Below are 114402 nucleotides of genomic sequence, written 5' to 3'. Positions count from 1 at the left end.
AGGTGGCCGCGTACCGTGTCGGCGCGGTTTTTCAGTCGGGCAGGGTGAAACCGAGTTCCGCCGCCGCCTGCCGCGGCGTCGGCTGGCTCCAGAGATCCGCCATCGCCTGGTTCGAGGACAGTGAGCGCGGCTCCGCGCGGTCGACATAGAGCATGCCGTCCAGGTGGTCCGTCTCGTGCTGGACGATGCGCGCGGGCCAGCCGGTGAACACCTCGTCGAGCGGGCGGCCGTGCTCGTCCAGCGCCGTCAGCCGCACCTCGGCGTGCCGGGCCACCACGGCCTGCCAGCCCGGGACGCTCAGGCAGCCCTCGAAGAACGCGGCCCTGCCGGCGCCGACTCCCTCGTACGACGGATTGACCAGCACCCGGAACGGCTGCGGCACCCGCCCGCGCGCCAGACGCACCTCCTCGGACACCGGCGCCGGGTCCTCGACGACGGCGATGCGCAGCGGTACGCCGACCTGCGGTGCCGCCAGGCCGACACCAGGCGCCGCGTGCATCGTCGCGCGCAGAGCGGCGACGAAGCGGGCCAGCAGGCCCGGGTCCAGCTGGCCGTCGAAGGGCTCCGCCATCCGGCGCAGCACCGGGTCACCGGCCGCGATGATCGGCAACGGGCCTTCATGGAGGAGGAGTTCCTCGACGCGGTCGCTCAGAGGGCGGGCGGTGCTGGAGTCACGTTCGGATGCCATCGCGCCAGGATGCCAAGAGGGATCGCGCGGAGCGAGACGGAGCCGGGCGAGTCCCGCATCTTTCCGCGCGCGCCGCACCGTCATGCGCGGCGTGTCTGTTTATGGCGCACCGGCACGCGCGTCGTGTCTGTATGGCGCACAGTCACGCGCGTCGCGCATGTCTGCGTGTGGCGCACCGTCACGCGCGCCGCGCACGTCAGCATGTGGCGCACCGTCACACGCGTCGGTGTCCGGCTCGGGAGCACAGCCAGGCACGTCACGTCCGGGCGTGCCCGCGTGTGCCGTACCGCCACGCGTGCCCGCTTCTGCCTACGTGTGAGGCACCGCTTGGCGCATCGGCATCCGCCTGCGTGTGACGCACCGTCACGCGTACCCACTACTGCTTGCGCGTGACGCGCCGTCACGCGCCTCCCGCGTGTGGCGCAGGCCACGCACGCCCCCGGGAACTCGATGCCCCCACGCCCCGACTACTGGACCGCCACCGGCGAAGGGAGCCCAACTCCCCGGCCCACGGCCCGTTCCCGTCCCCTGCCTCCCCGGAGAACCCCGCCGATGTCCACCGCTCCCTCGACCACGACGGACGAGTCCCCGCAGTCCGTCGCGCCGCCACCGACACGCGGACTCTGGTCCCCGCTGCGCCCCCTGATCCTGCGCCTGCACTTCTACGCCGGAGTGCTCGTCGCCCCGTTTCTGCTGGTCGCCGCCACGACGGGCCTTCTCTACGCCGCCTCGTTCCAGGCCGAGAAGATCGTGTACGCGCACGAGCTGACCGTCCCGGTCGGCAATCACAAGCTGCCGCTGTCCCAGCAGGTGAGCGCCGCCCGCAAGGCTCACCCCGAGGGCACCGTCTCGGCCGTACGCCCCTCCCCGGAGGAAGACGCGACGACCCGCGTGCTGCTCTCCGGCGTCCCGGGTGTGGGCGCCGACCACACCCTCGCGGTCTTCGTCGACCCGTACACCGGGAAGGTGCGTGGAGCCCTGGAGCAGTACGGCTCCACCGGCGCGCTCCCGCTGCGCACCTGGATCGACGAGTTCCACCGGGACCTGCACCTCGATGAGAACGGCCGCCTGTACAGCGAGTTCGCCGCGAGCTGGCTGTGGGTGATCGCGGGCGGCGGCATCGTGCTGTGGTTCGGCCGCCGCCGGGCCCAGCGCAAGGTGCGCGGCACCAGCGGACGTCGCCGCACCCTCGGACTGCACGGCACGGTCGGCGTCTGGGCCGCCGCGGGGTTCATCTTCCTCTCGGCGACGGGTCTGACCTGGTCGACGTACGCCGGAGCGAACATCGACACCCTGAGGACCTCGCTCGGCCAGGCGACTCCCTCGGTGTCGGCGGCGACGAGCGGCGAGCACGCGGGCCACACGGGTGCGGGCAGCGCTGCGGCCACGACGGGGGACCTCGACACGATTCTCGCGGCCGCTCGCGCCAAGGGACTCGGCGACCCGGTCGAGATCGTCGCGCCCGCGGACGCCGACTCCGCCTACGTCGTCAAACAGATCCAGCGCAGCTGGCCCGAGAAGCAGGACTCGGTGGCCGTCGACCCGGCGACCGGCAAGGTCATCGACGAACTCCGGTTCGCGGACTACCCGTTGCTCGCCAAGCTCACCCGCTGGGGCATCGACGCCCACACCGGCGTCCTCTTCGGCCTTCTCAACCAGATCGCCCTGATGGCGCTCGCGCTCTCGCTGATCCTGCTCATCGTGTGGGGTTACCGCATGTGGTGGCAGCGCGGCCGCGCCTCGGCGTTCGGCCGCCCCATCCCGCGCGGCGCCTGGCAGCAGGTCCCGCCGCAGATCCTGGCCCCGGCGATGGCGGCCGTAGCCGTCCTCGGCTACTTCGTCCCACTCCTGGGCATCCCCCTGGCGGCGTTCATCGCCGTGGACGTACTGCTGAGCGAGATCACATACCGGAGGAAAGGCATCAGCCCGTCCGGCGTTTGAGGACGAGCGCGAAGCGCGATACGGGGGGTCTGGGGGGCGGAGCCCCCCCCAGGTACGGGACGGGTAGGGGCGGAGGGGGCGAGAAACCCGTCCGAACCTACCCCCCACCCGGCAGGGAGCCCACCGACGCCGCACACGCGAAAGGCCGGTCACCCAGGTGACCGGCCTTCCCCCGAGGGAGCTCAGACCTGCTCGAAGTCGCCCGCGAGCGCCGACGCGATCCGCAGGTGCGACTCAGCCTCGTCCTGCCGCCCCTGGCGCTGCAACGTGCGCCCCAGCATCAGCCGGGCGTAGTGCTCGACCGGGTCGAGGTCCACGAGTACACGCAACTGGGCCTCCGCGCGGCGCAGTTGGGCCGAGTGGTAGTAGGAGCGCGCCAGCAGCAGCCGGGGTCCGACCTGCTCCGGCACCTCCTCGACCAGCCCGCCCAGAACCCGCGCGGCGGCGGCGTAGTCCTTGGCGTCGAAGAACATCCGCGCCCGCTCCCAGCGCTCCGCGGCCGACCCGTGGTCGTAGTACGTCGTTTCCACTGCTGACCTCCTTCACGGGGCCACAACCGCGACAGATAGTTGAATATTCCACGACCTCTCGGTGTGCTGGTTACCTGGTGTCGATAGGGGTGTCTTACGCGTTGCCGGCCAGCTCCGCGTTGGCCCGCTCCGTGACAAGGGCCAGAACGCGACCCGCGATCGCGAGATCCTCGGCCGGAATCCCGACGTACAGCCGGCCCGCGATCTCGTTGCCGCCCGTGCGGATCGACTCGAACAGCTCCCGACCGCTGTCCGTGAGCGACACCCGCCCGGCCGTCGGCTCCTCCAGCAGCTTCAGGGACGTCATCTCACCGACGGTCTCCCGCGCCGCCGCCTCTTCGATCTTCAGTGCCCCGGTCAGCCGGCCCACGAGCCAGTCGCGCTCGACGGTGCCGCCGTTGTCGGAGACGGCCCGCAGGGCCACCGACTGGTTGAAGGTGGTTCCGGTGCGGTCGAGCACGCTCTCCAGGGCGGCCCGGCTCGCGTAGTGGGCGAGGCCTATGACCTGGCCGTTGACGGGGGGAGTGGTGGTGGTCATGACTACTCCTTCGCGGAATGCGGTGTGGATCGCGATTCGGGTTCACGTGCGGTCTGCGGATCGAGTGGTACGTCGAGCAGGGTGGCCAGCTCGCGGCTGAACGCCTTCGTGCGCTCGCCGTCGAGCCCGCCGAGGGGCTGCAGAAGCTGGTCCAGGAGGCCCTGAACGACCGTGATCGCACGGCGGGCGATCACGAGCCCGTCCTTCGTGAGGGACAACTGGACCGCCCGGGGGTCCGCCGGATCCCGCGTCCGGTCGACGACGCCGGCCGACTCCAGCGCGCGGGCCAGTTTCGAGACGTAGAGCGGTTCGAGTCCGGTGTGGTCGGCGAGCCGGCGCTGACTGGGTCGCTGCCCGTCCCTGTACATGCCGTACAACGACGCCACCAGCGAATACTGCGCGTGCGTCAGGCCCAGCGGGGCGACCGCCCGGTCGACGGCCACGCGCCACTTCATCGACAGACGCCACACGAGGAAACCGGGCGTCGCGTTCTCGGATATCGACCCTGCTGAGCTCATGGGAAAAACAGTACATGGCTACTATAGCCATGGCTACTATCCGGATAGCCGGTGCGACCAACGGCGTACGCGTCCGGGACCGAGGTCCTAGGCCCCGAGCCGGTTCTGAGCCAAGTGCCCCAAGATGGGCGGTTCGATGGCCTGACGGAGGGGCCCCGCCGGGGCTAGGTTGGGCGCCATGAGCAATCTTGATCGCGAGGCGGTTCCCGCCCTCTGCGGTGGCCGCGGCTTCGTGGTGGCCGAACCGGTGCGCGAACTCCTCAGCCCCCGCCAGGTCAAGCTCGGCGAGTCCACCGAAGTCCGCCGCCTGCTGCCCAACCTGGGCCGTCGCATGGTCGGCGCGTGGTGCTTCGTCGATCACTACGGGCCCGACGACATCGCCGACGAGCCCGGCATGCAAGTTCCCCCGCACCCGCACATGGGCCTGCAGACCGTCAGCTGGCTGCACGAGGGCGAGGTGCTGCACCGGGACTCCACGGGCAGCCTGCAGACGATCCGCCCACGCGAACTGGGCCTGATGACCTCGGGCCGGGCCATCAGCCACTCCGAGGAGAGCCCCAAGTCGCACGCCCGCCTCCTGCACGGCGCGCAGCTCTGGGTCGCCCTCCCTGACGGCCACCGCCACACCGACCCGCGCTTCGAGCACCACGCCGAACTGCCCCGCGTCACGGCGCCCGGCCTCACGGCCACGCTCATCCTGGGCACCGTCGACGGCACGACCTCGCCCGGCACGACGTACACCCCGATCGTCGGCGCCGACCTCTCCCTGACGGGCGGCACCGACGTACGACTGCCCCTGGAGCCCGACTTCGAGTACGCCGTCCTGGCCATGTCCGGCGAGGCCCACGTCGACGGCGTACCGGTACTGCCGGGGTCGATGCTCTACCTCGGCTGCGGCCGCACCGAACTCCCTCTGCGCGCCGACTCGGACGCGGCCCTCATGCTGCTGGGCGGCGAACCGTTCGAGGAGGAGCTGATCATGTGGTGGAACTTCATCGGGCGGTCCAACGCGGATATCGCACAGGCCCGTTCGGACTGGATGACGGGCTCTCGATTCGGTGACGTGGTGGGGTACGACGGTGCCCCGCTGCCTGCTCCTGAACTCCCGCCTGTACCACTGAAACCGCGCGGAAGGGCGCGCTGACCTGGGGTTCCAGCTCTAGTGCAAGCCTCTCGCGGGACACGGTCGTCCCCGCTCGGCACCTGGCTTTCCCGAGGGGCGATCGCTCCTCGGGAACACATCGACGGACAACGCTACGTTCTCATGTCTGGCCAACTGTAGGCGGGTTTAGTCAGCCCAATGCTGACCCAATGCCGACTTTCCTGACGGAGCGTCAGCACTATTGCGTTGGTGTCGCAGCTGTTGGAGCGCCCGCCCCGGAGCTGCCGCTCGCGTGTTGGCCAGGCCGATGCTGACTTTGCTGAATCCCCCAATGTCCCGGGTGTGCGGCTGCTGCCGTACACCCCTTGGGTGGGCCGCCATGGGGACGGTGTGGCTGCAGCGACGGGTCTCGGAAGCGGCTCGTTGGCAAGCCTGGCTCTGCTTCAGAACGCGTGAGCGGCCGCCAGCAGGTTCTTCGTCTGCTCGTGGCACGGCCCCCGCCGGGGCGCTGACCTGTCGAGAAGGCGGTCCCGTCCCGAGAGAGACGGGGTGCTGGTCCGTGAACGGTCCGGATCTTGGTCCTGGTTGGAAGTGCGCCCGGCAGTGCGTGGCTCGCCGATGCGGACGTGGGCGACATCAGGGTTGGTCTTGGCGCCGGGGCGCTGGACTCAGGGGTGCGCGGGGCTGGGCAGCATTCGCCGGCCTCGAGGAAGGGGCGTACGTGGTGTCCGACCGAGAACCAATCATGAACTGCGATCGACGATTACACAGTGCATCCACGCTGAGATCTTGCACAGGAGTGAGAACGCAGTCAATGAGAATAGGAATATGGCTGAAACTGATGCACACTAGCAGGCTTTGATACGCAGTTCTGCACCAGTGGGTCGCTCCCGATTACTCCAGCCTCGTACGCAACATGTGGATTTCGTATTGCGGCACCTTCCCGCTAGCTGTAGCTTGCGTTACGTAAAGCGGGGGTGCCGCCAAGTGGCACGAACATCGCGTACCGCGGCCACGTTTCAGGCTGCTTCAAAGCAGTTCTGCATTGTTCAGTGAACCGGAAAGCCTTGGTATCGCGTGCTTTCTGAGAGAAAAGAAAACGGGGGAGGGGGGCGGATAGATGCATTCCCTAGTTACTGCAATTACGGGAATGGCGTCGACGCGAACACCGGATTAGTTGGTCATCGCAGGCTTGACGGCCTTGTCGTGCGCGACTCTCCTCACCGTGCCTCCAGGGCGAAAACATGAGTCCGAGGTGATCGGGCCGCCTGACTTGTCCGGTAGTAGGCAGGTTGCGCCCCCAGTCGACCGGAAGGCGTCCGCGACCCATTTGGCCATCTCGAGGGTTCCCGCGCACCGCTGGTGATGCGGCAGTGGTCTTCGCGTGCCATCCGTCGAGCTCACTCACGCCGGAAGCCCGCGCACCCCGTCGAGCACAACTCATGGATGTGCTCAGTTTCAAGCCTTTCGACCCGCTTGACCAGCGATTCGACCGCCGGCCGGATCCAATGGATCCGCTCGAAAGATAACGGAGTTCAGCAATGTCCGAGTCCTACATCGCGCCAGTCATGCGCGCCCGCACAAACCGGCCGGCCGAAGCTCTACAACCGCGGGAGAACGTCCAGACTTCCCTCGCACCGGGAGCGGTGAACCCGCAGACGCTCGTGCCGATCATGCTCACCTTCATGCTCCGGAACATCGCCAGCAACGGCTTCACCTTCCGCGACCCCCAATCGCCGGGCGACTACTCCCGGGACTCGAAGCCGGGCTGTGTCATCGCCGCCCCGTCGTTCCCGGCCCAGACCCCCGGCATCGACGAGGACTACGTCTTCAACTGGGTGCGCGACGGAGCCATTACGGCCATGGAGGTGGCCAAGGCCAACATGCCCACCGGTCAGGACGGGACGGTGGAGACGCTCAACGACTACGTGCAGTTCGCCGACCTCTGCCACTCCAACGCCCAGCCGACGAAGGGGCACGCCTGCTTCAACATCGCTGGCGACTCGCGCCCGTGGACCGAGCAGAACGACGGCCCCGCCCTGCAGTCGATCACCATCCTGGCCGCCTACGACCAGCTCGACCTCGGCACCCAGAAGCGGGCGGTCGACCTGGTGAACTCCAACGTGGACTTCCTCCTCGGCGTCTACCAGAAGCCCACCACCAACCTGTGGGAGGAGCACAGCGGGTTCGGCTTCTTCGCCCGCGCCGCCCAGCTGCGCTGTTTCGAGGAGATTCAGTCCTCGAAGATCACCGGCATCAACAAGCCGACCGGGCTGAAGCCCGCCATCAAGTGGCTGCGCGAGGCCCTCGCAGGACACTGGGACGGGAGCAAGTACGTGAGCCTGATGGCCGACCCCGGCGGCGGGGCCCAGCCCTCACCCCAGCGCCCGGTCGTCGACGGCTACGACCCGAACATCGACATCGTCCAGGCGGCCCTGTACGGCGCCGTGTCCTTCACCGACACCAAGCTCCTCGCCACGGCGGCCCAGCTGCGCGCGCAGTGGGAGGAGGGCGGCATCGCCTTCTACCCGATCAACAAGGCGGACCGCGAACAGCTCGGCATCGGGCCGCTGTTCGGTCGCTACCCGGGCGATGTCTACAACGGTGACACCGCGCACCCGACGCTCGGCGGTCACCCCTGGGCCCTGTCCACGTGTAACGTCGCCGAGCTGCACTACAAGCTGGCCGCCGAGATCAAGTCGAGCGGCAAGGTTCCGCTGGACGAGCTGTCCGCACCCTTCTTCGCCCAGTCCGGCATCGATGCGTCTTCGGCCCCGGCAGCAGCTGCCGCCGCCCTGCTGACCACCGGTGACGACATGGTGCAGGCCGTCATCTACCACAGCGACCACCTGGAGCTCTCCGAGCAGTTCGACGGCACCACCGGCTACGAGCGCAGCGTTCGCAACCTGACGTGGAGCTACGCCGCCTATCTGTCCGCCATGCGAGCTCGCGCCGAAGCAGTGTGACCGTGGCCGACCGACTCGAATCCGGGCCACCACTTCGGTGGTCCCGGCTGCTCCCAGCCAAGGAGGGGTGACCGCCCCATGTACGAGAAGTTCCCCGGCGGGGCGGCGCAGCGCACCGACCCCGCGGCGGCGGCCGAGGTCCTTTACGACGCCGTCATCGTGGGCGGCGGAATCGCCGGCGCCCTCATCGCCTCGCGGCTGAGCGATGCCGGCAGGCGAGTGCTGCTGCTCGAAGCGGGCCCGGCCGAAGACCTCACGCTGAGGGGTTACGAGAAGTATCTCGACCGCTTCTACTCGGCGATCAGCAAGGACAACCAGGCGCCCTACCCGGCCGTCGCCAATGCCCCGATGCCCCGCGGTACCGACGCGCGGCGCATCTTCCCGGGGGCGCCCGACGCCTCGTCCTACATCGTCCAGAGCGGGCCCTTCGCCACCGACACCACCTACACGAGGGTCCTCGGTGGCACCACCATGCACTGGGAGGGCAAGACGCTGCGGATGCTGCCCGAGGACTTCCGGATGCACACGCTCTACGGCGAGGGGACCGACTGGCCGCTCACTTACGACGACCTCGCCCCGTACTACAACGAGGCGGAACGCGAGATCGGTGTCTCCGCCGACGTGGCGGACCAGGCTTACCTCGGAATGACCTTCGACGAGGACTACGTGTTCCCGATGAAGGGGCTGCCCCTGTCGTACCTGGACCAGATGGTCGCCAAGGACCTCGACGGAATGCCGGTCGAACTCGACGGTGAACAGCGGGAGTTGCGGGTCCGGCCGTTCCCGCAGGGGCGCAACGGGATACCCAACCCGGCTTACGACGGCGGGAAGGGCTATGTGCCGCAAGGGGCGGTGAGCACGTACCAGGTCGAGGTCGGCGAGCGGTGCCAGGGCAACAACAACTGCGTGCCCATCTGTCCGGTGCAGGCCAAGTACAACGCCGGCAAGACCCTCGCCATCGCCCTGCGGACCGGCCGGGTCGACCTGGTGGCCCAGGCGGTGGCCCACAAGGTGCACGTCGACGAGCAGACCGGCCGGGTGACCGAGATCGAGTACCGCCGCTACGACTCGCCCGACAGCCCCGGCTTCACCACCATGAAGGCCCGGGGACGGCTGTTCATCCTGGCCGCCAACGCGGTGGAGAACCCCCGGCTGATGCTGGCCTCGGGCCTGCGCAGTTCGAGCGGCCTGATGGGGCGCAACTTCATGGACCACGCGTACCTGCTCGCGTGGGCCCTGCTGCCGGAGGTGGCCGGCACCTTCCGGGGCACCAACTGCACGGGCGGCATCACCGACCTGCGTGGGGGTCGATTCCGCCGCCGCCAGGCCGCATTCAGCGTCGACATCCACAACGACGGCTGGGGCTGGGCCCGGGGGGCACCGATGACCGACCTGATCGACCTGGTGGACTCCGGCGGCCGCTACGGTGAGTCGCTGCGCCAGGGCCTGGTGGACCGGGTCTCCCGCCAGCTGCAGCTGGCGTTCATGGTCGAGGTCCCCGCCAACCCGAGCAACCGCATCTCGGTGGACCCGGCCTTCACCGACCAGCTGGGGAACATGCGGCCCATCCTCACTTACGACATCCCCGAGTACACGATGCGGGGGGTGGCGTACGCCCGGCAGCTGTCGAAGCGGATCTTCGCCCGCCTCGGGGCCGAGGACCACACCGCCTACGACCCGGGCTTCTGGGGTTACGCCGTCCACGACGGTCAGGGGTACGAGATCCGCGGGGGCAACCACCTGGCCGGCACCCACGCGATGGGCTCCGACCCGGCGACCTCGGTGGTCAACGCGGATCAGCGGTCCTGGGACCACGAGAACCTCTATCTGGTCGGCGGGGGAAGCATGCCCACCGTGGGCACGTCGAACGTGACGCTCACCGTCGCCGCCCTGTGCCTGCGCAGCGCCCGCGCCATGCTGGCGCAGCTCGACTCCGAGACCGCGCCGATCAACGTCGCCGCCCAGCGCCACCCCCAGTCGGCACACGAGGAGGTGGCCCGGTGACCGCGTCGACCATCGACAACCGCGACGAGCTGATCGCCTATCTGCACGCGGCGATGGCGCTCGAGCACGCGACCATCCCGCCGTACCTGACCGCGTACTACTCCATAAAATCCACCACCAACTCCGACGCCGCCCACATCATCCGGGTGGTCGCGGTGGAGGAGATGCTGCACCTGACCCTGGTCGCCAACGTCCTGAACGCCATCGGCGGGAAGCCCGATCTGACCCGCCCCGGCTTCGTACCCGCCTACCCGGCCTATCTCCCCGACGGGGAGGACGACTTCACCGTCGACCTGCGGCCGCTCTCCCCCGAGGCGGTGGAGACGTTCTGCAAGATCGAGCGGCCGGGGCGGGCACCCGATGCCGAACGGCTGCTGACGCTGCCGGACAGCGGGGGACCATTCCTCGTCTCCAGTCCGACCGCCGAGAAGATGCGCTTCTACAGCATCGGCGAGTTCTACGCGGAGATCATCGAAGGGCTGGAGAAGGTGGCGGCCGCCGATCCGGGGCAGCTCTTCTGCGGGGATCCGGCCCTGCAGGTGGGGTCCGAGTACTTCTACTCTGGCGGCGGGGACGTGATCGTCGTGACCGACCTGGACTCGGCCTGCCGGGCGTTGAGCCTCATCGCCGATCAGGGCGAGGGCCTCGATGCGGGCATCCACGACGCGGCCGGGGAGCTGGCCCACTACTACCGGTTCCGGCAGCTGCAGCTCGGCCGCTACTACGAGGTGGGCGATGACCCCGATGCGCCTTCGGGAGCACCGCTCAGCGTCGCCTGGGACGAGGTGTACCCGGTGAAGGTGAGTGCCCAGCTCGCCGACTACCCGGCGGGTTCCGAACTTGCCGCTGCGGCCCGGGAGTTCAACGCCGACTATGGCGCCTTCCTCGCCCTGCTCACCAGGGCGTTCAACGGGAACCCCGACCTCCTGCAGGAGGCCGTCCGTGACATGTTCCGCCTGCGCGACGGGTTCAACCGGCTGATATGCAACCCCCTGCCGGGCAGCGACGGCCTGCACGCCGCGCCCACCTTCGAGATCCCGGCGGCGACGCCGTGACCGCCCCGTCGTTCGAGGACTTCCTCTCCCTGTCGGTCGACCTCACCGCCTTCGAGGAGACCGCACTGCTCGGCACCGGTATGGCCGACCAGTACCTGGCCAAAGTGCGAGCCGCTTGCGGCGACGAGGTCGTCGTCGCTCTCCTGGACGCCTATCGGGCAGCCCGGGCCGACGCGGCCGGCGATGCCGGAAGTCATCAACGGACCCCGCTCGACCGGGACTTGTTCGACCGGGCCCTACGCCACCGGATCTTCAGCGACGACCGCCTGGGCCCGGTGGCCCGCAACGTGATCAAGCTCTGGTACGCCGGGATGTGGTACTCGCTGCCACCCGAGTGGACCGACCGCCACGGGGCCCGTGCGGCGGGTGAGACCTCCACGGTCACCGCCGCCTCCTACCAGGAGGGGCTGCTGTGGCGGGCGATCGGTGCCAACCCTCCAGGTGCCAAGGCGCCCGGTTACGGCTCCTGGGCCCAGCCACCCCGCATCGAGGACCGCTATCTGAAGGGGGCGACGAAATGACCGAATCAGCGGGCCGTCTCGGCCCGGACAAGGTGAAGCTCGGCGTCTGCTGCACCCTGTGGTGGAACGACGACTTCCCCACCATCGACGCCGGCATCTCCTTCGGCCAGGCCGTGAGCGAGATGGCGCTCGCCGGCTTCCAGGGCTGCAGCATCGGGCACAAGTACCCCTCGGACCCCGCCGTGCTCAAGGCCGCCCTCGACCTCCGCGGCCTGCAGATATCCGAGCCCTGGACGAGCACGTACTTCACGATCGGCAAGATGCGGCACAAGACGATCGCCGCCTTCGAGGAGACGCTGGCCCATCTCAAGGCGCTGGGCGGGACCGAGCTGGTCGTGGCCGAGTTCGGCGCTTCGTCGCATCTGCTTCCCGTCGACGTGTTCGCCAACCGTCCGCATTTCACCGACGCCCAGTGGGACGCCCTGACGTCCGGTCTGGACGAACTCGGCAAGATCGCGAGCTCGGCCGGGATGAAGCTCAGCTACCACCACCACATGGGCACCGGCGTCCAGACCCGGGCCGACGTCGACCGGCTGCTTGCCTCGACCGATCCCGCCCTGGTCCACCTCCTGCTCGACACCGCCCACCTCGCCTTCGCCGGCGATGACCCGCTGGAACTGGCCCGGGCGCACGTCGACCGCATCGGCCACGTCCACATGAAGGACATCCGGCCCGGGATCGTCAGCCGGGTGCGTGAGGAAGGCCTGTCGTTCCAAGAGGCCGTCGAGCTCGGCGTCTTCACCGTACCCGGAGACGGCGCGATCGACTTCCGGCCCATCCTCGAAGTCTTGGCCGACGCCGGGTACGAGGGGTGGCTGGTGGTGGAGGCCGAGCAGGACCCGAACAAGGCCGTCCCGCTCGAGTACGCCAAGAAGGCCCGCTCCTACCTCGCCGACGTCTTGGGCTGGTGACGATGAACGTGACATTGGCGCGGGGCCTCAAACCGAACGTCGACCGGGACGTGTACTTCAGCTTCTTCATGTTCACGGCCGATCTGCGTCCGCAGGATACCCGCTACACCCAGACCCTCATCACTCATCTGAAGGCCCTGACCGACATGGGCTACGCCGGCTTCGACGTACATATCGCCGCCCGGCCCGCGACCGTCGACCACAAGCTCGAGCTCGACGGCTACATCGGCCTGAGGAAGGCCTTCGACCAGGCGGGCCTGCGGGGGGCCAGGTTCACCACCAACGTCGGGACCACGCGGACCTTCGACCCGACCTCGCCCTACGAGGAGCAGCGCGCCCAGGCCCTCTCCTATCTGAAGTCGCGTGTCGACATCACCCGGGCCCTGGGCGGCGGCGACACGATCATGTCGGGTCCGTTCCTCTACCCCTACGGCGTCTTCCCCCTCACGGACGACGGCGAGCCGCTGTGGAGCGACGACCTCCAGGAGTGGATGAAGCCGCGCTTCCACGCGGCCCGTGGAGTCTTCGAGGACCTCTCGGAGTACGCCGCGGCCCGGGAGGTGAAGCTCGCCATCGAGCCCGTGAAGAGCTGGGAGACTCCGCCGCCCAACATGGTCTCGGAGGTCCTCGACTTCCTCGAGGGGCTCGAACACCCGCAGGGCGGCGTGACGATCGACACCGCGCAGGTCCTGATGGAGAGCCAGGGTCCTTCGGTCTTCCGGAACAACATCGCGCGGGCCGTGCGGCAGAACCGGCTGCACTACGTCCATATCTCGGCGCCGGACCGGGGCGCGGTGAAGGACAGCTGGATTCCGTGGGATCTCGTGCGCAGCGAGGTCGAGCCGGTGTACCGCGGGCCGTATCTGATCGAGGTGTTCAACGCGATCCCGCCGTTCGTCAGCTCGATGCGGATGGCGCGCAGGCGCTTCTGGCGGCCCGGCGAGGACGCCCCGGTGCGGGGCGCGGACAGCGCCTACGACGTCGCGAAAGCGGCGCTGGAGGAACTGAACACGCGCGTCGCCGCATGACCCCGTCCTTACTCTCGTCCCGTTCCGAATCGGGGAGGTCCCGGATGCCGGCTCAGATGTCGGACCCCATCGTCATGGTCGTGAAGCGGGCGGGCGACGTCCGTATTCACACCTTCGTTTCCTCTTTCAGCGACGGCAACATCGCGAACGCGACGCACATCGTCGAGTCCAGGAACTCCCTCGTACTCGTCGACGCACAGTTCCTCGCCCCCTATGCGAGGGAGTTCAGGGCGTACGCGGACAGCCTGCGCAAGCCGATCGACCGGCTGTATCTCTCCCACCGGCACCCCGACCACTGGTTCGGCCTGGGCGCCGCGTTCCGCGACGTCACGGTCTACGCGCTCTCCGAGACCATGACCTTCATCCACGAGCACGGGGAGGAGTCGCTCCGCGACCACTGGAAGCTCGGCGGCCTCCTCCCGGAGCACATCGTCGTCCCCAAGCAGGTCGCCAGCCCCGGGGAGGAGACGATCGACGGGGTCAGGTACGTCCTGGACCGGGTGACGGACACCGAGACCGACTTCCATCTCACCCTCGGGCTTCCCGAATTGGGGGTGTACTTCGCCCAGGATCTGCTCTACAGCGGCACCCATCTGTATCTGACATCACAGCTGGGCCACTGGATCCGGGTGCTGCAGGACCTGCTGGTGTCGGAGTACGAGCTCTTCCTGCCGGGCCACGGCCTTCCCGCCGACAGATACGAGGTCGCCCGCAACATCGAGTACCTCTCGGCCGCCCTGCGGGCCGTCGGGGACGGCCTTACGGGCGCCGCCTTCAAGGACTTCCTGCTGCAGCGGTATCCGGAGCGCAAGTGTCCGGGCATCTTCGACATCTACCTGCCCCGGCTGTTCGGCGGTGCAAGCGAATACTGACCACTGATCACAGAGGAGTTACGCCATGGCAGAGCGCTGCACGGTCGGGCAGTACCTGATAGACCGGCTCCACCAGCTGGGTCTTGACCACCTGTTCGCCATCGCGGGCGACTACTCCATCGAATGGCTGAACCGGTATGTCGCGCCGAGCGGCGTCGAACTCATCGAGGAAGTCAACGAGGTCAACGCCGGCTATGCGGCGGACGGATACGCGAGGCTGAAGGGCATCGGGGCCCTCTGTGTCACCTACTCCGCCGGCGCGCTGTGTGCCGTGAACGCCGTCGCCGGCGCCTATGTCGAGAAGGTGCCGCTCGTGCTGATCAACGGCACGCCGAGCATCAAGAAGACCATCACCTTCGAGCAGACCGGCTTCAGCGCGCACCACTTCATCACCGGGCGGGAGACCGACCTCCAGTCCTTCGAGCACATCACGGCCGCGGCCATCCGGGTCGACAACCCGGATCTCGCGCCGCGCCTGATCGACCACGCGCTGAGCACGTGCATCAGTGAGCGCCGCCCGATCTACATCGAGCTGCTCCAGGACATGGTCGACCTCGAGTGCGAGCCGCCCAGCGGCGTCCTCAAGCCCGCCAGGCCCCTGTCGGACCGGGACAGCCTGGATCAGTCGGTCGCCCAGGTCCGCGCGCGGCTCGAAAGCGCCGAGAACCCTCTCATCTGGGTGGGCCCGGAGGTCGACCGGCACGGCCTGCAGGACAAGGCCGCGCGCCTGATCCAGCAGCTGAACACCCCCTTCGTCACGGAACTCCTCAGCAAGGCCGTCCTCTCCGAGGACGATCTGCTGTTCGCCGGCGTGCTCGACGGCCAGGCCTCGTCCGAGAGCGTCACAGAGCTGGCCGACACCTCCGACTTCGTGCTGGCCCTCGGCGTGTGGCTGACGGACATCAACTCCCTTGGCTGGGAACCGGACTACGACAAGACCGCCTTCGCGTCGTTCGAAGCGGTCAAGCTCGGCACGTTTTTCGCCGGGCATGTGGCCCTTGAGCACCTGATGGACGGCCTTCTGGCGGCGAACATCACGCCCAAGTCCCGGAAACTCCCGGAGCGGCCCGCACGTAGCGCACCTGCCGTGAGTTCCTCCGAAATCATCACGTACCAGGGGTTCTACGAGTTCATCCAGCGGTACGTCGACCGGAACACCGTCATCAGCGCCGACGCGAGCATGAACTACTTCGGGAGCCTGCTGCTCGACATCCCCAACCAGGGCGGATTCATCGTCCAGTCGTCCTATTCGTCGATCGGCTACAGCGCGCCGGCCGCGACGGGAATCTGTCTGGCAGCGGCGCCCGGCCAGCGGGTCATGGTCTTCTCCGGCGACGGCGGGTTCCAGATGACCGCCCAATGCCTCTCGACGCAGACACGCTTCAGGCTCAATCCGATCATCTTCGTCATCGACAACGGCGTCTACGCCGTGGAGCAGTGGCTCGCCGACTCCTCGGTCTTCCATGCCGACAAGCCGTTCTACGATCCGTGCCTCCTGCACCGGTGGAACTACAGCAGGCTGTCCGAGGTGTTCGGCTGCCGAGGGTGGGAGGTCGGCACGTACAGGGAGCTGAGGGAGGCCCTGACGGGTGCCCTGGAGAACACGAGCAGCCCGTCCCTCATCCAGGTCCGGGTGCCTGACAAATCGATTCCTGACAATGCGAACTGGAAGGCCCAGTAAGCAACAGAACAAGGAGAGGGAAATGCCGACGAAAATCACTGCAATCTACGAGAACCCGAAATCCCCGGATGACTTCGAGACCGGTTACCGCGAGCAGCTCGCGCTGGCGAAGAGGATTCCTGGAGTCCAGAGGATCGAGAGCGCGAAGGTGTGGCCGAAGGAGGACGGCAGCCCGACCCCGGCATATCGCGTACTCGACTTGTACTTCACCGACTACGACGCGGCCAGCAATGCCGTGACGACCGAAGAGGCATCGGTGTTTGTCGGCAACGTCTTCGAGTTGGCGACCGGCGGTGTGCGGCTCCTCTTCGTGGATGTCGAGGAGGCCTGAGCCTTGGATCCATCGCGTGATGATCGGGCGGTGGGCGGTGAAATAGAAAGAGGTGCCTGCTGCGCAGAGGTGAATCTGACTCCTGACCTGCCGGCGGCCGTTGGGATGTTCTTCGTCTCATGGTGGTACACGAGCAGTACCCACGCTGACCTGCGGTGACGATGCGCTGTCGGTGGGCGGGTGGCAACGTGGTCCGGGAATGGCCCGGATCTTGGTCTCGGACATGTGACCCGGACTACCCTCGGCCTCCTCCATACGAGAGGTTCACTGACGGAGCTGCCGCTGGTCGTCAAGCTTCGGCGGGGGCGTAGCCAAGGCAACTTTCGGTCCAGGAGCGGGCTTCCGCACGTCGTCGGCGGCCGAAGAGTGTCGAGGAAGCGAACCTCGCCGTTGACTTGAGCAGCGGACTCATAATCCGTCGGCCGTGGGTTCGAGTCCCACCCGCCCCACCAAAAGCAGGCCAAAGAAACGTTCTGATCTGCGGAAACGTCCTTTCGGACCCTCGGGACCGGGACTCTGGCTCAACGGATTGACTCCGTTCGGCGTTACTTTGGTGAACGCATGGCTCTGGTGTTGTTCTTCGGGTTGTGACCTGCGGTGCTGCAGTGACTGCAGGTGCGGCGGGCAGGGGCCGGGCCGCGTTCCAGGGGACACTCAGGGGACACGAGGTTGCAGAACCGCGGTGCGAGGGCCTGCGTGTTGGGGCGGCGACGGCTCCCGCGCTGAGGCGGTCACTGCGGACAGTGAGCGACGGCGCCAGGTCCGGCCTGAGCCGCTGGTGCCCATGAGAAGGGTGCTGAGACCGCCGCTCGGGAGGAGACACCGGAATCCCCTGGGGATCCGCGAACGCCCGCTCGTCGCCAGGTATATGACACCGCGTACGTGCAGGTACGGCGGGTCGAGAGCCAGGTCGCTGGCGGTGTGGATCGTGCGGTTTTTCGTGGTGGAGACTTAGTCGATGGTGGGGGCCGTCGGGCCTCCGAGAGCTGCCGATCCGCGGTTGAATACCGGTGTGGCACGGAAAGTCGTGGGGTTCGGCGAGGACGATGTGCGGGCGCTGGCCGGGGCTCGGTCCTTCGAGCGGGGGCTGGGGTATCTGGACGCGGTGAGCGGTCTGGAGGTGGGGGACGGCTCGGTCACGGCCGTGGTGCAGGGTACGGATGTCTACGAGGTGGAGCTCACCCTTGGTGGGGACGACGGGCTCTCGGGGTGGTGTTACTGCCCGTACGGGCAGGAGGGCAACTTCTGCAAGCACTGCGTGGCGGTGGGGCTGACCGTGCTGCGGCGGGCGAGGACGATCCCCCGTCAGCGGGCCGCCGCACGGGCACGAGCCTCCGGCCTGGAAGCGTGGCTCGGGGCGCTGTCCCGGGACGAACTCCTGGCGCTGGTGCGGGAGCGGATCGCCGAGGACCGCGGGCTGCGACGGCGCCTGGAGCTGCGGGCGGCCGCCGCTCGCTCCGACCTCGGTACCGTCCGGGAGCGGATCCTGGCACTGATCGATCCGCGGCCTTTCGCCCGGTACGGGTACGTCGAGTACGCCGATGCCCCCGGGTATGCGCAGCAGGTGGCAGAGGCGGCGGCCGCGCTGTGCGCTCTGACCGCCGGCGGGCAGGCGGCGCAGGCGGTGGGTCTGGCCGAGGAGGTGATCCGGGTGCTGGGGGAGGCGTACGGGGAGATCGACGACTCCGACGGTGTGGTGGGGCAGGCCGCCGCCGCGGTGGCCGAAGCCCATCTGGAAGCGTGCGGAGTCGCGCGCACCGATCCGGAGCACCTGGCCGAGTGGCTGGTCGGCCAGGTGCTCGGCGACAGCAGCGACGTGACGGACCTGGACCCGCTCGACTACGCCGAGGTGCTGGGGCCGAGCGGGCTTGCCCGTCTGCGGCAGCTGGCGGCCGAGGCGCGGCGGCGCAGGCCGTCCGGGTGGGCGGAGCGGTATCTGATGGAACGTCTGGTCAAGGCGGAGGGCGACGTCGATGCGCTGGCCGCCCTGTACGCACAGGACCTCGACCCGTCCGGTGCCACCCATCTGCGCATCGCCGAGGAACTCGAATCGGCGGGCCGCGCGGACGAGGCGCTCACGTGGGCGGAGCGCGGACTGCGGGACTGCGCCGCCGAGACGCACATCGATGGCCACCTGGTCGACTATGTGTGTGCCCGTTACGCGAAGGCGGGGCGGCCGGCGGACGTGGTCGGAGTGTGCCGGGACCGGTTCCATGCCGAGCGGTCTCTGGCCGCCTACCAGCAGCTGCGCTCTGCCGCTCAGGCGGCGCAGTGCTGGGAGGCCGAGCGTGTGGCCGCGCTGGCCGTCCTGAGGGAGGACGCCCGCCGTGAGCGCGGCGGCCGGTATGGCGGTCCCGTGCTGATCGACGCGCTGCTCGATGACGGCGATGTGGACGCGGCCTGGTGCGAGGCCGCCGGCCTCGCCGACGACCGGCAGTGGGAACGCCTGGCCGACCTGTCGCGCGAGACGCACCCGGCCGAGGCGCTAGCGGTCTACCTGAGGTTGGTTGAGCGGCTGAAGGAGCCGACCGGCGACCGTGCCTACGAGCACGTGGCGCGACTGCTGCTGGGCGCCCGTGAGTGCCATCGCGCGCTGGGGACGCAGGAGGCGTTCACCGACCATCTCGCCGGCCTGCGGGCAGAACTGAAACGCCGGCGCAAGCTGATGAGCATCCTCGACCGGTACGGGCTGTGAAGGAGTGCGGGCCCGGTGCCCGCGCTTCCACGGCAGCGGCGGCCAGCAGGTCGACGGGACCCGCCCTGCGGTGCTCGCGCTTGGCGGTCGCGTGCCTGATGAGCCGCTACAGATCGTCGGGCAGAAGACGAAAGGCCGGATGGCCGGTCAGTGGGCGGATCATGCGGAAGTGGCGGTCGGTGGTGAACATGACGTCAGTGCGGTAAGCGGCGGCCAGGGCCACGTTCATCGCGCCGGTCAGGCCGACGCCTTTGCCGCCGTCCGCGTACCTCTCGGCGACAGCGATGGCGGCACTCAAGTGCGCGCTGACCGAGGGGACTTCGAAGCGCCGGGTGGCCGTGTTGCGTTCGATGAACCGGGCTGCGGCCAGTGCCTTGCGGGTTCCCGCACGTACGGTGATCAGGTAGTCCAGTTCGGCCAGGACCATGGGGGAGATGACGAGATGACTGACCGCTGCCAGAGCTTTCCTGTGCTGCTCATTCGAGTCCTCCGGTGGTGGCGGTAACGGCCGCTGAGACCCCGATAGCTCTACGTAAAGGTCGGGCCGTGGTTTCAGCGCGGCGTCTGCCTCAGGGACAATGCCGGGACGATGACGCCGCAGCCCGCCGAGCCCGACCGCACCGAGCCCGCCGAGTCCTCCGGACGTACCGAGCCGTCCGGCAACCCCGCATACGCGCCCTTCGCGCACCTCACCGCGCCCAACAGCGCCCTCTACCGCGACGTGATGAGGGCGTTCCTGACGGCAAAGGAGCGGTTCGCGGTGCATCTGCGGCCCGAGGACGTCCACGCCGCGCTGCCGTCGGAGCACCGTCCCGCCGCCCCGGACGCCGTTGTCAAGGCGCTGGACAGCCTCATCGGGTGGGGCAATCTACGGGCGGACCCGGACACCTCCCGGGTCACCGCGGTCGAGGACTTCTACCGCAGACGCTTCATCTACCAGCTCACCCAGGCCGGCGAGGCCGCAGAACAGGCGCTGTCCGTGTACGACGAGGCGCTGGGGCGGCGCGGCGCGCTGCAGGCGGTGGCGCTGCATGACATCGTCACGCAGCTGCGCGCCCTGCTGGTGATCGCCGCCGAGGACGAACCGGATCCGGCCAAGGCCCACCTGGCGCTGTCCACGCTGACGAGCAGGTTCGAGGCGCTGGCGGAGAACGCGCGGGCCTTCATGGGGTCGCTGCAGCGCACCATCGACCTGCACGGTGTCGAGGTCGAGGTGTTCCTCGCCTACAAGGACCGGCTGATCCAGTACCTGGAGCGGTTCATCCAGGACCTGATCACCCTCGGCGGGCGGATCGCCCGGCTCATCGGCGAACTGGAGGAGCAGGGACGGGTCGGCGTGATGCTGCGGCTGGCGGCGGCGCGGGAGGCGGTCGACGCCGCCCCGGACGAGATCGAGAGCGCCGAGGCGTTGGCGTACGCGCGGTGGGTGGCGAAGTGGGCGGGCCTGTCCGCCTGGTTCGTGTCCGCCGACGGCCGCGAGGCCCAGGCCCGGCTGCTGCGCGGTCGCGCCCTCGGGGCCATTCCGCAGCTCCTCGCCGTCGTACGGCAGTTGAACGAGCGGCGAGCCGGGCGTTCGGACCGGTCGGCGGACTTCCGCACGCTGGCCCGTTGGTTCGCCGAGGCCCCCGACGCCGAGGCGCGGCACCGGCTGTGGCGCGCCGCGTTCGGTCTGTACCCCGCCCGGCATCTCACCGTCGACGCCGACACCCTCGCCGACCGCGCGGCCCGCCCGGTGGCCACGTCCACCCCGTGGGCCGAGGCCGAGCCGCTGCGGATCAGCCCGCAGTTGCGCCGCACCGGCAGCTATGAGCGACGCGGCAAACCCCGCAAAGTGCAGGACCGCTCCGAACAGCGGCGGCAGCTGGCGGAGCTCGCCGCCAAGCAGGCGGAGGAGACCGCCGCCGCCCGCGTCCGGCTCGCGACGGACGGCACCACCCGGCTGTCCGCGCTGCGGGAGCTCGACCCCATGGCCTTCGGCTTGTTCCTGCGGCTGCTCGGCGACGCCCTGGCCACCTGGCGGCCCGGCATGACGACGACCGTCGCCACCAGCAACGACGGCACGATGGAGATCCGGCTGACCGCGCTCACGGACGGTTCGACGGCCGAGATCCGCACGCCTGGCGGGGTGTTCCGCGGCCCCGACCACCTCGTCGAGATCACCGATCTGACCGCGGGCAGCCCCGCACGGGAGGCGCGATGACCACACCCCTGGGCGAGGTACTGGACGGCCGGCGCACCGCCGAGTTCCAGAAAGCCGCACGCGCCCTGCTCAAGGAGCCGCTGCTGCTCGCGCACGGCCCGGACGCCGACGCGTACCGCCTGGTCAGGCAGTACGCCGGCGAGCTGCGTGACTGGTTCGAGCGCAACACCGGCTGGTCGCTGCGCGTGGACGCGGAGGTCGCCCGGTTGCGCAAGGCACCTGGCACCCTCGCCGACGCCACCCACCCGGCCTGCGAGGCGTCCCGCGCCGGTGCGCCGTTCATCCGCCGCCGCTATGTGCTGCTGTGCCTGGCGCTCGCCGTACTGGAGCGCGGGGAGGCACAGATCGCGCTCGGCCGTCTCGCCGAACAGGTGGTGCTGGAGGCCGCCGACCCGCAACTGGCCGCGGCAGGGCTCGCGTTCACGCTGGAGCGGCGCGACGAGCGACTGGACCTCGCCGCCGTCGTACGGCTGCTGCTGCGCCACGGCGTGCTGCGGCGGGTCGCCGGGGACGAGGACGCCTACGTCAGCGGGACGGGCGATGTGCTCTACGACGTACAACGCCGCGTCCTGGCCGGACTGCTCGCCGCCCGCCACGGCCCCTCCACGATCACGGCCGACGGCTTCGAGGAGCGGCTGGACCGGCTCACCGCGGAGAGCGCGCTGGACAGCGACGAGCTGCGGTTCCGGGCGATCCGCCAGAGGCTCACCCGCCTCCTCCTCGACGACCCGGTGCTGTACTACGACGAGCTGAGCGACGAGGAGCTCGCCTACCTGACCCGCCAGCGCGCCTTCCTCATCGCCCGCGTCAGCGAACTGACCGGCCTGGTGGCGGAGGTACGCGCCGAGGGCATCGCCATGGTCGACCCCCAGGACGACCTCACCGACGTACGGATGCCCGAACAGGGCACCCATGGGCACGTCACCCTCCTGCTCGCCGAGCACCTCGCGGTGGCGGGTTGCGAGGTGAGCCGTCAGGAGCTGGAGCGCCGGGTGCGGGAACTGGCCGTCGAGCACGGCGGGTTCTGGTCCAAGAGTGCCAAGCAGCCCGGCGCGGAAGGGGAGCTGGTGGAGCAGGCTCTGGTCAAGCTGACCGCGCTCGCCCTGGTCACCCGCACGCCCCAGGGCGTGGCTCCGTTGCCCGCGCTCGCCCGGTACGCGGTCGGCGAGACCGTCGTCGTGGAACCGGGAGCCCGCGGTCCCCGCACCTCTCGACGAAAGGCACCACAGCCGTGACCGCCCTGCCCCAGCCCGCTCCTGGCCGCTGGCGACCGCTGCGCATCGGCCTGGTCGACCTCTTCTACTACGACACCGAGGAGTTCTGGTTCCGCGACGGACGGCTGCTGCTGCGCGGCAACAACGGCACCGGCAAGTCCAAGGTCCTCGCCCTCACGCTCCCGTTCCTGCTGGACGGTGACCTGTCCGCGCGCCGCGTGGAGCCGGACGCCGACCCGAACAAGCGCATGGAGTGGAATCTGCTGCTCGGCGGAGAGCATCCGTACCCCGAACGGCTCGGCTACACCTGGATCGAGTTCGGCCGCGTCGACGCCGACACCGGGCAGGCCCGCTTCCGCACGCTCGCCTGCGGGCTGAAGGCGGTGGCGGGCCGGGGCATCGCCCGTCACTGGTACGCGGTCACCGACCAGCGCATCGGCGAGGAGCTGAGCTTGCTGGACGCCACCGGCACCGCGCTGTCCCGGGACCGGCTCGCGGACTCGGTCGCCGGACGCGGCATGGTGTACGACACGGCCACGGCGTACCGCAGGGCGGTCGACGAGGCGCTGTTCGGCCTCGGCGAGCGGCGCTACGCCGCCCTCGTCGACCTGCTGATCCAGTTGCGCCAGCCGCAGCTGTCGAAACGGCCCAACGAGGCCGCGCTGTCCCGGGCGCTGACCGAGGCGCTGCCGCCGATGGACCATGCGGTGGTCGCGGACGTGGCCGAGGCGTTCCGGTCCCTGGACGAGGAGAAGGAGGAGCTGCGGGCCGCCGCCGAGGCAGAGCGGGCCGCCTCCGCGTTCCTGGACCACTACCGCCGCTACGCCCGCGTCGCGACGCGGCGCCGGGCCCGGCTGCCCCGCAGCGAGCACGCCCGCTATGAGCAACTGCACCGCGACCTGGCCCAGGCCCGTGCCCAGCGGGAGGACGCCGAGCGGGACCGGGCAGCGGCCGCCGAGCGGATCGCCGAGCTGGAGGAGACCGCCACCCGTCTGAAGGCGCAGGAGGCGGCCCTGCGCGAGGGCCCCGAGATGCGCAGCGCCCGGGAGCTGGAGCAGGTGGCGGCCGACGCCCGCCGCACCGCCGGGGAGCTGGCCCGCGCCCAGGCCGACCGGGACGAGGCGGCCCAGGCGCACACCCGGGCGCTCGGCCGTCTGGAGACGGCGCGGCGACGCCTCGACGCGGCCGAGCAGCGGGTCGCCGACACGCTCACCCGCGAGCGGGAGGCGGCAGCCGCGGCCCGGCTCGACGGCGAGCTGCGCACCGACGGCGTACCGGAGAGCCAACTGCGGCGTGCGGCAGAGGAGTCCGTGGCGCGCAGGCGCCGCAGCGTCGAGCACGTGGAGGAGCTGGCGGCCCGCGCCGACGAGGCCGCCGCCGAACGGCGGGCCGCCGCCCGCCGCCTGGACGAGGCCGAGACCGAGGCCGGCCACACCGTGGGGCGACAGGCCGAGGCCGAGCGGCGGGCCGCCGAGGCGGGCCGGGACCTCGTGGCCAGCGTCCGCGCGCATCTGGACGCCTGCCAGGAACTGGCCGTCGCCGACTCCGCCGGGCTGCTGGACGAGCTCCAGGACTGGGTGACGCACTGCCAGGGGCAATACCCCGCACGGGCACACGCGGCTCACACCCATCGCGAACGGGCGGCACACCTGGCCGACCGGACGGCCGCCCTCGGGCAGGAACTCGCCGGGCTCCGGGCCCGGTCTGCCGAGGCCGAGCGGGAACTGGCCGAGCTGGAGGCGGGCGGCCAGCGCGGCCCCACGGCACCGCACACCCGTACGCCCGGCGTCCGCGACCAGGCGCCGGGGGCGCCGCTGTGGCGGCTGGTCGACTTCCGCGAGCATGTGCCGGCCGACGAACGGGCGGGCCTGGAGGCCGCGTTGGAGGCCTCGGGTCTGCTGGACGCCTGGGTGTACCCGGACGGCACCGCCGTGCACGCGGACGGGCACGACGTTCTGCTGTCGCCGGGTGCTCCCTTGAGCGGGCCGACTCTCGCCGACGTGATCCGCCCTGCCGTCGACCACGGCGACGCCCGGGCCCTGGCAGTGGGTGAGGACACCGTCTCCCGGCTGCTGGCGGCCGTGGGCCTCGGCTCCGGCGGCCCGGGTGACACCTGGGTGGCGGTCGACGGCCGTTTCCGCGTCGGCGCGCTGACCGGCAGCTGGTCCAAACCGGCGGCCGGGTACGTCGGCGAGGGCGCCCGGGAGGAGGCGCGCCGGGCCCGGATCGCTGCCCTGCGTGACGAACTCGGTGCCCTGGCGGGCGAGACGGACCGGCTCGACGCCGAGCGCGCCGACGTGGACGGGAGCCGCAGCACCCTCGATACTGAGCTGGCCGCCATTCCCGACGACGCGGCCCTGCGGCACGCGCACGCGCTCGCCGCCGCCGCTGTCGATGCCGCCCACCGGGCCCGTGCCCGCCGCGACGAACACTCGGCCGAACTGGCGGCTGTGTCCCGGCAGGAAGCCGAGGCCGCCACCGAACTCGCTGAGACCGCGGCGGCGGTCAACCTTCCCGCGGACCGGGGCGGCCTGGCCGTCGTCCGCCAGGCCCTGGCCGACTACGGTGCCGTCCTCGCCGCCCTGTGGCCCGAACTGCGTGAGCGCGCCGACGCGGCGCGCGCCCTGGCCGACCAGCGGACCGAGACCGAGCGGGCCGGCACCCGAGTGGCCGAACTGTCCCTGCGTACCGAGGACTCCGCCCGGCTCGCCGCCGCCGCCGACACACGCCACGCCACGTTGCGCTCCACCGTCGGCACCGCCGTGGCGGAGCTTCAGCGGCGCCTCGCCGAGACCGCCGACGCGCTGGCGGCCTGCGAGGTCGACCAGCGGCGGGCCCGCGAGGACCACACGGCCGCCGACCGGCGCGCCCACCTCGCTCAGGGCCACACCGAACGCCTGGAGGTGGACGTCCGTGAGGCGACCGCGGCCCGCGCCGAGGCCATCGCCGCCCTTCAGCGGTTCGCGGCCACCGGTCTGCTGTCCGTCGCCCTGCCCGAGGCCGCCGTACCCCCGCTCGACGCCGGGCCGTGGGCAGCCACCCCGGCCGTCGCCCTCGCCCGCTCCATCGAGACAGAACTGTCGGCGCTCCCCGGCACCGACGATTCCGACGGCGCCTGGGAGCGGGTGCAGAAGCGGCTCAGCGAGGAGTACAAGAAGCTCCAGGACGCCCTCTCCCGCGGCGGCCACAGCGCCTCGGCCCGAATGGCCGAGGAGGGCATGGTCGTCGAGATCGTCTACCAGGGCCGTCAGCGGGCCGTCCCCGAGCTCGCCGAGGCCCTCGCCGCGGAAGTCGCCGAGCTGACCCGCATCCTGTCCGCGCACGAACGCGAGGTCCTCGAAACCCACCTCCTCACCGAGGTCGCCGGCACCCTGCAGGAGCTGATCGGCGCCGCTGAGCGCCAGGTGCGGGCCATGAACGACGAGCTTGAGGAGCGGCCCACCTCCACCGGCATGAGGCTGCGCCTGGTCTGGCGCCCCTCGCGCAAGGCCCCGGCGGCCCTCGCCCAGGCCCGCGAGCGGCTGCGCCAGTCCGCCGACGCCTGGACACCCGAGGACCGGGCCGCGGTCGGCGAGTTCCTGCAGGCCGAGATCGCCCGCCGGCAGGCCGACGACACCGCGGGCAGCTGGCTGGAGGTGCTCACCGCGGCCCTCGACTACCGTGCCTGGCACGAGTTCGGCATCGAACGCCACCAGCACGGCAAGTGGGTCCCGGCCACCGGACCCGCCTCCGGCGGCGAACGCGTCCTGGCCGTGAGTGTCCCGCTGTTCGCCGCGGCCTCCTCGCACTACGCCACGGCCGCCCCGTACGCCCCGCGCCTGGTCACCCTGGACGAGGCGTTCGCCGGCGTCGACGACGACTCCCGCGCCAAGTGCCTGGGCCTGCTGCACGCCTTCGACCTCGACGTGGTGATGACCAGCGAACGCGAATGGGCCTGCTACCCGCAGGTTCCCGGCATCGCCATCGCCCAGCTCTCCCGCGTCGACGAGATCCCGGCGGTCCTGGTGACCCGATGGGAATGGGACGGGGCCGAACGGATGCGGGGTACGGAGCCGGGCCATGCGCTCGTGTCCCTCCCAGCGCAGGCCACCGCCTCCACCTCGGAGCGCGAGGACGCCCTGTGGCCGTGAACGACGGGCAGCCCCCAGCGCCCGTCGACCGCGACCGCCTGGCTCGCCTGCTCGGCGGTCCTGATCTGGCCTGGCTGGTCGACCGCGTACGCCGCCGCATGGCACGGGAGGAGCCCCTGACCAACCCGGTCACCCTGACCGACCCCACCCCCGCGCAGCGCGCCGCCGTCGAACGGCTGCTGGGCCGTGGCCCCGGCGCCGGGCGCTCGCTCAGCGTGCGCCTCGACGCGGTGGACGCTGTCCTGCGCCGCTCCGGCGTCAGCCCCGGTGGCCTGGGCGCCGCCGTCACCGCCCTCACAGGACCCGTCGCCCGGGTCGCCGACGTTCGCGAGCGGGAGGAGCAGGCCTGGCGAGACGCGTACGAACCCCTTGAAGCCCTGATCCGCACCAGTCGGCCCGGACTGGCCGACTGGGCCGATCGGTTGCGCCGCGACGGCCTCGTACGCCGCCTCGCCCGCACCCCGCACAAGGCGAACAGACTGCTGGGCGACACCGCCGAGGTCCTGCGCAGGCTGCCCGCGGACCCGGGCCTCTCCCTGCCCGCCTTCGCCGCCGCCACCGTCGGCGACGCCCACGCCCTCGACGACGGCACCCCGCTCGCCACCCTCGTCCTGTCCGGCGCCCGCGCCCTGACCGGCTTCCCGGACGGCAGCGGAGCCGAGTGGCGCCGCGAGGCCTGGGCCTCAGCCGGGCTCCTCAAGGACGCCCTGTCCGCTACGGTCCTGACCCTGGGCCTGCGCGGCACCCCCGCTCTCGACTGGGCGGCTGACGAGGGCGAACCCGCAGTCCTGACGCTACGGCAGCTCACCCGGCACCCGCCGCGCACGGCACCCCCTGTCGTCCGCGTCTGCGAGAACCCGGCCGTCCTGGCCACCGCGGCCGACACCCTGGGCGCCGCCTGCCCGCCGCTGGTCTGCCTCCAGGGCCAGCCCTCGGCCGCCGCCCTCACCCTGCTGCGCCACCTGCACGCCCAGGGAACCACGCTGCGCTATCACGGCGACTTCGACTGGGGCGGTCTGCGCATCGCCTCCGCCCTGCTGCGACGCGTCCCCTGGCACCCCTGGCGCTACACGGCCGCCGACTACCGCGCCGCCGTCGCCGCCGCCCCCCTGGCCCCGCCTCTGACCGGTACGCCGACCACCGCCGCGTGGGACGCGGACCTGCCCGCGGCCCTCACCGAACTCGGTGTGCGCATCGAGGAGGAGACGGTACTCGACGACGTGCTGGCCGACCTCGGACACTGAGACGGCACCGTGGCCGTCTCACGGGGTGTGCAGCTCCTCGGCCTGGGCGCCGCCAGCGGTGGTCCTGCGGCGGGCTGGGGGCCGCCAGGGGACACGCAGGGGACGGAAGGACCCGGAAGGATCAGGAAGGCCGACACGGAGCCAGAACAGCCGAAGGCGTCTGACCTGCGACTACAGGAAGACCAGGGTAAGAGCAGTGGCCGCTCGGAAGATCCGAAAAGGACTCATAATCCGTCGGCCGCGGGTTCGAGTCCCACCCGCCCCACCACGCACTACGCGTGCAGAATCGATCTGACCAGCAACTTCGCTGGCAGGTCGGGTGACTTGAGGAACCTTGGCGGCCCTAGTTGCTCATGGAATCATGATCCTGAGGCCGAATTGAGGCCGGAGGTCACGCGGCGGCACGGATTCCCTCGTCTGGGCCATCGTCGTCGGCATCGGGTCCGCTCTCCGGGGCGTCGCCTTGGTCCTCCAGCTTGGACGGCTCGCCCTGTCCTGGATCTCGCTTCCGGCACCGAGGCACGACTGCGCTCGTGGATTCCGCCTCGGCCGTCATGAGTTGAGGCAGGACGCTCGTATACGTGTCCGAGGTGATCTGACGGGAGCTGTGGCCCAGCCGCTCCTGGACGACCTTGATGTCTGCCTTGCCTAGCAGCGCCAGCGTTGCCGACAGGTGCCGGGTGTCGTGCAAGCGGATCGGCGGGAGGCCGGACAACTCGACGAGTCGGTTGAACCGACGACTTATCCATGGCGTTCTTCGAAGCCGCGTTCGAAGGTCCTCAACGAGATTCCCGGTTCGCGGTGCCCCGCTGCCTGCTCCTGCCCGGCCGCCATCGTCGGCAGCCTGCCGATCCGGTCTCGCGCGGACACGATCAGTCGACGTCGGGATCGTCGGACTCCTCGAGAAGACGGGCCGCGAGGTCGTCGGCCCACTCCACGGCCCGGGTGCGGGGAGCGGTAATGGGTGGCGACATGGAGATCCTGGCCGGGGCGGTTCACGAGGCGGTGCGCCCGCACGGCGTACCCACCGGTGAGGACCAATGGATACGGCGAGCCGAGGGCGATGACATCCGCCAGGAGCGGCGCGTGCAACTCCGGCATGTCCGTCACGCGGCCGCCCGCCTGCGGGACGCGAGCTGAGGGAAGGCTCCCTCCCATACGGTGCGCACGGTGGCGCGGCGGCCGGAGCGCGGCTGCGCCACGGCGGCCCGCAGCCGGGACGACACCTCGTCGGCCAGCGCGTGCTGCCGGCCCGACGAGGGTGCGAAGTACCGGCCAGAACTGGAGGAGCAGGTCCTGGTTGAGGTAGCGGGGCAGGTCGTCGCGCAGGCCCTCGAGCAGGACGGGCGCCTCCGCCCGTTCCGGCAGCGTCTGCCGGTGCGGTACAGGCCCATGCGCTGGCGCGGCTTGCCCAGGTCGTACGAGATCAATCCGGACCGGGCCATGTGCAGCGGCAGCACCACGACCCCCTGCGCGGGGCCGTGCAACTCGTCCAGGGACTCCGGCAGACGGCGCAGGCCCCTGCCACTCCGGCAGCTCCGCCCGGCGAGAGCACGCGGCACCGGTGTCGGTGGCTCGCAGGGATCGTCCGAGGGAGCTGCCCCACCGCATTCAGGAACCGGGGAATGTCAGGCGGTGACGAGCGTCAGGCCGTAGGCGTTCAGGATCTCGTTCACCGGCTGGAACCATGTCTGGCCGCCGCTGGTGCAGTTGCCCCAGCCGCCCGAGGTCACGCCCTGCGCCTGGTCGCCGGTGATGAACGAGCCGCCGGAGTCGCCGGGTTCGGCGCAGACGCTGGTCCCGGTCAGTTCGTAGACGGATCCCTGGCTGTAGTTGACCGTCTCGTTCTGCGTCAGCACGGTGCCGCAGTGCCAGTGCGTCGTCGAACCGGAGCGGCAGATGGACGAGCCGACGGGCGCCACCGCCGAGCCGCGGACCAGGACATCGCTGACTGTGCCCCAGCCGAGCACGACAGGGACGGTCCACCAGCCGTTGCCTATCTGGATGTACGAGTAGTCGTTGCCCGGGAACGACGAGCCGGCGAACGTACCCATCGCCGAGCCGTCCCAGCCGGCCACGGAGGCGCCGGGCGTGCCGCAGTGCCCGGCGCTGACGAAGCCGCCCACCACGGAGAACCCTATGGAGCAGCGGGTGTTGCCGTTGATGTAGTAGGGGTCGCCGCCGACGGTTCCCGCGGAGAAGGTCTGCGGTGCCTCCTTGGCGGCGGAGCCGCGGACCGTGAGCAGGCCCGCCTTGCGCGCGGGGGCCAGGAACGCCGTTACGGCGGCACTGCGCTCCGCGCCCTCGCGGACCTCGGCCACCACTCTGCTCGTGCGCGGGTCGACATGCCAGCTGCGGACGGCCGTGGGGGCGTCGCCCGTCCTGGCGGCCTTGTCGAGGACGGACTTTGCCGCGTCGAGAGTCCGTGCGCTGTGTGCGACGCGCACGACGGTGGCGCCGGAGAACCGTATGGCCTCGGCCGCGGCGGTGCCGGTGTCGGTGAGTCCGACGACGAGGGTGCCGCGCTCCGGGGCGTACCAGGAGCCGCCGAACGTCGGTCCTGCCGCCCGCTCCGCCCGCGGTGCGAGTTTCGCCGCGGCAGCCTCCTGCCTCAGCCGCGTACGGGCCTGCGGCGCGCTGAGTCCGAGGTCCCGCTGCATGGCGGTGACCAGGCCGGGGGAGAGGGGGCCGGTTTCCGTCGGCCGTGCCGGTGCGGCGGCGACGGGAGACAGTCCCAGGGCGCCGGTGCCGAGGGCTAACAGGACGGACAGGCCCCAGCGAAGACATGTGCTGCGTCTCATGGTGCGTTCCTTCCATTCGTAGGTGCTTGTGAATAACTGCGGGGAGGAGTACGGACGTTGGGCTGCGGATCCGGACGTGGTTGCGTACGTGCCGATGACCGGCGTCAGACGAGTCTCCAGAGGTGGTCGGACGTGCCGTTGTCGTTCCACTGGGTCACCTGGGCGCCGTTGGCCCGGGAAGCTCCGTCGACGGCCATGAGCTTGCCGCTGCGCACGTTGACGATCTTCATCCAGCCGTCGCCGTTGTCGACGAAGCGCCAGAGGTGGTCCTGGGTGCCGTTGTCGTTGTACTGCTGGACGTGGGCGCCGTCGTCGGTGCTCTGGTCGTGGACGGCGAGCAGCTTGCCCGAGTTGCGGTTGTAGATCTTGACGGTGCCGTCGCCGTTGTCCACCACGGTCCACAGGTGGTCGGAGCTGCCGTTGTCGTCGTACTGGGTGACCTCGGCGCTGTCGGCCAGGGACATGTTGCTGACGGCGAGCAGCTTGCCGGAGTTCCTGTTCTGGATGCGCGACCAGGTGACGATGGCGGCCGCCGGGGTGTTGAGGAGGGCGAACGTGCCGCCGATGACGGGGCGGTCGGCGAAGCCCTGCTGGGCACCGGTGGCGACGACGTACCAGTCGGTGAAGGGCACCCGCGACGGCGAACTGTTCGCGAAGCCGTACACGCCGTTGACCAGCATGGAGCGGGCGTCGGCGTGATCGGCCAGCCAGGCGGCGGTCCACAACTCCCAGTCCGTCTTGGTGTAGTTGTTGCGTGGGTCCAGCAGCACGCCGTATGTCCCGGCCTTGGACACGTACCAGGCGGCCTCCTGCGCGGCGACCCCGGTGGGCACCAGGTCCAGGCCCAGCAGCCGGTCGGCGAAGCCGTTGTACTTCAGGCTCCAGGTGCCGTCCTGGTCGTAGGCGAGCTTGAGGTGCGTACCGGAGGAGTCCTGGGCGAGGGTGACCCACTGGCTGGAGAAGCCGCGGGCGACCGCCAGATAGTGGCCGGCGTCCGAGGTGTGCGACGCGGCCCGGGCCACCACACTCATGGCGCCGATTCCGACGATGCCCTTGAGCGCGAGGTTGGCGCTGTGCGCGATGAAGCCGGTGAAGTCGTCGGTCTGGTTCTGGTAGCCCGGGTCGAGGGCGTTGGCCACCAGGTATTCGGCCCACTGGCGCAGGATCGTGTAGTGGGCGGTGGCGAAGGCCGTCGCGTCGGCCGACGGCAGACGCTGGATCACGGCCGCCGCCATGATCAGCAGGTTGGCGGACTCCTCGACGGGCATGGCCTCCTCGTTGCCGTCGAGGTGCCCGCTCGCGTTCGGATAGCTGGAGCCCAGGTCGTGCTGGGCGTACTGCTTGGGCCAGCCGGCCTGCTCCGCGTAGTGGAAGTGGGGTTCGAGCAGCAGCCGCAGATACGCGGGCGAGAGGTAGAGATAGGCAGGGGAGGCCGGGTAGATGACGTCGATGGTGGAGAAGTTGCCGTTGGAGGAAATCTCCTTGAGCATCGCCCACGGCGAGCCGCCCCGGTCCACCAGCTCCGTACCGGCGACGGCCTGACGCAGCGCCAGGGCGCACACAGCCGCGTAGTGCTCGCCGGTGGCCCCGCCACCCGCGGCGCGCACGGCGTCGTCGTGGATCCGCTGGTCGAGGGCGGTCGCGGCGGTCAGGGCAGCGGCGCGGTCGCCGTTGAACCAGTCGAGCATGTCGGTCCATGAGCCCCAGTAGTGCGTCCACCAAGGGTTGAGGTTGCTCCCCAGGTAGCTCACCGCGGGGGTGCGGACGTGGCCGATGACGACCTGGAACACCGATGACGGGTTGCCGGAGGTGACGGTGCCCAGGTTCTGGTTGAGACCCAGCACGGGCCAGCGGTCGTTGATGGCGCGCGGCTGCGCCGTGTCGGAGGTGCCGGCGAGCACTCCGCCCGAGGCGGATGCTGCCCGCACAACGGTGTCCTGGCCGATCTGCCAGGACAGCCCGCTCGTGGTGGGCGCGGCCAGGACGAGTGAACCCCACGACGCCTGGTCGTTGTTCTCGGCCAGCACGCCGGGAGTGGCCGGCTGGCAGGTCAGCGCGGTCATGCTGCCGGTCTGCTGCCGGGCCCAGGTCACCTGGGTCGAGTTGTTGCCGTGCACCCACTCGGCGGAGGCGTCCAGATGCACGTCGACGGTGTGGCTCCCGCCGTCCGCGCTCGCGGCCTGCACGCTGACGTAACTCATCGGCACGCACTGGCGCTTGAGGTCGCCGAGTTCCACGGGGGAGAAGAAGGTGACCGTCAGGGTGACGCCGCCGCCGGTGAGGGTGAACACCGAGCGGGTGGCGGTCAGTTGGAGCGAGGTCTGCGTCATCCTGCTGAGCGCCGGGCCGCCCGGCAACGCCGGATTGCCGAGGAAGACGTACGGGGTGCCGTCGATCCGGGCGAGGCCGCACAGCGCGGCGACGCGGCCGTTCCAGAAGGTGGGCCAGGTGCCGGCCAGGTTGTCCCCGGCCAGCCAGGTGCTCAGGTAGGGGGAACGTACGGCGAGCGGGGTGGCCGGCGGGCGCAACGGGCTGAACGCCGAAGCGGCGGCATCGATGGACGGGGTGGTGGCGTGAGCGTCCTGGACGAACGGCCCGCCGATGCCGCTCAGGACGCCGATGGCGGCCGCACCGCTCCAGCGCAGCAGGTCACGTCTGGCGAGCGGAGGCGGTTCGGTGGGCAGCAGTCGGCTTTCGTCGTCTTGGGGGAGGGACATCGAGGCTCCTTCAGTGGGGGAATGTCCAGGGCGGCGCTCACGTCGTGAGGTAGCAGGACTTCGTGACGCCGGGCAGCGGATCGGTGCCGAACGCCGCCGTCGTGCACGAAGCACCGCTGGTGAACGACCGGTAGACGAAGCGGCCCCGGGCGCCGTACGCGACGGTCTGCGCTCCGCCGAACCCGCACGTGCCGCCCTCGTCGGCGCACTTGCCGCTGTAGCCGGGCGGACCGCCGGTGGCTGTGTAACAGGCTTTCGACTCCCCGGAGACGGGGTCGCCGAAGACGGCGTCGGTGCACGCGGTGTCGCCACTGGCCGTGATCGTGTTGAACGCTCCGAAGGCGCCGTACATCACCGGCTGCCCCGCAGCCGCGGAGCAAGTGCCGTTCTGGGACGCGCACTTCGTCCAGTTGCCGGGCGGCCCGCCGTCGGGCGGCAGGTAGCAGGACTTGGCGACGCCGTCGACGGGATCGCCGAAGTGTGCGTTCGTGCAGGCGACGGAACCGTTGGTGACCTGGTGGGCGAAGGAGCCGTTGGCGCCGTATGCCACGTTGCGGTTGTAGCCGGGGACCGAGCAGGTGTTGCCCTCGGCGGCGCAGGCGGTGTGGCCGGGCGGGCCTCCCGCGTCCGCCACGTAGCAGGACTTGACGAGGTTCTCGGCGGGATCGCCGCCGAAGGAGGCGTTGGTGCAGGCGGTGCTGCCGGTCACCGTCTTGTACGTGTAGGACCCGGCCCCGTAGGCGACGACACGGGTGCCGCTGAACGAGCAGGTGTCGCCCTCGCCGGAGCACCGGCTGAAACCGGCCCGTAGTTCACTCGTGCCCGGCTCGGCCGGTGGGGCCGGGTTCCCCAGGCCCGTCGCGCTCACGCTGTAACTGCCCGCGGGAACACCGGTGAGGTAGACGTAGGTGTCGTCCTGGCTCGCGCCGGTGATCCCGGACGTGGGCGTGAAGGAGCCGTCGCGCCAGACCACGGCGCCGTTCACCGTCACCGAGATGTTGCCGCCCCCGAATTTCGGGACGCCGATCCGGCCGGTGGTGCCCGAAGGGCTGGTGAGTCGCGCCGCGTACGTGCCGGCGCTCGCATCGCGCGACCAGGACGCGCTCACTGCGCCCTGGGGCATCGTGATGCGCCCCTCGGCACTGGCCAGACCGCCGGGGTGCGGGACGAACCGGTAGTCGCCACCGGCCGACTCGGGCGCGGTGCCGAGCACATCGAAGGTCAGCGTGGACGTGGGCGCGGTGGACCAGCCGTGGGCCATGCTCATGAAGGAACCGCCGTACGCGGGCCCGCCGTCGGCCTTGACGCCTTCCCAGAAGGTGCTGTCGGTGCCGACAGGGCTGTCCAGCATGTGGCCCCAGGTGCGGCGGATCTGGGCCAGGGCGCCGTAGTCGTCGTTAGCGGCGAAGCGGGCGTTCAGCTCCATCCCGCCCGCGAAGGGGGACACGTTGCCGCCCCACTCGGGAGTGGTCGGCCCGTACGCGCCCCAGCGGGTGCCGAGCGCGGCGACGACGCTCTTCGACTTGGCAGCCGAGTCGGTCAAGCCGTACCAGACGGCCAGGGAGTTGCCGTCCTGCGGATGCAGGGCACTGGTGGGGTTGTCCCGGTACAGGCCCGCCGACGCGTCCCACAGGCGGGAGTTCGCGGCGGACTTGAGCGTGGCCGCCCTGCCGGTCCAGGCCGCGGCGAGTGAGCTGTCACCTTCCACGGTGGCCAGGGTCGCGGCGGACTTGAGCGTGGCGTACAGCAGCGCGTTGGCCGCGATGTTCTCGCCACCCTGTCCGACGCGCGCCCAGTCCTGGGTCTTGGTCACATCGAGCAGGCCATTGCCGTCGATCTTGTCGATGACGAAGGCCATCCCGCGCTTGTAGTCGGCCCACTCGGCATCGAGCCAGGCACGGTCGGCGGAATAGGTGTAGTACGTGGCGGTGCCCAGCAGGGTCCAGGTGTGGTAGGTGTCCGAGTCCTTGAGGTTGAACGGTGGCCCGGACCAGGGGATTTCACCCTCGGCCGACTGCGCGTTGTACATCGTGGTGAGCGCGTTGCGCGTCGCGACGAGGTCGTTGGTGGACGCGTACTGGGTCGGTACGGCGATCCCGAGGTCGCCGGGCCACACCGTGCGGTCGCGCTTGGCGCCGTCCACGAGCACGCTGTCGCCCACGCCGACCGTGGCGCTGTTGTCCCACGCCGAAGAGGGCGGCGGCCAGGCCCGGCCCTGGTCGGAGGCGATCGTGTCGAGCTGCACGGTGTAGGCGCCCGCGTACCAGATGCGGTTCAGCAGGTCGTCGCTGGAGTGGAAGTAGTTCGCGTAGTCGGCGGGGTCGGACTTCCCTGGCGCCGCGGTGAAGTTGAGGCTGACGCCGTTCAGATCGACCCAACCGGAGGTGTCCAGGAAGACCGTCAAGTACCGGAATCCGCCCCGGAGTTGAGCCGTGGGAACTGTGTACGTGCCATTCGCGGGCGCCGAACCGTACAGAGCCCCGTCCTCCCCGCCGCGCCCGCTGCTCCTGTCGCTGTTGGTGCCCACGTACAAGGACGACTCACTGAAGGCCAGGCCGACGCGCTGGCTGGAGTCACTGGTGCTACCGAAGGACAACGTTGTCACGCCGCCGACGTCCTGGCCGAAATCGAGCGTGATGGCGGACTGGGAGCCGGAGATCCGCGTCGGCCGTCCGTTCAGGACGTTCTGCGGGTTCGTGACGTTGCCGGAAGTGGTGTGGACGGCGGTCGGCTTGAGCGTGCGCGAGGTGGGCGAGTAGTTCAGTGCGTCAAGGGCTTCCCGCGATACGGAGGTTGCGGTGCCCTGAGGTTCGCCGGGGGCTCCGGTCGAGGCCCCGGCCTCGGGGATGAGGCTCGCACTCACCAGGGCGGTCAGGAGGGCAATGCGGCCGATGGTGTGCCGTGGGTCGGCGCGTCTGTTCCGTGGGGGGCGGTGGCGTTGCACGGGACCTCCAGGGGCGGTGCTGCCGGTCGGAAGGGGCTTCGCAGCGGATTTGAGGAAGCGGTAATGAATCGATTCACCCCGCCCGCCGGGAGGGGCGCGACTCTTCAGGTGATCGCATGTGCGGGGTGGCTCGCCAAAGTTGCACCGATGATGGGGGTCGAAAAAAGAGGTGTCAACCCGCCGGGAGTGTCACGTTTCAAGCCTCGAGCAAATGCTCCGGAGGGCATTGACAGGGACTGGTCACGGCGGTTCACTTCCCCGGATAGGTATGGACCAACTGCCGGACTCCGGTTGACGGGCGAGGCCGTCGCGTGTCGATGCGCATGCTCACTGGTGCCCCCCATCCCCTCCAAGAGCGAGGCGAGCTCGATGACCGACTTGCACGGAGGCAACGTTGTCAGCCGCTTGATCAGATCCCTTCTGGTGACCGTGATCGCAGCTGCGGTGCTCGTGCCCGTGTCGTCGGCCCCCGCCGCCGCTGCCACCACCGTCTGCGTCCTGTCCTGCGACACTCGGGATCCCTCGCTCGCCCGGCAGGAGAGCTTCCCCGTGCCGGACCAGGGCATCAACGGCCGCCGACTGGAACTGCACGTGTCCGACGCCGACGACATGGCGTGGGCCAGCATCGACGAGGGGAGCACCGGGGACTCCGTCTGGCTCGACCGATCCTGGGACGGCGGCGCGACCTGGGAACCGCTGCTGGGCAAGGCGAGTATCCCCAGCACATGGACCGGCACCAGAACGCTGATGTACAACATCACCGATCCGCAGCACCACCGTCGCGGCTGGGTCCGAGCCTGCGGCGACGCGAGCGCGGTCGCCTGCACGAACTGGGCCTACCCGACCGTCTGCGACGCACTGTGCGACGGAACCGACCCGGCCCAGGCGGCGGGCGACGACCAGCCGGTGCCCGCCACCACCCTGTACGGGCGCACGATTCGACTCCATGTCGACCAGAAGAACTCCATGGCCTGGGGCACCGTCGAGGGTGGCGGCGCCGGTGACGAGATCTGGCTGGACCGCTCCTGGGACGGCGGGACCAGCCGGCCCGACGGATCCTCGCTCGGCCGTACCAGCACACCCTCCGGAGCCACCTCGACCCACACCACGATGTACGCCACCCGCGACCCGCGCGGGCTGCTCTACGGGGGCACGGTCCGCGCCTGCGGCCGGGAATCCGCCCACCAGGAGGGCAGTTGCACCGCTTGGGTGCGGCCCGTTGCGACCAGGGCGGGCGCGGCGGCGGACGCGCTGATGTACTCCTACGACACCTACGAGGGCTGGTGGAAGAGCAGTTGGTGGAACTCGGCCGCCACCCTCACCGCGGTGATCGACTTCGCCAGAACCACCGGCACCCACGACTACGACTGGACCATCGCGCGCACTTTCGAGCAGAACCGCGGCACCTTCGCCGCCGGGGCGCGCAGTTCGGACGCGATCGAGGGCGACTTCATCAGCCGGGCCGTCGACGACGCGGGCTGGTGGGCAGTGGCTTGGCTGGACGCGTACGACTACACCGGCGACCCGCGCTATCTGAACGAGGCCGTCACCATCACGCAGTACGTCAACCAGTACTGGGACAACGGCACCTGCGGCGGCGGAGTGTGGTGGGACCGTGAGCGCACGTACAAGAACGCCGTGACCAATGGGCTGTACCTGTGGCTTACCACGTCCCTGCACCAGCGCATCCCAGCTGACACCGTCTGGCTGCAGCGGGCCACGACGGCCGCGACCTGGTACCGGTCCAGCGGACTGATCAACTCCTCGGGTCTGGTCAATGACGGCTTGACGTCCTCCTGTGCCAACAACGGCAGCACCGTGTGGAGTTACAACCAGGGGCTGGCCATCGGCGGCTTCACCGAGTTGTGGAGGGTGACGGGGGACAGCTCGCTGCTGACCGTGGCGCGCACCCTGGCGGATGCGGCGATCAGCAGCCCGCAACTCACCCGCGGCGGAGTGCTCACCGAGTCCTGCGACATCGGTTCCGCCACCTGCGACGACAACCAGAAGCAGTTCAAGGGCATCTTCATGCGGCATTTCGCCGACCTCGCGCGGACCACGGGATCGGCTACCTACCGGCAGTACATCCAAAAGCAGTCGGACACGCTGTGGACGCAGGACCGCACCTCACTCAACGCCCTCGGCGAACGTTGGGCCTGCACCAGCCCGAACCAGACCGACTGGCGAACTCAGGCCAGCGCTTTGGGCGCACTCACCGCGGCTACCTCGGTGACAAGGTGACCAACCCACGGACGTCGACATAACGATCTCCAAGCGCCTCAACGCAGTCGAGCGCACGGTCCATGTCCGCACGAGCCTCCGGGATGTGACCACGCGCTGTGGCGGGCGTGCGCTGCCACGAAAGCCGCGACCGCTCGGACGGCGGGGACGCAGGCTCTCCAGCAGCAGCTAGAGCTCACGTCGGGCCACGCGGACCGAGAGGGAACGGCCGACAGGAAACCGGAGTCGAGACTGAGTCTCTCGGCTCGAACGGTCGGCCGGGAGCTGGTGACGCATGGCACGGGATGGGCAGCTATGACCTCGGTCCGCTGCCCGGCGTCCGTGGTGCGGACTTGCCTCCCCGGGATGCCGCGCTCATCTGCTCGGAGCCGAGTACGTGATCGCCGTACAGATCCTGCAGCCAGTTGGTCTGGTAGATGGTGTCGAGGTAGCGCTCGCCGAGATCGGGCGCGATCGCCACCGCGGTGATGCCACGTGTGTCGTGCCGGGCCAACCAGTCCGTCGCGCCGCTGACCACCGTCCCCGTGGAACCGCCGAACAGGAAGCCGCGTCTGGCCATGTGGTGGCATGTACGGATGGTGTCCGCCTCCTCCACCTGGATCACCTCATCCACGTAGGACTCGTCGAGCAGCGGGGGACGCATGCTCATGCCCAGGCCGGGAATCATCCGGCGGCCCGGCGTGCCGCCGAAGGCCACCGAGCCCACGCTGTCCACGGCGACGATCCGCACAGGCCGGTGCCATCGCCGGAAGTAGCGCGCGCAGCCCATCAGTGTCCCGGTGGTGCCCGCCCCGACGAACAGCACGTCCAGTCGTGGGAAGTGGCTGGCGATCTCCGGCGCCGTCGTGCGGTAGTGCGCCCGCCAGTTGCCCGCGTTGGTGTACTGACTGAGCCACACGTATCGATTGTCGGACGCACACAGCGCACGGACGTAGTTGATCCGCGTGTTCAGGAAGCCGCCGTTGGCGTCGAGGTCGGCCACCACGTGCACCTTGCTGCCGAGAGCCTCCATCAGCAGTCTGGTCGACAGGTTGCAGCGGGCGTCCGTCACACACAGAAACCGGTAGTCCTTGCTGGCGGCGATCATGCTGAGCGCCACGCCCAGGTTTCCGGACGAGGATTCGACGAGGATGGAATTGGGCGTCAGGATTCCGTCGCGCTCGGCGCTCTCCACCATCTCGTTCGCGGCCTTCAACTTGATGGAGCCGGCGAAGTTGAAGCCCTCGCACTTCAGGTAGAGGGGGCATCCGAATATCGACTCGAGGTCGACGAAGAGACGGCCTTCGTTGAAGTCATGGGGAGCAGAGATGACGGGCACGGTGGGCCTCCTGATACGAGGACGTGGACAGTGGCCTCAGCCGTACCGGCGCAGGTCGTGGAAGAAGTCGTCGATGAGGCGGAGGTTCCCCGCCCCTGCTGCTTCGTCGTAGACGTACTTGCCGACGGCGAGATCGAGGACGCCGAGTCCGAAGGGCGAGAAGATCACTGGGCGGTCGGTCGGCGGGGCGGCCCGTCCGAGCATCACGTCGTTGAGGGTGCCGTTCAGGAAGTCGCGGTTGCCGGTGCGCTGCTCGGCCAGATGGGGGGACGTGTCGGCCTTCAGGCAGTGCTCGACGTCGTCGACGAAGTTGGCGGAGGCCAGCAGGATCTCGGGGGCGAGGTCGCGCAGGGAGACGTGCAGGACCAGGGGGTTGTGGGTGAACCAGGCCGGGTCGCTGACGTGAGGTTCGCCGGCGACGGTGGCGAAGACCACGAGATCGCTGGAGCGGATGAGGTCCTCGGCGCCGTCGTGGACGGTGACCTCTCCGGTGGTGCCGGCCTGCCGCAGGTAGCCGCAGAAGCCGCTGGTGCTGTCGGCGGACACGTCGTACACGCCGGTCGTGTCGAACGTCCAGCCGGTGCCGGACAGGAAGGTGTGGATGTAACGGGCGATCAGGCCCGTACCGAAGAATCCGACACGGCTGGGGCGGGGTCGGGTGCCGCTGAGCCAGTGGGCGGCCAGCGCGGCGGACGCCGCGGTTCTGGTCGCGCTGATGATGGAGCTTTCCAGGCAGGCGAAGGGGTAGCCCGTGTCGGGGTCGTTGAGGATGAGGACCGCGGAGGCCCGGGGCAGCCCGGCACTCACGTTGTCCGGAAAGCTGGAGATCCACTTGAGGCCGTCCACGTGAACCGACCCGCCGACGGAGGCCGGCAGCGCGATGATCCGGGCGCCGGGGCGGTCGGGGAAGCGCAGAAAGTAGGACGGCGGGTTGACCGAGTCCCCGGCGCCGTGCAGCCGGTAGGTGGCCTCGACCAGTTCCACGATCTGTTTCTCGCGTCCGCTGAGCGCTTGCTGCACCTGCGTACCGGAGATCACCGCGAACGTCGGCGCCGAAGCCGGGTGAGGCGTGGCCGGCTGGGTGGCGTGTGACAACAGATGGGTCATCGCTGGCTCGCCTCCGAGGTCGGGCAGCAGTCGGCCAGGCGGCGGGGCTCGGCCATGCCGACCAGTACCTGCCGCTCTCCGGTGAAGGCCTCTCTGCTGTGTGCGGTGCGAATGTTGTCGACGAGCATCAGGTCACCGGCCTGCCAGGGCTCGCGTCGGGTGTGCTGCTCGTAGGTGGTGTTGAGCAGCTGGACGACGTCCTCGCTGATCGGGGTGCCGTCTCCGTAGCGGGTGTTGAACGGCAGTCCGTCCTCGCCGTAGACGTCCACCAGGTACTCGCGCACCTCCGGGGCCAGCGTCCACTCGTTGAGGAAGCCGATCTGGTTGAACCAGCAGCGCCTGCCCGTGAGCGGGTGCCGCACGATGGCGCTGCGGTGCTGCACGGTGTGCAGGGAGCCGTCGGGCTGCCAGGTGAAGTCGATTGAGTGGGCTCGGCAGTAGCGCTCGATCTCGGTGCGGTCGTCGGTGCCGAACGACTCGGTCAGGGACGCCCCGATCTCGTCGTTGTAGGAGCGGGTCAGCAGCCAGCCCTCCCGCTCGAACCGTTCCCTCACCCCGGTGGGCAGCGCCTGGAGCACCTGTTCCCCGTCGGCTACTGCGGTCGCCCCGCCATGGCCCGGCGCGGTCAGACACGCGAACAGCATCAGGCCGGGAATCTCCAGCCGGTAGCTCAGTTCGTGGTGCATGCACATCGGCTGGTTGGCCGGCCAGGTCGTGGACGAGTACAGCCCCGGGCCGTACGCCTGACGGGGGGCGAAGGCCTCTCTCTCCGGCATGAGACCACCGGCGAGCCCCGCGAAGACGGCACCGACCTGCGACGCGTCCCGCAGTTCCAGGCCGCGGACGAACAGCGCCCCATGCTCGGTGACCTGCGCACGCAGCGACTCGCGGTACTCGGCCGCCCAACTGGATGCGTCACCAGGGGACTCGACGTGCAGGATCGCGGGTCTGTCCGACGGCAGTTCCACGTCGAGGGGTGCTGTCAGGGGTGAGGACGTCATCTCTGTTTCCTTTCGGTTGCCCGTCTGGACGCTCTACGAGGCTCAGGAGGAGGCCAGTGGTGCTACGACACCCAGGACGGCCTGTGCTGCCTCGGCCGGACGGGTGCGTGGGAAGTAGTGGCCACCATCGGCGAGCTCGTGCAGATCCACCTGCTCGGCCAGGAGCAGCCAGTCCCGGTAGCGGTGGGCGTGGCCGACTGTGTGCGGGTCGTCGGCGGCGACGACCACCGAGACCGGCGCGGACAGCCTCACCGGCGGTGGGGTTTCCAGGGCATCGCGGAAATAGCGGTGTGCGGCCACGCAGTCGTGTCGGTAGGCGGCACCGATGTACTCGGCGTGCTGCGCGTTCAGTTCCGCGAGTTCGGGGTAGCCGCTGTCCGCGGTCAGCTGCGCGGCGATCTCGGCGTTGCTGCGGCTCGTCAGTTCGCTGATGGCGGCGCGCCGATCGGCGGCGGTGCCGAGCAGCTGCGCACCGAGGAACAGCCGCGTCACCTCCACACCGTGCTCCTGGAGCTTCCTGGCCGTCTCCATGGCCGGCGCGGTTCCTGATGAGTGGCCCCACAGCAGGACCCGGGTCAGGCCACGCGCGGTGATCTCGGCGGCGACCCGCTCCGCCACCTGTGTGATCGATGCGAACGGCTCGTGCTGGGAAGCCAGATCGTGACCGGGCAGGTCCACCGCGAGGACCGCCATGCCGCTGCCCGCGAGGGCGCTCGCCATCGGCTGGTAGTTGACCGCGTTGCCGCCCGCGTAGGGGAGGCACACCAATGCGTACTCCGGCGCACCGCCCGCTTCCGACAGTGGCTGAAGCAGCTCCGGGTGCTGCCGGGTCGTGCCGTCGAGGAGGGTGGCCAGGTCGGCGAGTACCGGGTGCCGGGTGATGTCCTTGAGGGACACCGCGCGGTCGAGCGCGATGGTGAGTTTGACTGCTGACAGGGAGGTGCCCCCGGACTCGAAGAAGTGGTCTTCCCGGCTGATCTGGTGCTCGGGGACGCCCAGCAGCTCCGCCCAGGCGGCCGCCAGTTTCTGCTCGGTCGGGTTGAGGGGAGAGCGGTCGTCCTCCCTGGCGTCGTCGCTGTGTACGGGCGGTTGTGTTTGTTCGGCCAGAGCGGTGAGAGCCTTCCTGTCGATTTTGCCGTTGGCGGTCAGCGGCAGGAGGGGCTGCCAGTGAAAGGCCGAGGGGACCATGTAGCCGGGCAGTACGGCGCCCAGCTCCTCGCGCAGCACGTGTGCCTGCCGGTGCCGGCCCGTGTAGAAAGCGATCAGGTGCTTGCTCTGGCCGGCCCGCTCGGCGCAGACCACCGCACCGTCGCGCACCCCGGCCACCCTCAGCAGGGCGTTCTCGACTTCGCCGATCTCGATACGGAAGCCGCGGATCTTGACCTGGTTGTCCCGGCGACCGAGGAACTCCAGCTTGCCGCCGGGGTGCCAGCGTCCCCAGTCACCCCCGAGGTAGAGCCGCTCACCAGGCCGGTACGGGTCCTTCCGATAGGCCTCACGGGTCCGCTCGGGATCGTTGACATACCCCCGGCCCACGCAGACGCCGGAGAATGCGATCAACCCCGGGGCGCCCAGTGGCACCAACGACAGATGCTCGTCCACGACGTACACGCGCACGTTGTTGACCGCACGCCCCAGGAGCACGCGCTCGGGTACCCCGTCCATGACCTCGTGGTTGGTGTCGTCCGACGTCTCGGTCAGTCCATAGGCGTTGACCAGCTTGATCCCCGGCTGGATCGCGAACCAGCGCTGGACCAGCTCCCGTTTCAACGCCTCACCGGTCACCGACACACACCGCAGGTCGGCAAGGGTGCGGGGGTGCTGCTGCAGATACGAGACCACGACCTCCAGATAGGAGGGCACGACCTGCGCCACACCGGCCCGGCCGCGGACCAGCGTGTCGACGAACCGCTCCACGTCCACGATCACGTCCTGCCCGACCAGCAGCGTCCGCCCGCCCACCAGCAGCGGGGACACCAGCTGCCACAGCGAGATGTCGAAGCACTGGGGGGCAGTCTGCGCAACCGCGCACCCCTCGCCGATCCCCAAGTCGTCAATCTTGGCGTAGAGATGGTTGAGCATGCCCGCGTGCTCGCACATCGCCCCCTTCGGCTCGCCGGTGGAGCCAGACGTGAAGTAGATGTAGGCGAGCTGGTCGGCGTCGACCTCCACCCCGAGATCACCGTCAGTGTGCTGTTCCGCGTAGGCCGCCTCGATCAGCAGCCTCTCGGTCTCCGGCAAAGTGGCCAGCGCCCCGTCGAGGGTGTGGGTGCTGCCGGATTCGGTCAGGACCAGTCGGCACCCCGCGCGCGACAACGTCGCCGCGATACGACCGGCCGGGAAGTGCGGCTCGATCGGCAGGTACGCGCCTCCCGCCTTGAACACCGCCAACGTCGCGGCCAGCCAGTCGAGATTGCGTTCGGTGACCACGGCGACGACGTCTTCCCGGCCAAGCCCGCGCTCCACCAGCGCCCGCGCCAACCGGTTCGCGCGCGCATTGAGCTGTCCGTACGTCCACTCCTGCTCGCCGTGCACCGCCGCCACCGCCTCCGGATGCGCCCGCACACGCTGCTCGAACAGTTCGTGCGCACGCGCGTCCGGCAGCAACCGCCGGGGCCCGGCCAGCCCTTCCAACTGCTCACGTTCCTCGTCGGCCGACAGCAGGCTCTGCCGCGCGTGGTCGGCGTCCGCGTCGGCCGTCAGCAGCCGGAGCGCCGTCAGGTGATAGCCGCCGATACGGGCCGCGCATGCGGCATCCAGTACGTCCGTGCGGTACCGCAGCCTCAGCCTCAGCCGTCCGTCCCGGTCAGACCAACGCACATGCAGTACGGCATCGTCGACAAGCGCGTCCTCGGCTCCCAGAGGGCCGAAGACGACCTCGTACGACGGCTCTGCCGCTCCCAGCTCCCGCCGCAGTTCATCCACCGGGAACTCCCGGTGCGCCAGCACCTCTGCCTCGGCGTCACAAGCGGTCGACACCAGTGCACGCCAGGACCCCGGGGGAACGGCCAGGTGGCACGGCAACGGCCCGCCTCGCACCCCGGCGGCGTAACCCGTCACCACCTCCTGCTCGCCGGACAACGCGGCCAGCACCTTGGCATGCGCCGCCAGCAGCAGCGCACTGACCGGCACTCCCCACTGCCGCACCAGCCCACGCATCGCGTCCGCCACGTCGTCCGGCACGGATGCCTCGTGCTCAGCCGCTCCCGGAACCGGCTCCCGAACCCACCGCGGCACCGCCGTGACACCACGAGCGGTCAGCACACGGCTCCAGAACTCCCGGTCCGCTTCCACGTGCGTTTCCATCGAATGGCCTTCCTCAACTCAGGGTCGCCGCAGCGGCGTTGGTCGAAAGGAGTGGCGCTGCCTGGCCGCTGCTGCCGATCTGGTCGGCGGTATCCGGCATGTCCACGGCAGGGTTGCCACCCCACCGCACGTGCGCGGGGACTTCCTCGCCTTTCATGAGGAAGGAATCGGGTGCCAGTACCGCACCGTCGCCCATGGTCACGCCGTAGTGCACGTGGGCCGCGACGCCCAGGGTGCAGCCGGCGCCGAGCGTGGTGACGTCGGACTTGAAGGTGCCGTCCTCCTGCGAGTGGCACTGGATTTTGCTCCCGGCGTTGAGCGTGCAGTCGTCGCCGATGGTGGTGAGCGTCCGCTCCGTCAGGTAGCAGCCGTCGTCGAAGACCCTGCTGCCGATGCGAACGCCCAGCAGCCGCCAGACGAGGCTCTTGAAGGGGGTGCCGTTGAAAACGTTGAGGTAGTGCTCCGGCACCTTCCACAGGCGCTCGTGCCACCAGAAGTACGGCTCGTAGATGGAGCACAACTGGGGGCGCAGCGCACGGAACGACGTGATGCAGCGTTCCAGCAGGACGTAGTAGGCAGTGGACAACCCGAGCGTGAATGCCAGATATCCGGCGATCACCACGTGTCCGAGCACGCCGTACAGATCTATGGAGGCGAGGCCGAACATCGTGAGGAGAAACGCGTGCAGCCACCGCACGAGCAGCATGCCGACCATTGATCGGGCGTTGTAGCGATTCTTCGCGCCGAGATTGCGGCGTAGTTCGTCCCCTGTCCTGAGATGGTCGAAACGGGTGTCGCGCTCCACCGATCGGGGAATCTCGAAGCACGGCGAGCCGAGGAGTCCGACGCCTTCGCGGATCTCACCGTCGAGGGGAACCATCACCTTCGTCGCCAGGAGGCAGTTGTCCCCCGTCCTGCCGCCGACGGGATAGGCGATGTTGTTGCCAAGGAAATTGTGCGGCCCGATCGATGCCCGGGATATCCGGAAGGACGTGCTGGAGTAGTCGGCATTGATGAGGGAGAGCCCATCGGCCACCATCGTCCCGCTGCCGACAGAAACCAGAAGGGGGGTCTCGTGCTGCACTTCAGTGCCGAAGTTCGACCCGGTCTGCTCGACCTGTGACAAGTCGTATCCGAGGCCGCGAAGGTAGTGCACGATGTAGGAGCTGTCGCCGAAGAGCCAGGCGAAGAACTTGATGTTCGTCATGCCAACTGTCACCCGGTGCAGCCCGTAGTGGAATCCGTAGAGCGGATAGACCCTGTCGGGCTTGACGGCCAGACCCAGCAGACGCGGAACGGTGCACAGGATGATGAGGCCGAAGACGACGAAGCCGAAGAACGTCACGAGGGAAAGGGCCAGCGCGTCGGAAATGAGTTTCGGCGGCGCCAGCGCTGCCGTCTGCGGGTCGAGTCGTTTGCCGATCGCCGGTACTTGGGTGAACAGCATGTACACCCCGCCGACGGCCAGCGGAATGTACAGGAAGAACAGTTGGAGCAGTGTGAGGAAGCCGTACCAGGCCCGGCGCGCGGTGCCACACCCGGCCGGCGCGACCCGCACGTAGTCGATCGCCGTGGGCTGGGCCGGGGACCCGTGCCAGTGCTCTCCGTCCGGGACCGCCTGGCCGCGGTGCAGGGCGGACGAGTGACCGAGCTGTGCGCCGTTGCCCATCGAGGTGTCGATGTCCAGGACGGTTTTCTCGCCGATGAACACGTCGCAGCCGAGAGTGATACGGCCGGTCTGGATATGCCCGGCTTGTGCCCGGTAGCCGAGGAAGAAAGAGTCCTTGCGGATCACCGTTCCGGCGCCGATCGTCAGCAGGTCGGTGCAGACCGGGACGGAGCGGGAGAGGATCGTGACTCCTTTGCCGATCCGCGATCCCAGCGCGCGGAGATACATCACGTACAGAGGATTTCCGACGAAAAAGACCATCGGATTCGCGTGGAGCAGTACCTTGACGAGCCAGAAGCGCAGATAGGCCAGGCCCCAGACGGGGAACTCGTCGGGCTTCCAGCGGCCGATGAGGAGCCATTTGACGATGACCGGGAACACGCACAGAGCGATGAACCCGACACCCCCGAACAGCAGCGACCGCAGATAGATGTCGGTCACACCTGAACCGGTGGCGATCCACTCGTACCCTCTGGCAGTGACGAATCCGGCGACAATGGAGTATCCCAGGAAAGCCAGCAACTGGAATGTTCCGCAGAGGACATGATTCAGCCTCCTCGTGCGTGTCACCTGAGCCGCCGACGTCATGGGCGCGGACGCCGACGTGGGGATCGCTGAATCGACAGGAGTGGGAGCGGCCTCCGCGAGAGCCGCCGCCAGGCTTCGGATCGTGGGATACCGATATATGTCCTTCATGGACGGGGACGGCAGGTCCGTTCTCTTCCTGACCCGCGCGCAGAACTGGGCCATGACCAGCGAGTTGGCGCCGAGGTCGCGGAAGAAGTCGCTGTCGACCGGAACGCGCTCGGCGCACACGACGTCAGCCAGTGCGTCCGCGAGTTCCCTCTCGGTCTCTGTCCTCGCCGGGCCGGCGCCGCTCCGCCTGCTCACGGCGCTTTCGTCCGGTCCGGATATAGGGACCTCGGAGGACTGTTCCACCATTCGATCTCCTGGAGGACGTCTGGATCGCCGATGGCCGCTGGTGGCGGGTTCGGAGCCCTCGGCACCGAAGAGCGGCTCGCCGAGCCATCGGAAGCTTGAGGCGCGTGCCCTTTCCTGATCAAGAACTGCCAGCTTCAGTGTGGGTCGGCCATCGTCAGGTTGCCACTTCAATCGATCACCGATGCGAGCGAAGAACGCTCGATGAGCCCGTGTTCCCTGGTCCCCCCGCACGACGGGGGTGCGTCACGGTCCACCCGAATGGCCGCGCCTCCCGCAGGCTGGGTCGGCGGACGACCAGTCGCCTGCCCCGCGCGTGGAGCTTTCGTGTCAGCGTCACTACCGGAGTGCTGCGCGGCTTGGCGATCAAGGACCGGGCACCGAAGGCCGACCAGATTCCGGCCCGGGTGCTGCGGTCCGGTGCCGCGTGGTGAGAACCCACCGCATGCCGGCGACCGGACCGCGCCGGCTGCGTGATCCACTCCTGCGGTTTCGCACTCGGCGCTGGCGTCGGAGGCGTGGTCTTGGCCAGGAACCCGACGCGCGGTCCGGTCGCTGCGCACTCGACGACGGCATGACGGAAGCCGCTGGAATTCCGGCACGGTCGCGCCACTGTGAACGAGGAGCACTGCCTGTAAGGGGCGGAGCGCCTCGCAAGTCGGACCCGCAGCTGTCGTCCTGTGCCCGTCCGCTGACGTCGGTCGCTGTCTGCGGTGGTACGTCGAGCCGCCAGAAGGCCACCTCGGGTGCTTTGAGGACCGTGACCGCCACGGCCCGTACCGATCTCCGGCTCCACCAGGGCGAGGGTCCTGCCCGCGATCCGCGCGGACGCGTCCAGCCACCGGGCGGCGCGCTCGCACAGCGCCCGCACCCACTCCCTGCCGTGGGGTGCTGCGTCTGCGTCCGTCAGCCAGCGGACCATCGCGTCCGGTTCTCCGGCGCTGACCTCGTCGAGCGTGCGGCCCCGCCAACGGCCACGTCCAGACCACGCAGCTCAGGCTCCTCCACGACGGCGAGGCCGAGGCCCGACGACGTTTCCCGGCAGCGCTCAGTGGGGGAGACCAGTACCCGATCAGCCGTGGGAAGCGCGTCGGCGGCGGACTCGGCGCGTGCCGCACCGCTCGCGTCGATCGGGCAGCCGTCGTCGCTCCTGTAGCTGCTGGTGTCCGTGATCGTGGTGATCGGGGGCTCGGGCCATGTCTCCGGCCAAGCGGGGTGTCATGCCGTGCGGCCCTTCGCTGTCCCGCGTCCGGACTGATCGGCCGGCTTGGTGGCGTGGTCGTGGGCCGGCTGGATGCCGCGGAGCGCCATCTCGACGGCGTCCTTGACGAACCGGTCGTCCAGCGGTGCGTGGCCGTGCAAGAGCCGGTGGTAGAGCGGGCCGTAGAGCAGGTCGAGTGCTACTTCGACCTTGGTGTCGGAGGGGATCTCGCCGCGCTCGATGGCGCGTTGGAAGATGGCTCGGGCCTGTGCCCGGCGTGGTTCGACCACACGGTGGTGGTACTCGGTCGCGAATGCCGCGTCGGTCTGGGCCTGGGTGAGCAGCGCCGCGATCACCCGGCCGTACGGCCGGGTGCGGGCCAGCCGGGCCCAGGGGCGCAGGAGCGAGAGCAGGTCGCCGCGCAGGGTGCCGGTGTCCCGGGGATAGGGGTGTGCGGCCGCCCATTCGGTGTACAGCGCGTCGAGAGCGAGCGTTTCCTTTGTCGGCCACCAGCGGTAGATGGTGGCCTTGCTGACCCCGGCCCGCTCCGCGACGGCGTCCATGCTGACCGCGGACAGGCCGCGGTCCAGCAGGAGCTCCGCGGCTGCTTCGAGGACGGCCTTGTGCGCCTTTTGACTGCGGGGCCGGCCGCGCGGCGGTGTCTGCGCGGCCGCGGTCGCACCGGGCGGCGGAGCCTCGGCTCTGTCGTTGCCGCTGCGTTGCCGCCCGCGCTGCGGCCCTTTGGTGGTCATGTCTGCGGTCACGCTGCCTTGCGTCCGGCGTCGGCTGCGTTCACCGGTGTGCCCGGCCCGGCAGCCCTTGCGGTTTCCGCGGCCGTGCGGGCCGACACCTGGAAGAGGCCGGCGACGTCGCGGTGCCCATAGCCCATCTCCTCGGCATGGCGCAGGACGCTGTCGGCGGCCGAGGCTGCGGGGACGTCGGCGGCCTCCAGCGCGAGGCGGATGTCGTTGTGCATGAGTCGCACATCGAACCACGCCTGCTCGGGCAGGTCGAGGACGAGGGAAGCGCGCGCCTGCAGCATGGGTGACCCGATCGCGGATCCGGTCATCGCGCGAGCGGCCGGCTCCGGGTCGATGCCGCCGAGCTCAGTCAGTAGCGTCCCCTCGCTGGAGGCGAGCATCTGCGTGGCGAAGCTGATGTACGCGCCGAAACCGACGCGGTTGATCTCCGCGGCGGTGCTGCCCAGCGGGCGGGTCCGAAGCCGTGTCTTCCGCATGATTCCTCCGTCGCTCCCTGGCAGGGGCCCTGAGGTATCGCACCACAGAAACTGTACTCCTGGTGTCGTTATAGCCGCGTGCCCGACTGCGGCGTTCTCTGGTCGCACCGGCCCTGCCTGCCACACCGGCCGGCCACTCTCGCGAGATCGCAGCTTGAAGGCAGCAAACGGGGAACACCCCACGCGCTCTCCTGGTTGTGCCTATACGAAACGATACGTTCAGTATTAGATCAGCAAGGAGTCCGTAGCATGACTCTCCTCCAGCTGACCCGCCCTTCCAGGCCGCCCCGGGACGAGCGATCGTTCCTGCTGCAGCGGGCGCAGCCCGCGATGACCGGTCTGATCGACGGCTCACTCTCGACGCTGGCCCCTGTCTTCGCGGTCGCGTTCGCCACTCACCGGCCGCTCTACGCATTCCTCGCCGGGCTGGCCACCTCAATCGGCGCCGGCATCAGCATGGCCTTCTCCGAAGGCCTGTCCGACAGCGGGGACCTGACCGGGCGGGGGAGCCCCTACCTGCGTGGCTCGATCACCGGGGCCGGCACATTCCTCGGCGGCGTGCTGCACGCCCTGCCGTTCCTGATCCCGGACTACCGCGTCGCGCTGGTCGTGGCACTCACCACGATCACCTTCGAACTGGTGACCCTGGCCTGGATCCGGTGGCGCTTCTTCAATACCGGGTTCCTGCGCTCCTTCGTCGCCATCGCGATCGGTGGGGCGATCATCACCAGCGTCAGCGCCGCGCTCGGCACGATCAGCTGACCCGGGCTCCTTCCCCGGAGGTGCATATCCATGGCTGTCCCCTTGCCGCTCGCTTCCCGCCGGACCGTGACCGCGCTGCTGACCCTGACCGCGGTTACCGGACTTGTCGACGCCGTCAGTTACCTGCGGCTGGGTCGGGTGTTCGTTGCGAACATGACCGGCAACGTGGTGTTCCTCGGCTTCAGCGCAGCTCCGCACTCCGGCGTCTCGGCGGTCGCCTCGCTGATCGCGATCACCGGGTTCCTCCTCGGCGCGCTGGCCGGTGGCCGGGCCGCGCACACCCTTGCCGCCACCGGACCAGTCCGCTGGCTGGCCACCGCGTTCACGGGCGAAGCGGTCGTTCTCGGCCTGGTCGCCGTGCTCACCGCGACCAGCGTGCTGCCCTTCACCGGAGACGGAAGGTTCGCCACCATCGCCGTCCTCGCCGCGGCCCTCGGCGTGCAGAACAGCACCGTCCGCCACCTCCGCGCCCCCGACCTGACCACCACCGTGCTGACGCTGACCCTCACCGGCCTGACCGCGGACAGCGCGCTGACCGGCGGGCCAGGAGCCAAGCCGCACCGCCGGCTCGGCTCCGTCGCCGTCATGCTCGCGGGCGCCGCGGCGGGGGCGGCCATCCTCCAGTGGTCCCCGGCCGTGGTCATCGCGATCGCTGCCGCTCTCGTGGCCGCCGTGGCCGTGGCCTTCATGACCGCCGTCCCGGACAGGGGCCGCCGGCTGCACCCGGACCCTTCACCGTTCGACGGGCGCGGTATCTCCGAGCCGCTGCCCCAAGTGCCGAAGCCGAGGAGGCCACAGTGATGTCCCGGCCGGCTCGGGCACCGCTCGCCGGACCACCGGCCAGGGATCGCGGCCTACAGCGCCGCCGCTTCTGCCCGGCCGCTCGACCCGCTGCTCGTCCTGGCGGGCATCGTCGCCGGCTTCGCGGTGCTGTGCCTGCTGCTTGTCGGCTCCCGCTCCGCGGCCGCTGCTTCCACCGCTTCCGAAGTGGGTGACGGCGACCCGGACAAGACCTGATCAGGCGTGCGGCTGCACTCATTCAGCATGCGCCGCCGGGCCGCCCGGCCCCGGCTGTCGGACACCTATGACTGGCAGCGCGTCGTCGAACGCGCCCAGCCAAGGTCCAGTGCGTCGACGTCGGCGACATCGAGGCCGTCCGCGCCGCGATCGCCGAGCGCGTGGAGTGGGCCACCGACAAACCGGCCCGCGTCCCACGCGTGCAAGAAACGCCTCCTGGCCGGTCGTACGGACGAGTACTTCGCCACCGCCGAGCGCATCGGCCCCCACCTCACGCTGCAGGGAGGCGCGGCCTTCGCGCGGGAGAACCTCCGCCGGGGCGAGATTGCCCTGAAGCGGCACGAACAGCGCGCTGCGGCCCTCGGCGGCTCGGCACGCGACTCATAGCCCTCCACGGCCGGTACCCGGCCGCACCGGCGGCCGGTCACTCCGCGATGCCGCCCGGAGCCGGGCGCGGTACGCCCCCATGTGGGTCATTCTTCACATAAATCTCGCCGGAGCAGGCGGTGCTGGTGAGGTGTGAGGTTCGGCGCGCGCTATGTTCCATTCGATCACCCGACATCCGGAGCTGGCGTGCAGAAGACAGATGTACTCATCGAGGAGGCGGAGGCGGCCCCCGAGGCTACCGACGACGTCTCCGTACGAGGCTGGCCCCGGTTCTGGCCCTTCATGCTGGCGGCGGCCGCCCTTTCCGGTCCGGCGCTCTACGTGCTCAGCCGGTGGATGGACGAACCGGCCATGCAGGCCTGGCGGACCGTCTGTCTCGCCGTCACCGTGCAGGCGCTGCCGTTCCTGCTGCTCGGCACCGCCCTGTCGGGCGCGATCAACGCGTTCGTACCGGCGCGGGTGTTCAGCCGGGTGCTGCCCCGTCGGCCCGTGCTCGCCGTCCCGGTCGCCGGAATCGCCGGGGTCGTCCTGCCAGGCTGCGAGTGCGCGTCGGTGCCGGTCGCGAACAGCCTGATCGGCCGGGGTGTCACCCCGGCCGCCGCCTTCGCGTTCCTGCTGTCGGCCCCCGCCGTCAACCCGGTCGTGCTGACCGCCACGGCCATCGCCTTCCCCGGCAGTCCCGCCATGGTGCTGGCCCGGCTGCTCGCCTCGCTGGCCACCGCCGTCGTGATGGGCTGGCTGTGGCTCTTCCTTGGCCGCGAGAAGTGGCTCAAGCCGACCGTGCGGCACACCGGACACCGGCCGGGACACAGCCGCTGGACCGAGTTCCGGACCGGCTTTCGGCATGACTTCCTGCACGCGGGCGGCTTTCTGGTCGTCGGGGCCATGGCGGCGGCCACCTTCAACGTGACGGTCCCGCGCTCCGTGCTCGACGCGTTCTCCGGCTCGCCGTGGCTGTCGGTACTGTTCCTGGCCGCGCTCGCCATTCTGCTCGCGGTGTGCTCCGAGGCCGACGCGTTCGTCGCGGCCTCGCTCACCGGCTTCTCGCCCCTCGCGCGGCTGGCGTTCATGGTGGTCGGACCGATAGTCGACCTGAAGCTGATCGCCCTTCAGGCAGGCACCTTCGGGCGGGCCTTCGCGGTCCGGTTCTCCGCAGCCACCACAGTGGTCGCGGTGATGTGCAGCGCGCTGATCGGAGGGGTGCTGCTGTGAAACGGCGCCTCCAGGAGATCCTGCTCGTCCTCAGCGGCCTCGGTCTGCTGCACGCCTCGCTCTTCACCGACCTGTGCCTCAGGTACGTCAAGGAGGGGATGCGTCCGATACTGATCGCGTCCGGCGTGGTGCTGCTCCTGCTGGGAGTGGCGGAGGCGTGGTCGCACCGGGGACCGGCCGGGGGCGACGAGCATGGTGAGCGTCATGAGCACGGCGGCCACGACGGCGACGGGCACGGTCACGGGCACGACCACTCCACCGTGCCCCGGGTCGCCTGGCTGCTCTTCCTTCCCGCGCTGAGTCTGCTGGTCTACGCCCCGCCGGCGCTAGGCGCGTACACCGCCTCGCGCGAGCGCCCCAAGGCCGTCGCGGAGCAGAGGCACTTCGATCCGCTGCCCGCGACCTCGCCGGTCCCGATGACCCTTTCCGACTTCACCAGCCGCGCGCAACAGGACAGCAAGCAGTCCATCAAAGGACGCAGCATCCAGATGACCGGTTTCGTGACGCCCGGGAAGCAGGGCGACAGCTGGTATCTGACCCGGATCATCATCTCGTGCTGCGCGGCGGACGCCCAGTCCGTGAAGGTGCAGATCTACGGGTCTCAGATCCTGCCCGCCAACACGTGGGTGTCCGTCACGGGAACCTGGCACCCCGGCGGGACTCTGGGTACGAGATCCGCCTCGGCCGCACTCGACGCCCGTACCGTCAAGAAGATCGCCCGACCGGTGAACGGGTACACGGACGATCTTCCCCTCATTCCCTCCTGACGGTCCGGCAGAGGCGCGCGCCCCCACGCAGCGGTGAGCGTCAGCAGTCGCGGAACTCGGGCGACTGGTTGAGGACCTGCGCGCGCAGGGAAGCGGGTATAGGTCTCGCTGCCGTGGGACTCGGGGTGGAAGACCGCGACACGGTGGCAGTTCTGGAAGGCCAGGGCGACACCGAAGTGCCGTTCCAGGCACCCCCGGATCGCGTCGCTGGCCAGGGCCCGCAGCAGCTGGCCGCGCTCCTTCTCGGAGGCCGGCGGGGTGTGGTTGTCAGCGAACTCGGCGGTGCCCCCGCGCAGTTCGCCGGCCAGGCGGGCGACGAGGCCGTAGGCGTACGGCAGGGAGGTGCGGACGGTTTCCACGAAATCCTCTTCCCGCACCTGACCGTGCTGGGCTTCGGCGAGCAGCTGCGGGGAGACGTCGAGCGACATGAAGCGGGTGTCCTGTCTGGTCGTGATCGATGAGAGGGCAAGCCTGCGCGGCGGTCGGTGATCGCCGGAGGGTTCAGACGAATGCGGTCAGTGCGGCCGGTCCGTGCCGGAAGCCGGGGTCGATCTGGGCGGTGAGATCCAGGCCCGTGGTCCGGTTGGCCCAGGCGATGGCGTTGCGCAGGTGGAACTCGACGGCGTGCCGCTGGAAGGCGGCCCAGTCCTTGGTACGGACGTCGACGGCCCGGCGCATCTGCCGCAGAGCGTCCGTGTTGTGCGGTTCCAGCTCGCCGTGGTCGCGGCCCTGCTCCCGGGCACGCACCCAGGAGGAGTGTGCGCAGTGGGTCAGCAGATCCCTTCCCACGTGTTCCTCGAGGAAGAGCAGATCGTCCTCGCCGGCGACCTTGTTGCCCACCACGGCGAGGGGAATGCCGAACTCGGCGGCGTGGTCGCGGTACTGGCGGTAGACGGAGACGCTCTTGCGGGTGGGTTCGGCGACCAGGAAGGTGAGGTCGAATCGGGTGAACAGGCCGGAGGCGAAGGCGTCGGCGCCGGCGGTCATGTCGACGACGACATACTCGCCGGGGCCGTCCACGAGGTGGTTGAGGTAGAGCTCGACCGCCCCGAGCTTGGAGTGGTAACAGGCCACGCCGAGATCGCTCTCCTCGAAGGCGCCGGTCACCATCGTCGCCACGCCGTCCACGTGTTGGACGTGGCGGGCATGGATCTCGTCGTCGCCGAGCAGGCGCAGCAGCCGGGAGCCGCGGCCCGGCGGAGTGGTTTTGACCATGGCGTCCCGCGAGAGGATCAGGGGATTCGTGCCGCGGAGGTAGTCCTTGATCTCACCGGTGCGCGAACTCAGCGGCGGCGCACCGAAGTTCTCATCCTCGTCGAGCCCGAGGGCGTACGCGAGGTGCTGGTTGATGTCCCCGTCGATCGCGAGAACCGGCGCGCCGGAGCGGGCCAGATGACGGGAGAAGAGGGCGGAGAGGGTGGTCTTGCCGCTGCCACCCTTGCCGACGAAGGCGATCCGCACGACTAACTCCCTCTGATGAAAACGGATTCCATGTTCACAGATTGGAGAGCCGGGGGAGGGCTGTCAAATCCTCGCGGCCGACCGTGGCGGGGATTGGCGTCAAGTCCTCGCCGTCAACCGTGGTGGGGACTGCTGTCAAAACCCTTGCCGCCGTCCGTGGCCGGGCGGCCCTGCCAAGAACTGGCAATGATTTCCAATAAGGCCTCCCCTTCATGGTTTTGAAAATCATGTTCATCTAGGCTGTGGGATGTCCACAGATCGTGCCGGATGCCCCCGGGCTGCCCGGCCGCCCTCAGAAGGAGATCCACCATGCGCCCCGCCCCGATGCGCCGCACTTCCGTCGTCCTGGCGACCGCCTTGCTGGGAGTCGGTGCGAGCGCCTGCTCGACCGCGGCCACCTCGGACACCGCCACGACATCGGACGGCCCGATCCAGGTGGTCGCGGCGGAGAACTTCTGGGGCAGCATCGCCAAGCAGCTCGGCGGCAGTCACGTGAAGGTGAGGAGCGTGATCAACAACCCCAACGCCGATCCGCATGACTACGAACCCACCGCCGCCGACGGCCGCACCGTCGCCACCGCCCGGTACGCCGTCGTCAACGGCATCGGCTACGACACCTGGGCCGACAAGCTGCTGTCCGCCAACCCCAACAGCGACCGCACGGAACTCAAGGTCGGCGACCTCGTCGGGCTCAAGCCCGGCGACAACCCGCACCGCTGGTACGCCCCGGACGACGTCCACAAGGTCATCGTGAAGATCACCGCCGACTACAAGAAGCTCGACCCGAGCCACGCCATGTACTTCGATGCCCAGCGGAAGAAGTTCGAGGACAAGACCCTCGCCCCCTACGACGAGTTGATAGCCGGCATCAGGAAGACGTACGCGGGCGCGCCCATCGGGGCTTCGGAGTCCATCGTCAGCCCGCTGTCCGACGGCCTCGGCCTGCGGATGCGCACTCCCGAGTCCTTCCTCGACGCGATCAGCGAGGGCACCGATCCGACGGCCAAGGACAAGGCCGCCATCGATCGGCAGATCGCGAGCAAGCAGATCAAGGTGTACGTCTACAACAGCCAGAACTCCACTCCGGACGTGCAGGCCCAGATCAAGGAGGCCAAAGCGCGGCACATCCCGGTCGTCACGGTGACCGAGACCCTCACTCCGGCCGGGGCCTCCTTCCAGGACTGGCAGGTACGGCAGTTGCGCCACCTGAAGAAGGCGCTGGCCGAGGCGACGGGCAAGTGATGACCTCCGAAGCCGTACGCCATCGGGTGCCACCGCCGCGCACGGAGCGTGCCGGTCCGCCAGTGGTACGCCTGAGGGGCGCGGCAGCCCGCGTCGGTGGCCGGATCCTTTGGTCGGGCGTCGAACTCGACGTTCACCAGGGCGAGTTCGTGGCGGTCCTCGGGCCCAACGGCGCCGGCAAGTCGACCCTCGTGAAGATGCTGCTCGGCATGCTGCCGCCCGCCGAGGGCCGGATACGTGTACTGGGCGAGGCGCCCGGCCAGGTCGGCGACCGCGTCGGCTATCTGCCGCAGCGCCGCCACTTCGACGCGTCCCTGCGCATCCGCGGCACCGACATCGTGCGGCTCGGCCTGGACGGCCACCGGTAGGGCGTACCGCTGCCGCTGACCGCACGGTTCAGCGCCCGGCGCCGTGCCGAACGCGCGCGCGTCGCCGAGACCATCGACTTGGTGGGCGCGACCGCGTACGCGAACCGCCCGATCGGCGCCTGCTCGGGCGGCGAGCAACAGCGACTGCTGATCGCCCAAGCCCTCGTACGCCAACCGGAGTTGCTGCTTCTCGACGAACCACTGGACAGCCTCGACCTGACTCACCAGGGCGCGGTCGCGGCTCTGCTCGGACGCATCTGCCGGGAGCGGCGGATCAGCGTGGTGATGGTGGCGCACGACGTGAATCCGATCCTGCCGTGGCTGGATCGTGTGGTGTACATCGCCGCGGGCGGTGTCGCCGCCGGGCCGCCGGACCAGGTGATCACGACCGAAACGCTGACCCGGCTGTACGGAGCGCCGGTCGAGGTGCTGCAGGCACGGGACGGCCGGCTCGTGGTGGTCGGTGCACCGCAACCGCCCGCCGTGCACACCGATCGGCATGCCTCATGAACCCCTTCGCTCAGATCTGGGCGTATCCCTTCATGGTCAACGCCTTCAGGGCCGGTACGGTCGTCGCCGTACTGGCAGCCGTCATGGGTTGGTTCATGGTGGTGCGGCGGCAGAGCTTCGCCGGGCACTCGCTCGCCATGGTGAGCTTCCCGGGCGCCGCGGGTGCCACGCTGCTGGGGATCAGCGCGTCCTTCGGCTACTTCGCGTTCTGTGTGGGCGCGGCCCTGGTCATCGCCGCCGTGCCCCGGCGGGAGTCCGGCCAGGACGCGGCGCTCACCGGCACCGTCCAGGCGTTCCTGCTGGCCTGCGGCTATCTCTTCGTCGCCCTCTACAAGGGGTTCCTCGGCGGGGTGAACTCCCTGCTGTTCGGCAGCTTCCTGGGCATCACCGACAACCAGGTCCTGACGCTCGTCGTGGTCGCCGCGGCCGGGCTGACCGTACTGGCGCTGATCGGGCGACCGCTGCTGTTCGCCTCGGTCGACCGCGATGCCGCCGCAGGGCGGGGTGTTCCGGTGCGGGCTCTGTCGGCCGCCTTCCTGGTCCTGCTGGGGCTGGCCACGGCGGGGGCGAGCCAGATCACCGGAAGCCTGCTCGTCTTCGCGCTGCTCGTGATGCCTGCCGCGACGGCACAACAGCTCACCGTGCGGCCGGTGTTGAGCCTTGCCGTGGCCGTGGCGCTCGCCCTCGCGGTGACGTGGGGCGGACTGATGGCCGCGTACTACTCGCCGTATCCGATCGGGTTCTATGTGACGACCTTCGCGTTCGCCGGCTACGTAGTGGCCCGGCTCGCCCCGATGACCGGGGGCACGCGGCTCGTGATGGCCAAGGGCGCGCGACTCGCCTGGACAGTGACCGTCAGGGGCAGCCGTTGAGTGTCTTCGGCCACCCCTTCTTCGTGCACGCGCTGCTGGCGGGCACCGCCATCGCCCTGGCGGCCGGTCTCGTCGGCTACTTCCTGGTGCTGCGGGCCCAGGTCTTCACGGGCGACGCGCTCAGCCATGTGGCGTTCACCGGGGCGCTGGGCGCGCTCGCGGCCGGGGTCGATCTGCGGCTCGGGCTGTTCGCGGCCACCATCGCAGTGGCCGTTCTCGTCGGCATACTCAGCCGGCGCGGCAGGGCCGACGACGTGGCCATCGGCAGCGTCTTCTCCTGGCTGCTGGGCCTGGGCGCCTTCTTCCTCACCCTCTATACGAGTTCGCGCGGTGCCACTCACGGCACGGCGGGGGTGAGCGTGCTGTTCGGCTCGATCTTCGGCATCTCCGGCGGACAGGCGACGGTCGCGGCGCTGGTGGCCGCCGGGATCTGCGCGGTCGCACTGCTCCTGGCGCGGCCCTTGCTGTTGGCCTCGCTCGACGAGGCGGTCGCGGCGGCGCGCGGTGTGCCCGTACGCCTCCTGGGCCTCGCCTTCCTGGTCCTGGTCGGCGCCTGCGCCGCCGAGGCCACCCAGGCGGTCGGCTCGCTCCTGCTGCTCGGCCTGCTCGCCGCACCCGCGGGAGCGGCACACCGGCTCACCCAACGCCCGTACCACGCCCTGGCGTTGTCGGCCGGACTCGGGATCGCGGAGATGTGGACCGGCCTCGCCCTCAGCTATGCCGTGCCCTCCGTGCCGCCCAGTTTCGCGATCCTGGCGGTCGCTACCGTCGTCTACGCGGGTGCGTTCGCCGTTGTGCGTCCCCGGAGGGCCGTCTCGGCGGCCTGAGGCCGGCTGCGGTCGTGGACGCGGGAAGGCGGCCGCGAGGATCTCGCAGCCGCCTTCGCCTAGCGGGGTGCTTCACCGGCGCGTTCGGGCCCGGGCCTCCGGTGGCGGGCGCACGAACTGCAACTCCACCGCGGCCGGGGGCTCGGCGAGGCCCGGCCCGCCGGCCTGCGCCCACCGCAGCAGTTCTTCGGTGCAGTCGTCGTCCATCGCGAAGCCGACCCAGGTCGCCCGGCCACCGCTGCGCCGTCCGGTCCCGGATGGCTGTACGACAATGACGTTCGCCTGGTCGCAGGGGCCGAGACAGTCCGTCGTACGGACGACGAACCGTCCCTCGGACGCCTCGGCACCGGCTCGCAGCCGCTCCAACTGCCAGGCGTGATCGGCGTGAGGGTACTTGCGTGGGTTCCCGCAGCAGCACCCCCGGCAGACGATCAGCGTGCAAGGACGCTCGCGCGCGGCGCCGATCACCACCGTGCGAGGGGTCACAGCGCGGTCCGCGAGGGTACGCCGTATGCCCGAACTCGGCCGTCGCGCCACGCGGTGATCAGCAGATGGGGCCCGGCCCAGGCCAGGGCCGCGACCGCTGAGCCTTCGCCCTCCAGGGTGCGCGCCGGTCGCAGGAGCGCCTGGGGCCGCGCGGCCGTCGCGTGCCACAGCGCGACCGTGCCGTCGTCGCCGCCGCTGGCGAGGTGCCCTGCGGCGCCCGGCCGCCAGGCCAGCGCGGTGACCGTCTCGTGGCAGCGCAGGGAGCGTGGCGCTGTGCCTTGTGGTCCCTTGCCGGAGAAATCCCAGACCGTGACGTCGGGCGCGCCGTCGGCGGCCAGCCAGAACCCGGTCTCGTCGAAGGCGAGCCGGGAGACCTTCTCCGGGTAGCCGGACATGGTCAGCTCGTCACCGTCCCGAGTGCGCCAGATGTGGATGGAGGCGTCCTGGTTGCCGCTGCAGATCCACCGGCCGGTGGGCGCGACGGCGAGCGCGAGATGCGAGCCGATGTAGGGGTACGTCACCACGGGCCTGCCCGTGTGCCGTTCGTGCCCCTGCACGGCCCCATAGGCGGCCACGGCCAGGCGCCGCCCCTGTCGCATCCAGGCGAGGTCGGTGACCGTCGACGCGGCCGGGTCCGTACTCCACAACTCGCCGCCGTCCGCGCCGAGTACGAGTGCTCGCCGGCCGGAGGCGACCGCGACCCGGTCGTTGTCGGCCCACGCGGCTGCGGCCGACCAAGCCCCGGACTCACGCACCGTCGTACGGCCGTCGGCACGGCGCCACAGCGCGTACCCCATCGGCCCGGTGGCCACCAAATGGCGGGCATCCGGAGCCAGTTCGACGCTCAATGCACCGCCGGGCAGCTCCAGGGCACCGATCTCGGCGCCCTCCCCCAGTCTCGGCTTCGCTCGACCGGGGAGACCCCCACCCGCGTCGAGGACGCGGACCGTGCCCTCGGCCCCGGCGACGGCCACCAGGTCGCCGCGCGCGCTGAGCGCGACCGGCGCGTCGTCGATGCGGACGTCCCAGACGGCGGCCGGGTCGCAATCCAAGGCGACACTCACGCGATCACTCCCGCCCGGGCCAGGCAATCGGCGAAACCGCGCTCCAGCGCGTCCCGGTCGAGGTTGCGGCCGATGAAGACGAGCCGGTTGCGCCGCTCCTCGCCGTCGCGCCAGTCCCGGCCGAACTCGCCGTCCAGCAGCATGTGGACGCCCTGGAAGACGTACTGCTTGGGCGCCCCGGCGATGGCGAGGATTCCCTTGGAGCGGAAGATGTCGACGCCCTTGGTGCGGAGCAACTGCCCCAGCCACCGATTGAGCCGGTCCTCGTCGAGCTCGCCCGGCAGGTCGATGCCGACCGAGGTGACGGTGAGATCGTGTTGGTGCTCGGTCTCGGTGAGGAAGGATGGGTCGTCGGCGAGGACCCGCTCCAGATCGAACGCGCCGACGTCCAGCACCTGCTGGAGGTCCAGCTTCGCGTGCTGAGCCCGGATGACGCGTACGCCGCTGTTGATGGCGCGGATGCGCGCAGTGACTTCAGCGACGGTGGCCTCGTCGGCCAGGTCGGTCTTGTTGAGCACGATCCGGTCCGCGAAGGCGATCTGCTCGACGGCCTCGTTCTCCACGCCCTCGGGCTTGACCTCGTCCAGGTGCTGGAGGACGTGGGCGGCGTCGACGAGGGTGACGATGGCGTCGAGGCGCAACTGCCCGGCGATCTCGTCGTCCATGAAGAAGGTCTGCGCGACGGGTGCCGGATCGGCCAGTCCGGTGGTCTCGATGAGAATGTGGTCGAACTTCTCGCGCCTGCGCATCAGCGCGCCAAGGATGCGGATCAGATCTCCTCGTACGGTGCAGCAGATGCAGCCGTTGTTCATCTCGAAGATCTCTTCCTCGGCGTCGAGGACGAGGGCGTCGTCGATGCCTACCTCGCCGAACTCGTTCTCGATCACGGCGATTCGCAGTCCGTGGTTCTCGGTGAGGATGCGGTTGAGCAGGGTCGTCTTGCCCGAGCCGAGGAAGCCGGTCAAAACGGTGACGGGGACGCGTTCGTCCCGGGGTTCGAGCGTGGTCATTCACAAGCTCCATCTGGTGTACTGGGGATGAGGGCCGCCCTCAGTTCGGCCTCGGTGATCTGGTCGACGGGGCGGTGCAGGGTCCAGCGGCGGGCCGTGCCCTCCATGGGCAGGACGGCGACGACCGTCTCCAGCGGCGGGCAGCCTGGCTCGGTACAGGCGAGCTGCCGGACGATGACGGCGGTGTCGTCGTCGAGGCCGAGCACTGTGCGCACGGTCTCCTTCAGCTCGCGCAGCTGCGGGCTCGGTCCCGGGTTTCCCGGGCGGGCTCCCAGTGGCATGACGGCAGTTCTCCTTTGTCCGCGGCGCGTTGGCAGCCGACGCAGATGCCGGTGAGTTCGACGGTGTGCTCGACCGCGGTGAAGCCGGTGTCGGACGCGATCTGCCCCGCCCACTGCTCCACGGCTTCGGAGTCCACCGGACGGCTGCGTCCGCAACAGCGGCAGATCAGATAGTGGCGGTGCCCGTCCTCGGGGCGCCGACGGTAGAGCCGGCCGCCGGCTTCGTCTCGTACGACATCGAGTCCGCCCGACGCCTCCAGCCCCCGCAGGGCCCGGTAGACGGTGGTCAGGCCGATCGAGTGGTCACCCGCGACCAGCAGGGCGTGCAACTCCTGAGCCGACACGAAGTCGTGACAGCCCGCGAGCACACGCAGGACCGCCATCCGCTGCCGAGTCGTCCGGCCGCCCACGGCACATCACCCCCAACGCGTTCGTCGATTCGGTGCGTCTCCCAGCGTAGGTGAAAATGACATCCATCGCCATATGAATGCCCAATCATGCTTCCGGAGCCTCGGAGGCGGTCACACTCCATGATCGGTCGATTGCTCCGCGTCATACAATTCACGAATCTGTTTGCGTGTGTGGAGACGGGGAATGTCTTTTCCAGTGCTTCGGACAGGAGGCACGTCCGTGGGAGCTGGTACGCCAGGCCGCGGGTGTCTCCGACCGGCCTGTGCGCGCGTTCTCCCATGGTGACTGTCCACTCAGCACCCCCTGAGGGAGTTGTGAGCACCATGCCCGTCACGGTCAGAACGAAGCAGCATCCCCACGACGACGCCCCGGACACCGCGGCTGCCTTCGACCGGCTGTCCGCGCTGCCCGACGGTCCCGAGCGGCAGGCGCTGCGTGACGAGATCGTCCAGTCCTGGCTGCCGATGGCGGAACGCATCGCCGGACGCTACCGGGGCAGGGGCGAAGCCATCGAGGATCTGAGCCAGGTCGCGGCACTCGGCCTGGTCAAGGCGGTCGACCGGTACGACCCCACCCGCAGCCACGCCTTCGAGAGCTACGCGATCCCCACCATCACCGGCGAGATCAAGCGCCACTTCCGCGACCACATGTGGATCCTGCACGTGCCCCGCCGCGTCCAGGACCTGCGCAACCGGGTGCGCGCCGCCCTGAAGGAGCTCTCCCAGACGATCCCCGGCCGACGGCCCACGATCGCCGAGATCGCCGAGTGCGCGCAGCTCAGCGAGGACGACGTACGCGTCGCCCTGGAGGCCCTGGACAGCTTCGCCGCCCTCTCGCTGGACGCCGAGCTGCCGGGCAGCGAGGACGGATACGCCCTGTCCGACGCGCTGGGCGAGCCCGATCCCGGCTTCGACCTGGTCGTCGACCGCGAGGCCGTGAAGCCCGCGCTGAGCGAGCTGCCCGAGCGTGAGCAGATCATCCTCTACCTGCGGTTCTTCCAGGGCATGACCCAGAGCCGTATCGCCGAACAGCTCGGCATCTCGCAGATGCACGTGTCCCGGCTGATCAGCAATTGCTGTGAGACCCTGCGCGAGCAGGTGCTCGCCGATGCGGCGTAGCAGGCGGAGCGCCCCCAGCACGGCCGCCCGGGCGAGTCTCCTCGATCCGGGCGGCCGGGGCGAGCTCACTGCCGAACCCTCCCGGGAACGGTTGGCCAGTGTGCCGCTTCTGTCCGAACTACCGAGACAGGCCCGGTGCAAACACCTTCGGCGGCTATGCGTTGGTCGGCGGAGCGTGCGGGATCTCCGTGGGCCCGTATTTGTCCAGCGTGTCCTCGAGGACCGCGCGGATTTCGGGCGGCAGATCTCCCTTCTGGCCCCAGATGATGATCATCTCCGCGATATTGCGCAGCTTGATGTTCGTGTGCTGGGACACCTCACGCAACACGGCCCACCCTTGCTCGGGCGTCACCCGCCCAAGGGCGACCATCATGCCGATCGCCTGGTCCACGACCGCATGTGAGGTGACCGCTTCCTTCAGCTGCTCTATCTCTTCCTGCAGCTTGCGCGGGTCGCCGTCTCCCGAACGGTCCTCTGAGGTCATCGTCCCCTCCGGATCGGGTTCCGTCGTTGGGTACCGTCCCTGGCTCCATCGTCGTCGCTTCACCGGACGCGTGCCAACGCTGGGAAGGGGTACTCCGTCGGCGAGGTGAGCGGAGGTGGCACAGGTGAAAGCACAGGCAGAGGCATCCCCCTACGACGCTACTCCCTACCTGCCCCGGCGCGGCGGGCTGACCGCGCACCGGCGCGCGGCGGCGGAGTGCCGGGGGTGCCCCTTGTTCGAGAACGCCACCCAGACCGTGTTCGGCCAGGGCGACAGCTCGGCGCGGATCGTCCTCGTCGGAGAGCAGCCCGGGGACCAGGAGGACAAGCGGGGCGAACCCTTCGTCGGTCCCGCCGGGCGGCTGCTCGGCAAGGCGCTGGACGAAGCCGGCATCGACCGGGACACGGCGTATGTGACCAACGCGGTCAAGCACTTCAAGTTCACCACCGCCGGAGGCGGCAAGCGGCGGATCCACAAGGCACCCGACCTCCGCGAGATGACCGCCTGCCGCCCCTGGCTCCTCGCCGAGCTGCGCCTGGTCGCGCCCGAGGTCGTCGTGGCCCTCGGCGCCACCGCGGGCAAGGCACTGCTGGGCAGCTCGTTCCGGGTCACCAAGGAGCGCGGAACGCTCATCCCGATGCCCGAAGAGGACGAGAACCCGGCGTCCGGCGAGGACGCACAGCGGTACGTCGTGGCGACGCTCCACCCGTCGGCCGTGCTGCGCGCGGACGACCGGGAGGCCGCGTACGCGGGTCTGCTGTCCGATCTGAAGGTGGCCGCCAAGGCCCTCTCGGACGGCGACCCCTCCGGAACGTGAACAAACGAAGGTGGCCGCCAAGGCCCTCTCGGACGGCGGCCCCTCCGGAACGTGAACAAACAGGGTGCAGCCGGGTTTACGCCACCGCGGCCACCGCAGCCACCGCTGGTGTGCGCAAGGCGTGCCGCGCCGTGAGCAGGCTGGTCCCCAGCGTCACCGCCGCCGCGACCGCGACGACGCTGAGCCAGATCCCCAGCCCCTCGCCCGGCCATGCCCTGTCCGTGCGGACCATCGTGAAGGGAAGGATTCCGGCCAGAGCGGCCACGGTGCCGAAGAGGACACCGGTCACCGTGAGAATCACGCCCTCGGTGCCGATCATGGCGAGCACTTGGCCCGGCGTCGCACCGGCGAGGCGCTGTCGGCCGAACTCCCCACCGCGGTATGTCGTCGCCGCGTACAGGGAGTTGACCAGCATGACGCAGGAGAAGACGACGACGATGCCGACTACCACGACGTTCAGGGTCTCCAGGGCCTTCGCGTCGATGGACTTCGGCACGCCCGAGGCGTCGATCGCGTCGTTCTCGACGGCCTGCATACAGAGCGTCGCCGTCGCCATGCAGGTGAACAGGATCAGCGGCATCAGGACGCCGGCGAGTTCGTCGGCGCGCCGACGCATGTTCCGTACGGCGAGGTAGCCGCTCGGGCCCGACAGGGGCAGCCGGTCGAGCAGGCCCTCGAGCAGCCTCGGGGAGAGCAGCGCGCATCCCACCGACAGCAGGATTGCCCCGTACGCGGGAGGCGCCATCAGCGCGGCGTCCCGCGCGGAGAAGGCGAACGTCGAGCAGACCACGGCGACGCCGAAGGCGAGGGCCCCGTACGCGAAGAACTTCCGTGCCCCGCCCCGGGGCCGGCGCCCGCGCGTCGCCCGCCGCACCGCGAGGAACCCCGCGCCCGCCGACGCGAGCACCGTGATGCCGATGCCCGACATGAGCGCGACGGGGCCGAAGGAATACGCCACCGACCGCTCCACCTGGCCGCTGTCCTGGAAGACGTTCAGCAGCGCGCGTCCGCCGAGCACCGCAGGACCGATCGCCGCCGCCGCGCCCGCCAGCGCGACCACCACCGACTCGCCCACGACCATCCGCTTGATCTGTGCGGGAGTCGCCCCCGAGCACCGCAACAGCTCTATTTCGGCGCTGCGCTGACGGACACTCACCGTCAGCGTCGAGGCGACCGCGAAGAACACCAGCAGGCTGCCGTAGCCGCCGACGACGCTCGCGGCGGTCGACAGCGACTCCGCGCTCACCGCGTCCACTCCCGGCCGGCCGGCCGTGTCATGCATCGAGTTGAACGTCATGATGATCGCCGCGCCGAGGAACGCGGACAGCAGCGTCGCCGTGAAGCGCCCGGGGCGTCCCCGGACCGAACGCAGGACCAGAGCGACCACGGCTCACACCCCCAGCAACGCGTCGTCGCCCAGGTGCGCCAACCGCTTGGCCACGGTGTCGACCGTCGGCGCGTGCAGCTCGCCCGCCCGCCGCCCGTCCGCCAGGAACACCACGGAGTCGGCGTACGAGGCGGCGAGCGGGTCGTGCGTCACCATGACCACGGTCCTGCCGTGCGCCCGCACCGCCTGACGCAGCAGCCCCAGCACCTCCCGCGCGCTGCGCGTGTCCAGCGCGCCCGTCGGCTCGTCCGCGAAGATCACCCGCGGCTCGGCGACCAGCGCCCGGGCGATCGCCACACGCTGCCGCTGTCCTCCGGAGAGCTGATCGGGCAGATGGCCGAGCCGGTCACCGAGTCCGACGGACGTCAGGATCTCCCGGGCCCGCGCACGGTCGACGCGGCGCCGGGCGAGCTTGAGCGGCAGGACGGTGTTCTGGGCGACGGTCAGCGTCGGCAGCAGGTCGTACTGCTGGAAGACGAAACCGATCCGGCCGCGCCGGAACTTCGTCAGCTCCGCCTCGCCGCCGCCCGTCAGCTCCGTGCCGTCGACCATCACGATGCCGCTGTCGGGCCGCTCGAGCCCGGCCGCGCACTGCAGCAGCGTGGACTTGCCGGACCCCGAGGGCCCCATCACCGCGGTGAACGTGCCGCGCGCCAGAGCGAGCGTCACCCCGTCCAGCGCGGTCACGGCGCTCTCCCCCACCCCGTAGGTCTTGCTGACCCCGACCAGCCGCAGAGCCTCCGGGGCGGGCCCCGAGTCGTTCGTACCTCGCCCTTGGCGAAACATCGTCATCACGCTCCATCCGGCACGCCCTGTGCCTCGCCCAAAACGCTACGGAGCGCCCGGCCCGGCCACACGGGGCGCAGAACCCGTAATCGGGGGTGTACCCAGGAACACCCCGTACGGGTCACCAGAACGCGCCGACGCCCGCTCACCCCCGGTGGAATGGACGCGTGACCGCGCCCCCGGACGACTGCCTCGCGCGCAACGAGTGGATCTGCGGCGCGTATCTGAGCAGCCGCCGCCAGATCCTCCTCGACGCGGTCGTCCAGCACCTCCAGCTCACGGCGGTCTCCGTCGTCATCGGACTCGTCATCGCGGTGCCGCTGGCCGTGCTCGCCCGCCGCTGGGGCCTGGCGGCCGGCCCGGTGCTGGCGGTGACGACGGTCCTCTACACCATCCCCTCGCTGGCGATGTTCTCGCTGCTTCTGCCCGTGTACGGGCTGTCGGCCGCGCTGGTCGTCGCCGGCCTCGTCCTCTACTCGCTGACCCTGCTCGTACGCAACATCCTCGCGGGGCTGCGCGCCGTCCCCGAGGAGACCCGGCAAGCCGCACGCGGCATGGGATACGGGCCCGTCCGGCTGCTGCTCACCGTGGAACTGCCGCTCGCCGTGCCCGCCGCGATGGCCGGGCTGCGCATCGCCACCGTCTCGGCGGTGTCACTGGTCACGGTCGGCGCGATCGTCGGCTTCGGAGGTCTAGGCAACCTCATCTACGCGGGCATGAACACCTACTTCAAGGCCCAGGTGCTCACCGCGTCCGTGCTGTGCGTCGTCATCGCGGTCGCCGCTGACCTCCTGCTGCTCGGCGTGCAGCGGCTCATCACCCCCTGGACCCGGGCGGCCCGCGGATGACCACGCTCACCGACGCCTGGCACTGGCTCACCGACCCCGCGCACTGGTCGGGCGACGACGGCGTCTGGCACCGACTCGCCCAGCATCTCGTCCTGACCGTCGTCTGTCTGGTCATCAGCTGTCTGATCGCGCTGCCCGTCGCCCTCGTCCTCGGCCACCTCGGCAAGGGGGGTGCGCTCGCCGTCAACATCTCCAACGTCGGCCGGGCCGTCCCCACCTTCGCCGTACTGGTGCTCCTGCTGCTCACTCCGCTCGGGAAGTGGGGCGAGGGGCCGACCGTGGTCGCGCTGGTCCTCTTCGCCGTGCCGCCCCTGCTGACCAACGCGTATGTGGGGATGCGCGAGGTCGACCGGGATGTGGTGCGGGCGGCGCGCGGGATGGGGATGACCGGCCGGCAGATGCTGTTTCGCGTGGAACTGCCCCTCGCGCTCCCGATGGTGCTGAACGGGGTGCGGCTCGCCGCCGTACAGCTTGTCGCGACGGCCACCATCGCCGCGCTCGCGGGCGGCGGCGGACTGGGCCGGATCATCACCGCGGGCTTCAACCTGGCGAGCACGCCCCAGGTCGTCGCCGGTGCCGTCCTGGTCGCGGTGTTCGCGCTGATCGTCGAGGGAGTCTTCGAGGTCGCCGAGCGACTGGCGCCGCACTGGGCGAGGGGCTCGCGGTGAGAAGGCGGCCACGTCGCGCACGCGGTCCGGCACCCGGACGCGGATGCGGCGCACTGGTGACGCTGGCCCTGTTGAGCGGCTGCACCACCGGACCCTCTCTGGAGAACCAGGGCGCGGTCACCGCCCCGCCCGGCGACAGCAAGCATCTGACCATCGGCTCGGCCGGATTCACCGAGAGCGACCTGCTGGCCCAGATGTACGCGCTGCTGCTCGACCAGGCCGGCTACAAGACGTCCATGCTCACCGTCGCCAACCGCGAACTGTACGAACCCGCCCTGGAGTCCGGCCAGATCGACGTCGTCGCCGAATACGCGGCGACCTTCGCGGACTGGCTGAACGCGAAGACGAACGGCGCCGACGCCCCGCCCGTCGGCTCGCCCGACCTCGACGCCACGATGACCGCCCTGCGCAAGCTGGCCACGCCCCGCGGCCTCACCGTGCTCGCCCCCGGCAGGGCGGTCGACCAGAACGCCTTCGCTGTCACCGAGGTGTACGCCCGTGAGCACCACCTCAAGACGCTCAGCGACCTCGGACGGTCGAGACTGAGGGTGCGGCTCGCGGCCGGCGACGAGTGCGTGCAACGGCCCTACTGCGAACCGGGGTTGAAGAAGACATACGGCATCGACATCACCGCCGTCGACCCGAAGGGCGTCGGCACCACCCAGGCGAAGCGGGCCGTGCAGAACGGCCAGGACCAGATGGTGCTGACCACGACCACGGACGCGACCCTGGAGGACTTCGGGCTCGTCCTGCTCGCCGACGACAAGCACCTGCAGAACGCCGACTACATCGTGCCCGTCGTCAACCGCTCACGGGCGGGCGGCGAGGGCGTCACCAATGCGCTCGGCAAACTCAACGACGTACTCACCACAGCCGACTTGGCGTCCATGAACCAGGAGGTGGACAGCTGGCGACGGCTGCCGGAGGACGTGGCCCGGACCTATCTCAAGGAAAAGGGGCTCCTGAAGTAACGGGCAGCACTCCTGGGGGCGCGCACCGACACCGAGGCAGAGGGGCTTGGGAAGACCAGGCAGTCGCTCAGGATCACCGTGGGGTGCGTGCCCCTGTGAGTGGGAGCCGCGGGACTGCTCGACCTGCTTCGGGCCGACGTGGGCTGCAACGACGGCTGGAGCCCGATGGGCGCCTTCGTCTGCGGGGAGCGGGGGCTGGGCGTTCGGACTGCTCGACCGCTCCAACCCGTCGGACCGCCCCGCGCGGTCCAGGGCTCAGGCGTCCGCCACCGAGTCGAACTCCACCTGCCCCCGCGACACGCCGAGAGCGTCCGCGTCCACCGACCGCCGCAGCGCCTCGTGCAGCTTCGCCGGGGTCAGTACGCCGAGGAAACGCGCCCCGTCCAGCACGGCGACCCACCCGGCGTCGTGCTGGAGCATCACACCGAAGGCCTGCTTCAGCGGGGCGCCGACCGGCACCCAGGAGTTCATCCGGTGGGCGAAGTCGCGCACGGCGCCGCCCGCCGCGAGTTCGTCGACGCCGACCCAGCCGTGCAGATCGCCGTCGGTGTCGAGCACGACGGCCCAGCGGGCGCCCTCCGCGTGCAGCCGCGTCGCGGCCCGCTCGGCGGGCTCGTCCAGGCGGGCGATCGGCGGCTGCTCCAGGTCGTCGGCCTCGATCGTGGTGACCGACAGCCGCTTCAGGCCGCGGTCGGCGCCCACGAACTCGGCGACGTACGGTGTGGCCGGCGTGCCGAGGACCGCGCCAGGGGTATCGAACTGCTCGATGCGTCCCTGCCCGTACACCGCGATCCGGTCGCCGAGCCGCACTGCCTCCTCGATGTCGTGCGTGACCAGCAGCACCGTCTTGCGCACGGCTTCCTGCATCCGCAGGAACTCGTCCTGCAACTGTTCCCGCACCACCGGGTCGACAGCCCCGAACGGCTCGTCCATCAGCAGCACGGGCGGATCGGCGGCCAGCGCCCGCGCCACGCCGACCCGCTGACGCTGACCGCCCGACAGCTGCTCCGGATAGCGCGATCCGTACGTCTTCGGGTCCAGGCCCACCAGATCGAGCAGTTCGGCGGCGCGCGCCCGCGCCTTCGCCTTCTTCCAGCCCACCAGCGTGGGCACGGTGGCCGTGTTGTCGAGGATCGTCCGGTGCGGAAACAGCCCGACCTGCTGGATGACGTATCCGATGCGCCGCCGCAGCCGCACCGGGTCTACCCCGGCGACGTCCTCGCCGTCCACCAGGATGCGTCCGGACGTCGGCTCGATCAGCCGGTTCACCATCATCATGGTCGTCGTCTTGCCGCAGCCCGACGGGCCGACGAGCGTGACGAGTTCGCCCTCGGCGACCTCGAAGGAGAGGCCGTCCACGGCGGTCGTACCGTCCGGGTAGCGCTTGGTGACCTGCTCGAACCGGATCATTCCCTCACGCTAACCGGGCCGGGTGCTCCCCGCTCACCGGCCGCGTCCCCTTGCGTGGGAACCTTGCGCTCCGTTTTTGAAAAGTTTCAAATGTGGCCGAGAAGTGCCTCAGCTTCATGCCCGCCATCGCTGATGCCCGCTGATCACTTCTGTTGGACTTTGTCTGGTAGTCGCGGTGTTGGAGTGGTGGACAGGTCCAGAGGTCGCCACTATCTTCGCCGTCGATCGGAGTGAAACGTTATAACCCGCTCGCTCCGAAAGCCGAAGGGATGACGGCGTGAACGAAGGAACAGGCAACGTACGACGCAGAACGGTGCTCGGCACGGCCCTGGGCGCCGGGGCCGCGGCGATGGCCGGAGGGATCGGCGCGGGAGGCACGGCATGGGCGGCTGCGGCCTCCGACCGGACCTCCCTGTCAGGGCTGACCGTGGAGCACCGCACCGACCCGCTCGGCGTGGACGCCGACAGGCCACGCTTCGGCTGGCGCATGGAGTCCACCGCCCGCGGCCGACGCCAGACGGCATATCAGATCCTGGTGGCCACCTCGCCCGAGCGCCTGACCCGCACCCGCGCGGACGTCTGGAACAGCGGCCGCGTCGAGTCGTCGGACTCCGTCGCGGTGCGCTACTCCGGTACCGCGCTGCGTGCCTCGACCCGCTACTTCTGGACCGTGACGGTGTGGGACGAGGACGGCCGGGCCGTCACCGCCGCCCCGACCGCCCACTTCGAGACCGCCCTGCTCAGCAGCGACGGCGTGGCGGGCTGGGACGGCGCGAAGTGGATCAGCATGGCCGGCAAGAAGCCGAACAGCCCCGGTGCCCCGCTGCTGCGACGGCAGACCACGCTCAAGGGCCGGGTGCGCGAGGCCCGCCTGTACATCTCGGCCCTGGGCGTGTACGACGCCTGTGTCAACGGCCGACGGGTCCCGGTGCCCCAGGGAAGGGGCACGACCCAGGAGCTGCTGACCCCGGGCTGGACGAACTACGACCGCACGGTCAGCTACATGAGTTACGACGTCACGGACCTGCTCGCGGGGGAGCGCGAGGTCACTCTCGCCGCGGTGCTGGGCAACGGCTGGTACAACAGCCGGATCTCCGACGGCAGCACCTACTACGCCCAGGCCGGAAACCGGCTCGCCCTGAAGGCCAAGCTCCTCATCCGATACGCCGACGGCTCGTCCCAGTCGGTGGTGACCACACCAGGCGCGGACTGGAGGGCGACGGACACGGGCCCCTACCGCGCCGACGACATCTACGACGGTCAGAGCTACGACGCCCGGAGGGAGATAGCGGGCTGGACCGCGAACGGCTTCGACGCCGGCGCCTGGTCGGGCGTCGAGGAGAACGACTTCACCACCCGCTTCCCCGACTCGAAGCTGGTCGCCTACCCCGGTGAGACCGCCCGGCTGATGCCCCAGTGGGACCGGAAGCCGCAGGCCGTCACCGTCTACACCGGGGTGGCCGGAGAGTCGGACAGCGCCGACGGCAGGGGCCACATCGTCGTCGACGCCGCCCGGTCGGTGACCGACCCCGCGCGGGCCGCCACCGCCGCGGTCACGATCGGCAGCGGGGACACCGCCGTCTTCGACCTGGGCCAGAACATGGTCGGCGTGCCCCGCTACTCGGTGCGCGGCCCCGAAGGCGCCCAAGTCACCTTCGCGTTCGGCGAGATGCTCAACGACACCAGCAAGGGCGCCGACGGCCCCGAGGGCTCGGTGTACCGGGCCAACCTGCGCAGCGCCAAGGCGACCAGCACCTACACCCTCAAGGGCGACCCCGACGGCGAGAGTCACCAGGACTCGCTGGCCTTCTACGGTTTCCGCTACGTCTCCGTCACGACCTCCGGCCCCGAGGTCACCATCACCGGCCTGACCGGCAGGGTCGCCACCTCCGCGATCCACGAGACCGGCACCGTCAGCACGAACGACCCACAGGTCAACCAGCTGATCAGCAACGTGCGTTGGGGTCAGCGCGGCAACTACCTCTGGGTGCCCACCGACTGCCCGCAGCGCGACGAGCGGCTCGGCTGGACCGGCGACACCCAGCTGTTCTCCAACACGGGCCTCTACAACGTCGACGCGGTCAACTTCCTCAGCCACTTCGAGGAGAACCTGATCGACTCGCAGAAGGTCTACGGCCTGGACGGCGCCCAGTTCACCGCCGTCTCCCCGGGCAACCGGTACAACGCCGCCGCCCCCGTGAGCGGTTGGGCCGATGTCGGTGTGATCGTCCCCTGGACCGTGTGGCAGATGAGCGGGGACCGGACCATCGTCGACCGGAGCTGGGAGGCGATGAGCCGGTACCTGGACTGGATCCACCGGAAGACGGGCGAGACCTACGCCGGTCAGGGCGCGCTCTTCGCCGACTGGCTGGCGCCGCAGAGCACCGGCACCCAACTCATGAGTGACGTCTACTACGGCTACAGCACGCAGTTGATGGCCCAGATGGCCCGAGCGACCGGACGCACGACGGAGGCCGACACGTACGACCAGCTCTTCGCCGACATCAAGCGGGCGTTCATCGCCAAGTACCTGAGCACCAGCGGTGGCAAGGTCACCGTGCGATCCAGCCTCGGCGGGTCCCCCATCATGGGCTCGGCTCCCGAGGACAACAGCCAGACAGCGTTGCTGTGGGTCCTCAAGCTCGGCCTGTACGACACCGGCGCCCAGCGCCGCCAGATCGTCGACCTGCTCGCCGAGAACATCGGGAACGACGCGGCCTACAAGGCGGCCCACCCCGACAGCACCCGCGTACGGTATGCGGAGAACACCCTCTCCGTCGGCTTCCTCGGCGTGAACGTGCTCGCCCCGGTGCTCACCGCCGAAGGCCGCGCCGACCTCGCGTACAAGCTGCTCCACCAGGACGCCATGCCGTCATGGCTGTACTCGGTGAACAACGGCGCCACCACCATCTGGGAGCGCTGGAATTCGTACTCCAAGGACGACGGCTTCGGACCGGTCGAGATGAACTCGTTCAACCACTACTCCTACGGCGCGATCATGGAGTGGATGTACGAGGACATGGCCGGTATCGCGAAGGATCCGGAGCGCCCGGGATTCCAGCACTTCCTGCTCAAGCCGCATCTCGATCCCGCCGGGAAGATCACCCACGTGGCCGGTTCCCATGTCTCTCCCTACGGCGAGATCGTCAGCGAGTGGACGGTGAGGGACCGGACGCTGACCTACCGGGCCGTGGTCCCGGCGAACAGCGGCGCGACCCTGCGCATCCCCACCTTCGCTCCCTCCACCGTGCGGGAGGGCAGGGCGCCCCTGGCCCAGGTACCCGGAGTCGAGTTCCTGGGCTTCGAGGGGGGAACGGCCTCCTACCGGCTCCCGTCCGGTAGTTACGCCGTGACGTCCACGCTGGGCTGATCGCTCACCAGCACCACCTCCAGGGTGCGCGGACCGTGCACCCCTTCGACCCGGTCCAGCTCGATGTCGCTGGTCGCCGACGGCCCGGAGATCCAGGTCAACGGGCGGGCCGGGTCGAGGCGTTCCAGCGCCTGCGGCACGGAGGAAACGACCTGGTCGGGAACGCGTACGACACAGATGTGGTGATCCGGGACGAGGGTGATGCGGCGGCGGCCCTGGTCGGGGGAGCCGTCCAGCACGATGGTGCCGGTCTCGGCGATCGCGAGCGCGCAGCCCGTGACCACGCTCTCCACCTTGTCCAGCTCCTGAGGAGTGCTCACCGCGCGGTCGTGGACCCGGGTGGGATCGGCGGCCGACATCCACTCCGGCGGCAGACCCGGCGGAACGAGAACGTACTGCGGGCCGCGCTCGGACAGCAGTCGCGTGATCAGGTACGGCAACTCCTCGGTGTCCGTGCGGTGCACGATCGCCCGGTAGTCCGCCAGGTTCTCGGCGAGCAGATCCACCGTCTCGGCGACACTCCGCGCACCGTGCTCGCGCAGGTAACTCCGGTCGACGGCCTGCTCGTACGGCGGGTCGTCCTGTCGTACGTCCGCGGTCGCGCGCCGCACCCGGCCCAGGATCAGATCCCTGCTGCTCACTTCGTCTCGTCCTTTCCACCCCGCGTACGCTGCCACCAGTCGCGGAACGGTTCCGCGGGCACCGGCGGCAGATCACGGCTCGCACTCCACGCCCTTCCGGGGCCCGGCAGGGTTCGCGGATGGAAGCGGCGCGTCCGGGACGCGAGCCGCTGGCCGGTGCGCAGGGCGCCGGGGTGGCTGAACGCCCAGCGGGCCGCCCGCATCGCCGCCCGCTCGGCGGCATGTCCCTTGGCGGGTTTGAGGACGACCTTGTTGCCGTCACGCGTCGCCGGGCCGCCCTGGGCCACCCGTTCGCGCAGGTGGACGAGGACTTCCGGGATGTCGATGGCGACGGGGCAGACCTCGTAGCAGGCGCCGCACAGTGAGGAGGCGTACGGGAGTGAGGCGTCGATCTCGCTGCCGGTGCCCCGGAGTTGGGGGCTGAGGATGGCGCCGATCGGGCCCGGGTAGACCGAGCCGTACGCGTGCCCGCCCGCCCGCTCGTACACCGGGCAGACGTTGAGACACGCCGAGCAGCGGATGCAGCGCAGGGCCTGGCGGCCGACCTCGTCGGCCAGTGTGTCGGTGCGGCCGTTGTCGAGGAGGACCAGATGGAAGGTGCGGGGCCCGTCCTCATCGGTGGTGCCCGTCCAGGTCGAGGTGTACGGGTTCATGCGCTCGGCGGTCGAGGAGCGGGGGAGGGTCTGGAGGAAGACCTCCAGGTCCTGCCAGGTCGGCACGGTCTTCTCGATGCCGACCACCGAGATCAGCGTCTCCGGGAGGGTCAGGCACATCCGGCCGTTGCCCTCCGACTCGACGACGACGAGTGTGCCGGTCTCGGCCACCATGAAATTGGCGCCGGAGATGCCGACCTTCGCCCGCAGGAACTTCTCGCGCAGATGGAGGCGGGCGGCTTCCGCCAGCTCGGCGGGCGTGTCGGTCAGGCCCTCGGGGGCCGGGCGGCCCCACTCGCCCATCTCGCGCGCGAAGATGTCGCGGATCTCGCCGCGGTTGCGGTGGATGGCCGGGACGAGGATGTGGGACGGCCGGTCCTTGCCCAACTGCACGATCAGTTCGGCGAGATCGGTCTCGTAGGCGCGGATGCCCTCCGCTTCGAGGGCTTCGTTGAGACCGATCTCCTGCGTGGCCATCGACTTGACCTTGACGACCTCACTCTCGCCGGTCGCCTTGACCAGTTCCGTGACGATCCGGTTGGCCTCGTCGGCGTCAACGGCCCAGTGCACGATGCCGCCCGCCGCCGTGACCGACTCCTCCAACCGCAGGAGGTAGTCGTCGAGATGGCGGAGGGTGTGGTCCTTGATCTGCTTGCCCGCCTCGCGCAGCGCCGCCCAGTCGGAGACCTCGGCGACCGCCTTGGCGCGCTTGGTGCGGATCGTGTGGGTGGCGTGGCGCAGATTGCCGCGCAGGGTGGCGTTGTGCACGGCGTCGTGCGCGGCCTCGGGAAACGGGGGAAACGCATGGGGGGGTGGGGGAAACGCAGGCATGCCGACGAACGTTCCGCTCATGCGCTCGGCTCCTCTTCCGTGCTCGCCAGGATCTCCGCGAGGTGCACGGGCCGCATGCCCGCGTTGAGCCGGGCCATCGTGCCGCCGATGTGCATGAGACAGGAGTTGTCCGCCGCGCACAGCACATCGGCGCCCGTCGACTCGGCGTTGCGCACCTTGTCGAAGCCCATGGCCCCGGAGACATCGGCGTTCTTGACGGCGAAGGTCCCGCCGAAGCCGCAGCACTCGTCGGCGCCGGGCAGCTCGCGCAGCTCAAGTCCCTTGACGGCCTGGAGGAGCCGGCGCGGGCGGTCGCCGAGTCCGAGGCCGCGCAGGCCGTGGCAGGTGGGGTGATAGGTAACGGTGTGCGGGTAGTACGCCCCCACGTCCGTCACACCGAGCACGTCGACCAGGAACTCCGTGAGCTCGTACGTCTTCGGCACGACCGGGGCCAGCGTCCTGGCGAGGGTGTCACCGCGGCCCTCGGCCCGCGCCCGTTCGCCCATCCGCGGATACAGCTCCCGCACCATCGCGCCGCACGACCCGGAGGGGGTCACGATCGCCTCGTATTCCCCGAAGACATCGGAGAAATGCCGGGCGAGCGGCTCGGCCTCATGGCGGTATCCCGTGTTGTAGTGCGCCTGCCCGCAGCATGTCTGCCCCATCGGGAAGTCGAGGTCGACGCCCAGCCTGGTCAGCAGTTTCACCACGGCGCGGCCGGTGTCCGGATAGAGCGTGTCGTTGACACAGGTCAGGAACAGGGCGACACGCATCGCAGCTCCTCGGGATCGGTCATCGGATGAGTGCAGAGTACGCGGCGGGCGAGTGACAGGGGAGCCCCCGCTCACGGACGGGTGAGTCTGTCCTCGGCCGCGCGCCACGCCGCCGGGTCGCCCCGGGGCTCGTACCGCCGCAATGGCTGGGTATGACCGAGAAGCCGGCGCATCGCCGTACGGTCGCCGACGAGGCCGTGGGCCCGGGCCTGGACGAGGACATTGCCGAGCGCGGCCGCCTCGGCGGGACCCGCCACGACCGTCAGACCGCAGGCGTCCGCGGTGAGCTGGCACAGCAGGGCGTTGCGGGCGCCGCCACCCACGATGTGCACCACATCGACCGGGTGGTCGGCGAGGGACTGGGCCTCGGTGATCGCCCGGCGGTGCGCGAGCGCGAGGGAGTCGAGGATGCAGCGTGTGATCTCGGCCGGCGACTCGGGCACGGGCTGCCCCGACTCCCGGCAGGCGTCGGCGATCCGGGACGGCATCCGGCCCGGCGCCAGGAACCCCGGGTCGCCCGCGTCCACGACGGACCGCAGCGGCGGCGGCTCGGCGGCGGCCGACAGGAGTTCCCCCAGGTCGGGGTGGCCCCATTCCCGTACGCACTCCTGGAGCAGCCACAGCCCCATGATGTTGCGCAGATAGCGGACCGTGCCGTCCAGGCCCAGTTCATTGGTGAAGTTGGCGGCCCGGCTCGCCTCGCTGAGCACGGGCGCGTCCAGTTCCAGGCCCGCCAGGGACCAGGTGCCGGTGCAGATGTACGCGAAGCGCTCCGTGGTGGCGGGGACGGCGGCCACCGCCGAGGCCGTGTCGTGCGAAGCGACCGTGGTCACCGGCACCGGGCCGGTCAGCCCGGTCTCCTCCAGCACATGCGGCCTCAGCAGCCCCGCCGGGTCGCCGGGGCGGCGCAGCGGCGCGAACAGCTCGAGGTCGATACCGAGCCGCGCGGCGACGTCGCAGGACCAGTCGCGCGTCCTCGGGTCGATCAGCTGGGTGGTCGAGGCGTTGGTGATTTCGGTGCCGGCCTCACCGGTGAGCCAGTACGTCAGCAGATCGGGGATGAGCAACAGGCGTTCTGCTGAGGAGAGTTGGCCCGTCGAACGGGCCGCTGCCAACTGGTACAGGGTGTTGAACGGCGCGTACTGCAGCCCGGTCGCCGCGTACAGCTCGGCGGTGGGCACCGTCGCCCACACCTTCTCCGCGACGCCTTCGGTACGGGCGTCGCGGTAGTGCACCGGATTGCCGATCAGCGCCCCGTCGGCGTCCAGCAGCCCGTAGTCCACGGCCCAGCTGTCGATGCCGACCGAGTCGACCTGTCCGGCGGCGCGCAGACCGTCGAGGACGCCCGCGTACAGGGAGAGGATGTCCCAGCGCAGGCCCTCGGGGATCCGCACCGGCCGGTTCGGGAAACGGTGCGCCTCGGTGAGGTCCAGCGACTCGGGGCCCACGCGGCCGACCATGACACGCCCGCTGGACGCGCCGAGGTCGACCGCGGCGTACGACTTCACGGCCGTCACCGAAGGAAGGCCGCGGCGACGCCCGCGTCGACCGGGACGTGCAACCCCGTGGTGTGCGTCAAGTCCCCGCCCGTCAGGGCGAACACGGCGTTCGCCACATGCTCCGGCAGTACTTCCCGCTTGAGGATGGTCCGCTGGGCGTAGAACTCGCCGAGCTTGTCCTCCTCGATGCCGTACGTCGCCGCCCGCTGCGCGCCCCAGCCGCCTGCGAAGATCCCGGAGCCGCGCACCACTCCGTCGGGGTTGACGCCGTTGACCCGGATCCCGTGCTCGCCCAGCTCGGCGGCGAGCAGCCGTACTTGGTGGGCCTGGTCGGCCTTGGTCGCGGAGTAGGCGATGTTGTGGGGACCGGCGAAGACGGCGTTCTTGGACGCGATGTAGACGATGTCGCCGCCCAGCCCCTGCCGGGTCATCACCCGGGCCGCCTCACGCGAGACCAGGAAGGAGCCGCGGGCCATGATGTCGTGCTGGAGGTCCCAGTCCTTCGCGGTGGTCTCGAGGAGCGGCTTGGAGATGGAGATGCCCGCGTTGTTGACCACCAGGTCGACGCCGCCGAAGGCCAGCACCGCCGCCCTGAAGGCCTCGGCGATCTGCTCCTCGGAGGTCACGTCGACGCTCACGGCGACGGCCTTGTCGGGACCGCCCAGCTGCTCGGCGACCTGGGAAGCGCCCTCCGCGTTCAGATCCGCGACCACCACACACGCGCCCTCGGCCGCCAGCCGCTCGGCGATCGCCCTGCCGATACCGCTGCCCGCGCCCGTCACCAGCGCCACCCGCGTCGCGAGCGGCTTGGGCCTCGGCATCCGCTGGAGCTTGGCCTCCTCGAGCGCCCAGTACTCGATGCGGAACTTCTCCGACTCCTCGATCGGCGCGTACGTCGAGACGGCCTCCGCCCCGCGCATCACGTTGATCGCGTTGACGTAGAACTCGCCCGCCACCCGCGCCGTCTGCTTGTCCTTGCCGAAGGAGAACATGCCGACGCCGGGGACGAGCACGATCGCCGGGTCCGCGCCGCGCATCGCGGGGGAGTCGGGCCGTGCGTGCCGCTGGTAGTAGGCGGCGTACTCCTCGCGGTACTCGGCGTGCAGCGCTTTCAGGCGGCCGACCGCCTCGTCGAGGTCGCCGGCCGGCGGCAGGTCGAGGACGAGCGGCCTGACCTTCGTCCGCAGGAAGTGGTCCGGGCAGGAGGTGCCGAGTGCCGCGAGCCGCGGGTGCTCGGCGCGGGCGAGGAAGTCCAGCACCACGTCGGAGTCGGTGAAGTGGCCGACCTGCGGGCGGTCCTGGGAGGCGACGGCCCGGACATACGGCGCCAGCGCCGCGGCGCGCTCCCGGCGGTCGGCCCTGGACAGGGCTTCGTACCCCTCGACGACGGGCCCGAACGGCTCCGCCTTCCCGCGCTCGGCGAGGAACGCCTCGGCGGTACGGATGATGTGCAGCGCGTTGCGCTCGCACTCCTGCGACGTGGCGCCCCAGGCGGTGATGCCGTGGCCGCCCAGGACGCAGCCGATCGCCTGCGGATTGGCCTCCTTGACGGCAGCGATGTCCAGGCCGAGCTGGAAACCGGGCCGGCGCCAGGGCACCCACACCACGCCGTCGCCGAAGCATTCGGCGGTCAGCTTCTCCCCGTCGGCCGCGCAGGCGAGCGCGATCCCGGAGTCGGGGTGCAGATGATCGACGTGCGGCGCGTCCACCAGACCGTGCATCGCCGTGTCGATGGACGGCGCCGCGCCCCCCTTGCCGTGCAGGCAGTAGTCGAAGGCGGCGACCATCTCGTCCTCGCGCTCGACGCCCGGATAGACGTCCTTCAGCGCCAGAAGCCGGTCGAGCCGGAGCACCGCGAGCCCGGCCTCGGTCAACGTGCCCAGGTCACCGCCGGAGCCCTTGACCCACATCAGCTCGACGTCACCGCCGGTGACAGGGTCGATGTCGGTGCCCTTCGCGGAGGCGTTGCCGCCGGCGTAGTTGGTGTTACGGGGGTCGGCGCCGAGCCGGTGAGAGCGGGCGAGGAGGGCGGCGGCTTCGGGATGGGGTGCCATGTTCCAGGTCCTTTAGAAGAGTGTCTACGGGTAAGGGGGCTCAGGGGGAGCGCCCCCTCAGGGGCGCGGGGCTGTGTCAATCTGCGGCTTCGCCGCGTGGGCGCGAGCAGCCCACTACGGCCCGCGGCCTGCGACGGGCCGCATGGGGCAGACGAGACCCAGCAATCACGCCCCCCAACCCGCCTGCTGCCCACCCACCCGCTCTGTGGCGATCCGGGCCGCGTAGCCGGACCGGTGGTACGCAGCGACCGGATCGGGGTCGAGCCCGAGCTCCGAGCGCACCTCGGCCAGCAACGGCCGCACATCCGTGTTGTACGCGTCCATCACCACGGCGTTCGCGGCAAGCACATCCCCGGCCCGCTGAGCCTCGGCGAGCGCGGAGTGGTCGACGAGGAGAGCCTTGGCGGTGGCTTCCTGGACGTTCATCACCGAACGGACAATCGCCGGGATCTTCGCCTCGATGTTGTGGCACTGGTCGAGCATGAAGGCGACGTCCGGCGTGAACCCGCCGCCGCGGATCACCTCGTACATGATCCGGAACAGCTGGAAGGGGTCGGCCGCGCCCACCATCAGGTCGTCGTCGGCGTAGAAGCGGGAGTTGAAGTCGAAGCCGCCGAGCTTCCCCTCGCGCAGCAGCGTCGCGACGATGAACTCGATGTTGGTGCCGGGGGCGTGGTGCCCGGTGTCCACGACGACCTGCGCCTTGGCGCCGAGCTTGAGGCAGTGCGCGTACGCCGTGCCCCAGTCGGGGACGTCGGTCGTGTAGAAGGCGGGCTCGAAGAACTTGTACTCGAGCAGCATCCGCTGGTCGTCGCCGAGCCGCTCGTAGACCTTGGCCAGGCCTTCGGCGAGCCGGTCCTGGCGCGCACGGATGTCGTCCTGGCCGGGATAGTTCGTGCCGTCGGCGAACCACAGCTTCAGGTCCTTGGATCCCGTCGCGTCCATGATGTCGACGCACTCGAACAAGTGATCAAGAGCCTTGCGTCGTACGGCGGCGTCCGGGTGGCAGATGGAGCCGAGCTTGTAGTCGTCGTCCTGAAAGGTGTTGGAGTTGATCGTGCCCAGCTTCAGGCCGCGCTCCTCGGCGTACTTGGCCAGCTGTGCGAATCCGTCGCAACCGTCGACCTTGTCCCAGGGGATGTGCAGCGCGACCGTCGGCGCGGCCCCCGTGTACTCGTGCACCTTCGCGGCGTCGTCGAGCTTCTCCTGCGGCGTGCGCGGCACTCCGGGCTGCACGAACACCTTGAATCGGGTCCCCGAGTTCCCGTACGCCCACGACGGCGTCTCGACGGCCTGGGTCTTGAGCGCGGCCTTCACCGCGGCGAGATCGGTCACTTCGGGACTCCTACGACTTCGGGTCTGTAAAGACGTCCGTGCACACTTCGGTCTGAAACGATTCAGGAGGCGAAAGTATGAGGCCGTCGAAGGGCTGTCAACCCTTGCGGCAGGGACCGTGTGCCGTGACTCCGTTACGACCCTTGGGCATCGAAAAATTTCGACCCGAACCCATTGACGTGACCTGGGTGACATGTCTAACGTCCCGGCAACCCAATTGAAACCTTTCACGACGCTGTGGGGGCCGTCCCGCCGACGTCGTCGAGGAGCCCCTCATGACCCACCCGTCCGACACGGGTCCGGCCCCGGTGCTGGCGCTGAAGGACATCTCCAAGTCCTTCGGCGCGGTGCGCGCCCTGCGGGACGTGTCCCTGGAACTGTTCCCCGGCGAGGTGCACGCGCTCGCCGGAGAGAACGGCGCGGGCAAGTCGACCCTCATCAAGACGCTCGCCGGCGTGCACCGACCGGACGCCGGTCAGGTACTGCTGGACGGCGAGCCCACCGTCTTCCACGGTCCCGCCGACGCCCGGGACGCCGGCATCGCGGTGATCTACCAGGAGCCCACGCTCTTCCCCGACCTCTCGATCGCCGAGAACATCTTCATGGGCCGCCGGCCCCGCCGGGCGCTCGGTCGCATCGACCACAAGGCCACGCACGCGGCGACCCTCGCCCTGATGAAGCGCCTCGGCGTCGAACTCGACCCCGACCGTCCGGCGCGCGGCCTGTCCATCGCCGACCAGCAGATCGTCGAGATCGCCAAAGCGCTCTCCTTCGACGCCCGCGTGCTGATCATGGACGAGCCGACGGCCGCCCTCACCGGCAGCGAGGTGGCGCGTCTCTTCGGCGTCGTGCGCACCCTGCGCGAGCAGGGCTCGGCGGTGCTGTTCATCTCGCACCGCCTGGAGGAGATCTTCCAGATCTGCCGGCGGGTCACGACGCTGCGGGACGGCACCTGGATCTCCACCGAGCCCGTGGCCGGCATGACCGAGGACGACCTCGTACGCCGGATGGTCGGCCGCGACCTCGACGAGCTCTATCCCAAGCAGGACGTCGAGGCGGGCGGGGTCGCCCTGAGCGTGCGCCGCCTGACCCGCGAGGGTGTCTTCACCGATGTCTCCTTCGACGTCCGGCGCGGCGAGATCGTCGGTCTCGCCGGGCTCGTCGGCGCCGGGCGCACGGAGGTCGCCCGGGCCGTCTTCGGCGTCGACCGCTGGGACGCGGGTGAGGTGGAGGTCGACGGTACGTCGCTGACGAACGGGGCGCCCTCCGCGGCCATGGCCGCGGGGCTCGCCCTCGTGCCCGAGGACCGGCGCGCCCAGGGCCTCGTGATGGACATGTCCATCGAGCGGAACATCGGGCTCACCGGACTGCGGACGACGGTCAAGGCGGGCCTGATGGACCGCGGGGCCGAGCGCAGCCGCTCTCTCGACTGGGCGGTCAAGCTCCAGGTCAAGTACGCCCGGATCGCCGACACCGTCGCCACCCTCTCCGGTGGAAACCAGCAGAAGGTCGTCCTCGCCAAGTGGCTCGCCACCGGCCCCAAGGTGCTCATCGTCGACGAGCCGACCCGCGGCATCGACGTCGGGACGAAGGCCGAAGTGCACCGGCTGCTCAGCGAGTTGGCGGCCGACGGGGTGGCCGTCCTGATGATCTCCTCCGACCTGCCCGAGATCCTCGGCATGGCCGACCGCGTGCTCGTGATGCACGAGGGCCGGCTCACCGCCGAGATCCCGCGTGCGCAAGCCACCGAGGAATCCGTGATGGCCGCAGCCACGGGGAGGGCCGCCGCATGACAGCCACCAAGAGCGCCACCACGTCTGCCGCGACAGTGACGCCCGCCGCTGACCTTCGGGCCGCCGTCGAGGGGGCCGTGTGTGCGACGCCCGCCCGCTCCCAGTGGGCCGCCCGCGCGACGCCGATCATCCCCCGGAGGGCCGCGGCATGACGGTGACCGCGCCCAATCCCGCCCCCGCCGCCGAGGTGCCCAAGTCGAGCGGTACCCGGCTGGTGGACCGCGTCTTCAAGATGCGCGAACTCGCCATCCTGGTCGTCTTCCTGGTGATGATCGTCATCACCCAGATGGGCAACAGCCAGTTCCTCTCCGAGCAGGGCATCAAAGACCTGCTCCTGAACGCGACGATCCTCGTGCTGGTCGCCACGGGCCAGTCGCTGGTCGTCATCACCCGCAATGTCGACCTGTCGGTCGGCTCGACGCTCGGCATCAGCGCCTTCGCGGCCGGCACCTATCTGCAGGGCGGCGGGAACCCCGTCGTCGCGGTGTTCCTCGCGGTGCTGCTCGGCATCGGCTGCGGACTGGTCAACGGACTGCTCGTGAGTCTCGGCCAGGTGCCCGCGCTCGTCGTCACCCTCGGCACGCTCTACATCATCCGCGGCATCGACTCGATCTGGGTCGGCTCCCGGCAGATCACCGCGGCCGACCTCCCCGGCAGCTTCGTCGACTTCGGCTCCGGCGGCATCTCGGCGGTCCCCTACCTCGCGCTGATCGCCCTGGCGGTGCTGCTGGTGACCGCGTACTACCTCAAGCACTTCGGCAGCGGACGCGAGCTGTACGCGCTCGGCTCCAACCCCGAGGCCGCACGGCTCGCCGGCATCCCGGTCCGCAAGCGGATCCTGACCGCGTACATCGTCTGCGGCGGCCTCGCGGGACTCGCGGGCGCCCTGTACCTCGCCCGGTTCGGCAACGTCGACTCCGGCACCAGCACCGGCTACGAACTCACCGTCGTCAGCGCGGTGGTGGTCGGCGGCGTCGTCTTCACCGGCGGCTCGGGAAGCGTCTACGGCGCCGCGCTCGGGGCGCTGCTGCTCACCTCCATCAACAGCGTGCTGCCCGCCCTCGGCGTCAGCTCCGTGTGGGTGCTCGCCATCAACGGCATCCTGCTCATCCTCGCCATCGCGGTCGACCGGATCGTCGCGCTGCGCGTGGCCCTGGCCCTGAAGAAGAGGAACGCCCGCCATGGCTGACTCGCCCCTCGCGCGCGCCGTCCGCTGGGACACGGTCGTCGGCGCCCTCCTCATCGTCCTGCTGCTGTTCTCCTTCAGGTTCGTGGACGGCTTCGGCAACGCCCTCAACCTGTCGTTCCTGATCGGCAACACGCTGCCCATCGCGCTGATCGCGCTGCCGATGACCCTGCTTGTGGTGGCCGGGGAGATCGACCTCTCGGTCGCCTCCACGGCCGGTCTGTCCGGCTCGGTGATGGGCGCCCTGTGGAACCAGGGCATGTCGATCGAGACGATCATCCCGCTGTGCCTGCTGCTGGGCGTGGTGTGCGGGCTGGTCAACGGGCTGTTGGTGACCCGGCTCGGGCTGCCGTCCCTCGCCGTCACCATCGGTACGCTCGCCGCCTACCGGGGCATCGCGCAGATCGTGCTCGGCTCGGACGCGGTGACCGACTTCCCCGCGCAGTACCAGGACTTCGCCGCCGGACGCATCGGGAACACCTTCGTCCCGCAGGCGTTCCTGCCCTTCCTGGTGCTGCTCGCCATCGCCGTGGTCGTCCTGCACGCCACCCCGTTCGGGCGCTCGGCGTTCGCGATCGGCGCGAACGAGGAGGCCGCGCGGTTCGCCGGCATCCGCGTCAAGCGACAGAAGCTGATCCTGTTCGTCGCGACGGGCTTCATGGCGTCCCTGACCGGCGTCTTCTGGGCACTGCACTACGCCAGCGCCCGCTACGACAACGCCACCGGCCTCGAACTCTCCGTCGTCGCCGCCGTGTTGCTCGGCGGCATCGACTTCGACGGCGGCAAGGGCACGCTCGGAGGCGCGATCGCGGGAGTCTTCCTGCTCGGCGCGCTGCAGAACGTGATGAGCCTCCTGAATGTCTCCGCCCAGTCGCAGATCGTCGTCACCGGCGTCCTGCTGGTCGTCTCCGTGCTCGGCCCCCGGGTCGCGCGGCAGATCTCCGTAGCGAGGGCGGGCCGCAGAGCCGCCTCGACTCCGGCCTCGTAATTCCCACCCGGCCCGCCCTGTAGTTCCCACCTGGCCTGCCCTGTAGTTCCCACCCGGCCCGCTCTCTAGTTCCCACCCGGCCCGCCCTGTAACCCCTCAGCTCACCCTCGTAAAGGAATCTCCGCCATGCGCAAGTCCTCGATCCGCCGTACCTGTGCGGCGCTCGCCGCCGTCACCTCGCTGGCCCTGGCCGCCACCGCCTGCGGCGGCACCACGAAGAACGACGTCAAGGACGACAGTGGTTCGGCCGCCACGACCGGCAAGGCCGACCCGAACGCGGCCACCAAGAAGGGCCTGACCGTCGGCTTCCTGCCCAAGCAGGTCAACAACCCGTACTTCACTTCCGCCGACAAGGGCGGCGAGAAGGCCCTGACGGAGCTCGGCTCCAAGTACAAGGAGGTCGGTCCGAGCAGCGCCACCGACACCTCAGGCCAGGTCAGTTACGTCAACACGCTCACCCAGCAGCAGGTGAACGCCATGGCGGTCTCCGCGCAGGACCCGGGCGCCCTGTGTACAGCGCTCAAGCAGGCCATGACGAACAAGATCAAGGTCGTCACCTACGACTCCGACACCAAGCCCGAGTGCCGCAACGCCTTCGTCTCGCAGGCCGGCGCCGAGGACCTGGGCCGCACCGAGGTGCAGCTGCTCGCGCAGCAGATCGGCTACAAGGGCGAGATCGCGATCCTGTCCGCCGCGCAGACCGCGACGAACCAGAACACCTGGATCGACTTCATGAAGGACGAGCTGAAGGACCCCAAGTACAAGAACGTCAAGCTCGTCAAGGTCGCGTACGGCAACGACGACGCCCAGCAGTCCTTCCAGCAGACCCAGGGCCTGCTCCAGGAGCACCCGAACCTGAAGGGGATCATCTCCCCGACCACCGTCGGCATCAAGGCGGCGGCACAGTACCTGTCCGGCTCGAAGTACAAGGGCAAGGTCAAGCTGACCGGCCTCGGCACCCCCAACGACATGCGCAAGTACGTCAAGAACGGCACCGTCGAGGCCTTCGAGCTGTGGGACCCGGCGAAGCTCGGCGAGCTGGCCGCACGCACGGCCGTCGCGCTGTCCTCGGGGCAGATCAGCGGCAAGGAGGGCGAGACCTTCAAGGCCGGTGACATGGGCGCCTTCACCATCGGCAAGGACGGCGTGATCAACCTGGGCAAGCCGACCGTGTTCGACGCCAAGAACATCGACCAGTTCAACTTCTAGGCGGACGAGGGTCCTTGATGCAGCGCGTGTGCTTTCTGCTGAAGGTCCGTGCGGACCGCCTCGACGGGTACCGCGACCGGCACGCCGCCGTGTGGCCCGAGATGCTCCAAGCGCTCTCGGCCACCGGCTGGCACAACTACTCGCTCTTCCTGCGCGAGGACGGCCTGCTGGTCGGCTACCTGGAGAGCGAGGACTTCGCGGCCGCGCAGGCCGGCATGGAGGCCACCGACGTCAACGCCCGCTGGCAGGCGGAGATGGCGCCGTTCTTCGAGTCGCTGGACGGCGCCAGACCCGACGAGGCCATGAAGCCTCTCACCGAAGTCTTCCACCTAGCCTGACCAGGAGCCCGTACATGAGACGACGCACTCTGCTGACAACGGCCGTGTTGGGCGCTGTCGCAGGCCCCGGGATCGCCGGCACGGCCCATGCCGCCGGCCCAGGCCCGTCGGTCACCCAGGCCGGCAGCACCCAACTCGACGCCCGGGCCCTGTACTTCGTCTCCTACGACGGACTGGTCAACAACAACTCCTTCCAGAAGAACGGCCTGCTCACCCACAAGGGCTACCAGTACGCGGCCTGGTACACCGCCGACCGCAGTGCCGTGGTCGCCCGCCGGGCGCTTCGCGCGTCCACCTGGTCCACGGTCACTCTCGCCCACAAGCTGAAGAGCGACGACTCGCACAACGTCATCTCCATGGGCGTGTCCAAGACCGACGGCCGGCTGCACCTCACCATGGACTCGCACAGTGACGGCTTCTTCTACGTGAAGTCGGCGGCCGGGCTGCTCGACAACGTACCCGCGTGGACCTCGGCGGTCTTCGGCTCCGTACAGACCACGCTCGACGGCCTCGCGCTCACGACGCAGTTCACCTACCCGCAGTTCATCTCGACACCGGAGGGCAAGCTCCAGCTCAGCTATCGCGTCGGCATCTCCGGAAACGGCCGCAACGCCCTCGCCGAGTACGACGGTTCGTCCTGGAGGGCGCTCGGCGAGTGGACCAGCTCGACGGGCACCTACACCAGCTCGCACGGCTCGAGCACCGCCCGCAACATGTATCTGCACGGCATCGACTACGACGCGGGCGGCCGACTGCACTCCTTCTTCACCTGGCGCGAGCAGAACGGCGCCGTGATGTGCAACAGCGGCGGCATCACCAACCACGACACCGGCTACGTCTACTCCACCGACCGCGGCCGCACCTGGCGCAGCGACGCCGGCGCCCTCGTCGCCACCACCGGCAGCGCCGACACGGTCGCCGTCACCGACAGCGGGCTGGTCATCGACTCCCTCGACCCCGACCACTCGCTGATGAACCAGGAGAGCCAGGCCACCGACTCCACCGGCCTGCCGCACGCGATCATCAGCTACGTACCTGGCCGCTTCGGCCAGTGCACGACCAACTACGTCACCGACCGGACGAACAACGGCCGCGCCTTCCACGTCCGCAAGAACGCCTCGGGCACGTGGACCAAGACCGAGATCCCGATCGCCCTGAACTCCAGCCAGCGCACCAAGCTGGTCCTGGACACCTACGACAACGCGTACGCGATCATGCCGTTCGGCCGGATAGCCGGCGCCTCCAAGGCCTCCGGGTACACCGACTGGAAGCTCCTGTACGACGGCAGCGGCCTCAACGCCTTCGGCGAGGTCGTGATCGATGAGATGCGCGTCTCGCAAGATGGGACGCTGTCGGTGATGTACCAGGAGAAGTCCAGCGGTACGACGCCCTCGGCACTCCATGTCACCGACTTCCGGCTGCCCTCATGACGACCGTTTTCCGTCGGCACGCGGGTAATGTGAGCGCCTGCCCGCCGCTTCTCGTTCCCCTGGAGGTTCCCGCCTGATGGCCCAGTCGGTGGGTATCAAGGACGTCGCCCGTGCCGCCGGAGTCTCCGTCGGCACGGTCTCGAACGTGATCAACCGCCCCGACACGGTCGCCTCCGAGACCCGGGCGCGCGTCCTGTCCGCCATAGACCGGCTCGGCTATGTGCGCAGCGAGTCCGCGCGCCAGCTGCGGGCCGGGCGCAGCCGGATCATGGGCCTGCTCGTCCTCGACATGGGCAACCCCTTCTTCGTGGACGTCGCGCGCGGCGCCGAGCGGGCCGCCCGGGACGCCGCCCTCGGCGTGATGGTCTGCAACAGCGCGCAGAGCGCGACCGAGGAAGCCGAGTACCTGTCGCTCTTCGCCGAACAGCGCGTGCGCGGGGTGCTGCTCACGCCCACCGACGCGAGCGGGCGCAACATCGAGGCCTTCCGCCGCAACGGCATCCCCTTCGTACTGGTCGACCGGGTCGCCGACGGCACCACCGAGTGCTCGGTCTCCGTCGACGACGTCGCGGGCGGCGCCCTTGCCGTACGCCATCTCGTGGACGCCGGTCACCGATCCATCGCGTACGTCAGCGGGCCGCCCGGCCTCAACCAGGTCAGGGATCGCCGCACCGGCGCCCTGAACGCCCTGGCCGAGGCCGGGCTCGGACCCGAGTGCCTGCGCGAGCTGCCCACCGAACGCCTCGACGTGGCCGCCGGACGCGACGCCGGCGCCCGGCTGCTGGGCCTCGCCGAGCGCCCCACCGCCGTCTTCTGCGCCAACGACCTGCTCGCGCTCGGCGTCCTGCAGGCCATGTACGCGGCCGGCGTCGGCGTCCCCGACGACCTCGCCATCGTCGGCTACGACGACATCGAGTTCGCCGCCGCCGCGGCCGTCCCGCTCACCTCCGTACGCCAGCCCGCCGTGACCATGGGCGCCCTCGCGGCCGAGCTGCTCCTGGAGGAGATCGAGACGGAGAGCGCGCCGACGCCGCACGAGCACAGGCGGGTCGTGCTCCAGCCCGAGCTGGTGGTACGCCGCTCGAGCCTCTCGGCCCGCTGAGCGGCGGCCCGGCCCAGGGCCTCTTTCGCACCGTACCGCTGAGCCACCGTTCAGTAGGATTTCTTGATCCCCGGACCCCGCGGCCCGCGGAACATGTGCTCAACTGGGACGCAGAATCCGCACGTCTCGGGAGCCCTGTTGACCGTCAGCTACCGCCAGCCCGGTGTCGTCCTCACCGACCACCGCTTCACGGTGCCCCTCGACCACAACGACCCGGCGGGGGAGAGCATCGAACTGTTCGCCCGCGAGGTCGTCGCGAGCGACAAGGCGCACCAGGACCTCCCCTGGCTGGTCTACCTGCAAGGCGGCCCCGGCTTCGGCGCCAACCGCTTCGTCGGCAAGCAGGCCTGGCTCGGCCGCGCGCTGAAGGAGTTCCGGGTGCTGCTCCTGGACCAGCGCGGCACCGGCCACTCCACGCCGGCCAACCGGCAGACCCTCCCGCTGCGTGGCGGCCCGCGCGAACAGGCCCACTACCTCGCGCACTTCCGCGCCGACTCGATCGTCCGTGACTGCGAGGCCATCCGCCCCCGGCTCACCGGCGGCGCCCCCTGGACCGTACTCGGCCAGAGCTTCGGCGGCTTCTGCACGGTCCACTACCTGTCCACCGCGCCGCAGGGCCTGCACGCCGCCGTCATCACCGGTGGCCTGCCCTCCCTCGACGCGCACGCGGACGACGTCTACCGGGCCGCGTACCCGCGCATCGAACGCAAGGTCGCCGCGCACTACGCCCGCTACCCGCAGGACGTCGAGCGGGCGCGCCAGATCGCGGAGTACCTCCTCCAGCACGAGCCGGTCCTGAACGGCGGCTACCGCCTGACCGTCGAGGCCTTCCAGTCGCTCGGCATCGTCCTCGGCGGCAGCGAGGGCAGCCACCGACTCCACTACCTCCTGGAGGAGGCGTTCGTCCGCACCCCACAGGGCTCCGCCCTCTCCGACGCCTTCCAGGAGGACGTCCAGAGCCTTCTCTCATACGCCGGACATCCGCTGTACGCACTCGTCCACGAAGCCTGCTACGCCCAGGGCGGCCGTCCCACCGCATGGTCCGCCGAGCGGGTGCGCGCCGAGTTCCCGCAGTTCGACGCGGCCAAGAGCCTCGCGGACGACGGAGCGCTGCTGTTCACCGGTGAGTCGGTGCACCCCTGGACGTTCGAGACCGACCCGGCGCTGCGCCCGCTGCGCGAGACCGCCGAGGAGCTGGCCGCCCGCACCGACTGGCAGCCGCTGTACGACCCCGCCCGCCTCGCCGCCAACGAGGTGCCGGTCGCCGCTGCGGTCTACCACGACGACATGTACGTCGATGCCGAGCACTCCCTGCGCACCGCCCGCGCCGTCCGAGGCCTGCGCACCTGGGTGACGGACGAGTTCGAGCACGACGGCGTACGGGCCGGCGGGCCGCGTGTCCTGGACCGGTTGATCGCCCTGACACGCGACGAGGTCTGAAGTCACCCCTAGGATTCTGACGAGCTGTCAGAAAACTGGGAGGTGCGGTGATCGACACCACGCGTACGGACATCCCGGAGGGCGAGGAGCGACTGCGCCTCGACGTGGCGGACGGCATCGGCGTCCTCACCCTCTGCCGCCCGGCGAAACTCAATGCGTGGAGCTGGGAATCCACGCGTCAACTCGGCCTGTTCGCCGACCGGATCCGCTTCGAGGAGTCGATCCGGGTGGTCCTGCTGCGGGCCGAGGGACGCGCCTTCTGCGCGGGGATCGACGTCACGGCACCGGGCGGCGCGATCACCGGCCGCACGGGTGCGGAGCGCGCACGCGCCTACTACGAAGGGATCCGCTGGGCCCACGAACGCTTCGCGGCCTTCGCACGGCTGCCGCAGCCCGTCGTCGCGGCCGTAGGGGGCTACTGCCTCGGCTTCGGATTCGAGCTGGCCCTGATGGCGGACGTCAGGATCGCGGCCCACGACGCGGTGTTCGCGCTGCCGGAGGCGCAGCTCGGCGTCGCGGTCGACGCGGGCGGCGATCTGCGCATCGCGCGCGAGGCGGGCGCCGGCTGGGCGAAACTCCTCGCGCTGACCGGACGCCGACTCGACGCGGCCACGGCCGAACGCCTCCGTCTGGTCCAACTCCTCGCCGCACCCGAGGAGTTGGATCAGACCGCCCACGCCGTCGCCGCCGAGATCGCGGCGAACGCACCCCTTGCCGTACAGGGCATCAAGCACGACATCGACGCGTACGCGGACGCCGGGCTCACCGCCGCCCTCGACCGTACGGCCATGTCGGCGGCCCTCACCCTGACCTCGGACGACATACGCGAGGGGTACGAGGCGAAGAGCGCCCGCCGCCCGCCCCGCTTCGAGGGGAAGTGAACGGCATGCTTGGATCGGTCACCGTTCTGCACGACGGATGTACGGGGGACCGATGCACGACAGCAGTGAACTCCTCGCGGACCGGTTCGAAGGCCACCGCGGCCACCTGAGGGCGGTGGCCTACCGGATGCTGGGCTCCTTCAGCGACGCGGATGACGCCGTCCAGGAGGCCTGGCTCAAACTCAGCCGCACCGAAGCCGACGAGATCAGTAATCTCGGGGCCTGGCTGACCACCGTGGTCGGCCGGGTGTGCCTGGACATGCTGCGCTCCCGCGGCTCGCGCCGGGAAGAGCCCATGGACCCCTTCGTCCCGGATCCGGTCCTGCGTTCCCTGGAGCCGGTCGACGACCCCGAGCGGGAGGCGCTGCTGGCCGACTCGGTGGCTCTCGCCCTCCTCGTGGTCCTGGAAACACTGGAGCCCGCCGAACGGCTCGCGTTCGTCCTGCACGACATGTTCGCGGTGCCCTTCGACGACATCGCGCCCATCGTGGGTCGCTCCTCGGCCGCCACCCGCCAGATCGCCAGCCGTGCCCGCCGCCGGGTGCGGGCATCCGCTCCGGAGCCCGAGCGCGATCTCGCCCGCCAGAAGCAGGTCCTCGACGCCTTCCTCGCGGCCGCACGCGGCGGAGACTTCGAGGCCCTCGTCTCGGTCCTGCACCCCGACGTGGTGCTGCGCGCCGACTCGGGTCCGCTCGTCGGCGGCGCGGCGGCCTCCAAGGTGGTCCGTGGCGCGGTGGCGGTCGCTCAGCAGGCGTTGGCGTTCGCGCGCTTCGCCGCGGCCTCGCGGCTCGTCCTCGTCAACGGCGAGGTCGGCGTCGTCGCGATGCCCGAAGGCCGGCCGATGTCGGTCATGGGCGCCACCGTCGCCGACGGGAAGATCGTCGCCGTGCACATCCTGGCCGACCCCCAGCGGCTCGCGCGCCTCGACCTCGGTGAGCTGGGGGAGTGACGGTCAGCCCGCGAAGGGCCCCCGCCCCAACTGGTCCCGCACCGGCACCACCCGCGGACTGACCAGCTCCCTGCGCTGCCAGTTCGCGCCGTCCACCACCAGGGTGTGGCCGGTGATGAAACGGGCGTAGGGGGAGGCCAGGAAGGTGGCGGCCCAGCCGAGTTCGCGCGGCGCGCCGACCCTGAGGGCGGGCTGGCGCGTGTCGTGCGCGTCGGCGAGGTCCAGCCGGCCGCGGATGTCTTCCGTCATGTCCTCGTGCGGCATCAGACCGGGTACCAGCGCGTTGACCTGAATCCCGTACGGGCCCCACTCCACGGCCAGCGTCCGGACGAGGTTGCGCACGCCCGCCTTGGCCGCCGCGCTGTGCGCGAAACCAGGGCCGCCCGTCCACGCGTACGACGCGCCGACGTCGATGATCGAACCGGGGGTGCCCGCGGCCAGGTGCCTCCGTCCGAACTCGCGGGTCATCAGAAATGTGCCGGTCAGGGTGATGTCGACGATCGTGCGCCAGGCGTTCGGGGACATGTCCTCGGTCGGTACAGGGAAGTTGGCGGCGGCGTTGTTGACGAGTACGTCAGGCAGTGCGCACGCGTCGAACACCTCGGCGATGCGCTCCGGATCCCGTACGTCGCACACGGCGGTCGTCACCCGCGTGCCGAGATTCTCCAACTCCTCTTGCGCGCAGCGCAGATGTTCCGCCCCGCGACTGAGGATCACCAGATCGGCGCCCAGCCGGGCGAACTCCGCCGCGATGGCCTTTCCGAGCCCGGTGCCGCCGCCGGTGACCAGGACCAGTGAGCCGTCGTACGTCCCTGGCGGCAGCGCGCTCGCGCCCAACGGGGGAGGGACAGGGAGGCCCGGGAGCAGTGTGTCGTCCATGGCCGCCTCGATACCCCGTGTGTCCGCAAACCTCCAGAGGCACGTACGGACATCGCCCTCATGCGGCGGCCGTACGCCGCGGGTCCACCACCCGTCCGCCGGGCGGGAGTTCACCGGTGTCGTCGGGTATGCGTTTGCACCCCCTCTAGGCGCACCCTGGAAGGGAGCCCGAAAGGGGTGCACCCGGTGATCAATAAGCGACCGCGACAAGCGAACATCTACTGCCGGATCAGCGAGGACCGTGAAGGCCGCGAGTACGGGGTCGAACGCCAGGAAGCAGCCTGCCGGAAGCTCGCCGCCCAGCGTGGCTGGCAGATCGTCACCGTGCTGACCGACAACGACATCACCGGCACCGGCAGCAAGAACCGCCCCGGCTACGACCGGACGCTGACCTTGCTGCGGAAGGGCAGCGCGGACGCGATCCTCGCCGTGTCCGACAAGCGGCTGAACCGCAACTATCTCCATGCCTTCGAGCTCTTGGACCTGATCCAGGAACGGGACATCGCCGTCGAGTTCACCAAGGGTGGCCCGATCAACATGAACACCGCCGAGGGACCCGGCATCGCCCGGCGCAAGGCGATCGACGCGCAGGAAGAGTCGGAGGAGATCGGCGAGCGCGTGGCCGACGCCAAGAAGGACAACGTCCGCGACGGCACGTACCGGGGCGGCGGCCGTCCGTTCGGCTTCGAGGTCGACGGCAAGACGCCGCGCTCCCTGGTCTGCCCCGAGTGCAGTGCCACTGAGGGCTTTGTGATCACGGTCGTGCGTGAGGATCACGGGGAGCACCACACGCACGACGATGAAGCGCCCTGCCCGATCAAGGCTGTCACGGTCGCGTGCCTGAACGGCTGCCCGGCCAAGCCGGTCAACGCCCCCGGCTCCGAGGCGTGGCACCTGGAGCAGGCCACGCGCACGGTCGCTGACGGAGCGTCGAACCGTTCCGAGCTGCGGAAGTGGCATGCGGCTGGCGTGAAGACCCCGGCCCGCCGAAAGCGGAACGAGGACGGCACCCGCACGGAGCCCATGCCAGGCGAGTGGACGCCGACGACCTTCCTCAAGCTGCTGCGCAGGCCCCGGAACGCCGGGCTCATGGAGGTCGACGGAGAGATCATCGGCAAGGGCGCGTGGCCCGCGCTCGTGGACGAGGAGACATGGCTGATCTGCGAAGTCGTCCTGAAGAACTCGAAACGCCGAACATCGCCCGGCCCGGCCCGCAAGTACCTGGGCGGCAGCCTGTACAAGTGCGGCCTGTGCCCTGCCCTGGTGACCACGCGCGGGCGGGGCCGCGAGCGCAACGGCTCCGTGTACACGTGCGCCGACGAGGGACATGTGTCGCGGAACGTCACCGCCGTTGATGATCTCGTGGAACGTACGGTCATCGCCCGGCTGTGCAGTGACGCCCCGGTCGCGGAACCGGCGCCCGCCGTCGTGCCGGACACGAAGGCTCTGGCAGCGAAGCATGCCGCCCTCTCAGCCCGGCTCAAGGACTTGGCCGAGACGTTCTTGGACGATGACGACGCGGACCCGGTGGAGTACAAGACGGCGGCCCGGCGCATCAAGGAGAGGATCGCGGCCGTCGACAAGGAGATCGCCGACGCGGTCATGGCGGCGGCTGCCACGTCCAGCCCGCTCGATGAGCTCGACCGGACCGAGCTGCTGTGGCGCTACGTCGAGGAGCCGGACGAGGCTCAGCTGGTGGCGCGAGACGTACCCGCTGGACCAGCGCCGGAATCTCGTCGCTGCTCTGGTCACGGTGACGATCCTGCCCGCCGAGCAGGGCCGCCCGGCTGGCTGGAAGCTGGGATCGCACTACTTCAATCCCGACTCCGTGAAGATCGAGCCGATCAAGTAGCCGTCCGTACACGACAAGCGCCCCACCGGGACACATCTCCGGTGGGGCGCCCGGCTGTTGGGGCGGCGCCCGGTCGGGACGGGGGGAGACGCCGACCGGGCGCCGCGCCAGCGGGTCATGATCCGGCAGCCCAGATGCGGCACACGATCCGGAGCAAGTCCGGGTCGATCAGCTCGACATCATCGACGTGCTCGCGGTGCGCCCACACCGTCCAGCCGGGTCCCGAGTTTCCGAGATCATGGGCGACCGGCACGGCGTCCTCGGAGTCGGTGATCAGGCCGTCACACGCCCTGCATACGTGCAGCGTCACGCTCATGACGCACCGCCAGGGCGGTGGCACCCGCAGCGGCAGCGGTGCACCAGAAGGACGCCGTTAGAGTGCGGCAGCGGCACGTCCTTGGTCTGCCTGCACTCGGCGTGCAGGTCTCCGTATCCGCGACGCTTCGCCAACGTGCACTCTGCCGATAGCGTCACGTCGCCGGTCGCGGTCGACGCGCTCACGGCCACTCACCCCGGCTCCGCGCGTTGGCCAGCGCCACGCCGCACGAGAGCTTCTCCATCGGTGTGGCGGGGCGCAGCGGGCCATGAGCGTCCCATTCGCGCCCGCCGCCCGGCGGCTTGAGCTGCCAGTGCGGGCCGACGCGGTCCATCACCTGGCCGACCTTGCGCGTCGCCTCGTCGAATACGAGGTCGCCGATCTCCGGCGTATATCCGTTCATGCGCACCCCCGCCGGATGGTGTCGGCGAGCCTCAGCGCGACGTCGGCGCGCACCCGCCCTAGGTTGATCAGGTTCAGTGAGGGCGACGCCTGGTCCACCCCCAGTGACGGCAGCACGATCTTCGCCGCCGTCAGTGCTTCCCGCAGAGCCTCCACGGCCGCTGTGACATCCGTCGTGTCCGGTTCTTGCTGCGCTGTGACCATGAACTCAGGGTCATCGGGGGCTGGTTGAGAGGGCCAGTGGATATTCACGGATATTCGCGGGTAGGAATGGCTTATGCACAGGCTTTCTCATCTGACCGGGGGCGAGCCGTAGCCGACGAGCAAGCGGAGACGGAAGGCTGATCCAAAACCCTTACGAGAGGGGCACCGATCATGAGGCGATTGCGCTTCAACGGAACCGGCAGCGGCGAGGGCGGCTGCCCGTCCGTGCACGAGGACTTGGACAGTGGCGAGATCATCGTTCACGGTCCGCCACTCACCGATCAGGAGGACATCGCACAGCTCCGGCACCTCGGAGAGGGAGAGGTGCCGATCGTCGTACCTCGCGAACTGCTCGTGGACTGGGGGCCGAAGGACGTGACGCGCGACGCGAGGATCATCGACCTGGACGCGTTCGGACAGCTCTTCGAGCGGTTCGAGCACTCCGCCTGGCGCCTGGAGACCCGGCGCCGGTACGCCTCCGACGAGGCGACCGACACATGGGCGCAGTTCGTCCGGGGCGAGGCGCCGACCTGGGACCTGAGCACCCCGTGGTCCGTGACGATCCGTGAGAAGGCCGCTGGCGGCGCGCGAGTCGGCCGAGTGCGCATCGTCGACGAGCCCGCCACTCAGGGACAGCGCTACCTGCTCGCGTACGCCGAGAAGAACACCGCGCTGGGCGAGGACATCCGCAACCTCTCGCGCGCCGAGGCCGATCGCCTGAGCCTGCCCGCCAAGGACTTCTGGATCTTTGACTCCCGGCTGGTGGCGCTCCTCAACTTCACCGACGACGACGAGCTGGTCGACGTCGAGCTGATCACCGAACCGGCCGAGGTGGTCAGGTACTCCATGGTCCGGGACGCGGCCATGCACCACGCTGTCCCGTACGAGGAGTTCGCGGCCGACATGGACGCCAAGGAGTAGTGATCAGGACCGGTGAGCACCGACTTCCAGCAGGCACGCGCGGCGCTCGGTGAGCGTCTCCGCGAGCTGCGCGAGTCCGCCCCCGGCGGTCGGCTCACCGGCACGGTCCTCGCCCGGCGGCTGGGCTGGCCCCAGTCGAAGATCAGCAAGTTGGAGAACGGCAAGCAGACGGCCACGGCCGACGAGCTGAGGGCGTGGGCGGAGGCCACCGGCCAGCCGGAGGCGGACGGGGAACTCCTAGCCCGCCTCCGGGGACTTGAGTCCCACATCCGCTCCTGGCGGCGCCAGCTCGCCGCCGGTCACAAGGCCGTCCAGGACGCGCACAACGAGGCACAGGCGCGGGCGGCGGTGCTCCAAGCGTGGGAGTCGTCGTGGATCGTCGGCGTGCTCCAGACGCCCGATTATGCGAGAGCGATTCTCAGCAGATTCACCGAGCTGCACGGCTCCGTCCGGGACATCGAGGAGGCCGTGCGCTCGCGTATGAAGCGTCAGGAGGGCCTGTACAGCGCGGGCCGGAAGTACCACATCCTTCTGTGGGAGCCGGTCCTGAGCGCGCTCATCTGCCCGCCCTCGGTGCTCGCCGCACAGCTCGACCGCCTCTCCGGCATGATCGGCCTGGACACGGTCGAACTCGGGATCGTGCCGGTCGGTGCGTCCCTGAAGATCCCGCCCGGCGGTGGCTTCTGGATCTACGACGAACAACAGGTCGTCGTCGAGAACTGGCACGCTGAGCTTTGGCTCGACGACGCGGACAGCGTCGCGACACACCTCAAAGTCTGGAAGACCCTGCGCGAGTCGGCGGTGTTCGGCGCCGACGCCCACAACCTGATCAGCCGTGCGCGCCGGACGCTCAACGTCGCCTAACGGACGATCCAGCCCGAGCCGGCGAGTACCTCCGGTCCCACAGTCACCATTTTCGCGGATCGGCTCCCCAGGAGATCGAGGGGCCACCACAATCCCGGTCGTGACTGCTGCCGACTGGCTCAAGTTTCTGCCCGGGATGGTTCGCGGCCGTCGCGGCCGTCTGGACGCTGGTCGACAAGCGGCAGACTCGCCGTCACCGACTTGCGCTAGGGCCCGACTCGGATGAGTTGAGAGAGCAGCTCAAGCGTGTCCGCCATCTGTTTGATCAGATCGTCGAGGAAGGACGGCCAAAGGACTGGTTCGCAGCGGACGATCGTGGCGACGTGTATCAGACGCTAATGGATCTTTCGAGGCGCCGGGATGACTGGTTGGGGAACGTGCTGCTGACTGCCGCGTTGGCCTGGGAGGCTGCCAGGTCTTCTGCGCCGCCTGGTGGAGCCCCTATCAGCAAGATCGAGTCGATTACTCAGGAGCAGTGGCTGGATACAGATGCCGATCTGGTCGTAGCTTCATGGGATCTTCGGATGCAGCGAGAGGCTGCTGAGGATGGCAGGGCTTGGGTTCATGTGGCACTGACACACCTCAACAATTTGGAACGCCGCGCTCACAGCCGGTCGTGACGGAGAATCTCGCACGGGTGTCTCACGAGTTCTCGCGCGAGAACTCGTGACCAAGAGCGCCGTGGCCCTGCGGCCATCTGCGGGCCGCAGACCCCCGCGCCGGTAACCCTGGGCCATCCGGGACCCCGAACGGCCCCCAGAGGCGCCAGGACGCCGCGATTCGGGGGGAATCCAGGGCCAACGCCCGCCAGCCGTCCGGACGGTTGAGAAACCTCGCGCGAGGTCGGACGAGAGTTCTCCATGGCGCGCTCTCCCAACCCGCCGCGATTCAGGACCAGTTGGTCAATTGATCTCCGAGGAGATCTTGGTCAGCCCGCCGGGTACCACCGGCCGTCCTCGGACCGCGCATGGCACTGGCCGCGCAGGACCCCGAGGATCACCGTCACCCGGGACGGGCCGGTGATCTTGCCGGGGAAGATGGCGGCGGCGATCTCGTCCATGGTCGCGCCGGGATGATCAGCCAGGTAGGCCCGGAGATCGGTGCGGTGCGGTGATTGGGAGCGATGCCGCGATCTATGGAGGCAATGGCCGGATCGTAGTCCCGCCTGCGACGACGGCCGGGAACGCCAACACTGCTGTGACCTGTGGGAACCCCGAGCCGGCTGAGGCTGTAGATCTTCAGGTGCCTGCGGTTTTGTTGGCAATTCTTGATCATTTGTGCCGGCGCGCCAGGGTGTGCCGCTGTGCGGGTCGGCCGTACCGCCCACAGGCCCACGACGCGTTCCCCGTCCCGGTCCGCGGCGAACGCGGCGCCCGTCTCCTCGTGCTCCGTGAAGTTGCGGGCGAAGACCTCCGCCGCTGCTTCGAAACCGGGTGTGGTGAAGCCGTGGATGTCCGTCGTCACCTCCGGACCGATCGGTCGAGAAGGGCGAGTGCCGCGTGTTTGGCGTCCTCGGCGGCGTGGCTCTCCGGGTCGTGGTGGTCGGCGACGACCGTGGCGCCTTCGAGGAGGATCAGCAACTGCCGGCCGAGGCGGGCCGGTTCGGGCGCGCCGGCGCGCTGGGCGATACCCGTCAGCAGCTCCCGGTAGCGGCCGAGATGGCGGTCGGCCACCGTACGGGCCGGTGGGGCATGCCGCTGGGTGGCGGCGTTGAGGATCGCGCAGCCACGGAAACGGGGTTCCCGGTACCAGTCGCCCAACGCGTCGAAGAGTGCGGTGAGTTGGGCCGCCGGATCAGGGCCCGCGGAGTCGACCGCGGCGGTCAGCCAGTGCACGACTCGGTCACTGCGGGCGCCGAGCACCGCTTCGACAAGTCCGTCCTTGGAGCCGAAGTGGCGATAGAGCGTCTCCTTCGACGCGCCGACCGCGCGGCACAGCTCGGCCACGCCGACTCCGTCGAGTCCGCGCTCGTAGAGGATCTCGGTCGCCGATGCCAGGAGTGTCGCGCGGGTGCGGTCCGGGTCGAGGGACGTCCCCTTCGGTACGGGCATGGATGAGATGGTACCGACCGGTTCGATGATGGTTCAGGGCAGGGCACCGGCTCAGTAGGCTGGGGGCCATGCGAGAAGACAGCGGAACAGCCCAGGACCGGCGCTCCGAGCTGCGGGCGGACTGCGGTCAGTGCTTCGGGCTGTGCTGCGTCGCACTGCCCTTCACCCGCTCGACGGACTTCGCGATCGACAAGGCTGCCGGAAAGCCCTGCCCGAACCTCGAGGCGGACTCCCGCTGCGCAATCCACACCCAGCTGCGCCAGAAGGGCTTCACCGGCTGCACCGTGTACGACTGCTTCGGCGCCGGCCAGAAGGTCTCCCAGGTCACCTTCGGCGGCCAGGACTGGCACTCGGGGTCGCGGGAGCGCGCCCGGCAGATGTTCGACGTGTTCCCGGTCGTACGCCGGCTCCACGAGCTGCTCTGGTATCTGAACGAGGCGCTGACGCTCCCGGCGGCCCGCCCGGTGCACGCCGACGTCCGCCGCGCACTCGACAAGACGGAGCGGCTCACCCGCCAAACCCCGGAAGAACTGGGCGAGTTGGACGTGGACGCGCATCGCCAGGAGATCAATGTGCTGTTGTTGCAGACCAGCGAGCTCGTACGGGCGGGAGCAGGCCGGGGAAAGAAGAAGGACCGCCGGGGCGCCGACCTGATGGGCGCCCGGCTCAAGGGAGCCGACCTGCGGGGCGCCAGCCTGCGTGGCGCGTACCTGATCGCCGCCGACCTGACCGGCGCCGATCTGCGCGGCGCTGACCTGATCGGCGCCGACCTGCGGGACACCGACCTTACGGATGCCGATCTGACCGGCGCGTTCTTCCTGACTCAGCCCCAGCTGAACGCTGCCCGCGGCAGCGCCGGCACCAGGCTTCCGGAGTCAGTCACCCGTCCGGGCCGCTGGGTGGACCAGCGCTGAGTCCGGTGTGGGTGCGCGGCGTTCGAGGTGCAGGCGCAGGCCCTCCGGTATCAACGTCAGCCGCTCGGCGACGCGCAGCCGGTACGCCGGTTCGGGCCGCAACTCGTAGCGCCGCAGCAGCAGCCCGAGGACCAGCGTCGCCTCGTGCAGCGCGAACTGGCGGCCGATGCAGGCCCGCGCCCCGGTGCCGAACGGCTTGAAGGTGTGCGCGGGCCGGGCACGTACCGCCTTCGCGTCGAAACGGTCCGGGTCGAACCTCTCGGCGTCGGCGCCCCAGACGTCCGGGTCCCGGTGCAGCATCGACGTCAGGACCAGCGCCCACGCTCCCTGCCGCATCGGGTGGACGCCGCCCAGGACGGTGTCCTGGCGTGCCTCGCGGGCGAAGGCCGGCGCCGTCGGCCACAGGCGCAGCGACTCGTCGAGGACCCGGCGCACGTAGCGCAGCTTGGCGACCTGGTCGTAGCCGGGCCGGTCGGTGTCGCCCCAGACGCGGTCGATCTCGGCCCGGGCGCGGGCGGCGACGTCCGGGTGCCGGGAGAGGTAGTGCAGGGCGAAGGACAGCGCGCCGGACGTGGTCTCGTGGCCGGCGATCAGGAAGGTGATGACCTGGCGGCGGATGTTCTCCGGCGCCAGCCGCTCCCCGGTGTCCGGGTGGACGGTCTCCAGCATGCGATCGAGCAGGTCCCCTTCCCCGCTCGCGGACTGGCGGGTGGCCACCACCGCGTCGACCGTGCGGTTGAGATACGCCATGTCGGCCGCGTTGCGGCGGGACGCACCGCGCAGCAGCAGCGGAGCCAGCGGCGCGGGGACGATGTTGAGGCGCTGGGCGTAGGTCAGTGTCCCCACCATCGCGCTCACGAAGGGATGCGGACGGGCGCGCTCGAAGGAGTCGAAGTCATGGCCGAAGCCGGTCCTGGCGATCGTCTCCAGGGTCAGTTTCGTCATGTCACCGGGCACGTCCACGGCGCGCCCCGCCGCCTGCTCCCGGTCCCAGCGGTCCGTCAGGCGCGCGGTCACGGCCAGCATCATCGGGTGGTAGCCCGCCATGGCCTCGCGGCTGAAGCCGGGGGCCAGGACGTCGTGCGCCAGCTGCCAGTTGGGCTCGTGGTTGTACGCCGTGAACAGTCCGTCCCCGGCCACCGGCCGGAGATTGGCGACCCCAAGGCCGACGTGCTTGGCGAACCGCGACTCGTCCGCCAGCTCGGCCGCGAGGTCGGCGCCCCAGACGAAGACGATCTCCTTGCCGAAGGCCTTGCGCCGGAAGACCGGCCCGAGCCGGTGCCCGAAGCGCATCGAGTCCTGCACGGGCGAACGGACGCTCGCCCCGAGCACATCACCGATCAGCGGGACCCGGCGCGGCGGATGCGGGATGCGCCGCAGCTCGGGCCAGCCCAGTTCCGCGCTGCGGAACCCCTTGGGCAGCGCGGCCTCCGTCGTCTCCGCCATGGCGCCATCTCCCTTGTATTCGGGCCGGATTGACTCTGTTGTACGCGGGTTCAATAACGGGGTTCAGTCTGGTCCCGCTGTTGAACCGGCGTCAAGTAAAGTGCGGGCATGGCCGGGAAGCAGGAGGAACGCGCGCGTCGGCGGCTCAGCACGGAAGAGCGCAGGGAGCAGCTCCTGTCCGTCGGAGCCTGCCTGTTCTCGGAGAGTCCGTACGACGACGTGTGGATCGAGCGGGTCGCCGAGATCGCCGGAGTCTCGCGCGGGCTGCTGTACCACTACTTCCCGACGAAGCGGGACTTCTTCGCGGCCGTCGTCGAGCGCGAGAGCAAGCGGATGCTGCGGATGACCGCGGCGGTGCCCGGCATTCCGGTGCGTGAGCAGCTCGGTGCGGGCCTCGACACCTTCCTCGGCTACGTCGAGGAGCACGCGCACGGCTTCCGCGCCTTCCATCGCGCCGACGCGGCGGGCGACCAGGCCGTACGCAAGGTCTACCGGCAGGCGCTCGCGGCGCAGGAAGGGCAGATCCTCGAGGCGCTCGCGGCGGATCCCGAGCTCGGGTGGGCGCCCGAGGGCCGCCCGGAACTCCGGATCGCCGTCCGCGGATGGCTGGCCTTCACCACGGCCGTGTGTCTGGAGTGGCTCAGGGGCGCGGAACTGAGCCGTGAGCAGGTGCGTGATCTGTGCGCGCGGGCGCTGTTGGGCGCGATCACGCCCTGAACGGGGTGCGCGGAGGCCGACAGGGTCCTCATAGATGGGCGAGGCGTGGTTGGCGTACAGCCGGATCTTCGATAGGTTAGGCAAGCCTTACCTAAGGAGGAAGCTGATGGGTGACCGTCACACCTGGACGGCCGCGCCCGCCGCGGCGGAGCACGCCCGCTCGGTGCTCGCCACGGCATGGTCCTGCGCGGTGGCCGCGGAGGGCGGCCGGGAGGAGTTCGTCGGCGCGCACACCGTCGCCGCGGACGGCCGGGTGCTCCTGCACGTGCCGGAGGACAGCGCGCTGCTCGCGGCCGCGGTCTGCGCCCCGCGCGGCGAGCCGTCCGCCATCCTCGAGTTCGCCGATGTCGCGCCCGTTCCCCTGCGCAACCGTATCCGCGCCCGGCTGTGGCTCGCCGGCTGGTTCGTCCCCGGGGACGGGCACCTGGCGTTCCGGCCGACGCGCGTGGTGCTGCGCCGGCCCTCCGGGGCTGTCGTGGTCGAGCTCGACGAGTTCGCCGACGCCGGGCCCGATCCGCTCGCCACCGCCGAGGCCCAGCTGCTCGCCCATCTCGCCGATGCCCACCCGGACGCGGTCGAGCGGCTCACCCGCTTCGTCGAACCGGACAGCCTGCACGGCGCGGTGCGCGTCCAGCCGCTCGCCGTCGACCGCCACGGACTCACACTCCGCATCGAGCGGGCACGCGGCGACGGTGACGTACGCCTGCCCTTCCACGCACCCGCCGACGATGTCGCCGCGCTCACGGAACGCATGCACATGCTGCTCACGCAGGCGAGCACCGCCGCCTGCCCACGGTCGCTACAGCGGCAGCGCACAGACGGCGACCGGTGAGGCGAACGGCTCGCCCGCGAGCCGGAGTTCGCCGCTTTCGCCGTCGATGTGGAAGACGCTGACGGTGCTCGACTTCTGATTCGCCGCGAACAGCAGTCGCCCGTCCGGTGAGAACGCGATCTGGCGTGGGAAGTCACCGGCCACCGGCACCGTGTCCAGCAACTTCAGCCGGGCGCCGTCCGCCTCGATCGCGTAGCGCGTCAGACTGTTGTGGCCGCGGTTGGCGAGATAGGCGTACGACCCGTTCGACGTCACCAGGAACTGCGCCGGGTAACTCGTCCCCGCACCCGTGCCCGTGGACTGCGGATCGCCCGGAGTGAGCCGCCCGGTGGCCGGGTCGTAGCCGCAGACCACCGCGCTGTTGTCGACCTCGTTGGCGAGATAGGCGAAACGCCCGCCGGGATGGAACGTGAGATGGCGGGGGCCCGCGCCCGGCCGCGTATGCGCCTGGGACACCTCGGTGAGCGTGCCCTGGGACTGGTCGAGGCGGTAGGTGTAGACGGTGTCGGTGCCCAGATCGACGGCGAGTACATGGCCGCCGTCGGGGCTGGTGAGGAACTGGTGTGCGTGCGGGCCCTGTTGACCCGGGCCGGGCGCCGGACTGGAGTGCGTGACCAGATCGGTGCGCTCGCCGAGCGCGCCCGAGGCGTCGATGGGATGCACCGCGACGCTGCCCGAGCCGTAGTTCGCGCTCAGCAGCCAGCGCCCGCCCGGGTGCACGGACAGATGGCAGGGGCCCGCGCCCCCGGTGCCGCGCGTGCCGAGCACCTTGTTCTTCTGGAGTCGTACGGCCGTCACCCCACCCTCGTCCCGCTCATTGACGGCGTACAGCGTGCGGCCGTCGGGATGCGCCGCGAGATACGACGGGTCACCGACGCCCGTGACGGTGCCCGCAGCGGTGATGCGGCCCGTCGTGGGGTCGTACGTGGCGAGGCCGATCCCCGTGCCGCCGCCCTCGACCGAGGTGTAGGTACCGAGGTACAGCGGGCGGGGGCCCGAGCGGTGCGCCGGGGACGGGGAGGGCCCCGCAGACGCCGGCGCGGGTGCCGCGGGGTCACCCGCAGGCGCCGGCGCGGGTGCCGCGGGGTCAGCCGTCGGGGCGGCCGGTGCCGGGACCGCGGTCACCGCGGCGGCTCCCGCCAGCGCGCCGACGAAGCGGCGCCTGGTCCAGCCGCCGCCCGAGCCTCGCGCCGGTTTCGCCCCACTGCTCATGCCTGCACCTCGGGTGTCGGTTGCCTCAGCCGTGACAGCCACCTTGGCGTGCGGCACCCGCGAAACGCAAGACCGGCAACGCGCGTTGCACCTCGTGCAACGCCTCTTCCGCGCTTACCAGTCACCGTCCTCGACCGGCTTGCCGGGCGCGTCCCCGAGCGGTTTCACCTGGCCGGGTGCGGGCTGCTGCCAGGGCTCGTGGTCGTCGCCCAGCCAGTCGCCGACCGGTCGCACCGAGCCCAGCGTGTCCGTGGGGGTCAGATCCGTGGCGTCCTGGTCGTAGTAGTCGAACCAGGGGAGCCCGGCCCGGGTGTAGGCGGCGCGGTCCACGGGGGAGGGCGGGGGTGCCTCGCCGGTGATGCGGCGCCACTCCGGAGGCGTCACGAGATGGACGAACACGCGTCCGGCCGGCTCCTTGGTCCAGGCCCTGAGCGGCCGGTCGTCCCGGTAGACCTCCTGGCGCATCGAACCGCCGACGCCGAGACCCATCGCCGGGGCGCTGCGCGCGCCTCCGCCTGCCGGAGCGGCCCCGGGGGCCGCAGGCGCGGCGGCCATGGGAAACGCGGCGCCATAGCCGCCCGCCGACAGCGTCATCTCGTGTCGTTCCTCCGCCCTGCGGCGCTCGGCCTCGCGCCAGGCGGCCAGCTCGGTGTCGTTGAGCGGGAAGGACTGCAGCTGTACGCCGCCCCACACCTCCTCGCCGGTGACCTGGCCCTCGACCGTGGCACCCAGCCCGAGAGGCACGGCAACGAACTGGCGGACCGTGCCCTTCCCGGAGTTGATGCCGTCGAGCCACGGCTGGCGTGGCAGCACCACATAGTTCTGCGGATCCCTGCTGAGCCGGGAACTCCACGGCTTGCCGGAGACCGCGCACACCTTGCCCACGCCGACCTGCAGGGCGGCCGGTTGCGAGGTGCCGCCGAAACTCAGCCACATCGCCTCGCGCAGATACACCGGCAGCATCACACCGCCGCGTGCCCGCCATGCGGCGGGCACCGTGTCCGCGTAGTCCTCGACGCGGCGTATCGGGAACTCGCCGAGGCCCGGAGGCAGCGCGTGGGTGCCCGTCTCGGGCAGCCGCAGGGTCCGGATGAACCGCACCCGCACCTCGCCCGGCAGCCGCAGTGTGTTCCCGTCGATCCGCACGGTGCCCTCGGTCATCCGCCCGCCCCTCGTCGTGTCGCCCTGTCGACGGCGTACCGCTTCCTCGCCGCCGTGCCGCTCCCTCGGATGGAACGACTTCCTCAGGTAGAACGACGAGAAGCGGCGGGACGGTTCCGCCGGCGGCGCAGCCGCGCGGGGACGCGCACCTGTTGCCGCAGGCGGGTGAGGCGCGGTCGGCGTTCGCGTTCCTCGCGGGTGCAGCGGTCCAGCTCCTCCAGGAGCCGGCGGGTACGGTGCTCGGTGTCCAGCTCGTCGATGATCCGGTTGACCTCGCTCAGGACGGCGCCGTGCAGTTGCCACTGACGGGCGTCCCGCTGCACCTCTTCGAGGAACAGCTGGGCCAGCTTGTCGCGGGTGGCCGCGGCCGTGCCGAGTTCCGCGCTGAGCCGCTCCTCGGCCGACGCGGCGCTCTGGCTCACGTCGGTGGTCACCAGGACGGCGAAGCTGACGATCGCGTCGGCCACCTCGGACAGCAGCTGCTCCAGCACGGCTCCGGCCTGCGGATCGAACAGCGGCTCCGGTTCGCGCTCCTTGGCGAGGTCGGTGAGGCTGCGCGCCAGGACGCGCAGGACGACGGTGCAGATCTCCAGCGTGTCCAGGCCGGTGCGCAGCACGACCCGGTGCAGCAGTCCCTCCCGTACGCGCGGGTTGAGCTTCAGACTGTCCTCGGCCTGCCGCAGCGCCGCGTCCACCTCCACGATGTCGTGGTCGAGGCGGCGCGCCTCGTGCAGTCGCGCGGCCGCCAAATGGAAGGGGGTGCGCCCCGCGGCCTCCTCGCCGATCCGCAGCATCAACTGCCGCATCCGGCGCGCCATGTCCTCGATGGACTGACCCGCCTCGCCGATCCACACCGGAGGCGGGAACACGACGTTGGCGCCAAGACCCACGACCGCCCCGATCAGGGTTTCCAGCACCCGGGCCCACGCGGTGTCGCCCACCCTGGTGACGCCGAGGACCAGCATGGCGCTGATCGCCACCTCGGGCACGAACTCGCTGACGCGTACGAGATGTCCCACGGCCAGTGACGCAAGGATGATCAGGCCAAGACTCCACCAGGTCAGACCGACGAGGCTGCTGAAACCGATGGCGATGACGACACCGGCCACCACGGAGTTCACCCGCCGGACGCCGGTGGTGATCGTGGCGTACAGCGTGACCTGGACGACCAGCAGCGCGGTCAGCGGCGCGGTGAGCGGCGCGGGCTCGGGACTGAGGTGCACGGCGATGACGTACGCGATCGTCGCGGCGGCCGTCGACCTGAGCGTCTGGACGACCACGGGTTCCCGGCGTCGCTTCACGAACTGGGCGACGGACGTCGCCCACTCCTCACGTACCTCTTGCATCCTTGGGGTTTTCCCGTTCCACAGGTGTACCGAACGTCTTCCTTGAGGACCGTATCTGTCCGCAAGCGACCCTAGATTGTTCTCATCAGCTCAGCCGCAAGGCACCAGGAGGGGACCAGGATGAGCAGTGTCGAGGGCATCGAACTGCTGACGCGCGCCCACAGCTACCTGCTCGAGGTGGCCGCGTCCGTGCCGGAGGGGGCCTGGGGAGTGCCGACGCCGTGCAGTGAGTGGACCGTACGCCAGGTCCTCAACCACGCGCGACTCGATCAGCAGGCCTACGGCGCCGCGATCAGCGGTGCGGGGTGGCCCGACTCGGACCCCTTCCAGCCCGCCGACGCGCCGGCGGCCGACGCGCAGGCGCTGGAGAAGGCGCTGCGGGAGGTCGCGGACATGTACGCGCGGCTGCCCGCCGACGCACAGGAGGTGGCGACCCCGCTGGGGCCGCTGCCGCCGCGCCTCGCAGCCGCCGCGGGCGCCATGGACGCGGCGGTGCACGCCTGGGACATCGCCGTCGCCACGGGCCAGGACGCACCACTGGAGGAGGAGCTGGCCGACGGCATCTGGCTCGCGGCCGAGCGGCTCGCCGACCATCTCCGCGACGCCTTCGGCGTGTTCGCCGCCGCCCGCGAGGTGCCGGCCGGCGCCGGCCGGTCGCCGGCGCTGCTCGCCTTCCTCGGCCGGGACCCGCACTGGACGCCCACCGCCACCTGAGGCCCGGCGGGAGTCTGGGGAAAACCACAGCGGGGTTTCCCCGGGCTCGGTGTGCGGCCTGCCGGATGGTCCGCGGGGTATCCCGCGCGGGAGCCTCGGATCATGAAACGGCACCGCTCCTGATCCACCTTCACCGGGTGGAGGCGGCGCGGCTGCGAGACCGGTAGCCGGCCACCTTCGCGAGGTTGCCGCAGCGGTCCATGGAGCACCAACGGCGCCGGCGTGCCTGAGAGTCGTCCAGGAAGAGCAGGGAGCAGTCGGGGCCTGCGCACTCCTTGACCCTGGCTGCCAGCGGGCCGCCGACCAGGAGGACGGCGTCCCGGGCCACCGTCGCCAGCGCGGCGGGTCCGGGATGGGCGGCCGTCCAGCGAAGGGACGGGTGGGGGCCGGTGTCCGGCTCGGCGAGCTGGGGAGCGAGATCGGGGCGCGCGGCCGCTTCGTTGGCCCGTTCGACATCGGCCGGATCCGGGGTGTCCCCGGCCATCGCCGCCCGTACGAGGCGGTAGAGGGCCTCGCGCAGGATGCGGGCGTATGCCAGGTCGCCCTTGGTGACCCGCGGCGGTGCCTCGTCCGCCGCCGCGCGCAGACCCGCCTCGTCGATCCAGCGGGCCAGGGCGCCGGGGTCGGGGAGCCGTTCGAGGGGAGTGGCGTGTCGTTTGCCGAGTGTGGCGACGAAGTCGAGACAGGGGCGTCCACCGATGAACGGGAAGGCCGTCGTCGGCTCGGGGGAGGGGGCGGGAGCGGCGGGCATGGCCGGAGTGTATCGCCTTGACACCAGTTCATGCAGTGTCGCAGAGTGACACCACTTCAACTGGTGTCGCCTTGCGGCACCGCGTGAACCGGTGTGTCCACGAGAGAGCGGGTACGGGAATGCGTGTGGTGCGGATCGATGAGTTCGGCGGCCCCGAGGTGCTGGTGCCGGTGGAGGTGCCCGACCCCGTCGCGGGGCCCGGTCAGGTGCTGATGCGGGTCGCGGCGGCGGGCGTGAACAGGGCGGACGCGCTGATCCGTGCCGGCGTCTACCACAGAGCCGGACGGCCGCCGCTGATCCCGGGCGTCGAGGCCGCCGGAGTCGTCGCGGCGGTGGGGGAGGGGGTGACCGGCATCGGTGTCGGGCAGCGGGTCATGGCCGTGGACGGCGTGAACGCCCCCGGTTTCTATGCCGAGTTGGCCGTCGTGCCGGCCGGGCAGGTGACCGTCCTGCCGGACGGTGTGGACTTGACTGAGGCCGCGACCCTGCCCGTGGCCTGGCTCTCCGCCTGGTACTGCCTGCGTCACCTGGCCAAGGTGACCAAGGACGACACCGTGGTGGTGAAGGCCGCGGCGAGCGGGGTCGGCAGTGCGGCCGTGCAGATCGCCGCCGAGGCCGGAGCACGCGTCATCGCGGTCGCCGGTTCACCCGAGAAGACCGCCTGGGCCGCCGGTCTTGGCGCCCACGTCACCCTCGACACGTCCGTGCACCCCGACGACGCGGAGGTCGAGGAGGTGCTGCGGCTGACCGGGGGACGCGGCGCCGACGTCGTGCTCGACACCGTCGGTGGCCGTGCCTTCGCCCGCAGCCTGCGCGAGATCGCGCACGGCGGGCGGGTGGTCGCGCTCGCCAATGTCGCGCTGGAGACGAGCACCGTCGACACCCGCGATTTCTACCCGAAGAACGCCTCGATCCTCGGCTTCCAGCTCACCAACCTGCAGATCCACGGCTACGACCCCCGTCCGGACCTGCGGGAGCTGGCCGAGCGGGTCGCGGCGGGCACCTACCGCGTGCCGGTCGAGACGGTGTTCCCGCTGGCTGAGGCACGGGCCGCCCACGAGCGCCTGGAGCGGCGCGACAACCGGGGCAAGATCGTGCTCGCCGTCGGCACCGGCTGACGCCCGGCTGCCGGGCGCCGGGCTCACCTCCGGGTGTCCGAGGACGCTGCTGTCGGCGGCGTGCTGTGCTGGGCCACCGCCGCGGCGAGTCGCTGTTGCAGCGGCTCGGGGAGCGCTTCCCCGTTGACGCTGTTCACCAGGTCCTGGGCCACGTGGTGCAACTTGGTGTTGGTGTTCTGGGAGACCGCGACCAATACGTTCCAGGCGTCCTCGGCGCTCAGGCTGAAGGAAGCCATCAGGACGCCGCGGGCCAGGTCGATGATCGGCCGGGTCTGCATGGCCCGGCGCAGTTGCACGAGTTCGATGCGCAGGTCCTCCTCGGCATCGTCGTACAGCGTCTCCTCCTCGGTCCAGGCGAACAGCGGGCGTGTGTGCGTCAGGTCGAGCAGTTTCCCGACCGCGGCGCCCGCGGCGCGGATGGCGACGGTCTTGGCTTCCTCCAGGGCCCGCCGACGCGTGCGCAGCAGCACGTTGAGCCCGGAGCAGTCGCAGAACTCCACACCGCTCAGATCCAGATCCAGGCCGCTGACGGAGCGGGTGAGGGCGGTGCTCAGGGTGCGCTGCAGCATCTGGTCGGTGTCGATGTCGAGATCGCCGGACACCACGACGAGCAGGCGGTCGTAAGCCGGGTACGTCTCGATGTGCAGCGTCGGCGGGCGGCCGCTCGACGTGGCGTCCGGCGTCGCGCAGACGACCGCGTCCCCTCCCCCGAACTGCATGGGAAGTGTGTGTTCCGACATGGCAGCCGCTCCGGAGGTATCCGCCTGTCTGTGTCCCTTCCAGGCTCATGCCCAAGGCTTCACACGTCAAGGGATACGTGAAATTTATTTCACCCTTTGTTTTACGTGAATGCCGCGCCCTATCCTGTGTCCATGGGCGGAGTACCGGAGACACATACAGGCTGGACGTTCCTCACCAACCACGCCCGGGTGCTGGCCACGATCGCCGAGGATCCCAACACCCGTATCCGCGACGTGGCGGCGCGCTGCAGACTCACCGAGCGCGCGGTCCAGAAGATCATTTCCGATCTCGAGCGGGAGGGCTATCTCTCGCACACCCGGCAGGGGCGGACCAACACCTACCGCATCGAACCGGGAACCATCCTCCGGCACCCGGCCGAGGCGGGGCTGAGCGTGACGGACCTGCTCGGTCTGCTGGCCCGGCACGACGCGCAACGCGACCATCAGCCGCGGCAGTTGCAGAGTTCGCCGCCACACGCCCGCCGGGCCACGGCCGATCAGTGAGGCTCGCGCGCGCTCGCCGACCGCGGAGTGCGCGCCGGTGGCTCAGAGCGCGAGTTTGTCCAGGAAGGCGGACAGGTTCCGCACGGTCCGGGCGATCTGCTGCTCCATCGTGAGGCTCTCCTCGAAGCGGTTTCCCGACTGCGGGACCTTCTTGCCGCGTACGTACAGGGAACAGGCGAGGTCGGCGCATATGTAGACGCCGACCGAGTTGCCCTCGCGGCCCGCCGTGCCCGCCTTGCGGGCCGTCATGAGCGAGACGCCGCTGCCGGCGTGGGTCGTCAGGCACAGCGAGCACATGCTGCGATGCAGCAACCCGCGTGTGGAGTGCGGGAAGCGCAGGGTGATGCCGATCAGGCGCTCGTCCCGCTCGGTGACGAGGTAGCTGCGGTCGGGTGCTCCGGGATCTCGCCAACCCAGGAAGTCCAGGTCGTGCCAGGGGCGTTCGTCGAGGTCGCGGGGTATCGCGAGACGCTTGGCCTCCCCCTTCGAGCAGTTGATGAACGAGTCGCGGATGTCCTGCTCAGTGAGTGATCTCATGGAAGGAGTCCTTCTGGGGCTCGTCGGCGAAACCTAGGGCAACTAGGTTTTGGCCTAAGTTACATAGCCTCACGGGGGAGAGCCAGTGGATTTCGGCAACGGCGGCTCACCGCAGGAGCGGGCCCTTCACCATGTCGCCGCCCGCTCCCGGGGCCCTGCGGTCGATCCCGCGCTGCGCGTGACCCTGAACTTCCATCCCGACCGCCTCGTGCGCGGGCTCCCGATCCTTCAGGCGCTGGCCCGGGACGGCGCATACCGCTCGCAGTTCGTCACGGGCACGAGTAACGGCGGGCTGACCGCCCACCCCGGGGGCGACCGCTGGCTCTGGGAGAGTCGGATCTTCGGCGCGGTGTACGACACCGTGCCCCCAGGCGAGCGCCCCGTGTACGGCGGCGTCAACTTGACCCGGTCGTAAACGGCCGGGCTTGGAGGTAGGGCATCACTGGCTGTGGTGTGGCCTCCTCCGTCCGGACACCTAGGAAGGTGCTGGGGTGCGTGACTCACGTCCCGCAATCCACACAGCCTCACCGCGAGCGGGGATGTTGTGGGAAGCATTCCGGTCGGCGTGGGCAACGACCCCGCACTTCCGGCAGATGAAGAGGGCCTGGCCGACCCGGTTCTTCTTCTCGATGT

98 protein-coding genes, 1 tRNA gene and 6 pseudogenes (1 of these 105 only partly in view) are annotated in these 114402 nt (G+C 70.0%); 56 read left to right on the top strand and 49 right to left on the bottom strand.

Going from position 1 to position 114402, the window contains the following annotated elements; genetic code table 11:
* Positions 1-29: pseudogene (locus tag AB0D27_RS04930) on the bottom strand (ABC transporter ATP-binding protein); its annotated part reaches 372 nt to the left of the window's first position; the annotation flags it as partial.
* Between the two features lie 2 nt (positions 30-31).
* On the bottom strand, positions 32-688 hold the full coding sequence (locus AB0D27_RS04925) for a peptide deformylase (protein WP_362502083.1): 657 nt from the start codon (positions 686-688) through the stop codon (positions 32-34).
* 552 nt (positions 689-1240) lie between these two features.
* Between AB0D27_RS04925 and AB0D27_RS04920 the strand changes: the two genes are divergently transcribed.
* Positions 1241-2629: a PepSY domain-containing protein gene (locus AB0D27_RS04920; protein WP_362502081.1), complete on the top strand. Its 1389-nt coding sequence runs from the start codon at positions 1241-1243 to the stop codon at positions 2627-2629.
* 182 nt (positions 2630-2811) lie between these two features.
* On the opposite strand, the gene AB0D27_RS04915 is transcribed toward AB0D27_RS04920, so the two are convergent.
* From AB0D27_RS04915 to AB0D27_RS04905, 3 genes are all read right to left on the bottom strand, one after another.
* On the bottom strand, positions 2812-3159 hold the full coding sequence (locus AB0D27_RS04915; RefSeq protein ID WP_362502079.1) for a tetratricopeptide repeat protein: 348 nt from the start codon (positions 3157-3159) through the stop codon (positions 2812-2814).
* 94 nt (positions 3160-3253) lie between these two features.
* Complete coding sequence (locus AB0D27_RS04910) at positions 3254-3697, bottom strand: MarR family transcriptional regulator (RefSeq protein ID WP_362502077.1); 444 nt, start codon at positions 3695-3697, stop codon at positions 3254-3256.
* 2 nt (positions 3698-3699) lie between these two features.
* On the bottom strand, positions 3700-4215 hold the full coding sequence (locus AB0D27_RS04905) for a MarR family transcriptional regulator (RefSeq protein ID WP_362502075.1): 516 nt from the start codon (positions 4213-4215) through the stop codon (positions 3700-3702).
* A gap of 178 nt (positions 4216-4393) precedes the next feature.
* Here AB0D27_RS04905 and AB0D27_RS04900 point away from each other — a divergent pair, with 178 nt between their 5' ends.
* The 12 genes from AB0D27_RS04900 to AB0D27_RS04845 all read left to right on the top strand — a co-directional run bounded on the left by AB0D27_RS04900 (position 4394) and on the right by AB0D27_RS04845 (position 19381).
* The gene (locus AB0D27_RS04900) at positions 4394-5359 is read left to right on the top strand and encodes a pirin family protein (RefSeq protein ID WP_362502074.1); all 966 of its coding nucleotides are present in this window, start codon (positions 4394-4396) and stop codon (positions 5357-5359) included.
* A gap of 1604 nt (positions 5360-6963) precedes the next feature.
* The gene (locus tag AB0D27_RS04895; protein WP_362502072.1) at positions 6964-8283 is read left to right on the top strand and encodes a glycoside hydrolase family 15 protein; all 1320 of its coding nucleotides are present in this window, start codon (positions 6964-6966) and stop codon (positions 8281-8283) included.
* A 78-nt stretch (positions 8284-8361) separates the two neighbouring features.
* Entirely contained in the window at positions 8362-10287 is a 1926-nt protein-coding gene (locus AB0D27_RS04890; protein ID WP_362502070.1) for a GMC family oxidoreductase, read from the top strand.
* Positions 10284-11342, top strand: a complete 1059-nt coding sequence (locus AB0D27_RS04885; protein WP_362502068.1) for a ferritin-like protein — start codon at positions 10284-10286, stop codon at positions 11340-11342. Before AB0D27_RS04890 ends, AB0D27_RS04885 begins: the two co-directional genes overlap by 4 nt.
* Positions 11339-11863: a hypothetical protein gene (locus AB0D27_RS04880; RefSeq protein ID WP_362502066.1), complete on the top strand. Its 525-nt coding sequence runs from the start codon at positions 11339-11341 to the stop codon at positions 11861-11863. The genes AB0D27_RS04885 and AB0D27_RS04880 overlap by 4 nt, the downstream gene beginning before the upstream one ends.
* The gene (iolE, locus tag AB0D27_RS04875) at positions 11860-12774 is read left to right on the top strand and encodes a myo-inosose-2 dehydratase (RefSeq protein WP_362502064.1); all 915 of its coding nucleotides are present in this window, start codon (positions 11860-11862) and stop codon (positions 12772-12774) included. Before AB0D27_RS04880 ends, iolE begins: the two co-directional genes overlap by 4 nt.
* A 2-nt stretch (positions 12775-12776) precedes the next feature.
* The gene (locus AB0D27_RS04870) at positions 12777-13802 is read left to right on the top strand and encodes a TIM barrel protein (RefSeq protein ID WP_362502063.1); all 1026 of its coding nucleotides are present in this window, start codon (positions 12777-12779) and stop codon (positions 13800-13802) included.
* A 56-nt stretch (positions 13803-13858) separates the two neighbouring features.
* The gene (locus AB0D27_RS04865; protein ID WP_362502061.1) at positions 13859-14674 is read left to right on the top strand and encodes an MBL fold metallo-hydrolase; all 816 of its coding nucleotides are present in this window, start codon (positions 13859-13861) and stop codon (positions 14672-14674) included.
* 25 nt (positions 14675-14699) lie between these two features.
* Positions 14700-16355 (top strand): thiamine pyrophosphate-dependent enzyme, encoded by a 1656-nt coding sequence (locus AB0D27_RS04860; RefSeq protein ID WP_362502059.1) that lies wholly within the window; start codon positions 14700-14702, stop codon positions 16353-16355.
* Between the two features lie 22 nt (positions 16356-16377).
* Complete coding sequence (locus AB0D27_RS04855) at positions 16378-16686, top strand: EthD family reductase (protein ID WP_362502057.1); 309 nt, start codon at positions 16378-16380, stop codon at positions 16684-16686.
* 302 nt (positions 16687-16988) lie between these two features.
* Positions 16989-17138: transfer RNA gene (locus tag AB0D27_RS04850), tRNA-Ile, on the top strand.
* A gap of 560 nt (positions 17139-17698) precedes the next feature.
* Entirely contained in the window at positions 17699-19381 is a 1683-nt protein-coding gene (locus AB0D27_RS04845; RefSeq protein ID WP_362502056.1) for an SWIM zinc finger family protein, read from the top strand.
* Positions 19382-19487: 106 nt separating this feature from the next.
* Here AB0D27_RS04845 and AB0D27_RS04840 read toward each other — a convergent pair whose 3' ends face one another.
* Positions 19488-20069: a PIN domain-containing protein gene (locus tag AB0D27_RS04840; RefSeq protein WP_362502054.1), complete on the bottom strand. Its 582-nt coding sequence runs from the start codon at positions 20067-20069 to the stop codon at positions 19488-19490.
* Between AB0D27_RS04840 and AB0D27_RS04835 the strand changes: the two genes are divergently transcribed.
* Genes AB0D27_RS04835 through AB0D27_RS04820 form a run of 4 tightly spaced genes read left to right on the top strand, consistent with a single transcriptional unit; the run spans position 19971 to position 28169 of the window.
* On the top strand, positions 19971-21581 hold the full coding sequence (locus AB0D27_RS04835) for a TIGR02677 family protein (RefSeq protein ID WP_362502052.1): 1611 nt from the start codon (positions 19971-19973) through the stop codon (positions 21579-21581). The two genes, AB0D27_RS04840 and AB0D27_RS04835, sit on opposite strands and share 99 nt — an antisense overlap.
* Positions 21578-22816: a TIGR02678 family protein gene (locus tag AB0D27_RS04830; RefSeq protein WP_362502050.1), complete on the top strand. Its 1239-nt coding sequence runs from the start codon at positions 21578-21580 to the stop codon at positions 22814-22816. The genes AB0D27_RS04835 and AB0D27_RS04830 overlap by 4 nt, the downstream gene beginning before the upstream one ends.
* Positions 22813-26925 (top strand): TIGR02680 family protein, encoded by a 4113-nt coding sequence (locus AB0D27_RS04825; RefSeq protein ID WP_362502048.1) that lies wholly within the window; start codon positions 22813-22815, stop codon positions 26923-26925. Before AB0D27_RS04830 ends, AB0D27_RS04825 begins: the two co-directional genes overlap by 4 nt.
* Positions 26916-28169, top strand: a complete 1254-nt coding sequence (locus AB0D27_RS04820) for a TIGR02679 family protein (protein WP_362502046.1) — start codon at positions 26916-26918, stop codon at positions 28167-28169. Before AB0D27_RS04825 ends, AB0D27_RS04820 begins: the two co-directional genes overlap by 10 nt.
* A 391-nt stretch (positions 28170-28560) precedes the next feature.
* Here the strand turns inward: AB0D27_RS04820 and AB0D27_RS04815 are convergent, their stop codons facing one another.
* Complete coding sequence (locus tag AB0D27_RS04815) at positions 28561-28914, bottom strand: tyrosine-type recombinase/integrase (protein ID WP_362502362.1); 354 nt, start codon at positions 28912-28914, stop codon at positions 28561-28563.
* Positions 28915-29141: 227 nt separating this feature from the next.
* Between AB0D27_RS04815 and AB0D27_RS04810 the strand changes: the two genes are divergently transcribed.
* Positions 29142-29309, top strand: a complete 168-nt coding sequence (locus AB0D27_RS04810; protein WP_362502392.1) for a hypothetical protein — start codon at positions 29142-29144, stop codon at positions 29307-29309.
* 111 nt (positions 29310-29420) lie between these two features.
* On the opposite strand, the pseudogene AB0D27_RS04805 reads toward AB0D27_RS04810, so the two are convergent.
* The 4 genes and pseudogenes from AB0D27_RS04805 to AB0D27_RS04790 all read right to left on the bottom strand — a co-directional run.
* Positions 29421-29731: pseudogene (locus AB0D27_RS04805) on the bottom strand (hypothetical protein); the annotation flags it as partial.
* 66 nt (positions 29732-29797) lie between these two features.
* On the bottom strand, positions 29798-30970 hold the full coding sequence (locus tag AB0D27_RS04800; RefSeq protein ID WP_362502045.1) for a S1 family peptidase: 1173 nt from the start codon (positions 30968-30970) through the stop codon (positions 29798-29800).
* 104 nt (positions 30971-31074) lie between these two features.
* Positions 31075-33687 (bottom strand): DUF5127 domain-containing protein, encoded by a 2613-nt coding sequence (locus tag AB0D27_RS04795; RefSeq protein WP_362502043.1) that lies wholly within the window; start codon positions 33685-33687, stop codon positions 31075-31077.
* 37 nt (positions 33688-33724) lie between these two features.
* On the bottom strand, positions 33725-36631 hold the full coding sequence (locus AB0D27_RS04790; RefSeq protein WP_362502041.1) for a trehalase family glycosidase: 2907 nt from the start codon (positions 36629-36631) through the stop codon (positions 33725-33727).
* Positions 36632-37000: 369 nt separating this feature from the next.
* Here AB0D27_RS04790 and AB0D27_RS04785 point away from each other — a divergent pair, with 369 nt between their 5' ends.
* A complete protein-coding gene (locus tag AB0D27_RS04785) occupies positions 37001-38872 on the top strand; it encodes a glycoside hydrolase family 76 protein (RefSeq protein ID WP_362502039.1) in 1872 nt (623 codons plus the stop codon).
* A gap of 292 nt (positions 38873-39164) precedes the next feature.
* Here AB0D27_RS04785 and sbnA read toward each other — a convergent pair whose 3' ends face one another.
* The 8 genes and pseudogenes from sbnA to AB0D27_RS04745 form a co-directional block, all read right to left on the bottom strand.
* Positions 39165-40190: a 2,3-diaminopropionate biosynthesis protein SbnA gene (sbnA, locus tag AB0D27_RS04780; RefSeq protein WP_362502037.1), complete on the bottom strand. Its 1026-nt coding sequence runs from the start codon at positions 40188-40190 to the stop codon at positions 39165-39167.
* A gap of 36 nt (positions 40191-40226) precedes the next feature.
* Positions 40227-41297, bottom strand: a complete 1071-nt coding sequence (gene sbnB, locus AB0D27_RS04775) for a 2,3-diaminopropionate biosynthesis protein SbnB (protein ID WP_362502035.1) — start codon at positions 41295-41297, stop codon at positions 40227-40229.
* Positions 41294-42298: a TauD/TfdA family dioxygenase gene (locus tag AB0D27_RS04770; RefSeq protein WP_362502033.1), complete on the bottom strand. Its 1005-nt coding sequence runs from the start codon at positions 42296-42298 to the stop codon at positions 41294-41296. The genes sbnB and AB0D27_RS04770 overlap by 4 nt, the downstream gene beginning before the upstream one ends.
* Positions 42299-42340: 42 nt before the next feature.
* Complete coding sequence (locus tag AB0D27_RS04765) at positions 42341-45604, bottom strand: amino acid adenylation domain-containing protein (RefSeq protein WP_362502031.1); 3264 nt, start codon at positions 45602-45604, stop codon at positions 42341-42343.
* A 13-nt stretch (positions 45605-45617) separates the two neighbouring features.
* On the bottom strand, positions 45618-48215 hold the full coding sequence (locus AB0D27_RS04760; RefSeq protein WP_362502029.1) for a Pls/PosA family non-ribosomal peptide synthetase: 2598 nt from the start codon (positions 48213-48215) through the stop codon (positions 45618-45620).
* Between the two features lie 678 nt (positions 48216-48893).
* Positions 48894-49394: pseudogene (locus AB0D27_RS04755) on the bottom strand (histidine phosphatase family protein); the annotation flags it as partial.
* Between the two features lie 36 nt (positions 49395-49430).
* A complete protein-coding gene (locus AB0D27_RS04750; RefSeq protein ID WP_362502027.1) occupies positions 49431-50177 on the bottom strand; it encodes a TetR/AcrR family transcriptional regulator in 747 nt (248 codons plus the stop codon).
* Positions 50174-50650, bottom strand: a complete 477-nt coding sequence (locus tag AB0D27_RS04745; RefSeq protein ID WP_362502025.1) for an NAD-binding protein — start codon at positions 50648-50650, stop codon at positions 50174-50176. The genes AB0D27_RS04750 and AB0D27_RS04745 overlap by 4 nt, the downstream gene beginning before the upstream one ends.
* Positions 50651-50899: 249 nt before the next feature.
* Between AB0D27_RS04745 and AB0D27_RS04740 the strand changes: the two genes are divergently transcribed.
* The 5 genes from AB0D27_RS04740 (at position 50900) to AB0D27_RS04720 (ending at position 54795) form a co-directional block, all read left to right on the top strand.
* Positions 50900-51412, top strand: coding sequence for a hypothetical protein (locus AB0D27_RS04740; RefSeq protein WP_362502023.1), 513 nt, complete (start codon positions 50900-50902; stop codon positions 51410-51412).
* A gap of 30 nt (positions 51413-51442) precedes the next feature.
* On the top strand, positions 51443-52213 hold the full coding sequence (locus AB0D27_RS04735; RefSeq protein ID WP_362502021.1) for a YoaK family protein: 771 nt from the start codon (positions 51443-51445) through the stop codon (positions 52211-52213).
* 243 nt (positions 52214-52456) lie between these two features.
* A complete protein-coding gene (locus tag AB0D27_RS04730; protein ID WP_362502019.1) occupies positions 52457-52816 on the top strand; it encodes a hypothetical protein in 360 nt (119 codons plus the stop codon).
* Positions 52817-53023: 207 nt separating this feature from the next.
* Positions 53024-54028 carry a permease gene (locus AB0D27_RS04725; RefSeq protein ID WP_362502360.1) on the top strand — a complete coding sequence of 335 codons (1005 nt, stop codon included), beginning with the start codon at positions 53024-53026 and terminating at the stop codon, positions 54026-54028.
* Positions 54025-54795: a TIGR03943 family protein gene (locus AB0D27_RS04720; RefSeq protein ID WP_362502017.1), complete on the top strand. Its 771-nt coding sequence runs from the start codon at positions 54025-54027 to the stop codon at positions 54793-54795. Before AB0D27_RS04725 ends, AB0D27_RS04720 begins: the two co-directional genes overlap by 4 nt.
* 40 nt (positions 54796-54835) lie before the next feature.
* Here AB0D27_RS04720 and AB0D27_RS04715 read toward each other — a convergent pair.
* Both AB0D27_RS04715 and AB0D27_RS04710 read right to left on the bottom strand, forming a co-directional pair.
* Positions 54836-55223 (bottom strand): annotated as a pseudogene (locus AB0D27_RS04715) (SCO5389 family protein).
* 73 nt (positions 55224-55296) lie between these two features.
* Positions 55297-56256, bottom strand: a complete 960-nt coding sequence (locus AB0D27_RS04710; RefSeq protein WP_362502015.1) for an AAA family ATPase — start codon at positions 56254-56256, stop codon at positions 55297-55299.
* 309 nt (positions 56257-56565) lie between these two features.
* On the opposite strand from AB0D27_RS04710, the gene AB0D27_RS04705 reads away from it, so the two are divergent.
* The 4 genes and pseudogenes from AB0D27_RS04705 to AB0D27_RS04690 all read left to right on the top strand — a co-directional run bounded on the left by AB0D27_RS04705 (position 56566) and on the right by AB0D27_RS04690 (position 60075).
* Complete coding sequence (locus AB0D27_RS04705) at positions 56566-57498, top strand: zinc ABC transporter substrate-binding protein (protein WP_362502013.1); 933 nt, start codon at positions 56566-56568, stop codon at positions 57496-57498.
* Positions 57498-58376, top strand: a pseudogene (locus AB0D27_RS04700) (ATP-binding cassette domain-containing protein). Before AB0D27_RS04705 ends, AB0D27_RS04700 begins: the two are co-directional and overlap by 1 nt.
* On the top strand, positions 58373-59248 hold the full coding sequence (locus AB0D27_RS04695; protein ID WP_362502011.1) for a metal ABC transporter permease: 876 nt from the start codon (positions 58373-58375) through the stop codon (positions 59246-59248). Before AB0D27_RS04700 ends, AB0D27_RS04695 begins: the two are co-directional and overlap by 4 nt.
* Positions 59245-60075 (top strand): metal ABC transporter permease, encoded by an 831-nt coding sequence (locus tag AB0D27_RS04690; protein ID WP_362502009.1) that lies wholly within the window; start codon positions 59245-59247, stop codon positions 60073-60075. Before AB0D27_RS04695 ends, AB0D27_RS04690 begins: the two co-directional genes overlap by 4 nt.
* Positions 60076-60147: 72 nt before the next feature.
* Here AB0D27_RS04690 and AB0D27_RS04685 read toward each other — a convergent pair whose 3' ends face one another.
* Genes AB0D27_RS04685 through AB0D27_RS04665 form a run of 5 tightly spaced genes read right to left on the bottom strand, consistent with a single transcriptional unit; the run spans position 60148 to position 63326 of the window.
* Positions 60148-60561: a (2Fe-2S) ferredoxin domain-containing protein gene (locus AB0D27_RS04685; RefSeq protein ID WP_362502007.1), complete on the bottom strand. Its 414-nt coding sequence runs from the start codon at positions 60559-60561 to the stop codon at positions 60148-60150.
* Entirely contained in the window at positions 60558-61625 is a 1068-nt protein-coding gene (locus AB0D27_RS04680) for a hypothetical protein (RefSeq protein WP_362502005.1), read from the bottom strand. Before AB0D27_RS04680 ends, AB0D27_RS04685 begins: the two co-directional genes overlap by 4 nt.
* Positions 61622-62635, bottom strand: coding sequence for a GTP-binding protein (locus tag AB0D27_RS04675; protein ID WP_362502003.1), 1014 nt, complete (start codon positions 62633-62635; stop codon positions 61622-61624). The genes AB0D27_RS04680 and AB0D27_RS04675 overlap by 4 nt, the downstream gene beginning before the upstream one ends.
* A complete protein-coding gene (locus AB0D27_RS04670) occupies positions 62632-62850 on the bottom strand; it encodes a hypothetical protein (RefSeq protein WP_362502001.1) in 219 nt (72 codons plus the stop codon). The genes AB0D27_RS04675 and AB0D27_RS04670 overlap by 4 nt, the downstream gene beginning before the upstream one ends.
* A gap of 8 nt (positions 62851-62858) precedes the next feature.
* Complete coding sequence (locus AB0D27_RS04665; RefSeq protein WP_362501999.1) at positions 62859-63326, bottom strand: transcriptional repressor; 468 nt, start codon at positions 63324-63326, stop codon at positions 62859-62861.
* A 324-nt stretch (positions 63327-63650) separates the two neighbouring features.
* Here AB0D27_RS04665 and AB0D27_RS04660 point away from each other — a divergent pair, with 324 nt between their 5' ends.
* Positions 63651-64445, top strand: a complete 795-nt coding sequence (locus AB0D27_RS04660) for an RNA polymerase sigma factor SigF (RefSeq protein WP_362501997.1) — start codon at positions 63651-63653, stop codon at positions 64443-64445.
* A 154-nt stretch (positions 64446-64599) separates the two neighbouring features.
* Here AB0D27_RS04660 and AB0D27_RS04655 read toward each other — a convergent pair whose 3' ends face one another.
* Entirely contained in the window at positions 64600-64929 is a 330-nt protein-coding gene (locus AB0D27_RS04655) for an ANTAR domain-containing protein (protein ID WP_362501995.1), read from the bottom strand.
* A 124-nt stretch (positions 64930-65053) separates the two neighbouring features.
* Here AB0D27_RS04655 and AB0D27_RS04650 point away from each other — a divergent pair, with 124 nt between their 5' ends.
* The gene (locus AB0D27_RS04650) at positions 65054-65746 is read left to right on the top strand and encodes a UdgX family uracil-DNA binding protein (protein WP_362501993.1); all 693 of its coding nucleotides are present in this window, start codon (positions 65054-65056) and stop codon (positions 65744-65746) included.
* A gap of 76 nt (positions 65747-65822) precedes the next feature.
* Here the strand turns inward: AB0D27_RS04650 and AB0D27_RS04645 are convergent, their stop codons facing one another.
* Both AB0D27_RS04645 and AB0D27_RS04640 read right to left on the bottom strand, forming a co-directional pair.
* Positions 65823-67133, bottom strand: coding sequence for an FtsX-like permease family protein (locus AB0D27_RS04645; protein ID WP_362501991.1), 1311 nt, complete (start codon positions 67131-67133; stop codon positions 65823-65825).
* Between the two features lie 3 nt (positions 67134-67136).
* Positions 67137-67925 carry an ABC transporter ATP-binding protein gene (locus tag AB0D27_RS04640; protein ID WP_362501989.1) on the bottom strand — a complete coding sequence of 263 codons (789 nt, stop codon included), beginning with the start codon at positions 67923-67925 and terminating at the stop codon, positions 67137-67139.
* 161 nt (positions 67926-68086) lie between these two features.
* Between AB0D27_RS04640 and AB0D27_RS04635 the strand changes: the two genes are divergently transcribed.
* The 3 genes from AB0D27_RS04635 to AB0D27_RS04625 all read left to right on the top strand — a co-directional run bounded on the left by AB0D27_RS04635 (position 68087) and on the right by AB0D27_RS04625 (position 70406).
* A complete protein-coding gene (locus AB0D27_RS04635) occupies positions 68087-68767 on the top strand; it encodes an ABC transporter permease (RefSeq protein ID WP_362501987.1) in 681 nt (226 codons plus the stop codon).
* Positions 68764-69435 carry an ABC transporter permease gene (locus tag AB0D27_RS04630; RefSeq protein WP_362501985.1) on the top strand — a complete coding sequence of 224 codons (672 nt, stop codon included), beginning with the start codon at positions 68764-68766 and terminating at the stop codon, positions 69433-69435. The genes AB0D27_RS04635 and AB0D27_RS04630 overlap by 4 nt, the downstream gene beginning before the upstream one ends.
* 68 nt (positions 69436-69503) lie before the next feature.
* Positions 69504-70406 (top strand): ABC transporter substrate-binding protein, encoded by a 903-nt coding sequence (locus tag AB0D27_RS04625; RefSeq protein WP_362502357.1) that lies wholly within the window; start codon positions 69504-69506, stop codon positions 70404-70406.
* 255 nt (positions 70407-70661) lie between these two features.
* Here AB0D27_RS04625 and AB0D27_RS04620 read toward each other — a convergent pair whose 3' ends face one another.
* Positions 70662-71816 carry a betaine/proline/choline family ABC transporter ATP-binding protein gene (locus AB0D27_RS04620; RefSeq protein WP_362501983.1) on the bottom strand — a complete coding sequence of 385 codons (1155 nt, stop codon included), beginning with the start codon at positions 71814-71816 and terminating at the stop codon, positions 70662-70664.
* A gap of 349 nt (positions 71817-72165) precedes the next feature.
* On the opposite strand from AB0D27_RS04620, the gene AB0D27_RS04615 reads away from it, so the two are divergent.
* Positions 72166-75186 carry a family 78 glycoside hydrolase catalytic domain gene (locus tag AB0D27_RS04615; RefSeq protein ID WP_362502354.1) on the top strand — a complete coding sequence of 1007 codons (3021 nt, stop codon included), beginning with the start codon at positions 72166-72168 and terminating at the stop codon, positions 75184-75186.
* Here AB0D27_RS04615 and AB0D27_RS04610 read toward each other — a convergent pair.
* The 6 genes from AB0D27_RS04610 to rhaI all read right to left on the bottom strand — a co-directional run bounded on the left by AB0D27_RS04610 (position 75159) and on the right by rhaI (position 82972).
* A complete protein-coding gene (locus AB0D27_RS04610; protein WP_362501981.1) occupies positions 75159-75827 on the bottom strand; it encodes a lactate utilization protein C in 669 nt (222 codons plus the stop codon). The two genes, AB0D27_RS04615 and AB0D27_RS04610, sit on opposite strands and share 28 nt — an antisense overlap.
* Positions 75824-77332 (bottom strand): LutB/LldF family L-lactate oxidation iron-sulfur protein, encoded by a 1509-nt coding sequence (locus AB0D27_RS04605; protein ID WP_362501979.1) that lies wholly within the window; start codon positions 77330-77332, stop codon positions 75824-75826. The genes AB0D27_RS04610 and AB0D27_RS04605 overlap by 4 nt, the downstream gene beginning before the upstream one ends.
* Positions 77329-78084: a (Fe-S)-binding protein gene (locus AB0D27_RS04600; protein WP_362501977.1), complete on the bottom strand. Its 756-nt coding sequence runs from the start codon at positions 78082-78084 to the stop codon at positions 77329-77331. Before AB0D27_RS04600 ends, AB0D27_RS04605 begins: the two co-directional genes overlap by 4 nt.
* A 71-nt stretch (positions 78085-78155) precedes the next feature.
* The gene (locus AB0D27_RS04595) at positions 78156-79592 is read right to left on the bottom strand and encodes a rhamnulokinase family protein (protein WP_362501975.1); all 1437 of its coding nucleotides are present in this window, start codon (positions 79590-79592) and stop codon (positions 78156-78158) included.
* Positions 79593-79597: 5 nt separating this feature from the next.
* A complete protein-coding gene (locus AB0D27_RS04590; RefSeq protein WP_362501973.1) occupies positions 79598-81637 on the bottom strand; it encodes a bifunctional aldolase/short-chain dehydrogenase in 2040 nt (679 codons plus the stop codon).
* A gap of 165 nt (positions 81638-81802) precedes the next feature.
* Complete coding sequence (rhaI, locus tag AB0D27_RS04585; protein ID WP_362501971.1) at positions 81803-82972, bottom strand: L-rhamnose isomerase; 1170 nt, start codon at positions 82970-82972, stop codon at positions 81803-81805.
* Between the two features lie 275 nt (positions 82973-83247).
* On the opposite strand from rhaI, the gene AB0D27_RS04580 reads away from it, so the two are divergent.
* The 11 genes from AB0D27_RS04580 to sigJ all read left to right on the top strand — a co-directional run bounded on the left by AB0D27_RS04580 (position 83248) and on the right by sigJ (position 94288).
* Complete coding sequence (locus AB0D27_RS04580) at positions 83248-84765, top strand: sugar ABC transporter ATP-binding protein (protein WP_362501969.1); 1518 nt, start codon at positions 83248-83250, stop codon at positions 84763-84765.
* Positions 84762-84917 (top strand): hypothetical protein, encoded by a 156-nt coding sequence (locus AB0D27_RS04575; protein WP_362501966.1) that lies wholly within the window; start codon positions 84762-84764, stop codon positions 84915-84917. The genes AB0D27_RS04580 and AB0D27_RS04575 overlap by 4 nt, the downstream gene beginning before the upstream one ends.
* Positions 84914-85954, top strand: coding sequence for an ABC transporter permease (locus AB0D27_RS04570; protein ID WP_362501964.1), 1041 nt, complete (start codon positions 84914-84916; stop codon positions 85952-85954). Before AB0D27_RS04575 ends, AB0D27_RS04570 begins: the two co-directional genes overlap by 4 nt.
* Positions 85947-86939 carry an ABC transporter permease gene (locus AB0D27_RS04565; RefSeq protein ID WP_362501962.1) on the top strand — a complete coding sequence of 331 codons (993 nt, stop codon included), beginning with the start codon at positions 85947-85949 and terminating at the stop codon, positions 86937-86939. The genes AB0D27_RS04570 and AB0D27_RS04565 overlap by 8 nt, the downstream gene beginning before the upstream one ends.
* Before the next feature lie 126 nt (positions 86940-87065).
* A complete protein-coding gene (gene rhaS, locus AB0D27_RS04560) occupies positions 87066-88148 on the top strand; it encodes a rhamnose ABC transporter substrate-binding protein (protein WP_362501960.1) in 1083 nt (360 codons plus the stop codon).
* A 17-nt stretch (positions 88149-88165) separates the two neighbouring features.
* Positions 88166-88486, top strand: coding sequence for an L-rhamnose mutarotase (locus AB0D27_RS04555; RefSeq protein WP_362502351.1), 321 nt, complete (start codon positions 88166-88168; stop codon positions 88484-88486).
* A 14-nt stretch (positions 88487-88500) separates the two neighbouring features.
* Positions 88501-89916 carry a BNR repeat-containing protein gene (locus AB0D27_RS04550; RefSeq protein WP_362501958.1) on the top strand — a complete coding sequence of 472 codons (1416 nt, stop codon included), beginning with the start codon at positions 88501-88503 and terminating at the stop codon, positions 89914-89916.
* Between the two features lie 76 nt (positions 89917-89992).
* The gene (locus AB0D27_RS04545) at positions 89993-91018 is read left to right on the top strand and encodes a LacI family DNA-binding transcriptional regulator (protein ID WP_362501956.1); all 1026 of its coding nucleotides are present in this window, start codon (positions 89993-89995) and stop codon (positions 91016-91018) included.
* Between the two features lie 138 nt (positions 91019-91156).
* Positions 91157-92458, top strand: coding sequence for an alpha/beta fold hydrolase (locus tag AB0D27_RS04540; protein ID WP_362501954.1), 1302 nt, complete (start codon positions 91157-91159; stop codon positions 92456-92458).
* Between the two features lie 47 nt (positions 92459-92505).
* Positions 92506-93339, top strand: a complete 834-nt coding sequence (locus AB0D27_RS04535; RefSeq protein WP_362501952.1) for an enoyl-CoA hydratase/isomerase family protein — start codon at positions 92506-92508, stop codon at positions 93337-93339.
* A 52-nt stretch (positions 93340-93391) separates the two neighbouring features.
* Entirely contained in the window at positions 93392-94288 is an 897-nt protein-coding gene (gene sigJ, locus AB0D27_RS04530; protein ID WP_362501950.1) for an RNA polymerase sigma factor SigJ, read from the top strand.
* Between the two features lie 3 nt (positions 94289-94291).
* Here the strand turns inward: sigJ and AB0D27_RS04525 are convergent, their stop codons facing one another.
* Positions 94292-95167 (bottom strand): SDR family oxidoreductase, encoded by an 876-nt coding sequence (locus tag AB0D27_RS04525; RefSeq protein WP_362501948.1) that lies wholly within the window; start codon positions 95165-95167, stop codon positions 94292-94294.
* A 186-nt stretch (positions 95168-95353) separates the two neighbouring features.
* Between AB0D27_RS04525 and AB0D27_RS04520 the strand changes: the two genes are divergently transcribed.
* Entirely contained in the window at positions 95354-97396 is a 2043-nt protein-coding gene (locus AB0D27_RS04520; protein ID WP_362501946.1) for a recombinase family protein, read from the top strand.
* 120 nt (positions 97397-97516) lie between these two features.
* Here AB0D27_RS04520 and AB0D27_RS04515 read toward each other — a convergent pair whose 3' ends face one another.
* A complete protein-coding gene (locus AB0D27_RS04515; RefSeq protein WP_362501944.1) occupies positions 97517-97738 on the bottom strand; it encodes a hypothetical protein in 222 nt (73 codons plus the stop codon).
* A complete protein-coding gene (locus AB0D27_RS04510) occupies positions 97735-97941 on the bottom strand; it encodes a hypothetical protein (RefSeq protein ID WP_362501942.1) in 207 nt (68 codons plus the stop codon). Before AB0D27_RS04510 ends, AB0D27_RS04515 begins: the two co-directional genes overlap by 4 nt.
* Positions 97942-98109: 168 nt before the next feature.
* Between AB0D27_RS04510 and AB0D27_RS04505 the strand changes: the two genes are divergently transcribed.
* From AB0D27_RS04505 to AB0D27_RS04495, 3 genes are all read left to right on the top strand, one after another.
* On the top strand, positions 98110-98862 hold the full coding sequence (locus AB0D27_RS04505) for a DUF6879 family protein (protein ID WP_362502348.1): 753 nt from the start codon (positions 98110-98112) through the stop codon (positions 98860-98862).
* A 12-nt stretch (positions 98863-98874) separates the two neighbouring features.
* The gene (locus tag AB0D27_RS04500) at positions 98875-99726 is read left to right on the top strand and encodes a helix-turn-helix transcriptional regulator (RefSeq protein WP_362501940.1); all 852 of its coding nucleotides are present in this window, start codon (positions 98875-98877) and stop codon (positions 99724-99726) included.
* Positions 99727-99953: 227 nt separating this feature from the next.
* The gene (locus AB0D27_RS04495; protein WP_362501938.1) at positions 99954-100346 is read left to right on the top strand and encodes a hypothetical protein; all 393 of its coding nucleotides are present in this window, start codon (positions 99954-99956) and stop codon (positions 100344-100346) included.
* A gap of 308 nt (positions 100347-100654) precedes the next feature.
* On the opposite strand, the gene AB0D27_RS04490 is transcribed toward AB0D27_RS04495, so the two are convergent.
* Positions 100655-100786: a hypothetical protein gene (locus tag AB0D27_RS04490; RefSeq protein ID WP_362501936.1), complete on the bottom strand. Its 132-nt coding sequence runs from the start codon at positions 100784-100786 to the stop codon at positions 100655-100657.
* Between the two features lie 400 nt (positions 100787-101186).
* A complete protein-coding gene (locus AB0D27_RS04485) occupies positions 101187-101777 on the bottom strand; it encodes a TetR/AcrR family transcriptional regulator (protein ID WP_362501934.1) in 591 nt (196 codons plus the stop codon).
* Between the two features lie 68 nt (positions 101778-101845).
* Here AB0D27_RS04485 and AB0D27_RS04480 point away from each other — a divergent pair, with 68 nt between their 5' ends.
* Positions 101846-102691 (top strand): pentapeptide repeat-containing protein, encoded by an 846-nt coding sequence (locus AB0D27_RS04480; RefSeq protein WP_362501932.1) that lies wholly within the window; start codon positions 101846-101848, stop codon positions 102689-102691.
* Here the strand turns inward: AB0D27_RS04480 and AB0D27_RS04475 are convergent.
* Positions 102653-104137 carry a cytochrome P450 gene (locus AB0D27_RS04475; protein WP_362501930.1) on the bottom strand — a complete coding sequence of 495 codons (1485 nt, stop codon included), beginning with the start codon at positions 104135-104137 and terminating at the stop codon, positions 102653-102655. The genes AB0D27_RS04480 and AB0D27_RS04475 overlap by 39 nt on opposite strands.
* Positions 104138-104245: 108 nt before the next feature.
* Here AB0D27_RS04475 and AB0D27_RS04470 point away from each other — a divergent pair, with 108 nt between their 5' ends.
* On the top strand, positions 104246-104854 hold the full coding sequence (locus tag AB0D27_RS04470; protein WP_362501928.1) for a TetR/AcrR family transcriptional regulator: 609 nt from the start codon (positions 104246-104248) through the stop codon (positions 104852-104854).
* A gap of 106 nt (positions 104855-104960) precedes the next feature.
* Complete coding sequence (locus AB0D27_RS04465; RefSeq protein ID WP_362501926.1) at positions 104961-105686, top strand: DUF2470 domain-containing protein; 726 nt, start codon at positions 104961-104963, stop codon at positions 105684-105686.
* Here AB0D27_RS04465 and AB0D27_RS04460 read toward each other — a convergent pair.
* From AB0D27_RS04460 to AB0D27_RS04450, 3 genes are all read right to left on the bottom strand, one after another.
* Positions 105654-106898 carry a lactonase family protein gene (locus AB0D27_RS04460; protein WP_362501925.1) on the bottom strand — a complete coding sequence of 415 codons (1245 nt, stop codon included), beginning with the start codon at positions 106896-106898 and terminating at the stop codon, positions 105654-105656. The genes AB0D27_RS04465 and AB0D27_RS04460 overlap by 33 nt on opposite strands.
* Positions 106899-107012: 114 nt before the next feature.
* A complete protein-coding gene (locus AB0D27_RS04455; RefSeq protein ID WP_362501923.1) occupies positions 107013-108059 on the bottom strand; it encodes a hypothetical protein in 1047 nt (348 codons plus the stop codon).
* A gap of 83 nt (positions 108060-108142) precedes the next feature.
* Positions 108143-109405, bottom strand: coding sequence for an aromatic acid exporter family protein (locus AB0D27_RS04450; protein WP_362501921.1), 1263 nt, complete (start codon positions 109403-109405; stop codon positions 108143-108145).
* Between the two features lie 120 nt (positions 109406-109525).
* Between AB0D27_RS04450 and AB0D27_RS04445 the strand changes: the two genes are divergently transcribed.
* Complete coding sequence (locus tag AB0D27_RS04445) at positions 109526-110119, top strand: TIGR03086 family metal-binding protein (RefSeq protein WP_362501919.1); 594 nt, start codon at positions 109526-109528, stop codon at positions 110117-110119.
* Positions 110120-110249: 130 nt separating this feature from the next.
* On the opposite strand, the gene AB0D27_RS04440 is transcribed toward AB0D27_RS04445, so the two are convergent.
* Entirely contained in the window at positions 110250-110870 is a 621-nt protein-coding gene (locus tag AB0D27_RS04440) for an ABATE domain-containing protein (protein ID WP_362501917.1), read from the bottom strand.
* 119 nt (positions 110871-110989) lie between these two features.
* Here AB0D27_RS04440 and AB0D27_RS04435 point away from each other — a divergent pair, with 119 nt between their 5' ends.
* Positions 110990-111988 (top strand): zinc-binding dehydrogenase, encoded by a 999-nt coding sequence (locus AB0D27_RS04435; protein WP_362501915.1) that lies wholly within the window; start codon positions 110990-110992, stop codon positions 111986-111988.
* 23 nt (positions 111989-112011) lie between these two features.
* Here the strand turns inward: AB0D27_RS04435 and AB0D27_RS04430 are convergent, their stop codons facing one another.
* A complete protein-coding gene (locus AB0D27_RS04430; RefSeq protein WP_362501913.1) occupies positions 112012-112728 on the bottom strand; it encodes an ANTAR domain-containing protein in 717 nt (238 codons plus the stop codon).
* Between the two features lie 132 nt (positions 112729-112860).
* Here AB0D27_RS04430 and AB0D27_RS04425 point away from each other — a divergent pair, with 132 nt between their 5' ends.
* Positions 112861-113232 carry a winged helix-turn-helix domain-containing protein gene (locus AB0D27_RS04425; protein ID WP_362501911.1) on the top strand — a complete coding sequence of 124 codons (372 nt, stop codon included), beginning with the start codon at positions 112861-112863 and terminating at the stop codon, positions 113230-113232.
* A 42-nt stretch (positions 113233-113274) separates the two neighbouring features.
* Here AB0D27_RS04425 and AB0D27_RS04420 read toward each other — a convergent pair whose 3' ends face one another.
* Positions 113275-113769, bottom strand: coding sequence for an FBP domain-containing protein (locus AB0D27_RS04420; RefSeq protein ID WP_362501909.1), 495 nt, complete (start codon positions 113767-113769; stop codon positions 113275-113277).
* Between the two features lie 85 nt (positions 113770-113854).
* Here AB0D27_RS04420 and AB0D27_RS04415 point away from each other — a divergent pair.
* A pseudogene (locus tag AB0D27_RS04415) lies at positions 113855-114169 on the top strand (DUF3626 domain-containing protein); the annotation flags it as partial.
* Positions 114170-114244: 75 nt separating this feature from the next.
* Here AB0D27_RS04415 and AB0D27_RS04410 read toward each other — a convergent pair.
* On the bottom strand, positions 114245-114400 hold the full coding sequence (locus AB0D27_RS04410) for a zinc ribbon domain-containing protein (protein ID WP_362502345.1): 156 nt from the start codon (positions 114398-114400) through the stop codon (positions 114245-114247).
* Positions 114401-114402 lie beyond the last annotated feature (2 nt).

The sequence above is a fragment of the Streptomyces sp. NPDC048415 genome (genome assembly GCF_040651675.1).
Lineage (GTDB): Bacteria > Actinomycetota > Actinomycetes > Streptomycetales > Streptomycetaceae > Streptomyces.
Note: the sequence above shows the minus strand (reverse complement) of the source record. Positions and strands in the feature narration are given on the sequence as shown.

Coding starts and splice junctions, on each gene's coding strand:
- AB0D27_RS04925 (WP_362502083.1), bottom strand. CDS start 688: ATGGCATCCGAACGTGACTCCAGCACCGCCCGCCCTCTGAGCGACCGC.
- AB0D27_RS04920 (WP_362502081.1), top strand. CDS start 1,241: ATGTCCACCGCTCCCTCGACCACGACGGACGAGTCCCCGCAGTCCGTC.
- AB0D27_RS04910 (WP_362502077.1), bottom strand. CDS start 3,697: ATGACCACCACCACTCCCCCCGTCAACGGCCAGGTCATAGGCCTCGCC.
- AB0D27_RS04905 (WP_362502075.1), bottom strand. CDS start 4,215: ATGAGCTCAGCAGGGTCGATATCCGAGAACGCGACGCCCGGTTTCCTC.
- AB0D27_RS04900 (WP_362502074.1), top strand. CDS start 4,394: ATGAGCAATCTTGATCGCGAGGCGGTTCCCGCCCTCTGCGGTGGCCGC.
- AB0D27_RS04890 (WP_362502070.1), top strand. CDS start 8,362: ATGTACGAGAAGTTCCCCGGCGGGGCGGCGCAGCGCACCGACCCCGCG.
- iolE (WP_362502064.1), top strand. CDS start 11,860: ATGACCGAATCAGCGGGCCGTCTCGGCCCGGACAAGGTGAAGCTCGGC.
- AB0D27_RS04870 (WP_362502063.1), top strand. CDS start 12,777: ATGAACGTGACATTGGCGCGGGGCCTCAAACCGAACGTCGACCGGGAC.
- AB0D27_RS04865 (WP_362502061.1), top strand. CDS start 13,859: ATGTCGGACCCCATCGTCATGGTCGTGAAGCGGGCGGGCGACGTCCGT.
- AB0D27_RS04860 (WP_362502059.1), top strand. CDS start 14,700: ATGGCAGAGCGCTGCACGGTCGGGCAGTACCTGATAGACCGGCTCCAC.
- AB0D27_RS04855 (WP_362502057.1), top strand. CDS start 16,378: ATGCCGACGAAAATCACTGCAATCTACGAGAACCCGAAATCCCCGGAT.
- AB0D27_RS04835 (WP_362502052.1), top strand. CDS start 19,971: ATGACGCCGCAGCCCGCCGAGCCCGACCGCACCGAGCCCGCCGAGTCC.
- AB0D27_RS04830 (WP_362502050.1), top strand. CDS start 21,578: ATGACCACACCCCTGGGCGAGGTACTGGACGGCCGGCGCACCGCCGAG.
- AB0D27_RS04810 (WP_362502392.1), top strand. CDS start 29,142: ATGGAGATCCTGGCCGGGGCGGTTCACGAGGCGGTGCGCCCGCACGGC.
- AB0D27_RS04800 (WP_362502045.1), bottom strand. CDS start 30,970: ATGAGACGCAGCACATGTCTTCGCTGGGGCCTGTCCGTCCTGTTAGCC.
- AB0D27_RS04795 (WP_362502043.1), bottom strand. CDS start 33,687: ATGTCCCTCCCCCAAGACGACGAAAGCCGACTGCTGCCCACCGAACCG.
- AB0D27_RS04785 (WP_362502039.1), top strand. CDS start 37,001: ATGACCGACTTGCACGGAGGCAACGTTGTCAGCCGCTTGATCAGATCC.
- sbnB (WP_362502035.1), bottom strand. CDS start 41,297: ATGACCCATCTGTTGTCACACGCCACCCAGCCGGCCACGCCTCACCCG.
- AB0D27_RS04770 (WP_362502033.1), bottom strand. CDS start 42,298: ATGACGTCCTCACCCCTGACAGCACCCCTCGACGTGGAACTGCCGTCG.
- AB0D27_RS04765 (WP_362502031.1), bottom strand. CDS start 45,604: ATGGAAACGCACGTGGAAGCGGACCGGGAGTTCTGGAGCCGTGTGCTG.
- AB0D27_RS04760 (WP_362502029.1), bottom strand. CDS start 48,215: ATGGTGGAACAGTCCTCCGAGGTCCCTATATCCGGACCGGACGAAAGC.
- AB0D27_RS04745 (WP_362502025.1), bottom strand. CDS start 50,650: ATGCGGAAGACACGGCTTCGGACCCGCCCGCTGGGCAGCACCGCCGCG.
- AB0D27_RS04740 (WP_362502023.1), top strand. CDS start 50,900: ATGACTCTCCTCCAGCTGACCCGCCCTTCCAGGCCGCCCCGGGACGAG.
- AB0D27_RS04735 (WP_362502021.1), top strand. CDS start 51,443: ATGGCTGTCCCCTTGCCGCTCGCTTCCCGCCGGACCGTGACCGCGCTG.
- AB0D27_RS04730 (WP_362502019.1), top strand. CDS start 52,457: ATGCGCCGCCGGGCCGCCCGGCCCCGGCTGTCGGACACCTATGACTGG.
- AB0D27_RS04705 (WP_362502013.1), top strand. CDS start 56,566: ATGCGCCCCGCCCCGATGCGCCGCACTTCCGTCGTCCTGGCGACCGCC.
- AB0D27_RS04695 (WP_362502011.1), top strand. CDS start 58,373: ATGAACCCCTTCGCTCAGATCTGGGCGTATCCCTTCATGGTCAACGCC.
- AB0D27_RS04675 (WP_362502003.1), bottom strand. CDS start 62,635: ATGACCACGCTCGAACCCCGGGACGAACGCGTCCCCGTCACCGTTTTG.
- AB0D27_RS04660 (WP_362501997.1), top strand. CDS start 63,651: ATGCCCGTCACGGTCAGAACGAAGCAGCATCCCCACGACGACGCCCCG.
- AB0D27_RS04655 (WP_362501995.1), bottom strand. CDS start 64,929: ATGACCTCAGAGGACCGTTCGGGAGACGGCGACCCGCGCAAGCTGCAG.
- AB0D27_RS04640 (WP_362501989.1), bottom strand. CDS start 67,925: ATGACGATGTTTCGCCAAGGGCGAGGTACGAACGACTCGGGGCCCGCC.
- AB0D27_RS04630 (WP_362501985.1), top strand. CDS start 68,764: ATGACCACGCTCACCGACGCCTGGCACTGGCTCACCGACCCCGCGCAC.
- AB0D27_RS04620 (WP_362501983.1), bottom strand. CDS start 71,816: ATGATCCGGTTCGAGCAGGTCACCAAGCGCTACCCGGACGGTACGACC.
- AB0D27_RS04615 (WP_362502354.1), top strand. CDS start 72,166: ATGGCCGGAGGGATCGGCGCGGGAGGCACGGCATGGGCGGCTGCGGCC.
- AB0D27_RS04605 (WP_362501979.1), bottom strand. CDS start 77,332: ATGAGCGGAACGTTCGTCGGCATGCCTGCGTTTCCCCCACCCCCCCAT.
- AB0D27_RS04600 (WP_362501977.1), bottom strand. CDS start 78,084: ATGCGTGTCGCCCTGTTCCTGACCTGTGTCAACGACACGCTCTATCCG.
- AB0D27_RS04590 (WP_362501973.1), bottom strand. CDS start 81,637: ATGGCACCCCATCCCGAAGCCGCCGCCCTCCTCGCCCGCTCTCACCGG.
- AB0D27_RS04580 (WP_362501969.1), top strand. CDS start 83,248: ATGACCCACCCGTCCGACACGGGTCCGGCCCCGGTGCTGGCGCTGAAG.
- AB0D27_RS04575 (WP_362501966.1), top strand. CDS start 84,762: ATGACAGCCACCAAGAGCGCCACCACGTCTGCCGCGACAGTGACGCCC.
- AB0D27_RS04570 (WP_362501964.1), top strand. CDS start 84,914: ATGACGGTGACCGCGCCCAATCCCGCCCCCGCCGCCGAGGTGCCCAAG.
- AB0D27_RS04565 (WP_362501962.1), top strand. CDS start 85,947: ATGGCTGACTCGCCCCTCGCGCGCGCCGTCCGCTGGGACACGGTCGTC.
- rhaS (WP_362501960.1), top strand. CDS start 87,066: ATGCGCAAGTCCTCGATCCGCCGTACCTGTGCGGCGCTCGCCGCCGTC.
- AB0D27_RS04555 (WP_362502351.1), top strand. CDS start 88,166: ATGCAGCGCGTGTGCTTTCTGCTGAAGGTCCGTGCGGACCGCCTCGAC.
- AB0D27_RS04550 (WP_362501958.1), top strand. CDS start 88,501: ATGAGACGACGCACTCTGCTGACAACGGCCGTGTTGGGCGCTGTCGCA.
- AB0D27_RS04545 (WP_362501956.1), top strand. CDS start 89,993: ATGGCCCAGTCGGTGGGTATCAAGGACGTCGCCCGTGCCGCCGGAGTC.
- sigJ (WP_362501950.1), top strand. CDS start 93,392: ATGCACGACAGCAGTGAACTCCTCGCGGACCGGTTCGAAGGCCACCGC.
- AB0D27_RS04525 (WP_362501948.1), bottom strand. CDS start 95,167: ATGGACGACACACTGCTCCCGGGCCTCCCTGTCCCTCCCCCGTTGGGC.
- AB0D27_RS04515 (WP_362501944.1), bottom strand. CDS start 97,738: ATGAACGGATATACGCCGGAGATCGGCGACCTCGTATTCGACGAGGCG.
- AB0D27_RS04510 (WP_362501942.1), bottom strand. CDS start 97,941: ATGGTCACAGCGCAGCAAGAACCGGACACGACGGATGTCACAGCGGCC.
- AB0D27_RS04490 (WP_362501936.1), bottom strand. CDS start 100,786: ATGGACGAGATCGCCGCCGCCATCTTCCCCGGCAAGATCACCGGCCCG.
- AB0D27_RS04485 (WP_362501934.1), bottom strand. CDS start 101,777: ATGCCCGTACCGAAGGGGACGTCCCTCGACCCGGACCGCACCCGCGCG.
- AB0D27_RS04480 (WP_362501932.1), top strand. CDS start 101,846: ATGCGAGAAGACAGCGGAACAGCCCAGGACCGGCGCTCCGAGCTGCGG.
- AB0D27_RS04475 (WP_362501930.1), bottom strand. CDS start 104,137: ATGGCGGAGACGACGGAGGCCGCGCTGCCCAAGGGGTTCCGCAGCGCG.
- AB0D27_RS04470 (WP_362501928.1), top strand. CDS start 104,246: ATGGCCGGGAAGCAGGAGGAACGCGCGCGTCGGCGGCTCAGCACGGAA.
- AB0D27_RS04465 (WP_362501926.1), top strand. CDS start 104,961: ATGGGTGACCGTCACACCTGGACGGCCGCGCCCGCCGCGGCGGAGCAC.
- AB0D27_RS04460 (WP_362501925.1), bottom strand. CDS start 106,898: ATGAGCAGTGGGGCGAAACCGGCGCGAGGCTCGGGCGGCGGCTGGACC.
- AB0D27_RS04455 (WP_362501923.1), bottom strand. CDS start 108,059: ATGACCGAGGGCACCGTGCGGATCGACGGGAACACACTGCGGCTGCCG.
- AB0D27_RS04450 (WP_362501921.1), bottom strand. CDS start 109,405: ATGCAAGAGGTACGTGAGGAGTGGGCGACGTCCGTCGCCCAGTTCGTG.
- AB0D27_RS04445 (WP_362501919.1), top strand. CDS start 109,526: ATGAGCAGTGTCGAGGGCATCGAACTGCTGACGCGCGCCCACAGCTAC.
- AB0D27_RS04440 (WP_362501917.1), bottom strand. CDS start 110,870: ATGCCCGCCGCTCCCGCCCCCTCCCCCGAGCCGACGACGGCCTTCCCG.
- AB0D27_RS04435 (WP_362501915.1), top strand. CDS start 110,990: ATGCGTGTGGTGCGGATCGATGAGTTCGGCGGCCCCGAGGTGCTGGTG.
- AB0D27_RS04430 (WP_362501913.1), bottom strand. CDS start 112,728: ATGTCGGAACACACACTTCCCATGCAGTTCGGGGGAGGGGACGCGGTC.
- AB0D27_RS04425 (WP_362501911.1), top strand. CDS start 112,861: ATGGGCGGAGTACCGGAGACACATACAGGCTGGACGTTCCTCACCAAC.
- AB0D27_RS04420 (WP_362501909.1), bottom strand. CDS start 113,769: ATGAGATCACTCACTGAGCAGGACATCCGCGACTCGTTCATCAACTGC.